Here is a 113,618-nt window from a genome sequence, read left to right on the forward strand (position 1 = left end):
TTTATCGCTTGCTCTTCATCCGCATCGCGGACCATGAGCCATCCGCTTAACGCTTCGCGCGCGGGAGGGGATAGCGGGACCATCCGCTCTTTGCCACCTTTGCCAAGAACTAACAGCATCCGGGGGTCGCCTCTGGCAGAGCTTACCGGCAACGACACAAGTTCAGTCACCCGCATCCCTGTTGCGTAAAGAAGCTCCATCAAACAGGTGTTGCGTATTCTGTCGGCTTCGGACCGACCCGTTCGGCGTGCTGCGGCAAGCAGGCGGTCAACCTCAGGCTCATCCAGCGTTTTGGGCAGTCGTTTCGCACGTCCGGGGCCTTTGATCTGGATCGCGGGGTTGCTGTCACGCCATCCCTCCTCGAACGCAAATCGATACAACTGCTTGATCGCAGACAACCGCCGTGCGCGGGTGGCGCGGGACAGGCCCTGCGCATCGCAGTCGATCAAGTAGCCTTCGATCCTGTCTCGGTCAGCCTCGGCAAAGCCAGACTTTCGTCGTACCAGCCAGTCTGAGAAATCCTTAAGGTCGCGTCCGTATGCAAGCAAGGTATTGGTTGCAGCCCCAAGTTCAGCGGCTTGCGCTTCGAGGAAGGTGGAAACCCACAGATCCTGAGACGAGGGTGCAGTCATCCTCAGGCCCCGTTCAGGATCATGAGCTGTAATGCAGCTCGGCGCGCGGTATCTTCGAGCCCGACACGTCGGAACGTGGCAATCGCGGCTGTCAGATCCACCAGATTGCCGCGCGCGCCATGGGCGAACAACTGCATCGTTTCCAGAATGGCCTCGCCCAACTGATCATTGAGCAGCATGGCGTTTATGTCCGAAGGGACAGGCGCAGACCAGGCAAAACCTTGTGAAATGGCATCAGCGAGTGGGGTAGGAGAGGGCGCGCGCTGCGGATCGCCTTGTGCAAGGGCGGACAAAAACTTGTTGACGTCCGACTCGTAGGGCATCGTGCGTGCCGCGTCTTCATAAAGCTCGGACAAAAGCAGAATACGCCAACGGAGGTTTTCTGCAGTCTGATCGGGCAACTTCATCGATGCCAGACGCGGCGCAAACAATTCGGCAAAGGGCACTTCCAAGCCGACCGACTTCATCTGTGCCCAAACAGCTGTTAACGCATTTGAAACTGGCCTCGGCTTGCCAGTTTCGAGCGCGGCTTCGAACTTTTGTATGGCTGAGACACGATCCCATACTGCACCTGAGGCCGCAGGTGAGCGTTCGGTATAAAGGCCAAGCAACTGGTTTGGCGTCAAAGCACCAATCCGCGTCAACCGTTCGGCAGCTTCGATCTGAGCTTTCCACCCCGCCACATCCCGCAAATCAGCGTTTGCAAAGGCCCGAGGCAGAGATGCCGTGGGCAGGCGTTCACCAATGGCTTCGAATATTCGGAAGGTGAGAGGGTCAGGATCTTCGGGTTGCGGAAGATACTCGGCCCCTTCGAACAATTCCGGGCTGAGAAAGCGATCGAGCAGGGCAAGCTGATCGTCGGGTAAGACCTGCAACGCATGTGCTGCTTCAAGTGTAAGCGCTGCCGAGGCCCAATCCCCTCGGCGCGCCTTACAGAATATCTGAGCGGAGTAGTTCTTTGATAAATTCGGCTGAGCGATCAGGGCTGTGCAACTTCGATCTTCATCACCGGTCAGCAACGTGGCATCGAACCAACGACTGAAGCGGTCTTGCGTATCGGTCGGACCGGCGAGTTGAACCAAGGATTGCACCGGATCGGATGCGCCCAATTGCATAAGACGGTCCAGTCGCGCCATCAACAATGTATCTTCCGCCTGACCACCCGCTGGGGCGCGGGCTTCGGACAAGAGCAAAGTAAACAACAATCGCTGCATCGCCGGGTAGGACTTGACCCGTACCTTCGAGATCAAATCCGCCAGCCGATCAGCATCGCTGCTGCGCCACAGGTCCACCGGCAGACCAGTGACTGAAGACGCAACCAACCCCAGAGGAGGGGACAGCGCCTCCAAGGGGGTGACCTGCACCTCGGGTTGGAGTCCCGTCTGCGTCACAGGGGGTTCCATCAGCACCGTGCCCGGCAGGTTTTCTGGCGGGTCAGTTAGCCAGTCGATGACTGACAATGGCTCTTGCGTTTGCGCCTGTGCGGTTCCGGCCAGAAAAAGCGCCAGTAAGGTGCCTTTAATCTGCATTCAGGATGACCGGCTCGCGAATTTCACTTTTCGGGGCGGAGAAGTCCGCGCCGAAATACGGCCCGATATAGGCATACCCAACAAGCCCGATGAAACACAGGCAAATGATGTATATCAGGAACTTGATCAAACGGCCCATGGGTGAACGCTGCCTCAATTTTTGCTTTTGGCCAAGTTATAACTAGCATTTTCCCTAAGATCACGTCATTCACGACGAAATGAGCGAAATTAAGCATAACACGGTGCCTTCTGACACAGCGACGCAGTTTCGACTGCACAAAACCGTCGTTTTGGTTGGAATGATGGGGGCAGGCAAAACAGCCGTGGGGCGTGCGCTGGCTGCCCGGCTGGGTGTTCCTTTTCTTGACAGCGATACCGAAATCGAATCGGCAGCCAACATGACTATCCCTGAAATCTTCGCACGGGATGGAGAAGCGTTCTTTCGCAGCAAGGAAAGTCAGATTATCGGGCGGCTTTTGGACGAAGAAAGAGGTATCCTGTCGACAGGTGGTGGTGCGTTTCTTGCCGAAGGTAATCGCAAAATGATCTCGGATCGTGGTGCCTCGGTTTGGTTAAAGGCTGATTTGGATGTGCTGTGGAATCGTGTCAAACACAAGGATACGCGGCCTCTGCTGCGTACAGCGGACCCCTATGCGACGCTGCGCGACTTGTATGAAGCGCGCGTGCCGATCTATGAACAATCTGATCTGGTGGCGGACTCGGATGGTGAGACCGCAATCGAAGATATGGTGGATCGGGTCATCGCCGCCTTGGTGACACGCCCAGATATTTTGGAACGATATTAATGCATCAAACCGTACATGTAGACTTGGCCGAGCGTTCTTATGATGTTGAAATCGGCCCCGGACTTTTGGCGCAATCCGGGGAACGGATTGCCCCGCTGTTAAAGCGCCCGCGTGTCGCGGTTCTGACCGATGAAACGGTCGCGGGAATGCATCTGGATGCCCTGCGTGATGGATTGGCCTCAGCCGGGATCGAGATGACCGCGCTGGCGCTTCCAGCAGGTGAGGCGACCAAAAGCTGGCCGCATTTTGAGCGCGCGGTGGAATGGTTGCTGGTGGAAAAGGTTGAACGGAACGACATTGTCGTTGCGCTTGGTGGTGGGGTGATCGGCGATCTGGCGGGTTTTGCTGCTGCAGTGATGCGGCGCGGAGTGCGCTTTGTTCAGATACCGACCTCGCTACTGGCGCAGGTCGACAGCTCGGTTGGCGGCAAGACCGGGATTAATGCGCCACAGGGTAAGAACCTGATCGGAGCGTTTCACCAGCCCTCACTGGTATTGGCCGATACTGACGTGCTGGGCACGTTACCGACGCGAGACTTTCTCGCTGGATATGGTGAGGTCGTCAAATACGGACTGTTGGGTGATGCCCAGTTCTTTGAGTGGCTAGAAGATAACGGGCCTCTGTTGGCATCCGGCGACATGGCAGCGCGAGTGCAGGCTGTCACGCGTTCGGTTCAGATGAAGGCCGATATCGTGGCACGCGACGAGACCGAGCAGGGCGACCGGGCGTTGCTCAATCTGGGTCATACCTTCTGTCACGCGCTTGAGGCTGCAACGGGATACTCTGATCGATTGCTGCATGGCGAAGGCGTTGCGATCGGGTGCGCGCTGGCGTTTGAAACCTCCTCGCGGTTGGGGCTTTGCCCGCAAGAAGACCCAAGCCGCGTCAGGGCGCATTTGCGCGCCATGGGGATGAAGACCGATCTGGCCGATATCCCGGGTGAGTTGCCCGATGCGGAAACGCTGATCGATCTGATGGCACAGGACAAAAAGGTCATGGACGGTCGGTTACGGTTCATTATGGCACGAGGGATCGGGCAAGCTTTCGTCACACCGGATGTGCCCCGCGAGACGGTGGCTTCTGTACTAAAGGACGCGTTGGAGGTGTGATTGAGGCTTAGCGCCCCTGGATCACCATCAACTCGCCGATATTTTCACGCGTGATATAGCCGACCATGTGCCCCGATTTGGTGCATACGGCAATCGCGGGCGCACCTTTGTGTAGGCCATTCAGGACTTTGTCCAATCCGCTGGTCAGCTCAACCTGCGGAATATTAGTATCCATAATCGAGACCGCCGATTCCGAGCGGGGATGGTCACCCGCCAATGCGGTAAACAGGCGATCACGGGTCACGAACCCCATAAGACTGCCGTCTTGTGCCAGTACCGGAAACTCGTGCTGGGTTGTGTGAATGACTGCTTGTGCTGCTGTGGCCAATGTATCGTCCGGCGATAACGCCTTAAACTCGGTGATCATCGCATCCCGAGCCATCACGCGCCGTGCAACTGAACGCAACGCAACGTCCTGATTCTCGGCATTAGCAGCGATGAAAACAAAGACGGCGATCAGGACCAATATTGGATTGCCTGAGGTCAGCCCCAGAAAGCCAAGCCCAACAGCAACGATCTGACCACCGAGTGCTGCAATGCGGGTTGCCTTGGCGCGTTCCATTTTCATGCACAGCAAGGCGCGGAAGACGCGTCCTCCATCCATCGGGAAAGCCGGGATCATGTTAAAGGCCGCCAACAGCAGGTTCACATAGGCCAAACGGCTGAGCAAGCCGGTTGCGGTCGAGTCAATCTGGTCGAGTGAACCAAGCTGTATGCTTGCCCCCAAGACAACAAGAATTGCCCAAATCGCGATGTTTACGGCGGGTCCAGCGAGGGCGACCCAGACCTCTTGCATCGGTTTTTCTGGCATTCGCTCAAGGCGCGCCAGCCCGCCAATCGGTAACAGAGTGATGTCAGGGGTACGGATGCCATATCTCCGCGCCATCAGCGCGTGGCCGAACTCATGCGCCACAACACAGGCAAACAAGGCGAGTACGAATACGACATTGTCAATCGCCGCAGGCAAGCCGCCGCTGGAATAGGCCGCAAAACCAACCCAGGCGAGCAGCAAAAAGAAGGTGACATGGACCCTCAGTTCCGAGCCGAGTAATCGGCCAAGTGAGAAGGACCATGCCATATTTAGTCTCCGCTTGGTTTAGAACGGAATCTCGTCATCGTCGATTCCGCCCGACGCAGGGGCTGGTGCGCTGGAGGGGCCGCCATAAGGGTCGCCATATCCGCCGCCCGCTTGTCCGCCGCCATAGCCGCCTCCACCGCCGCCGCCTTCACCGCGGGCATCGAGCATTACCAGCGTCGAGCCGAAGCCCTGCAGCACCACCTCGGTCGAATAACGATCCTGACCGGACTGATCCTGCCACTTACGCGTCTGCAATTGCCCCTCGATGTAAATTTTTGAACCCTTGCGCAGATACTGTTCAGCTACGCGTACAAGTCCTTCGTTGAATATGGCGACCGAGTGCCATTCTGTCCGTTCACGGCGCTCTCCGGTATTGCGGTCCTTCCAGGTTTCCGAAGTGGCAATACGCAGGTTGCATACTTTACCACCGTTTTGAAACGTCCGCACTTCAGGATCGCGGCCCAGATTGCCGACCAGAATGACCTTGTTGACTGAACCCGCCATTTATTCCCTCGTTTTACTCTGACTGGATGGCGCCCGAATCTGGCGCTGTGTTCTGCTGCTGACCCTATACGGGCTGAGACTTGGTTAAAACATGATTGATGCTGCAACGGTGAATGGGAAAATATTAGGCCAACTTTAACCAAGCTTTCATTTCCGGCTGATTTAACTATAATTCGGCTGGTTGTTGAGGGTGCAGGATTGGCTTTAATGCGGTTTCTGATCGGTGGTATTTCTGTTTTAGGTGTTTGCCTTGTGTCCTTTTCGGCGCAGGCGGAAACCCTTTCAACAAAGAATCGAAAGGCGCTTTTCCTCAAGCAATCCAAGGTATTGGACGGTCGTGCTGCAAGCCAGTATCGCGATTCAGATCGGCTTAGACCTAAAACTGAGAACGGGAAGTTTGCCAAGCGATACACCGGAAATTATCGGGGCCAATATCTGAATCACGCCCGGAATGCGGCCCGAAAGCATAATGTGCCAGAAGAGCTGTTCTTGCGACTTGTCCAACAGGAAAGCGGATGGAACCCGCATGCTGAATCGCACAAGGGTGCTTTGGGTCTTGCGCAATTGATGCCACAGACAGCTAGGTTGCTGGGTGTCAATCCGTATGACCCCATCCAAAACCTGGAAGGGGGCGCGCGTTATCTGTCGTGGCAGTATCGCAAGTTCAAATCCTGGCGGCTTGCTTTGGCAGCGTACAATGCTGGCCCCAAAGCGGTCGAAAAGCATGGCGGCATACCACCTTACAAAGAGACCCAGAACTATGTGAAAGTGATCTGGGGCGGCTAAAAACCCGGTGCTGCGGCGCAGAGAGGCTGTTTCTTGATCAAGTACAGAGCGCTGCCTTAGTCTGGGTAGATAGCTCTCAAACTTGTGCGGTTTGTAATGATCAAGGATCGACCGGATATACCAGCCGAAACGATGGCCAACTGGCAACGCCTGGTTGATCTAGTTTCACAACTCGCGGACGTGCCAGCGACATTGATCATGAAGACCGAAGCACCCGATCATGCGGTCCTGATCACCTCGGATCATCCGGAAAATCCGTACCCTGTCGGCATGAATTTTCGCCTGAATCCCAAGCTTTATTGCCAGGGTGTCCTTGAACGAGACGGCGAATTTGTAGTCGAAGATGCTACTTGCGATCCAGCCTGGAGTGACAATGAGGACATGGAGCACGGCATGTCCTTTTACATCGGTTTTCCGCTGAAATGGCCGGATGGTTCAGTTTTCGGAACCATCTGCGTTTTGGATCGCCATCGCAATCGCCGCGCTTTGCTATTCCGTGAGGGTCTGGCGCAGTTTGCACGTATGGTTGAGTCGGATTTGGCTTTGATTCAAGAGGTTTATCTGCGGCGCGCGCTAGAGGAAAAGCTGAATGAAACACTGGCCCAGTTGGAAAATCGCGTTGAGTTGAGGACACGTGAGTTACAAGAAACCAACACTGCACTTCGGGTATTGCTGACGAGTCTGGACGACGACCGGAAAGAACGCGATCAGGACATTGTTGAACGGGTTCGTTCGATGGTCCTGCCGTATCTGGACAAGTTGCATAGCCAAATGACCGAAGGCGACGCCTCGCAAGTTTATCTGGAACTGGCATTGAGAAATCTGCAAGACATCACCACGATGATTTCCGACAAACTCTCGGATGCGTTTTCGGTTATGACACCGACGGAAATCGAAATCGCTCAGCTGGTTATGTCAGGCAAAACCACCAAAGATATAGCCCGGGCCATGTCGCGCGAGACATCAACAATTGATTTCCATCGCAATAATATTCGCCGGAAACTGGGACTCGAAGGGCGGGATCAGAACCTCCGCAGCCATCTTTTGTCAATATCGTGATCTGGGAATATGGGGATTACCCCCATATTCCCCCCAGATTTTTCTGATCTGAGCCTTCCACGATGACCTTGTTAACCTGATCAGAAGGGTGCGGATACAGCCGCACCCGCTCAATCGGGAGGATCAATATGGATCGCAAAGATCTAAAGCCGACAATACTGAACGGGGAACGTGACACTCTGGCAAAAGGCCTTTCACGCCGTTCGTTCTTTATGGCAGCCGGGGCCGCAGGTGTGGGGGCAGGGGCTTCAATGCTGAGCAGCAAACCAGCCGAAGCACAATCTCAGGCTTGGTTGCAGCCGGGCAACAACAATCATGTGATTGATTTGCAAGGCTCGACTGGGCAAGCCAGCACGGGAGCTGTAGGGATCGACTACTACGGTCACTGCGCCATCAAGATCACCTCGCCAAAAGGAGCGACCGTGTTATTCGACCCTTGGCGGGATGATCCCTCCGGCGCATGGGGGTTATGGTTCCGTAACGAATTTCCACAGATCCCCGTTGATATAACCATGTCCACACATGCTCATTTTGACCATGACGCTATCGAACGGCCTAGCTCCACAATGGTTTTGGACAGGATGGCGGGGAATTTTGAGTTTGCCGACCTAAAGATCACGGGCTTTGCTGACAAACATGCCTGCGTTGCGCCGGGATGGTACGAATGGACCAACGCATTGGCCGAATTTGGTGCCGAAGCTTGCCCGCCCAACAACGTGGGCCACATGGATATGGTGGTCTACCTAGTGGAAACCGGCGGGATTCGCACCTTGATCTGGGGTGACAACCGTCACAATCCGCCTCAGGAGTTCTGGGATGCGATCGGGCAGGTCGATGTGCTGACTTTGCCTGTCGATGGGTCGGAACATATCCTAAGCTTCGATCAGGGAAATGATATTGTCGCCAAGCTCAAGCCCAAAATCATCATCCCGACACACTACCTCAATGAGGTTACGTCATACACGCTTACGACGCTTCAGGCCGCAGACGATTGGGTCAAAAGCCAGCAGAGTTACAAGATGCTCGACAGCGCCAGCTTAAAGCTGGAAGCCGGGGATGTAGCGGGCATGAATCAGGAGTTCATGCACTTTGGCAACAACGTGATGACGGGCTGATTACAAACTGAAACTGCCACTCACCCACGACCTGCGTCGCCTGTCCCCCCACCAATCGTGACGCAAATCGAAAGGGCCGGTCGAGGACCGGCCCTTCTTCATTCTTTTACGAGGAATTATTCGGCCGCAATTTTGATGACAGGCTCCATTTTAGCCAGAATATCTTCGGCAAGGTGACATTTGACCTGATGTCCATCCGCAAGCGTCTGAACCGGGGGTACATGGGACTCACACCGCCCATCTGGCACTTCGGACTTCCAGCGGCAGCGTGTCTGGAACGGACAGCCCGGCGGCGGGTTCATGGCAGAAGGGATGTCGCCTTCAAGAACGATATGCTGTTTCTCAACTGACGTGTCCGCGATCGGAACCGCGCTCAACAACGCCTCGGTATAAGGGTGGTATGGTGGAGCAAAGACTTGGTCGGTCGTGCCCAGTTCCACCACATGGCCCAGATACATCACCATTACACGGTCACTGAGGTAACGCACGATTGACAGGTCATGGCTGATGAACAGCAGAGTGGTTTTGTGTTCTCGCTGAATTTCCATCAACAGATCGGTCACCGCTGCTTGTACCGAAACATCCAGCGCCGAAACCGGTTCGTCCGCGACAACGATCCTCGCGTCTCCGGCGAAGGCGCGCGCGATTCCCACGCGTTGCTTCTGACCACCTGACAGTTGGCGCGGCATGCGATCGGCAAATGCCCTCGGCAGTTTGACAAGGTCCAACAGCTCAAGCATCCGCTTTTTCCGCTCAGCCTCTGAATTACCGACGCCAAATATCTCTAGGGCCCGAATGATCTGACGCCCGACAGTCATCGACGGGTTCAGCGTATCGAAGGGGTTCTGAAAAACCATTTGAACCTCGCCCACGGTCTTCGCGTCCCGCTCTTCGATAGGCACCTGTTCGATGTTGCGATTGTCCAGCAAAATTTGCCCGTCGGTTGCAGTTTCCAGGCCCATCAAAACCTTTGCAAAAGTGGACTTGCCACAACCGGATTCACCAACAATGGCCAGCGTTTCAGATTCATGCGCCTCAAAACTCAGGGTTTCGTTGGCCTTGACCACTTTGGTCTCACCACCACCGAACAAGGCATTCGCAGCCACCTCATAATATTTCTTGAGGTTGTCCATTTTCAGGACAGTCCGGCCGATTTCACCTTTCTCTTTTTGCTCACCCACGGTGATTGGCGCATTCCAATCAATCTCCTGGAATTTCAGACAACGCGTATGGTGTCTGTCATTTCCCGGCACTGCTTCCATCAGTATGTCTTTGGCATCACAGCGACCTTCTTCGAAATAGTCGCAGCGCGGGCCAAAGTTACAGCCTGGGGGCCGCTCGTGGGGCAGGGGGAAGTTCCCCGGAATCGCCACCAGCGGGCGCGAGTTCTTGTCAGCTCCGGGCAATGGGATCGACCGGAACAGCGCCTGAGTATATGGGTGCTGCATCTCGTCGAAAACATCCTTGATCGAACCACGCTCGACCGCTTCACCGGAATACATCACGCACAGCCGATCGCAGGTTTCCAGCACGAGCCCGAGATTGTGCGAGATAAACAGCATCGAGGTGCCGTATTTCTTGCCCAGATCCTTGACCAGTTCGACCACTGCGGCCTCAACGGTCACGTCCAAAGCGGTCGTTGGTTCATCCAGAATCAACAACGCCGGTTTCGACATAAGCGCCATCGCAATCACGATCCGCTGCTGCTGACCGCCTGAAAGCTGGTGTGGGAACGAATTCAACATCCGTTCGGGGTCAGGAAGACGCACGTCTGTTACCACTTCAAGCGCGCGTGAATAAGCTTCTTCCGCACCGACTCCTTCGTGGATCATCGGAACTTCCATCAGTTGCTTGCCGATCTTCATCGCCGGATTCAAAGAAGCCATCGGCTCCTGATAGATCATTGCGATTTCATTGCCGCGAATGTCGCGCAGCTCTTCTGTGGACATTTCGCTCAGATCGCGACCTTTGAACTTGATCGAACCACCGACTATGCGACCGTTCTTGCCCAGATCTTGCATTACGCCCAAGGCAACGGTCGATTTACCGCATCCAGATTCACCAACCAGTCCGACGGCCTCACCAGGTTGCACGCTAACTGAAAAATCCATCACAGCCGGAATTTCCCGCAGACGGGTAAAGAACGAGATCGACAGCTTGTCGATCTCCAGGATGGGCCCGTCATAATCCGCCAGTTTGTTCATCTTGTATCTCCTCGCGAGAGTCCGGGGGATCCCCTTCATCTGGCTAAAAATATCTCGGGGGATTGCCATCTGTGGCGCCACTGGTTCGAGCCCAGATGGCGACGGGGCTGGCCCCCCGGCCTCGATCACATCAGTCCTTCAGACTTTCTTCGCGCAGACCATCCGCCAGCAGGTTCAAACCAAGAACCAGCGACAACAGAGCCAGCGCAGGCGGAAGGGCTGGGTGCAGATAGATCGACAAGAGTTTACGCCCCTCGTTGATCGTAGACCCCCAATCCGGGCTTTCCGGCGGAAGACCCAACCCGAAGAAACCCAAGGTCCCCAAAAGGATGGTGGTGTAGCCGATGCGCAGACAGAAATCGACGATCAGCGGGCCGCGCGCGTTGGGCAGAATCTCCCACAGCATGATGTACCACGGGCCTTCACCTCGGGTCTGGGCCGCAGCCACGTAGTCTCGGGTTTTGATGTCCAGCGCTAAGCCACGTACGATGCGGAACACCGTAGGTGAGTTCACGAAGACCACCGAGACAAACACCACCAGAATACCACCCGGAATATCGAAGAGATCCAGATAGGTCGGCAGTCCCCAGATACGGTAGCTGTCAGTGTTGATGATGTAGCCGCTGGTTGAAATCAGCGAGAGATACAACCAGAGCGCAACGCCCAGTACTCCGATCAATAGCGGAGTCCGAAAGTTTGGCCGTGTGTAGTACCGCGAATTCAGCAGAACACCCAGGAAGATGATTGGGAATACGAACAATACGGCGGCCATATAATTAGGAACGCCGGTCGCAACGATCTCGGGTGTGACCAGCAGGTAGAATAGCAAGATCACTGGGAAGGCTAGGATCAGGTTCGCAAGAAACGACAGAAGCGTATCCAGCCGCCCGCCATAGTAACCCGCAGGTAGACCAAGAGTGATACCAACCATGAAGGCAAACATGGTCGCCAGAGGTGCGATTTGAACAACAATCCAGGCCCCCTTGACCATGCGACTGAAGACGTCGCGTGCAAGGTTATCGCCACCCAGTAGGTACCAGGCGTACTGACCCTCTTCCAAACTGGCCAGAGGCGTACCCGGCACCTTGTTTTTCATGCCTGAGAGCTGAGCCAACGGGTCATGAGTGACGATCAGATCGAGTGCACCGAAAATTCCGGTGAAAACCCAGAACATCACAAGGCCAAAGCCGATCATGCCAATGGGGCTGTCGAAAAGCTTGCCGTAAAGTCCAAGCTTGCGTTTGAACGCTATCGACATCGCATAAAGGATGATTAGCGACAGCCAAACCGGCAGGAACTGCTGGGATATGGCGCCAATGATCCCGGCGCTGGTACCCATCAGAATGCCCAACACGACATAGGCAACTGCGAGACCCACAATAGCTAGGAAACTATAGCGCAGCGCGGCTTGTATTAGATTGCGAAGACCCGAGCTCGAACTCAGCGTTCCGTCTGGATTCACTGTCATTTGGTCTTCGGGCAGAACGATACTTGCCAGCATCCAGACAACGATGGACAAGGCCAAAAGCCCAAGTGCCAGCAACAGTAGCGGGTTGAGGAAGGCGATAGAGCCGGTCCAGGTAAGTGGTTCCATGATCTAACCCTCCTTAAGAAATGCGAATGCGCGGGTTGAGGTAGACATAGCCGATATCCGAAATCAGCTGCGTGACCAGCACCACAAAGACCGACACGACCGATATCGCCAGCAGCAACTGAATGTCGTTGTTGCCTGCCGCCTGCACCAGCGCCCAGCCGAACCCTTTGTAGTTGAACAGGGTCTCGACGATCACCACGCCGTTCAGCAGCCATGGGAACTGCAACATGATGACTGTAAAGGGCGCGATCAGCGCATTGCGCAGCGCATGTTTCATGACGATGTTCGAGAACGATACACCTTTCAGGCGCGCCGTCCGGATATACTGTGCCGTCATTACCTCGGTCATCGAGGCGCGGGTCATCCGGGCGATATAGCCCATTCCGTAAAGCGCAATCGTCAAAACCGGGAGGAAGAAGTTCTCGAATGTCGGGTTCTCCATCGCTTGCGTGGCAGTACCCTTGAACCACTTCAAACCGACAGCGGACGAAGTGAAAATCGCTATGAAGATAACACCAGAAACATATTCTGGGGTTGCGGTTGTGGTGATGGCAAAGGTCGACAGCGTCCTGTCGGTTGCTGAACCTTCTTTCATTCCGGCCAAAACACCCAGGATCAGTGCCGAAGGGACCATCAGCAGCATAACCCAGAACATCAACCGCCCGGTTAATGCCAGCCTGTTTCCAACTACCGTTGAAACCTCTTCCTTGAAGACGGTCGAATAACCCCAATACCCCTGCAGGATACCACAGAAACTGGGTGACTCTTCAGCAGTTTTCCCGGGCAGAATGCATCGGCCCTGAACAGTTCCATCTTCGTTCGTATGCCGATACGAAGGCAAGACCCCCAACCATTCACCGTATTTGATCGGAGTGGATTGGAGGTAACCGTTTTTCTGCAAATAGCTCTCAACTTGCTCATCCGACATACGGAAGTTGCCCTGCGTTTTCGCGAGCTTTTCGAGGTTCGGGTAGAGGTTGGTCAAAAAGAAGACCAGGAATGTCAGGCACAGTGCAGTCACCAGCATGATGCCGACGCGCCTTAGAATGAAAAGTCCCATATTAGCCCCTGTTGGTCGGCCAGCATGAATGCCAAACGGCTTCATGCATCGCTGTTATTATGGTCGCCGTGTTCAGGACGAAAAGGCCGCACCAGAGCGGCGCGGCCTTTGCTGTTTGGTTAGGAGATGATGCCGAACTTGTACAACTGCGGCAGGTCGGCGATGTGCTTTTCAACACCCACCATGTTGTCACGATGGTGGCGCATCGCCGTCCGCCAATAGGGCTGGATGGTCACACCCTCGTCAATCATGATCGCCTGCAGTTTGGCCATCACTTCGCGACGTCTGTCGACATCCGCGATCGAGTTTGCCTCGGCCAGCAGAGTATCGAATTCTTCATTGGCAAAACCGGATTCGTTCCACGCGACGCCTGACTTATAGGCCAGTGCCAGAACCTGAGTGCCCAACGGGCGGTGGTTCCAGTTGGTCGACGAGAAGGCGTATTTCGTCCAGTCGTTCCAGAAGGTCGAGCCCGGCAGAACGGTATGCTTGGCCTTGATGCCCGCATCGTTCAACTGAGCGACTACGGCAGCGGTGGTGTTACGACGCCAGTCATCGTCAATCGACTGAACTTCGTGTTCGAAATCACCCATTCCGGCTTCGTCCATCAGGGCCTTCGCCCCCGCTGGATCATACGGAATGCGTGTCACAGCTGAATCATACTCCGGGTGCATCGGGCCGACATGACAGTTATCGGCGGGGATGCCGTAACCTGACATGCCCAGTTCCAAGCACACTTCGTTATCAACGGCCATAGCCAGAGCCTGACGCACACGCTTGTCGCCATAGATCTTGTTGCCATTCGCATCTTCGGCCAACTGGTTTGGACGGATAACGATGGTAAAGCCTGATGGAATTTCCGAGCGGACGAGGCCGATGCCGTCGAAGATGTCGACAAACTCGCCGACCGATTCCCAGTTCATGTCGATCTCTTCGGCCTCATAGGCTGCCAGGAAGGCCGCCGGGTCGGTGCCGTAGTCGATAAACTCAATCCGGTCGATATAGCCGCCTTTGCCGGCCTCATAGCCCCACCAGTCAAAGCCTTCGTTGCGAACCAATACACCCTTAACACCCACTTCGTGGCTTTCCGGGATCATGAAGCCCGTACCAACGGGGTTGGTGAGCATGTCGTTCGCGTCAAAACTGCTGTGAACGATGGCGCCCGGATAGTCGGCCATGCCGGGGATGATTGTGATGTCGGGCGCGTTGCATTTCAGTTTTACGGTGTGCGAGTCGACAACGGTGATGGCGCCGTCGGCTGCCTTCTGCGTTGACTCGTCGACCAGTGACGCCATGCGCGATGCCATCGAGTTACCCTCGAGCGACGAGTCACACCAGCCAGCGATGTTGCGCGCCACGTCTTCGGCGGTGAAGTCGTCTCCGTTGTTCCACTTCACACCTTTGCGGACGTTCAGCGTGTATTCTGTGGCGTCATCATTGGCTTCCCAGCTTTCCAGCAACATCGGCTTGAACGAACCGTCGTTGTTGTATTCGACAAGGTATTCAAGCCAGCCCGCAGTGAAGGTCGCAATTTGCGTCCAGTCATAGGTGCGAGGATCTTTCAATGCGCGCACTTCCATCTGGTAGCGAATGGTGCCGCCTTTCTGGGGCTCCTGCGCTGCAGCAGGTGATTGCAGACCGATCATGCCATATGCCGCCGGAACGGCGACGCCAAGTGCGGTTACCCGCGCCATGAACTCGCGCCGACTCAGATTGCCGTCGCGATACTCTTGAGCATGCATTTCTGCCGCCCAGTGCATCGGCTTTCCATTGATTGTCTGGTTTTTCATAGATGTCTCCCTGTGACACTAGTTATTAGGTAAAGTTCGCGTTGTGATTGATTGAAACGGGCGCTACGGCCAACGAATTGGATCGATTGACCGGGCCGCAGGCTTGTTTTCTTGACTATTGAACATCCCCATGACCTCCATTCGGCACCAGTTTCATTGCGGCGTCAATGTCGGAAATCGTCATTGATGGTACAAAAACGACATCAGGCGGAAAAGTAAGCCATTCAGGATTATTTCGTGGTGTGTTCGCACAACTAGCCGAAAGCATCGCGGATCGAATTGACCGTCACGCAGCAAGACATTCGGTCGTTATTTTGGGGAGAAAACTAAGAAATCCAACTGCTTCCAATGCCCGAGGAATGCTCCTTACTGATGAGACGCGGCATCAATGTGGTGCCAAGATTTCATGCGGGCGCGAAACCAAGTTCGTTGTCGTTTGGCAAATTGACGTGTAGCTATTGTTGCCCGATCCCTGGCTTCTTCCTGGGACATGCGGCCTTCTAGGCATGCCATCAATTCAGGCACGCCAATGGCCTTGAACGCTGGCAGAGAAGGGTCAAATCGGTTCTGCATCGCGGCCACTTCGGCCATGGCACCTTGATCCAACATCTGATCGAAACGACGATTAATACGATCCAGTAACCAGCTTTTTTCGACGTCGAATACAATCGGAACTGTATTCCCCAGATCCAGAATCGGGGCGGGTGTATCAGCCTGCCAATCAGCAAGCGAGCGGCCGGTTGCGGTCTGAACCTCCCACGCGCGTTGAACACGGGCTCGATTCTGGGTGTCGATCTTCTGCAGCGTTTGAAGATCAAGACCTTCGATCAGCTTTCTTAGTGATAATGCGTCCGCCTCGGCCCGAATTTCAGGAGGGGTTGCAGGTATCTCGGCCATCCCTTCGGTCAGCGCAGTGAAATACAGACCTGTACCCCCCACAATGATAGGGCGCTGTTTTTGTTTAAGCAAAGGCGTGACGTCGCGAAGCCAATGTCCGGTGGAATAAGTCTGATCATATGCGATATGCCCGTACAGCAGATGTGGGGCACGTTTTTCTTCTTCGATCGAGGGACGTGCAGATATGATGCGCCAGCAATCATAGACCTGACTTGCATCGGCATTGACGATCACACCACCGCAGCGCTGCGCGATCAAAAGCGCCAGCGCTGACTTTCCTGATGCCGTAGGCCCAGCGATCAGCACCGGTTTGTCATCAGGAATCGGAGGCAACTGCGCCCAAAGCCCGTTCTCATTTGTATCGGCCATCGCTGATTGCCTTATCCCTGACTATCCGCATTGAACCTGCGGAGGTTTTGCTTCATTTTGCGCCGGAAAATAAACCCGTGCCAGCCCGGAGCGCAACATGAGCCTTTCCCCTTCTGACGAGACCATTGAGACCCCGAAAACAACGTATGACCGCGTCATGTTGAAGATTTCGGGCGAGGCCCTGATGGGGGATCAGGGATTCGGACTTCATCCGCCAACCGTCCAGCGCATCGCACAAGAGGTGAAATCGGTACACGATCTGGGTGTCGAAATCTGTATGGTCATCGGTGGTGGCAACATCTTCCGGGGGCTTTCCGGCTCGGCACAGGGGATGGAGCGTACGACCGCAGATTACATGGGCATGCTGGCAACGGTCATGAACGCGCTCGCGATGCAATCCGCGCTTGAGGCGGCCGGGGTCTTCACCCGTGTCATTTCGGCCATTCGGATGGACGAAGTGTGTGAGCCATATATTCGCCGCCGTGCTGTACGCCACCTTGAGAAAAAACGGGTCTGCATCTTTGCGGCGGGAACCGGGAACCCCTATTTCACCACTGACACCGCCGCCACATTGCGCGCGAATGAGATGGCCTGCCAAGCGATCTTCATGGGTAAGAATGGTGTCGATGGCGTTTATGACAAGGACCCAAAAGAACACTCGGACGCGGTACGTTATGACAACGTTTCGTATGACGATGTGCTGGCTAAACGCCTGCGAGTGATGGATGCATCGGCCATCGCCTTGGCACGTGACAACAATCTGCCGCTGATCGTTTTTGGTCTGGATGAGCCCGGCGGGTTCCGCGGTATTTTGGCGGGTGAGGGCACCTATACCAAAGTCCAGGGATAGCGCATCAATTAGCACATAGACCGGGTCTAGCAGCCCGGTTCTTTTTTTGCGCTAGATATGAAAAATGTTATCAGCACAGTGACTTGACCTAATCTTTTCCGTCTGACTATCTGTTCCTGTTTGTTTGCAGCAAGCTGCCATCAGAAGGACTGCTGCCATAGCATGTCCTCTGATGGGAATGGCGGCCGGACAGTAATGCCTTGGTTGTTTTGGAAGTGCCCAGACCTTGCGCGGGCGGATTTCCGAAATGAGGCATGCGATCAGGGAGAGACGTGTGATGGGCACACTTGATATCGATTTCGTTAGGGCGCAATTCCCGGCCTTTTCTGAACCCAGCCTGAACGGGCAGGCCTTCTTTGAAAACGCTGGTGGATCTTATACCTGTAAACCGGTGATTGATCGCCTGAACCGGTTTTATACACAGCGCAAGGTCCAACCTTATGCGCCATACGAAGCCAGCCGTCTGGGCGGCGAAGAAATGGATGAAGCGCGGATGCGGTTGGCCGCGATCATGGGCGTGGATACGGATGAACTGAGCTTTGGCCCCTCGACGACTCAGAATACCTATGTTCTGGCGCAGGCCTTTCGTAAGTGGATGCGGCAGGGTGATGCCATCGTTGTGACCAATCAGGACCACGAGGCCAATACCGGCCCGTGGCGTCGATTGGAAGAAGACGGTATCGAAATCCGCGAATGGCAGATTGATCCGGACAGTGGATCGCTAAACCCACAGGATCTTGAAAACCTGTTGGACGAGAAAGTCCGCCTCGTTTGCTTCCCACATTGCTCAAATGTCGTCGGCGAGATTAATCCAGTGACCGAAATCACGGCGATTGCGCATGCTGCAGGTGCGTTTGTCTGTGTCGACGGAGTTTCTTATGCGCCACATGGCCTGCCGAACGTCGGTGATCTCGGACCCGACATCTATTTGTTCTCAGCCTACAAAACCTATGGCCCGCACCAAGGCTGCATGGTTATTCGACGCCCTTTGGGTGAGATGCTTCCGAACCAGGCCCACTATTTCAACGGTGGCACGCTCTATAAGCGGTTTACACCTGCCGGCCCTGATCATGCACAGATCGCCGCGAGTGCTGGCATGGCCGATTATATAGATCTGCTTTGCGATCATCACGGCGGGCCAGAAACCGGGGCGTCTGCGCGCGGTGGCTTTGTTCATGACCTGATGCGCCAACACGAGATTGCATTGCTGCAGCCACTGCTCGATGCAGTCAAAGATAGAAACGCTTTGCGTTTGATTGGCCCGACCAAGGCCGAACGGCGCGCGCCGACGGTGGCGTTAAGCCTGAACAAAAAAGCCGAGGCTGTTGCAGCCGAGCTTTCCCAACATGGGATCATGGCAGGTGGTGGCGATTTCTATGCGCATCGTCCGCTGCAGGCCATGGGGGTTGATCCAGATCAGGGGGTTCTGCGGCTCAGCTTCACGCACTATACAAGTCATCAGGAAATTGATCAGCTTTTGCAGGCGCTTGACCGCGTTTTGTGATCCAATATTCGTACCGGTTCGTATTCTTGTAGAAACAAGAGGCGGATATGGATTCCGGGCATTCTCCGATCATTTTATGGTTCAGGCGCGATCTGCGATTAAGTGATCATCCGGCGTTGACGGCGGCGGAACGGTCTGGTCGCCCCATTGTACCCGTATTTATTCTGGACGATCAGGTTCAAGCATTGGGCGCAGCGCCCAAATGGCGTCTGGGTTTGGGTCTTGAGGCTTTTGCTATGACCCTTGATCAGATGGGCAGCAAGCTGATCCTGCGCCGGGGGACTGCGCTGAATGTCCTGAAAGATCTGATACACGAAACCGGCGCAGGAGCCATATTTTGGTCGCGAGCGTACGACCCGAAGGCGATCAAAAGGGACAAGCATATCAAGGCCAGCTTGAACGAACAGGGGATCGAGGTGCGATCCTTTGCGGGGCATCTTTTGTTCGAACCTTGGACGATTGCGACCAAAGCGGGGCAACCGTTTCGAGTGTTTACTCCGATGTGGAGGTCGGTGAGCGGACGAGATGTTGCGATGCCGGAGCCGACTACGGCACGATTTGCCAAGCCAGATCTTTGGCCCGCTTCTGATCGGCTGCCCGATTGGAAACTGGATCGGGATATGCAGCGTGGCGCGACGATCGTACGACCATTTGTCCGTCCTGGAGAGGCCGCGGCTTTGGATCAGTTGGATAGGTTTTTGGAAAATATCGATCATTATCAGGAAGCGCGAGATCGGTTGGATCAGATTGGTACGTCTGATCTTTCAGAATACCTCTCGTTAGGCGAAATCGGGCCGCGCACAATTTGGCACCGGGTGCAAAACGCGGATCGCTCTGGTTCGCGCGGGGGCGAGGCCTTTCTACGGCAGCTTGTGTGGCGTGAGTTCGCTTATCACCTGATGTACCATTGGCCGCATCTCCTGACCGATAATTGGAAACCTGAATGGGATGCGTTTCCGTGGAATACTGATCCCGACACGCCTGAAGTCCGCGCGTGGAAGTTGGCCAGAACTGGGGTGCCACTTGTCGATGCGGGGCTAAGGCAGATGTACGTGACCGGGCGGATGCATAATCGTGCACGGATGATTGTGGCGAGTTATCTAACCAAGCATCTGATGACGCACTGGAAAATTGGTGCTGATTGGTTTGCCGATTGCCTGATTGATTGGGACCCAGCCGCAAACGCAATGGGATGGCAGTGGGTGGCGGGTTGTGGGCCAGACGCAGCCCCGTATTTCCGTATTTTCAACCCAGAAACACAGCGCGAGCGATTTGATCCACATTCGGATTATCTGATTCGTTGGATTGCTGAGGGTCGGTCTGACCCGTCCCCAACCGCACGCGCCTATTTTAGTGCCATACCGCGGTCTTGGGGGCTTTCTCACGAAGACAGCTACGGCGCTCCAGTGGTAGGGCTGAAAGAAGGTCGCATCCGAGCATTGGACGCGTATGAAACCAGAAAAGTTCCGGTAAGGAACTGAAAACTTGCCATAAACCGAATCCCGTCCTAGCTTTATTCTGCAACCGCAGAGGGGAGAGCGGATGTTCCTGACGAGCACCGAAGGGCAGGAAGACCTGCCAAGATATTTTGCACAAGTCTTCAAGATGCTGAACCGCATGGAAAGCGGCCGCCTTGATATCGCTCTGCCGGATGGTCGGGTTTTTCGGGCGGATGCACCTAAAGCCGGTCCGGTTGCCCATGTGGATATCCATGATCCCGACGTATTTTCCAGGCTGCTACGAGAAGGAGAACTGGGGTTTTCGGACGGCTATCTGGAAGGTGACTGGAGCACACCTGATCTGCGCAGCTTTATGGACTTGGTACACTTGGGAACTGAAACCGTTTATGACGATTTCACGGGCAAGTTCCTGGTTCGCGCCTACGAGCGTCTGAGGTTCTGGTTGCACCGCAATAATCGGACGCAGGCGAAGAAGAACATCTCGTATCACTATGATCTTGGAAATGATTTCTATGGCATGTGGCTGGATGACACGATGACTTATTCCAGCGCCATTTTTGAGACCGGGCAGGAAAGCCTCGAGAATGCGCAGACCGCGAAATATGCCAGTTTGGTGGATGAAATGGGGGCCAAACCTGGGGATCATATCCTTGAGATCGGGTGCGGTTGGGGCGGCTTCGCCGAATATGCCGCCAAAGAGCGCGGGCTCCGAGTCACTGGATTGACGATCAGTCAGGAACAGTTGAAGTTCGCGAAGGAACGCATTGAAAAGGCTGGGCTATCGGATCTTGTAGATTTTAAATTACAGGATTATCGCGATGAACAGGGACAATATGACGGTATTGCATCAATCGAGATGTTCGAAGCGGTTGGTCGGAAATACTGGCCAGCATATTTTAACACTGTTCGTGACCGGTTGAAGCCCGGTGCGCAAGCGACATTACAGATCATAACAGTCGCGGATCACCGCTGGGAAGTTTACAAGAATGGTGTTGATTTCATACAGAAATACATATTTCCGGGTGGCATGCTTCCCGCCCCGTCCATCCTGAAAGAGCAGATAGATCAGGCAGGGCTTCAAGTGGTACGCTCAAAGGAATTTGGCCAAAGTTATGATCTGACACTGCGCCGCTGGTACGACACCTTCAACGCCAAGTGGGACCAGATCTCAGAGCTAGGGTTTGATGAGCGTTTTCGCCGCATGTGGAATTATTATTTAACTGCATGCGGCGCAGCCTTTGACACCGGCAATTGTGATGTGACACAGATCACTATAGCTAAGCCAAGTTGAAGAACGGAACTACGAATGCCTACAGCTTCCCGCCTCGTCGCCGCGTTGTGTCTGCTGGTCATTGCCTTCCTTGTTTCAAGTATGATCATCAACAATGGTGAAGAGGGTAAAAGCTATGGCTGGTTCACATATGTGAACATGTTGTTAGCGGTGGCCTGTGGTTGGGTTATCATGGGCAAGCGGGCAGGCCGGGGTTGGACGGCTGCAGTTAACAATGGTCTGACTGGTGTTGCCGCGCTGGTTTTCTGGGGATTGTTCGTTCAAGGCACCTACGAGATGTTTAGCCAGGCGATGCGCCATCGGTATGGTGGCCCATTTGAAGCCTTGCTGGAAATCTTCAAGATCGGAGTGGCCTATGGTGAACAACTGCTGCCCAGTGAAATTTTGATTACGCTTGGTATTGGTGCCGTGGTCAGTGGGATACTTACCGAAATCGCCTTTCGACGCTGGCGTTAAAACGGATCTGCCAAGTCAGGGCTCCTACTTTGTCTAACCTGTTTTTCTACGGCACTTTGCGCCATGCGCCTTTGCTGGAACTCGTGATGGGTCAATCTGCGGACGAATTGTCGGCGAAACCGGCAATCTTAGCTGATCACGCGGTGTATTCAGTAAAAGGCCAGCCTTTTCCAATGATCGTTGCTGAAAAAGGCGCAGCGGCAGATGGCGTATTGGTGCAAGGATTGGGCAAGGACGAGCTTGCCCGATTGGCCTTTTATGAAGGCGGATTCGAATATGATCTGCGCCAGCTAACGATTGAAACCAGTGAAGATGGGAATCATCAGGCATTGGTGTTCTTTCCCGACTCGGAGGCATGGAAGACCGACACTCTCTGGGATTTTGAGGCATGGAAAAATGATTGGAGCGCTTTGTCGATGCTGGCGGCGCAAGAGGTTATGGCCCAGTATGGGTGTGTTGACGCCTCGACGATTGCAAATAGTTTCCCTGCGATCCGCACACGGGCATGGGCCAGACTCGCAGCGCGTGAGCGAAACACCGGAGATGCCCGGGACACCAACCATGATGTCGTAATCCACCAACGCAATCACCCTTATGTCAACTATTTCGGTATCGATGAGATAGAGCTGCAGCACCGTCAGTATGATGGCAAGATGGGGCCTGTATTGCACCGCAGCGGCTTGATGCAAGGATCTGCAGTCATCGTCCTGCCTTACGACCCCAGGCGCGATACGGTTTTGCTGGTCGAGCAGTTTCGCGCACCTGTGTTCTTGATCGACGACCCCGAACCATGGATGTGGGAACCGGTCGCCGGTATGATTGACCCCGGCGAAACACCCGAGCAGGCAGCGTATCGTGAGACACAGGAAGAGGCGCATGTTTCTCTGTCTCGGCTGGAATATGCAGGCGGTGCCTATACATCCAGCGGATCGTCAACCGAATACGTCTACCTCTATGTCGGGCTGGGTGATCTGACGACGACCGTTGAAAGTGGTGGTCTTGCCACGGAAGGGGAAGATATTCGGAGTAAAATTCTGCCGTTTGACGAATTCATGAACATGGTTGATACCCATGTTTTCAAGGACTTACCGCTTCTTTCGTTGGCACATTGGCTGGCGCGAAATCGCGAACGTCTGCGCGCATAACTATCCCGGCTTGTGATCAAGTCAGGGCGCCTGTAAATCTGCTGCAATACCATATGACAAGAGGACGCCATGCGCATTGCGAAAGACCTTGCCGACGCGGTCGGTAAAACACCCTTGATCCGGTTGCGTCGCGTCAGCGAAGAGACAGGCTGCGAGATCCTCGGCAAAGCCGAGTTCATGAATCCGGGTCAATCCGTTAAAGACCGTGCAGCGTTGTTCATTATCCGCGATGCAATTGCGCGCGGAGATCTCAAGCCCGGCGGCACAATTGTCGAGGGTACGGCGGGTAATACTGGCATTGGTCTGGCATTGGTCGGGGCCTCAATGGGTTTCAAGACGGTGATCGTCATTCCTGAGACTCAATCGGAAGAGAAGAAGGACATGCTCCGACTTGCCGGAGCTCAGCTTGTGCAAGTGCCTGCTGCGCCTTACCGAAATCCCAACAATTTTGTGCACTATTCCCGCCGCTTGGCTGAGGAACTTGCCCAGACCGAGCCCAATGGTGCCATCTGGGCGAACCAGTTCGACAATGTCGCCAACCGGCAGGCGCATGTGGAAACCACCGGCCCTGAAATCTGGGACCAAACCGATGGCAAAGTTGATGGCTTCGTCAGTGCGGTCGGTTCGGGTGGAACCCTAGCGGGTGTCGCCGAGGTTTTGCAGCCCAAAGGCGTAAAAATCGGACTGGCTGATCCAATGGGGGCAGGCCTTTATTCTTATTACACTACGGGTGAGATCGCGATGGAGGGCGGCTCCATCGCCGAAGGCATCGGACAGGTTCGGATAACGAAGAACCTGGAGGGGTTCACCCCTGATCATTCCTGGCAGATCACCGACAATGAGGCGTTGCCCTATATCTTTGATCTGCTTCGCGAAGAAGGTCTGGTGATGGGCGGATCAACCGCGATCAATATCGCGGGCGCTGTACGTCTCGCGAAAGAGATGGGGCCGGGTCACACCATCGTGACCGTATTGTGTGACTTTGGAACGCGCTACCAATCCAAACTGTTCAATCCTGACTTCCTGCGGGAAAAGGAACTGCCTGTTCCGGATTGGATGACCGAAGCACCGCGCAGCATTCCCGGCGTATTCGAGGACGTGTGATGCTGCGACAGGTCCGCCTGTTTCTGTTTCTAAGTTTATTCTGCCTGATCGGGCTGGGTGGGATCGCATCTGCCCAGCTCACTGACCGGCAGAGTGAATATTACCAGGGCTGGGTCAGCACGGCGGATCGGGCGGAATCTGTGATCCGGGCGAACCGGGCATCGAATGCCGCGTTAGAGAATTTACGCTCAGAAATAAACGGTTACCGCGAAGACTTTAACAAGGCGCGCGGCGCAAACACGGATCGTATTCAGACGCTTGAGGGCCAGCTTAAGGCGCTTGGCGCGGAGCCGGCAGACGGCGAGACCGAGCCTGAAGATATTGCCAAGCTGCGCACACATCTTGAAGAGCAACTTAACAGTTTGCGGGTGCCGCGCATAATCTCGGAAGAGGCTTTCAGCCGAGCCAACGGGTTAATCAGCGAAATCGACCGGATCATTCGCGATCGTCAGAAAAAAGAGATGCTGGAACGCGGGCCATCGCCTTTCAATCCCGTTTACTGGGGCCCAGCCTGGATCGACGTCAAGGAAGCGACGCAGAGCCTGATCAATGAAACCGTCACGAACATGCGGTCTGACATCGTTCACGAGCGCATTCGTGAGCGTGGTCTCGGCATTTTCGTTCTGTTGGCCATATCTGCGGTATTGCTGCTATTTGGGCGCAAGTGGTCCGAAAAAGGGGGCGCTTTTCTGCGTTCTCTGGGGGGGCACGGAAGTGGAGTCTGGACCTTCGTCGTCTCTCTGCTGCGCATACTGCTGCCTTGGTTGGGCGTTCTGGCATTGGTCACGGCGATCGTGCAGACTGGTGTTCTGGGCTTGCGCGGTACGTTGCTGATACAGAATATCCCTTATTGGGCTGCCATCATCTTCTACTTTGACTGGATCGGTCGACAGGTCTACCTGATGGGGGCCTCTCAGAATTTCAAACGATTGTCGGCAGGCAGAATTCGAGAACTGCGGGTCTATATCGATCTACTGGCCGTCATGCTTATTTTGCATGATCTGGTTTTGCTATTTGAGCAAATTGAGAATATTTCGGACGCAACACGAGCGGTTGTTGGATTCCCGATCGTATTGGTTACGGCGCTGCTGCTGCTACGTGTGCGTCAGATCCGTCAATCAGAACCACAGGAAGAGCAGACAGATTCAGAAACGTCTCGCAGAGCGGCTGGTTTTAGTCAGTTGGTTGAATTGCTGCGGCGCGCTCTGTTCATACTTGGGATTGCAACACCAATACTGGCGGCATTAGGGTATATCAATGCCGCCGAAGCAATCGTCTTCCCAGCCGTGAAAACACTGGTTCTGATCGCGGCGCTTGTGATCATACGACGGTTTATCACCACGATTTACGGTTGGTTATCGGGGCAGGGCGAGGCCGCGCGCGATTCTCTGTTTTCGGTTCTTGTTGGGTTTGCGCTGGCGATATTGTCGCTGCCTATTCTGGCGCTGTATTGGGGCGCACGCAAGACAGACCTGCTCGAGGCCTGGTCGCGATTGCTGCTGGGATTCGATATCGGCGGCGTCACGATTTCACCCAGTAATTTCCTCACCTTCGTCGCAGTTTTTGCCATCGGATACACATTGACCCGCCTTCTGCAAAGCGGGTTGCGCAACTCATTGCTGCCAAAAACCAGTATCGATCCCGGCGGGCAGAATGCCATCGTATCGGGAACCGGCTATGTCGGAATATTCCTGGCGGCGTTGGTCGCCATTGTTGTTGCTGGATTTGATCTTTCCTCCTTGGCGATCGTGGCTGGTGCCTTGTCGGTTGGTATCGGTTTCGGTCTGCAAACCATCGTGTCGAACTTTGTTTCAGGGATCATCCTGCTGGTCGAACGCCCGATCTCAAAAGGCGACTGGATCGATGTCAACGGCATGATGGGATATGTTCGTGATATCTCGGTCAGGTCCACGCGGATCGAGACGTTTGATCGGACGGATGTGATCGTCCCCAACTCTGACCTGATCAGCGGAGTGGTCACCAACTATACCCGCGGCAACACCATTGGCCGGGTGATCGTTCCTGTCGGCGTGGCCTACGGTACTGACACCCGAAAAGTCGAAACCATTTTGGGTGAGATCGCCAATGGGCATCCGATGGTTCTGGCCAACCCAGCGCCGAGTGTCGTGTTTCAAGGATTTGGTGCGGATTCTCTGGATTTTGAAATCCGGGCAATACTGCGCGATGTGAACTGGGTGCTATCGGTCAAATCCGACATGAACCATGAGATCAACCGCAGATTTGTTAAAGAGGGTATCGAGATTCCGTTTGCTCAACGCGATCTGTGGCTGCGAAATCCTGAGGTGCTGACGGGCCATTCTGAGGAGGCTAAGCCCGACGAAGACCTATCTCTTACTGCCCCTTCCGCGAAGCCTGCCGATTTGACAGCTGATGATTTGGACTCTGCCGGAGACGCAGATGCAGACGCGGATGGCGACGGTCGCTAAACGCGACACATCAAGCATTTTTCCCAAGTGATTATCGGATTGTTACATTTCGATGTAGTCTGATTTTTATTTGAAGGAGGAATTTCGATGGTAACTTTCTCACACAGCCTCGTGCGTATTGCGGTTTGGAACCTTGCGGGTTTCAACCCGGTTAACACAAGTCTGGGCATACCCGCCAATAGTGAGCGGGTCATCCACCAGATTGAAGGCTTGGCCCTGCTTGATGCCGAGTTGATCACGCTGGTCGAGGTTAGCCCTATAGAACATATCAACCGGTTGGCAGCGGGTTTGGCGGACAAGGGCTTGGATTATCAGGTCAAGATCCTGCAGCAACCCAACGGCAACATCCACATTGGATTTCTCCACAAACCAGGGGTTTCGGTGACGGAGCTGGAGTTGATTGACGGTTCGGAAGGTGATGATTCCGGCGGGCGTCAGGCCCTTATCGCCGATGTGCAGGTCGGCAAGTTCAAAGCTAAACTGATCGCGGTGCACCTGAAATCCGGTCGTGACCGGCCTGAACAACAGATACGTGATAGCCAATGTAAGATCATCGGTGCAAAGATCGCCGAAATCCGAGCGACACCGGGCCTGACTCAGCGCACGATCCTGCTGATGGGCGATTTCAACATGATCCCCGGTCAGGACGTCAGCAATTTCCACCATCTTGGTGGGGATGACATGATGGACTTTGTTTCGTGCTGGGATTTGCAAGACCGGTTCTCGCATATTCTAGAAAAGGGTCGCGCCAACCTACTGGATGGTTTCGCCGTCTCGCGCACATTTTCCACTGATTACGTTCGCGGCAGCCTGAGACTGTTTCCGATGCACTGGACGATGAATATGGGGCGCGAAGCCTTCAAGGACGAGGTTTCAGACCATCTGCCATTTGTCGCCAGCTTTCGCATATTTTGAGCCGTCTGTTTTTACGAATGGGGCCTTGCGCTCGGTTCAGAAATTCGCATAAGTCACCTCTACCGGAGAGGTGGCCGAGTGGTCGAAGGCGCACGCCTGGAAAGTGTGTAGGCGGGAAACCGTCTCCAGGGTTCGAATCCCTGTCTCTCCGCCACTATTTCAAGCCAAATTTTCGCGGGTGCTTAGATGCCCAGTTGGTCTTCATTAGTTTGATAATAACGCAACGACATGACCCGTTTCAGGTCTTTGCCGCGTCTTCGAAGGCAATGATACAACAAGAGATCGACCTGTCTGACAAGAGCGCGAATGCGCAAGCAGAAGCGTTTTGGATTCCAGTGCGTCTTCGATCAGACACAGATGCCCCATCAGCAAACCAGCCGATGCTTTGGCTTCTTCTACAGCAAGGCTATATAGCGAGAACTGCGGGCCGCTTGCGTCAATTTGCAAATCAAAGCCCACATTTCGGGACCACGTGAACCAATCGTCGTTCCAGGTCTGGTCGTGCAAAATCGGTATCTCTCGGAAACCGTTTGAATAGTGCGCTCGGTCCAGAAGTGTAGGGGCGCAAACTGGCGCGATTACGTCTTGTGCCAAGGCAATTTGGTTTGACGAGCCGTCAGGAACTGCGAAAAATATCGACAGATCAAACATCTCTCGCGAGAGACTGGGCGGAGTTTCCATAGCGGTGACAGAAAAATTGATTTCCGGAAATTCTTTTCGGATCCGTCGCAATCGTTTTGGAAGCCAGAGCTGGGCAACGGCGGGCAGGGCAGCGATATGAAAATCAGCGTTTGGTTTAAGGTCGCGCAAGGCACGGGCTGCATCAGCCATTTGATCAAAGGCAGCGGAGAAAACCGGGACAAGCGATTGCCCCTCAGGTGTGAGTTCAACGCCTTGCGCGTTGCGTCGAAACAGCGGTGTACCGGCCCAGCCTTCCAGTGCCTTGATATGCTGCGAGATCGCCCCGGGCGTAACGTTCAATTCTTCGGCTGCAGCAACAAAGCTGACGTTTCTAGCCGCCGCTTCAAAGGCCCGCATCGCATTCAATGGAGGGCCTTTGGGGCGCTTGGGGGCAACACTCATTGCACTAGCCTTAGTTTTTCTACACCAAGAAATATCATTTCTGCTTTGCGATGTCACGCGACTGCCGCCAAAGTGGCAAAAACTAGGAGGATGTCAGATGACACTTGCACAAAGAGACTGGGTGCCCACCGCAAGCGAAGCACTAGTTCAAGATATCGCAAAAAAGGCGGCATCGGCATCTTCAGATGACCTGATGGCGCGGATCGAGCATCTTGCAGAGGAAAACCGCCGCATACACGAGCAAGAGTGCTTTAACCTGAACCCTGCCACAAATGTCATGAACCCAAAGGCCGAGGCGCTTTTGTCTTCGGGGATTGGGTCGCGGCCCTCGCTGGGCTATCCCGGTGACAAATATGAAATGGGTCTGGAAGCAATCGAACAGATCGAGGTTGTCGCGGCAGAGCTTTGCGCCGAGGTTTTTGATACTCGGTTCGCTGAAGTCCGGGTGCCCTCCGGGGCGATTGCCAATCTCTATGGCTTTATGGCGACCTGTAAAGCTGGCGACACTATCATAGCCCCACCTGGTTCAATTGGGGGGCATGTGACACATCATGCGGCGGGTTGCGCGGGTCTCTTTGGCCTGCGTACCATCGAAGCTCCTGTTAACGCTGATGGCTATACCGTCGATGTGGATCAGTTGAGAGCGTTGGCAAAGACCGAACGACCAAGGCTGATCACCATCGGCGGCAGTCTTAACCTGTTTGAACACCCCGTCGCCGAAGTGCGTGCGATAGCTGATGAAATCGATGCCAAGGTTATGTTCGATGCGGCCCATCAATGCGGCATCATCGCGGGGCGCGCTTGGTCCAACCCGTTGAAAGAGGGTGCACATTTCATGACCATGAGCACTTACAAAAGCCTCGGAGGACCGGCTGGGGGCCTGATCGTAACGGATGACGAAGAAATCGCAAAAGCGCTAGATGCAATCGCTTTCCCTGGCATGACCGCCAATTTCGATGCGGCCAAAACTGCGGCGCTTGCTGTTACGATGCTGGACTGGAAAGCGTTTGGTTCTGCCTATGCGAATGAGATGATTGCGATGGCCAAAGCTCTCTCCAACGCATTGGATACAAAGGGTGTTCCCGTTTTTTCTGGAACACGGGGCTTCACCAACTCTCACCAGTTCGCGGTATTGGCTGCCCCATATGGAGGAGGTCAGGCCGCATCTAAGCAGCTTCGCAAATGCGGGTTCCTCGCCTGCGGTATTGGATTGCCGGTGGAGTTAGTGGAAGGCGATATGAACGGACTTCGTATCGGCACACCTGAGCTGGTGCGGTGGGGCATGACCTCTGGGGATGCCGAGCGTTTGGCTAATTTGATAATGCGTGGCCTGGGCGGGGAACAAATCCAGTCAGAGGTATCCGCATGGCGACGTGAATTTGACACGCTGCATTATGTGAACTGAAAAGAGGATGGCCGACTAAGTCGCTGAACATTGTCGGCCCTACCAACCTTCGTTGGTTGAGCCAATGCAAACTGCATATCGCAGATCAAAAACGGTAGGTTGCACCTAACAGCGGACCGGATTGATCAAACTTAAAGTCGTTACCGTCGATGTCGTGGTCAAACGAGATATAGCGATACCCACCACGGATCAGCCAACGGTCATTGATTGCGTAGTCGGCAGTTAGAAGAACTTGCCATGTTTCGCTCCCGCTCCGGAAACCGCCATAATCAATAAACCCGGTACCAGACCATTTGTCCGAGAACCTGACGCGTGCGCGGGCACCAATTACAGGATCAGTCCAGCTTGCATCAACCGTTGTTCGGCGCCCAGGGGCAGCACCGGGTTGCAGGTCGAATTCAGTTTCAGTGCTGAACCACCTAAAGCCGCCGACGATATCAACATATGCGTCTTGATCGTCATAGACCCGATATCCTGCATATCCGCTCAGAAACTGAGTGGTGAAAGAGGTGTCCAAGCCCGAGCTCGCCGGGCCAGGCGTGTCGCTGCTGAAAGACAGATCTGTATAATTGTAGTCTGCCAGGAATGACCAACGCCCATTGGTTGCTCCGAATGCAGCCATAAAGGCAAAGTCCAAATTCTCCAACGCGTCGGAAAAGCTTAGCGTGCCATCTAATGTGCCCAACGGGGTATCCAGCGACGTTTCTGTTTCCGGCATGAACAGGTAGATTGAGGCCTCGTATGACCAGTCGGACTGTTGGGCCGAGGCCATTGACGCCATTGCGCCCGCCAATGAGATTCCGAGGAGTGGTCCTCTCCAATTTCGTGTCGCACCCATTATTGCTCTCCCGTCAAAAGTCTTGTTTCGAATTTTCGTTTCTGCGCAGCGAAAATCTGCGCAGATTTGTCTTGCGGTCAGGCTACTGCATCCTCGGTTTTGCCAGAACCAACGCCAACACGATTGATATCAGTGCTGGGAAAGAACTCGGACCAGACATGCCAGAATATGCCTGCGCGTAGAGTTTCGACCCGCTGCAGTTGCCCTTGATCAGACATTCCCCAAAAGTCGCATTTGGTCACGGGTTGCCCACTGTCATTGTACCAGACGCCTAAACTTTCATATTTGGGATCAAGGCTGACGACGACATCCCGACCTCCGACCGTTGCGTTGACGATCCAATCGTTGTCGACGACGAAATCATCGGTCCAGCAGGTGGCATCCTGCCCAATGGTAATCCCCCAGACATAGGTTTTATTCGGCAACCGGTCGTCTGAACGATCCATGTTGTCCATCACCGGAGCGTCTTCCTGATGTTGACGGCCAATCCCCCACCCAAAGGTGATTTCGGTCATCATATCAAGCAGACGCAGCAATGGGTTTGGGGAAGGTTCATTCAGGAAAACCTCTCCATCCGGGTAGGCTTTCTGAAAGCCGCGAAATGTCATCCGGTAGGTAGGCCACGGTTTCATCCGGGCCTCGGGCCGGAGAGGGCATGCGAGGCCATCTGTGTTTGGGTTCTGGTCCGCTTCACGAAAGCCATATATCTGCTGAATCGGCTCGCCGCTTTCGTTGTCGCGCAGGATCAGGTTATTGCCGTGCTGGGCGAGAACCTCGAGATTCAGGCGCTTACCCTCTATTCTTGGAGTGTACCCCTGACCAAGATTGGCCATGGCACAATACGTCATGACGACGTCTTCTCCACCAAGCCCTTTTTCATTACCGGCAAGATGCGGTCGCATGATCTGCGCGTCGGGGTGTGCACGAGCGTGGCCGTTGTTGTCGATCACCATCACGGGCGCGGTCGGCCCCACGTATTTACGGGCCTCGTCAATGGGGAAGTACTGCGCGGTATTTAGTTGGTTTCTCAGCCCCAGATGAACCCAGACGTAGGGGAATCCATAGAAGAAAAGGACCAGCACTGCCGACACCAGCCACAGCCAAAACGGACCTGCACCAAGTATGAAATGTACAAGTGTTGCGACAGCAAATGCACCCAACCCAATGGCGATCAGGCGATATTCATGACGGATGAAGCGCACCATATTCTCGCGCTTCACCTTCAGCAGCATCTGGGACACATCGCCAAGGTCTCGGAAATAGATGAACCCGATCCCGAGTGATCCGATCAAACCCAGTGCAAACAGAAGTAGTCCAATCATGTCATGATCCTAAAGTCTTGAGCGCGTGATTTCCGTTGCACGGTGTTATTGCTGCGGGGATTGGCGTTTGATCAGGAAAGCCTCGACCGCTTGCTGGGTTTCGGGGCGGATGTTCTCGATCCCTTCATATGGCACACCATACGCTGGCGCGGTGTCGGGAAATTTCTCTTTGCGGGCCATATGTCGGCCAAGGATGCGTGCGAACTCCTGCCCTCCCCAGGCGCCAACCTCGGTCGAAACTGAATATTCCTCGCGCGTGTCCCGGTAGAGATCAAAGAACTTTGCCAGAATAGCGCTTTCGCCAGGTCCCGGCAGTTTCAGCTTAAGCTGGTCCTTCACGATCGCCTCGGGTTTGTTCACGGAATAGACGATGACGTGATCGCGTCGGGCCTTGGATTCGTCAGCAAACAACAGGGCGGCAGATTGGTCCACGCCATCCACCAGACGATCCCGCGGAATGTACTGATCTGCCCCAGCAAAACGCGACAGCGTTGTATAGAGGTCCGAGACGTGGATGATGCTGTTGAGCAACCCGTCAGCCTCGATCATGCCGGGCCAGCGGATAAAGGCGTCAACGCGGATACCTCCCTCGGTCGTGTCGCCTTTGCCGCCCGCATAGATCAGCGGGGTGAACCCGGATTGCGGCGCGTATTTGGTGAAGTGGCCGTTATCCCCCATGACCACAACCACGGTGTTTTCCGTTAAGCCCAGTTCTTCGATGCGCGCAAACAAGTCGCCCAGCCACTGATCCAGTAACTGCATCTTGTCGACATATAGACCACCATTCACGCTCTCTGGTCCTGATCGCCCGGCCCGGGTGTTGTCCAGCGGGATCATCGGCCAGTATTGCAGGAAAAACGGGTCTTCCCCACCTGCGAGGCGCTCCAGTTCCTCCATCGTCTTGTCTTGAAACGCCTGGTTCATCTCATCGTATTTCGCAGCGTTCCAGCGCTCTCCGGTTTCCATGCGAATTTCGCGGATCGGCCCGCCGGTTTCCCCTTCGATGACTGTCATCATCGCGGCAGAGTCCGGCCGGAACCAACCGTCCAGCGTGTATTTATCGTCATAGTCCTGGATTGCGACCGAGACCTGTTCTTTGATCGCATCATCATTGAAGATCGTCAGCTGGCCCTGTTGGTGGATGGCGTGCTGGGCATAGTCAAATCCCTGATTCATTGCCCAACTTTCGGCGATATCACCCATGTGCCATTTGCCGACATGGCTGGTCGCGTAACCCGCCTGTTTCAGAATCTCGGCCAGGGTGACCTCGTTTTCCGGCAAGCCGAACCCGGCAATGTCCACCGTGGTATCGCCCATACCCATGCGTACGGGCAACCGCCCGGTCATCTGCGCCACGCGGGTCGGCGTGCACGAAGGTTCAGTATACATGCGCACCATTCGCATGGCCTGATCCGAAAAGTCGTTGATATTCGGCGTCTCATAACCTCGCACCGCGTTGAGTTCGGGTATGCCCATGTCGCCGAAGCCCATATCGTCGATCAGAACGCTGATTATGTTCGGGGGCTGCCCATTGTTACGGCCACGAAAAGCGGTCAGAGCATCATCAACAGCGGTATCATCCTGCGCCCATTGTTCTGCGTGTTGTGCTTGCAGAATGTAAAACTCGGCATCGTGTTGGATTGGATTGTCTTGTGCCGACGCGGCCTGCGCTGCAAGGCTGACAAACAAAGCCAATACCCCTGAAATCTTCATCCCATATCCCCCGGTCATCTGCTTGGTGGAAGGCAAACGCTTCTGCAGTTGCCTTCACATTTAAACATTATCATATGTAAACAAGATTTTCTGTAGATTTCAATTCTGCCAGCCCATGAACACATCGCGCGTCAGTTCGGATTCAGGGCGCAGGTTGTCGATACCCTCATAAGGGATGCCTCGCCCGATCTCGGAATGCGGATGTTTGGCGATCATTTTTTGATGGCGTTTGATCATGTCCTGAAACGAAGCTCCGGCCCACAGCGAGTACCCAACCAACGGGTGCAGTTCACGTGGATCGCGATAGATGTTGAAGGTCGGGGCCGCCGCACCGGGTTGGCCGGGCGCGGGCAGGTGCATCTTGAACTCCTGTTTGACAACTGAGCGCAGAACAGGGCCTTCGTAGACATACACATAGTCGCGTCGACCATGACCTTCACCATTCAGCAACAGCGCCGTCTGATCGATCCCGTCGATGATGCGGTCACGTGGGATATGATCAGTCGCACCTGCAATCCGCGCCATGGTGGTGTAGATATCCGACACGTGAAAGATATCACCGGCTGCGCTGTCCGCTTCGATCACGCCGGGCCAGCGTATGAAAGCGTCCGTGCGTACGCCGCCTTCTAGATGTTGGGTCTTACCACCGCGATAGATCAGCTGATTAAGGCCCGAGGTCCCCTCGTAGTGGTACATCAGCCCATTGTCAGCCATCAGTACCACAATCGTATTGTCGGCTTCTCCGGTCTCTTCAAGCTTGGTCAGAAGATCACCGATCCACCCATCCAATAACTGCAGTTTATCAGCGTGGAAGCCACCATTGCGAGAGAGGGCCTTATCCGCATAGACGAAATTAAGGGGGTAGAGAGGCCAATATTGCAGAAAAAACGGTTCTTCTTCGGCTGCAGCACGTTCTAGCTGCTCAAGGGCCTGACGTTGATATCGCTCGTTCATCTCTTCGTACTTGGCCTGGGTCCAGATCTCCCCCGGTGACATGTCCACCTCACGGGCAGTGCCGCCTGCTTCGGCCTCGACACCGGTCACCAACCCGTATGGCTTGAAACGTTCGTCCAGAAGAAACTGATTGTTTTGCCCTTCGGGCACATATCCAAGCATGGCGTTCGCACGCATCGCCTCGGGGGTCATAAGGCTTAGTTGAACCTGTTGATGCAGGGGAAACGCTGCCCAGTCGAAGCCCTGATTGTGCGGGTAGGCCTGTTCGATATCGCCTTGATGCCATTTGCCGACATGTACGGTGTTGTAGCCAACTTCCTTCAATATCTCGGGCAGGGTTACTTCACTGGCAGGCAGGCCTTCGCCTACCAGCGCAACTTTGACTTCTGATACCCCGGCGCGGACAGGGTGGCGACCTGTAAGCATGGCAGTCCGCGTCGGTGTGCAGGATGGCTCGGTATACATGCGCATCAACGATAGGCCTTCGGTGGCGAACTGGTTGATACTAGGTGTCTCGATGCCCATAACGTAGTTCATCTTGCGGTCACCCATTTGACCAAAACTGATGTCATCGATCAGAATGTACAGAAAATTGGGTGGACTGCCGCCGTTGGCCTCGCGAATTTCGGCTAACTTTGCGTCGATCTCGGCATCCTGTGCGTCCCACGCATCGCCGAATTGAGCGCGCAGATAATTGAACTCGCCGTCGTGAATGATCGGAGACTGCTGGGCAAATGCCGCTCCGGTGGTCAGAATTAACGAAGACAGGATGGGTATTAGTTTCATTTTAATCTCCGGGTTTGCCAAAATTCTGAGGCATGTTTTGAGCTTCAACTATTCTGGTTTCGATACTGCAGCGCAGATCGGCGAGGGTTTCGGCCAAATCGGCCAGGAACCGAGATTGCTGAGGCGTGTTTGAGTGCTGCAAAAGAGCGATTTCAGTAAAGATCTCTTGGTAATCCAGACATATCCGGTCAAATTCACTGTCCTCGGTGCGTAAACTTTGCAGAAGATTAGCGTGTTCAGGGAACTGATCCTCAATGAAATCACTATCGACCATCGGCAGCACTTTCGAAGCTGGTTGCTCGGTCAGCATGCGCTCCGCAGGAATTGTCTTGAACGTAATAAGCCGCATGCTACGGTAGCAACATGGCCACAAGTCCTTATTGTGAAAGGATAGTTCTTGACCGGCATGGGGGATGGGAAGCAAGACGACAATAAGCGTAACTTCTCTGCTGATGATGTACGTGCTGCGCTTGAGCGTGTTTTAGACTCGGCAGGATTTAAGGGATCGGCCCGAATGCGATCTTTCCTGACCTATGTCGTCGACGAAGCTCTTGCCGGGCGCACCGATGAAATTCGCGCAAAAACGATTGCGATGGATGTTTATGGCTACGGCGCAGACGAGCTGACAAAACGAGAAGGTGTTGTGCGGGTAGATGCTGGCCGGATGCGACGAAAGTTGAAGGCCTATTACGGTGGAGCGGGAGCGTCTGATCCGATCATGATATCGCTGCCCGTTGGTCGTTATGCACCAGAGTTCAGACCGGGTACGCGCCAGTACCGAAAGTTAACAAATCTGTGGCGTATAAGTGTGATGTCGGCGATGGCTATCACCCTTGTTGCGCTGGGTGGCGTCGGAGGCACCGTCCTTACAAAGCAATGGCCATCGAGCGATGTAAAAGCCGAGCAGTCCGCGATCTATGACGTGTCTCCGGCGCGGGTCGAGGCGATGAATCTGTGTAGTGCCGGACAGGATGTGATGTTTCCGGTTGTTAACTTGCCGCGCCTGAAACCCGCGTTATTGATCTTTAAAACCGCGATTGAGCGTGATCCGCTATATTTCTGCGGGTACGCGGGGGCCGCTCAGGTCGAAACCATGCTTGCCATTCTTCAGTCTGCCGATCCTGCAGCCATTGATATGCTTGCTGTGGCAGACGAAAACAGTGCTCATGCGCTGGAAATCGAGCCGGATGCGGCATGGGCACTTTCATCGCGCGCCTGGTTGGAATTCGGGTTGGGGAACTACGACAAGGCTACGGCGTTGTCCCGCAGGGCGGTCGATCTTGCACCAACAGATCCACATATAGCTGAATTTGATGCGCTAATCTCGCTCTACACAATGAACTTTACGTATATCATTTCGCAATCAGAGCGATATGAAAAACTGGCGGAAAGCAGCGGTGCGCTTGTGTTCGGGAATGTGCTCGGGTCAGCTCAATTTCATTCTGGTGATTTTACGGCCGCGATTCGAAGCTACGAAGATACTATCGCGCGTGGTGGCCCCTTCGGCCCGATTTCCGCGGCATATCTGATGGCGGCGCGCTGGAACAACGGAGAGCAGACTGAGGCGCGTCGGCTCGCAAGTGTTTACCAAAAGACCTGGCCCGATTTTCCACTGGAAACCTTAAAACGGCGGGTTTTCCAACAGCCACAACCGGTCGACGCACTTGTCGAAGCGATGAAAGCCGCTGGTGTAGTTATGGAGCGGGACAATGCGCCCCTGACAGCAGATTGACATGCTCTGGAATTGGCAATCCTGTTATTCGTCCTGCGCGACTAACCCCAAACCGCGTAGGTAGATACCGATCCCGCTTTCCAAAAGGTCTTCAGGAGGGAAGGGAGAGCTTGCACCGGTATTGCGCGCATAAAGTTCAACGACACCGTGACTCATCGCCCAAATGTGAGCACTGAACATCGAAGCAGGGGGTCTTTTCTCTGGCGGTATATGTTGAGACAAATCGCCAGCAGCTTTTTCCAGCACATTTTTTGCGCGATTGGCGGCGAGGGCCAATTCGGGCGTTCGGTTCAGGGATATACCGCTTTCGAACATCGCGATGTAGTGGCCTGGGTGCTTGCGCGCAAAGGCTAGATAGGCGCGCCCGGTGGCTTCAAACGCTGCCAGCGCCGACGGTTGCCCCTTGTCATAGGCAAATTGCATCAGGTCAGCGAACATCTCAAAGCCTTGTCGCGCGGCCTCAGCAATTAGATCTTCGCGCCCCTCGTAATGTCGATAGACCGCTGCGGGCGTCACCCCAGCCGTCTTGGCGGCCTCGGACAGCGTAAATCCGGTCGGACCTTTTTGTTCAATCAGAGACAAGGCAGCCTCGATCAGGGCCTGCTTCAGATTTCCGTGGTGATATCCGCGCTTTGTCATCCCGTCCTCAAGTGCTTATACGGGTATATATGCACAGGTCATGACCTAATCCAGCGCAGTTCGTGTATTGCCCCATACCAAGTTCAGGCATCCCAGATTTCCGGTCCACCACTGATCGTTTTGTCTGGCTCGCCAACCACGTCGGCATCTTTGCCATCATAATCCAACCCGCTGAGCACTGTGCGAATGGCGGCCAGGCGAGCGCGTTTTTTGTCATCGGACCGTATGATCGTCCAGGGGCAATCTTCGGAATGGCTGCGGGTCAGCGTTTCGGAAATTGATTGGCTGTATTCGTCCCACTTGTGCAGGCCAGCTATGTCGATTGGGCTGAGTTTCCACTGCTTCAAAGGGTCGGTCTCGCGGGCTAGAAAGCGGTTCAGTTGTTCTGAGCGACCTACATTCAGCCAGAACTTGAACATGTGGATCCCGTCATTCTTGAACCCCATTTCCAGAGGCAGAACCTGTCTGAAGAACCGCTCACGCTCATCTGTCGTGCAAAAACCAAAGACGTTTTCAACAACGCCCCGGTTATACCAGCTGCGATCAAAGAACACGATTTCTCCGGCAGAGGGTAGGTGTGAAATATAGCGTTGAAAATACCACTGGCTGCGTTCAGCATCTGATGGTTTGCTAAGCGCAACATTGCGCGCACCCCGTGGATTAAGGTTTTCCCGGAACCTTTTGATTGTTCCACCTTTCCCCGCTGCATCGCGTCCTTCGAACAGGATGGCGACGCGCTGATCAGTGTTCTTGACCCACCGCTGCATCTTGACCAGCTCGATCTGCAAACCCTGCATCTGCTCGTCATATTCCTTGCCCTTCATCTTTTTCGGGTAAGGGTAGGTCGGGTTTAGAATTTCCCCTTTTTTGGCCTGCTCAATGACCGATTGAACAGTCTTGGGCGCGTCATTGCGAAAATAGCTCTCGATAGCGCCATGTTCTGATTTGGTCATGTGCGGCCTCGCCATAAAATCCATAACTTACTATGGATTACGGATGGGGTTAACGCAAACCCGCACGTGCGGCGGCACGGTCGATTGCGGCTGCGACCTCCGGTGCGGCAACTACCTGAGGCATGTGACCGATACCGTTCAGTTCGACCAACTCCGCACTTGGTATTTGCTCTATCAGGCGCTCAGAATGCCAATCCAGCCCAACGGTCGTATCGGCGGTGCCGTGGACTATTTCAGTTGGAACCGTAATCTCGTTATAGCGAGGTTGAAGTTCGGTGATTTCGTCCAGCAGATTTGCTCGCTGTTTGGCATTAGCATGCATCGATGCGCGGCGCATGGTCAGACCGGGGCCGAAATGTTCCGCATAACCTTCGGGGGCTACTTGCGGCGCAAAAACCTGATCCAGTGCTTTCGAAACGAACCAGTCAGGAACGAAGGCGCTGACCAACGGCAGGCCAAGTGCGTTGCCGATGGTTGTTGCGCCCATTGTGTTGAATGCGTCCAATGGCGTCTCCCAAGGGATAGCTGCAGGAGCGATCAAAACGAGAGCGGCGATATTGTCAGGCCGTGTGACTGCCCAGGCAAGTGCGACTGACCCGCCATAGCTTTGCCCAGCAACAACGGGTTTTTCAGCACCAAGTTCTGAGGCAGCTTTCTGTAGGATTTCTGCTTGTTCAACAATGGTTTCTCCGTCTGGGTTAAAGCTTTCAGAATAACCCAGTCCGGGGCGATCGAATACGATGACACGATAGCTTTCTGCTAAGATCGGTGCCAACGCAAATGTCATGTCGCGCGTATTCCCGCTGGAACCGTGGATCAGCACGACATCCGGACCTTCGCCCATGACGACGGCATGTACAGAGATACCATCGACATCCAGGATCTGACCTTCAGCAGGAAACGAAGCTTCGGCACTGCTTTCGCGTTGCGTACCACGCCAGGCAGTGACTATGGCAACGGCTGTCAGCGCAATGCCAATTGTTATCAATAGTTTACTGGCCAATTTTTTCCAAATCAAAGGGGGTTGTCTGATAGATGGAATTGATCCAGTTGCCATAAAGCAGGTGCGCATGGCTGCGCCAGCGGTTCTGCGGATTCTGGCTTGGATCATCGTCAGGGTAGTAATTTATAGGGACATTGATCGGTGTACCGTTGGCAACGTCCCGGTCATATTCCTGCTTGAGCGTGTCGCTGTCATACTCGAAATGGTTGAAGATATAGAGTGCCCGATGTGCTGGATCTTCGATCAGGCAGGGGCCCACATCGTCGCTGCCAAGCAGTGTGATCAGATCAGGTACCGCGTCGATTTCATACTGCCGCATCTCGGTCCAGCGGCTTACTGGGATCACGCAATCGTCAGAAAAACCACGTAAAAATGGCGATGCTGGCGCAAGATTTCGATGCCGGAAACACCCGAAGGCCTTTGCATCCAGCATATGTTTTTTAACATCGTGAAAATGGTTGATCATGGCCATGCCACCCCAACAGACGCCGAAGGTGGAATGCACATTGGTCTGCGTCCACTCGAACACTTCACGGATTTCGTCCCAATAGGTGACATCAGCGAAATCAAGATGCTCGATTGGGGCACCCGTAATGATCAACCCATCAAATTTCTGGTCCTTTACCTCCTGAAAAGGGTGGTAGAATTCGGCCATATGCTCGGCGGCGGTGTTTTTGGTCTGGTGTTCGGTCATGCGGATCAAGGACAGTTCGATCTGCAAAGGTGTCGCCCCGATCAGACGCGCAAACTGGTTTTCGGTCTGAATCTTTTTGGGCATCAGATTCAACAGGCCGATCCGCAAGGGGCGAATATCCTGCCGTGCGGCCTGATCTTCGGCCATGACCATGACGCCCTCATTGGTCAGGACGTCAAAGGCGGGCAGGTCGGAAGGAATTTTAATCGGCATTTGGTCACGCTGTTGAAACTGCGAAAGAAGTCTGGAACTTATGCGGGGTTGGCGCGGGCCTCAAGGGTGCGTTCGATCAACTCATCGAAATCACCCCCGTCACGCACCTTGGCGATATCGTCGGCGGCGATTGTGACGCCCCAGTTTCGCGCCATCGCTTCATATCTCGGTTGTCGGTGCGCCAGCGCTTGCGCATAGGTCCAGCGTATGAACGCGTCCGGATCGACTGCGGAAGCTTGGCAGTCGTTAAGGGCAAGGTATTCATCCCAGACCCGCTGAAGGAACTCGGCTTGGTAAGACATGGGCTTTGGGGCCTTGTCGAAGCGTTTTACCAATTCCTCAGTATGGGCCTCGTCGCCCTTGATCCAGATCATCAGCGCCTGGCGCGATAGCTCGGACAGGACCTGGTCGTTCGGATCTTCGGGGTCGACCCACTCGCAGATAGAGCCACCGGTATCGCAGATAAAATGCGGATAGCTGTACAGGCGCTCGGCTCGGTCGATAAAATACTTGGTATCCAACAGGGCGTGAATCTCTGCCAGTCGGAACTGTTCTTGGCGAAGCCGGTATTCCGAGATTTCAAGTCCACCAAGCGCGGGATTGCCGGGTTTGCCCAGATAGGCGGAGACGGGGGTCAGGTTTTCGAACGTTATGTTCGATCCGATATAGATCGAATCCGATAGCAGAAGCTCGCGCAGAAAGGGCACTTTCATCGCTTCAGCCTTGGCGTTGTCGGCGATGTATTCGCCCATGTAGCGTGTCCCGATCCGGTAATCGATCGAGTAGTGGAACCAATCACCTGCATCCCGAAGAGTGTTCGAGACATAGGATTTCCCCAACCCGGACATACCGAAGAACAGTACTTTCTTTCGCGCAGCGTCGCGCCAGTCCTTTGCCGAGTTGTAAATCATGCGCCACCATCCCTTGTTTTGCATTAGCTAAATCGGGCTGATCGCGGCGTCAATTGTGCTGCAGTGTTCCGTAATAAAAAGAAGACGTGTAAATGGAAAAGCCCCACCATACCAAGGCGGGGCTTTCCGATGTGTTTGCTGCCGCTGGGATCAATCCAGGGCGTAAGTCACCTGAATACCAACGCTCCATGCACTGTTGCCGGTGAAAGTGGCGCGGTTGTCGGGACCGGTGCCGTTTGCCGTGGCATCACCGATGTCGGTATAGCGCACACCGCCAGAGATTTTAGCTTTCTCAAGCGAATAGGTGCCACCCAGACCGATGCTCCAGAAACCATCTGTCGGGCCGAGGTTGGAAACCGAGTTCCCTTGCGAACTTTCGTAACCGAGAGTTACGGCACCCGAGAATTCATCGGTGAACTGGTAGCCCAAACCAAGCGAGTAGGTCCAAGTTGCTTCTTCATAGTCGACGAGGTTTATACCTGTCAGGCCGGTATAAACGGGCGGTGCGTAAACGGTTTGGGGCCAGTCGACCCAACGGATCGAGCCGAACAGCAGCGTCTTTGGCGCGACGCCTGTTTGGAAGTCGAGATTCACAGATTGAGGTGTAATAACCTCAGTTGAAGAATCTGCGCTCGATCTAGCGATTTCGGGAAATGGCGTGAAAGCGAGCGCATCATTTGACTCGGTCTGCGACAGATCGTGTTTAATCTTTGAGTTATATGTCAATGCGACGCGAGCCGCGATATCAGGTCGTTCCCACGCGACGCCAACCACATAGCCAAAATCGATTTCAGCGTCTGTTTCAACACGGTATCCACCCGATGGGAACGGCTCTAAGCCCGCGCCTGCAATTGGTACTGATACGCTTGCTTTCAGCCTTTGTGCACGGAGACCGCCGATTACACTGAATCCATTGTCCAGTTTATAGCGAAGTAGAGCCGTAATTGCGTCAGTGTCTGCCTTGGCTCTCAACACATCTTGGTTTGCGCCTAGAGGAAATGGAGGAGAGAAACCTAACACATTCTGCGACAATGGGTACTCAGAAGAGTAATCGATATCGGCGCCAAATGGCTGGTCATAGACCAGCGCAAAATCCAGTTTCTCTGTCAGCGATGTCTTGTACGCCAGATGTGGCGTGAAGAAGCTGTTCGAGACATTGCCTGACTCAATGGTTTCCCCGAATGTTGGGCTCAACGGGATCTGATCTTCCATCGAGCCACTGACATCAGGCTTGGTATAGCCCAGTCGAAACTGAACGACAGATCCTTCTTCAAACAGAATGTTAACGCCCTGACCGCTACGATCTAGGCCACCTGCCTGCACACTGGTTGCCCCGATGCACAACGCGCATGCGTGAAACAACGATCGTTTCATATATTCCTCCCTACACTGTCCTGCGGCCTGTAATGCTCATCCCATCAAACGCACCCGGCCTTGTTACCGGCTTTTACTGTCTTAAACTTTAAATTTTGGTCAATTGGTGACGGAACGTTACTCGGTGTGCGCACGCCGTACGGGTGTTGCGGATTTGTTACGATTTTCTGACCAGACGTTCAGGAAAATCCCCGCAAAGATGACTGCTGCACCCAAGAGCGTCCACTGGTCCAGCGGTTCATGATAAAGGATCATTCCCACTATCGCGATGGTCGGAAGGCGTGCAAAATCAAAGGGTACCACGATTGTTGCTGGAGCGATCGCGAGAGCATTGGTGATACAATAATGCGCAAATAGACCAGCCACGCCGACCAGCAGAAGAAACGGCGCTGTATTTACGCTAGGTAATGAGATCTGTCCGTCATAGGCCGATGCGATGAATCCAAGGCCCGCCTGAATCAGAGTCAGCCAAAACATGATGCAACCGATGCTCGCGAACCGAGTAAGGGTTTTCGTCGATATCGTCGTCAGAGCAAAGAACAAAGCGGACAATGCTGCGGCAATCACTCCTGGGCTGATCGAGGCCGCGCCAGGACGTGCCACAATGAGTATTCCGGCAAATCCGATTAGTGCTGAGGTCAACCGAAGCGCAGTCAACCTTTCTTTCAACAGCAATGGTGAGAGGAGTATCACCCAGATCGGTTGGGTAAACTCCAGCGCGAAGACCTGCGCAAGAGGAATGACCGTCACCGCATAGAACCAGAGGTTTTGCCCCGTAAAATGCAGTACATTTCGAACGCCATGCAAATCTAATCGCCGTGTCGAGACTTGATGCCATTTGCGCGATATCGTCAGAAAAAAAGCGACAATGCAGATCCCGACGAGGCTGCGATAGAACATAATCTCAAAAGTATCGTGAGTTACGCTAAGTTCGCGTCCGGCAATTGCCATCGATGAAAACGAGGCGATTGCTCCGGTCATCCAAAGCGCGGCCTTGCCGATCTGCATTGAGTTGCTGCTCATGAAACTTGGTTTACGTCCCGACGTATGGCAGGCCGACTTAATGGTGTTTCACGAGGCAACGCAACGAATAATAGCCGTGTCAGAATTTTTGTGCTTTGCGTGTGAGCGTTTATTCCCACTCGATGGTACCGGGCGGTTTCGAAGTGATGTCGTACGTGCATCGGTTGATGCCTTTGACTTCGTTGATGATGCGTGTTGCCGTTTCACCCAGGAACTCGTGACTGAACGGATAGTAATCAGCGGTCATGCCGTCGACCGATGTCACCGCGCGCAGTGCGCAGGCATAGTCATATGTCCGTCCATCACCCATCACGCCGACTGTTCGCACCGGAAGAATGGCGACAAATGCCTGCCAGATATCGTCGTATAGCCCATGTTTGCGGATTTGATCGATATAGATAGCGTCGGCTTCGCGCAGAATGTCGAGCTTTTCGCGAGTGATTTCTCCAGGGCAACGGATTGCAAGGCCGGGGCCGGGGAAGGGGTGGCGACCGATGAAACTGTCGGGCAGACCCAACTCGCGACCCAAGGCGCGAACTTCATCCTTGAACAGTTCTCGCAGGGGTTCGACAAGCTTCAGGCCCATTTTCTCGGGCAACCCACCCACATTGTGGTGCGATTTTATGGTGACCGAGGGACCACCAGAGAACGAAACAGACTCAATCACATCGGGATACAGGGTGCCTTGTGCCAGAAACTCGGCACCATCAATGGTGTCAGCGTGTTTCTGAAAAACATCGATGAACAGTTTGCCGATGATTTTCCGTTTGGTTTCAGGATCGCTTTGCCCGTCCAGCTCGCCCAGAAACAACTCGCTCTCGTCAGCATGGATCAGCTGGATATTGTAATTGTCGCGGAACATTCCGACGACCTCGGTCGCTTCGTTCTTGCGCAAAAGGCCATGGTCAACGAAGACACAAGTCAACTGATCACCGATTGCCTCGTGGATCAGGATTGCCGCGACCGAACTGTCGACGCCACCTGAGAGACCGCAAATGACTTTTTTGTCTCCGACCTGCTCGCGGATTTTCGCGATCATTTGCTCGCGATATGCGCCCATGGTCCAGTCACCCGAGAATCCTGCCAGTTTGACGAAATTCTCATATAGTTTGGCACCCTTGGGAGTGTGGTGCACTTCCGGGTGGAATTGCACGGCATAGAAATGACGCGACGGGTCTGCCGTTATGGCAAAGGGCGCGTTGGGTGAGGTGCCAAAGACTTCAAAGCCCGGCGCGATTTCACTGACGTGGTCACCGTGGCTCATCCAGACCTGCTCATCACCCTCTGCGAACCAGCCATCAAGAATGTCCAACTGGTTCTGAGGCGTCACGAAAGCACGCCCGAATTCGGCGGTGCCGTGACCGCTTTCGACCTGGCCGCCCAGTTGCTGCATCATCACCTGCTGGCCATAGCAGATGCCTAGGATTGGCACGCCATAGTCAAAAATTTCCTGTGGCGCACGGGGCGAACCCTCTCGTGTAACGCTGTCCGGACCGCCCGAGAAAATGACAGCTTTGGGGGCCATCTGTCGGACAAAGTCCATCGTGACGTTCTGATAAGGATGAATTTCGCAATAGACATTCAGTTCGCGCAGGCGACGGGCGATTAGCTGCGTCACCTGGCTGCCGAAGTCGATGATCAGAAGGCGGTCGTGGGATGCTTGGGTCATGACTGGCTATTAGGTTGCAAGCCTTGCTTGTGCAAGCGCAATGACGTCAATTGGTGGCGGAGGCACTCAGATGACTGACCTAATTCTCAGAACTGCGGAACCAGGCGACGTAAATGCAATAGAAATCTGTATTACAAGCGCCTACGCTGATGCGAACAGGAAAATTGCCGATATCCCGGATGTGGCAAGCGGAATCGAGGGCGATATTGCCAACCGAAATGTCCTTGTCGCAGAAGAAGGTGGGCAACTTTTGGGTGTCATAATTTATGGTCTGAAGGCTGGCGCGATGATGGTCTTCAATCTCGCGGTTGTGCCGCAAGCTCAGGGGCGGGGCCTCGCACGAAAATTGCTTGCTGCTGCTGAAGCCGATGCGTTGACAGCGGGGTTGTCCGTGCTTTGTCTAAGAACGCATCGACTTATGGGGGAAACCCGCGCCATGTATACACATCTTGGCTGGCACGAGGTCGAGGTGACCGGGAACTCGGTCATGATGCAGAAGAACGTGACGTGACGTGCAAATGTGTCGGAAATAGCGATGCTGCCAGTTCATGTCGCTTTTACCTCTATTGCGCCGTAAACTACCTCTGGCATCGTGGTTCGTTGATGTAACACACTTGTCGAACCAACCAATAAACGGGATTTTCTCATGACAGAGGCAAGCACCCGGCGCAGAGCACGAGGTGGCGGTGGCGCCGCCCGCCGGGCCGAGCGCACGGCGGTAAAGATCGAAACCGCAAAATACATCGAACGTAACATTCCCAATTTCGAAGTCCTCAATGAAGAAGCGCTTGAGATCATCGAAACCAACGCGGAAACTGTGCTGGCCGAGATCGGTGTCAATTTTGTTGACAATCCGGCGGCATTGGAACGTTGGCGCGAGGCTGGTGCCGATGTCGATGGTGAACGCGTGCGTCTGCCGCGCGGTCTGGCGCGTGAATTGATCAAATCCGCACCCAGAGAATTTACTCAACATGCGCGCAACCCTGAGAAATCAGTCGTCATAGGCGGACGGAATCTTGTTCTGGCACCGGTCTATGGCCCTCCGTTCGTGCGCGATGCGCAAGGCGGCCGTCGCTACGCGACCATGGACGATTTTAACAAGTTCGTGAAATTGGCCTATATGTCCAAATGGCTGCACCACTCGGGCGGTACCGTGTGTGAGCCGACGGATATTCCAGTGAACAAGCGTCACCTGGACATGTTGATGGCGCATATGACCTTGTCGGACAAACCTTTCATGGGCTCCGTCACCGATCCTTCGCGAGCACAGGATTCGGTTGAAATGTGCGAGATTCTCTTTGGCAAAGAGTTCGTCCAGAACAACACGGTTATGACCTCGCTAACCAACATCAATTCACCGATGACATTTGACGATGTTATGATGGGTTCGCTTGAGGTCTACGCTGCTAACAACCAAGCCTGCATTATCTCGCCCTTCATCGTCGGTGGTGCAATGGCACCGGTATCAGTCGCTGGTACGCTGACGCAGGTTCTGGCAGAAGTTATGGCCGGGGTGGCATATAGCCAGATCATCCGTCCGGGGGCTCCGGCGATTTTTGGGGCTTTCGTTTCATCGATCGACATGAACTCGGGCGCGCCGACTTTTGGTACTCCGGAAGCATCGCACGTGACTTATGGTGCGGGTCAGCTAGCACGTCGTTTAGGGCTGCCATTCCGGTCTGCAGGTTCGTTCTGCGGCTCGAAACTGCCCGATGCGCAGGCGGCATACGAGACCGCAAATTCACTGAATATGGGTCTGATGTCAGGCGTGAACTTTATGCTTCACTCCTGCGGCTGGCTTGAAGGCGGTTTGGTGGCAGACTTCGAAAAGTTCGTCATGGATGCTGATCAGTTGGGTGTTTTGCACGGTCTGGCCAAAGGCGTCGCATACGACGAAAATGCTCAGGCCATGGATGCGATCCGCGAAGTTGGTCCGGGCGGGCACTACCTTGGGTGCGCCCACACGCAGGCAAACTTCAAGGAAGCGTTTTGGAAAACCGATTTGCTGGACTACAAGCCGTTCGAAACCTGGGAAGAAGAAGGCGCGCGTGACACACGGACGCTGGCATCGGCACGGGTTGATCATCTTTTGGCCAATTATCAGCAGCCACAACTTGATCCTGAAGTTAATGCGGCACTGGACGCATACGTCGCCGAAAAGAAAGCATCCATGCCGGATGCCTTCACCTAATCACTGAAATTGCGCGGCGCGACTGGTTTGATACAGTTGCGCCTCGCCATTCAATGCGATCAGCAAATCCAGATGACGCACCAGAGAATAGGCCGCGTCTTCTTCTATCCGCTGTGCATTCACTTCGCGTTCCAACTCTAGCAGGCGCAGTAACGCAGCGCCCGTTACTGGAACCGATCCATAACCCAGAAGACGTTGCAGATGACGGTCGCGATTATAGTCCTGCGCCCCGATCTTGGCAGCACGGGTCAGCAGTCGCGGGCGGCGGAGTGAAGTAATCAAGGTCATCAGGTCCTGCACGGCAGCTTCCTTTTTGTTCAGTTTCGCTGTCTGAAATGTGACACAACCAGAGCGGGTGTTGCCTTGATGTAGTTCGTCCCGAACTATGGTTTCACCACTGTTTATCTTTTTGAATCAATTCTGCTCTGAGCCGTCTGTGATTAACGAACGAGTAACGAAAGCACCTCTAGTTAGATTTGGTTAACTAAGAATCCGACGGCTAAAACTGTCAGTTTGTTTTGTCGACAAGGGCGAAGAAATATGGAAAACAGCGTGGCTTTCACCGTTCCGGCATGGGTTCCCGAAGGAGCACAACGATATCTTGACCATACAGAATCTGGGCGGTCGATACGGGATATCGCGCGGTCGGCTGGATGCCATGCCTCGACCATATTGCGACAGATCCGCAGGGTCGAGATGCGTCGCGATGATCCTTTGGTGGACGCCGCGTTACAATCACTGGCCCAATCGCATTTTTCACCCACGGAATTCAAAAATCCTGCGTTTGCAGTCGTAATATCCGAAGAGAACCGACCAGAAACTCAAAACGCAGAGTTCGAACGAGAAGCGCTGCGTGTTCTGAGACGTTTGTGTGAATCCGGTGCTGTGCTTGCAGTGGCCGAAGACATGGATAAGGCCGTAGTGGTTCGGGACAACGGTGAAGGCGGGACAACCAAAACAGCAGTTGTGGATTGCCGAACAGCGCAGGCGCTGGCGTTAAATGACTGGATATCGTGCGACAATACCGGTCGGATTTCACGATATCGTATTTCAAGTGCGGGACGCACGGCACTGAGCCACTTGATTGCCGAAGTGGAAAACCGGGCGCGCACTCAGAATGAATTTGGCATGGCCGAATCTCAGACTTCATTCACGCCCGCAAACTCGGGTACATGTACCTCAAATCAACCCAAGGTTCGTTATAACACGGTCGAAAGCCCCCTGATCGCATTGGCGCGGCGACGGGACAAGAGCGGTAAACCGTTCCTTGATGAGACATTGGTCGGCGCGGGTGAGCGTTTGCGTGAGGATTTTGAACTTGCACAGATAGGCCCTCAGATCACGCAGAACTGGGATCGCTTTTTGACCTGTGGAGGGCGCGGAGATTTCGTTTCAGATGCCCATATTGGGCAAGGCCATTCCAGTGCCAGGGACCGTGTGACAAGGGCGCTTTCTGATTTAGGGCCGGGTTTGAGCGACGTTGCCTTGCGTTGTTGCTGCTACCTTGAAGGGTTGGAGTTGGCGGAAAAGCGCATGGGCTGGTCGGCGCGGTCGGGCAAGATCGTTCTGCGTATCGCTTTGCAGCGGCTAAAGCGACACTATCAGGATCAGGCCGAGCAAGACCGCATGATCGGCTGATGTCCTATTAGGATGGTCTTGAGTAACGGGCTGCAAATGATAGTCAGAGGTTATGAATTTTACCATTCGACAATTGCAGTATTTCCGTGCTGTCGCTGAACAACGAAACTTTGGTCGCGGTGCGCAGGTCTGCAATGTATCGCAGCCTGCGCTGTCCGTTCAGATCAAGGCACTGGAAGGCGCGATGGGTGGGCCACTGTTCGAGCGGCAGGCGCGGGATATTTTGCTGACCCCACTTGGGCGAGATGTGCTGGAATACACACAGGATGTACTGAATGCGGCAGCGCGTCTGGACCAATTCGCGCGTGATCATTCTGGCGGGCATCGTTCCCTATCGATTGGAATAATTCCGACCGTCGCCCCGTACCTCCTGCCCGGGGTGCTAGCCGGGTTGCGCGCGTCTGATGTCTCGTTAAAGGTGCAAATTCGTGAAGCCCGGACTGAGCGACTTCTTTCAATGCTGCGCTCAGGTGAAATTGATGCGGCTATTCTGGCGCTTCCGCTAGGCAGCGAAGCCTTTCACGAAGAACCATTATTCGAAGACCGCTTTTTGCTCGCAGGCAGTCAAGCCCGGCTGGATCGGCTGACAATCAGCCCCGAGGCGTTGCGGCCGGTGGACCTTAAGACGGCTCAGTTGATGCTGCTTGAAGACGGGCATTGCTTGACTGATCAGGCACTTGAAGTTTGTGGGCAGGATCGCACCAGCGGTCAGATAAATATGGGCGCGTCATCGCTTGCGACATTGTCTCGGTTGGTCGCGGAAGGATTCGGTATGACCTTGATGCCAGAACTCGCAGCACAGGCCGAGACAAATGCAGTGCCTGGCCTGCGGTTGCTTCGGTTTGGCAACCCGCAACCAGCCAGAACCATCGGTTTGGTGCGTCGCGTGTCGACTGGTTCGGAGGAGTGGTTCAATCGGTTGGCGCAGGTGATCCGTGAGGTTGGGGAAGACGTGGTCTCGGGAACCCGTACCTGACAAAAAAGGCTCGCCGATATGGCGAGCCTGGTAGCGGTTTAACTGATCGGATTATGCCAGCGCTGGTTCGCGGGCCTCGTCCAGATGTTTCATCAGATTCTCTGGCGACGACACGCCATAAGGATCTTCGGGGCAGTTATCCATCAGGCCGGGCTCTTCAAACCATGCCTCAACCACGCCGTCATTGACGATGGCCGCATAGCGCCACGAGCGCATGCCAAAGCCCAGATTGTCCTTGTCAACCAACATACCCATCTTGCGGGTGAATTCTCCGGATCCGTCAGGAATGACTTTGACATTTTCCAGCCCCTGATCCGCAGCCCATTTGTTCATGACAAAGCTGTCGTTGACGGACATGCAGTAGATTGCGTCGACGCCTTTGGCTGCGAAATCAGCATGACCTTTTTCAAAACCAGGCAACTGATAGGTCGAGCAGGTCGGGGTGAATGCACCAGGCAGCGAAAAAAGGATGACGCGCTTGCCCGCAAAATAATCTGCGGTTGTCTTGTCTTCCCAGCGGAAGGGATTGGGGCCTTCGATTGCCTCGTCGCGGACGCGGGTGTGGAAAGTTACGTCAGGCAGTTTTGCACCGGTTTTCATCATCAAACTCCTGTGATTCACATGTGATTAACGTGAGGGTTAGAACGATTCCAGAGCGGCTTCAACATTAGATATGCTGCACTTGCGATATATCTTATTCGCAGGCCATTTGACTGAAAACAGGTAATAATATGTGGCTGATTTGAGGATTTTGCTGCAGTCGCGAATGCGGTCTGCATAGCGGCTATGCGCCGCTGGTGTAACCAACAAAGTCAGTTTATGTTAAGCACCAAGCAAATTGACCCAAAGTCAGGAAAGCCAGCCGTGCGTGATCTGAAAATACCCGAACAAAGACACCCCGAAAAAGCGCATCGGCCTGATAATGCAGCGCCGCGCAAACCTGCGTGGATTCGTGTCAAAGCGCCTGGTGGCAAAGGGTATGCTGAAACGCACAAGATCATGCGTGACAACAATCTGGTCACTGTTTGTGAAGAGGCCGGATGCCCGAACGTAGGCGAATGCTGGAGCCAGGGCCACGCCACCATGATGATCATGGGTGAGATTTGTACGCGTGGTTGTACCTTCTGCAATATTGCGACGGGTAGGCCGGATACGCTGGATGCGTTCGAGCCAGGGCGCGTGGCGCACGCGGTGCAAAAGCTGGGCTTGAATCATGTTGTTATCACGTCGGTCGATCGGGATGACCTGCTTGATGGCGGCGCAGACCACTTTGCTCAGACCATCCGCGCGGTGCGACACCGGTCACCCAAGACAACGATCGAGATTCTAACGCCGGATTTCCTGAAATGTGATCCTTCGGTTCTAGAGGTCGTCGTCGAAGCCAAGCCGGATGTGTTCAACCACAACCTCGAAACCGTACCAGGGCTATACCCTGAAGTTCGTCCCGGTGCGCGTTATTTCCATTCATTGCGCTTGCTGCAGCGGGTGAAAGAGATGGATCCGTCGATTTTCACAAAATCCGGCATCATGGTCGGGCTTGGCGAGGACGAGCAACAGGTCCGTCAGGTCATGGATGACATGCGTGCGGCAGATATCGATTTTCTCACAATTGGTCAGTATCTGCAGCCAACGCCCAAGCACCATGGCATTGATCGTTTTGTCACACCCGAGGAATTCGCAGCCTATGAAAAGGCTGCTTTTGGCAAGGGCTTCCTGATGGTTTCGGCAACCCCATTGACCCGGTCGTCATACCATGCGGGTGATGATTTTGCTCGCTTGCGTGAGGCCCGGCAAAAGAAGTTGAATCAGGTGTGAAACCCGAGCTTCAATCCTGGCTCACTGAAAAACGGCATGAGCTGCATCAGGTCCCGGAGATTTCGGGCGAGGAGCGCGGAACCGCCGCAAGTATTTCCAATCTTCTGCTGGCTTGCGGCCCTGATGCGTTATTGACCGGGATCGGTGGTCATGGCGTTGCGGCAGTCTACGAAAGCGGCCAACCGGGGCCAACGATAGGCATTCGATGCGAACTGGATGGTTTGCCGATCCAGGAAATATCTAGCGCGCGATACGCGTCGCAACATCCGGGCAAGGGGCATCTGTGTGGGCATGATGGTCACATGGCAATGGTTTTGGGTGTGGCCTTCGTTCTTGGTGATAAGCGCCCAGCAAAAGGGTGTGTCGTTCTGATTTTTCAACCTGCTGAGGAAACTGGGCAGGGTGCTATAGCCTTTCGCGCCGACCCCAAGTTCGCCAATATTGCACCGGATTACGTGTTTTCGCTGCATAATCTTCCGGGTCTGGAATTGGGAGCGGTCGAGATGTGCTCCGGTCCAGCCAATTGCGCCTCCCGCGGGATGCGGATCGTGCTGACAGGCAAAACCTCGCATGCAGCCGCACCGCAGGATGGGCTTTCACCGGCTGGAGCCTTGGCTGGGCTTATACCTGCATTGGCCGCATTGGGACACGGTGGGGTGCTGGATTCAAATTACGCTCTGACGACTGTAACCCATGCGCGACTGGGTGAGACCACGTTCGGGGTCGCCCCTGGCATGGCCGAGCTTTGGGTTACTCTGCGGACGGTATCAGATACGCGAATGACCGGTTTGATCCGCGAGGCGGAGCAGCTTGTGAGCACAAGCGCTCAAGCGCATGGGCTGGGTGTCGAAATCAGCTATGACGATGTGTTTGAGGCTTGTGTAAATACGGATGAAGCCGTGCAAATTCTGTCAGAGGCTTGCCAAACACGCGATATACCCTGCAAACTGGTGCCGACGCCACAGCGGTTCTCGGAAGATTTCGGGCAGTTCGGCAAAGGCGCGAAAACTGCGATGTTCTGGCTTGGAGCAGGCCGGGATCATCCGCAACTGCACAACCCCGACTATGATTTCCCGGATGCTCTGATCCCGATCGGGACCGACATATTTCTTGCAGCGATCGAACAAACGCTCAAGGCTTGAGCTTTCTGGGCTGGCTTTCTGCCCATTCGGGCCACCAGCCCATATATTCAACACCGGCAACCAAAAGACAGACAAGGATTGCGCCGAACACTAGTTTCACCCGCCGTTCCGAGGGCGGATTTCGCCCCCATTGCGACATGCGAAGGAAGTGGCGCAAATTCATCAATCCTGATCTTCGACAAATCGAACCTTGCCAATAAACGGCAAATTGCGATTGCGTTGCGCATAGTCGATCCCATAGCCCACGACAAATTCATCAGGGATTTCGAACCCGATCCAATCCGAGCGGAAATCGACCTCGCGTCGGCTGGGTTTGTCCAGAAGGGCGATGGATTTCAACCGGTGTGGTTTACGGGTGCGGAGCAGCTTGGAGACGTGGTTCAGGGTATGGCCGGTGTCCACGATATCCTCGACCACCAGCACATCACGCCCTTCAATTGCGCCGCGTAAGTCTTTGAGAATGCGAACTTCTCGGCTGCTTTCCATCGAATCTCCATAGGACGATGCCTCAAGAAAATCGACCTCGATGGGCAGGTCTAGCTCACGCACCAGGTCAGCGATAAAAACGAAACTACCCCGCAGCAGGCCGACAACGACCAGTTTATCGGTGCCGCCGAACTCAGCCGTGATTTCGCGGCAAAGCTCTTCGATCCGGGCGGCAATTGCCTTGGCCGAGATCATCTCATCTATCACATATGCGCGTTGGCTCATCGCTGCCCCCTTGATCTTTGGCGCGCAACATACGAAATCACGCGCCATTGTCACCAGTTAATCCCGGATATCATGCCAACCCACTCCGAGACCCGCCCGCTGCCTTACACCGCTCAGCAGATGTATGATCTGGTCGCGGATGTTGCAAAATACCCTGAGTTTTTGCCCTGGTGCGCCGCGGCCCGTATCCGTCGGACCTATACCGCGGGCGAAGGCAAGGTGATGGAAGCGGATCTTGTTATTTCATTCAAGGTGTTCCGCGAACGCTTTGGCAGCCGGGTTACGTTGTTTGATGCTCATAAACGGATCGATACCGAGTATCTGGACGGTCCGTTCAAATACATGCGTTCCGATTGGGAGTTCGAAGATACGGATGACGGCTGCAACGTCTCGTTTCACGTTGACTTCGAGTTCAAAAATGCGGTCCTGCAAGGGATCATTGGTGTCGTGTTCAACGAGGCCATGCACCGTATCGTGCGCGCATTCGAACAACGTGCTGCCGTCCTCTACGGCTAAGGCTTTACGCGCGTGACGCGCGCGTTAGACTGCGCGCCATGACCGATCTCACATCCGCCCTTGCCGAATTCGCCGCTGGTCCTGTGTCGACCACTTCACAGGCTCGAATCGTGACATCGCTTTCCGCGTTGGATTGGCTCGCCGTGGGGCGGGCAGGAGCGGAAGAGCCTGTTTCCCGCATCATCCGCCAGATGGTTTTTTCCGAAAGCGGTGCAGCACAAGCACGTCTATTCGGGGGTGGTGAAGCCCCTTTACGCGCTGCGGCGCTGGTAAATGGTACCGTTTCCCACGCGCTTGATTACGATGACACCCATTTTGCCCATATCGGTCATCCATCGGTTGCTGTATTTCCGGCGGCCCTTGCGCTTGCGGTGTGGGAGGATCGACCGCTGGTCGATTTGCTCGAAGCAGCGCTTGTTGGGATGGAATTGTCGATCCGCGTTGGACTGTGGTTGGGCCGTGGTCACTATCAGGCAGGCTTTCACCAGACCGCCACGGCGGGCGCGTTTGGGGCTGCGGTAGCTGCGGGGCGCATCATGTCCTTCGATGCCAAGCAGATGCGTGATCTGTTGGGGCTGACCGCAACAAGAGCATCCGGACAGAAATCACAGTTCGGAACCATGGGCAAACCCTATAATGCCGGGCTTGCGGCCTCGAATGGCGTTGAGGCGGCTCAGTTGATCCGCAATGGATTTCAACCCGGTTCTGACGCGTTGGAAGGTCCGTTTGGGTTTGGGGCGACACATCTTGGGGCAGACGATATCAATGCAGCGCTCGATGGGTTGGGTGATGAATGGTTGTTCGAAAACGTAAGCCACAAGTTCCACGCCTGCTGCCATGGCCTGCACGCGGCGCTTGAGGCCGCGCGCGATCTTGACATTGCCGAACCAGAGGTGGCCGAGATCAAGGTTAAAACGCACCCCCGCTGGATGAGCGTTTGCAATCAACTGCAGCCGACTAGCGGGTTGGGTGCGAAGTTTTCTTATCGCACAGTGATCGCAATGCAATCGATGGGGTACGATACGGCACTACCGGGCAGCTATACTGCCAAGATTTGTGCGGACCCGAGGCTTCAATCCCTGCGGGATCGGATTACGGTAGAGGCAGATGAAAGCTTGTCCGAGACCCAAGCTCATCTGTCCCTCTTGCGCCGCGATGGCGCCCGCCGCGAGGCCAGCTATGATCTGCTCGCCGCGATGTCTCTTTCAGACCGCGAAGATCGGGTCAGGGACAAAGCGTCAAAACTGATCGGTGGGGATGAAGCAGATGCGATCTGGTCGATGCTGCGCACCGGTGGGCGCGCAGCGGATTTGGCTGAAAGGCTAACTGATTAAGCGACGCGCCAATGCAGCGGAAAGCCCGGATCGAATACGGTCACGGGGCCGTCGCCGCTCTCGATTTTGGCGGGATAGACGACCTCGTCCCCCTTTGTCAGCGTGATGGTCTCTTCGTTCGCAGGTAAACGATAAAAGGCCGGGCCGTTAAGCGAGGTAAACGCTTCCAGCTTTTCCAACGCATCAGCGCGCTCGAACATTTCAGCCAGCAGTGACATCGTATTGGTTGCTGTGAAACACCCAGCACAGCCACAGGCCATTTCCTTGTTCGCATCCGTATGCGGCGCGCTGTCTGTGCCAAGGAAGAAGCGCGCGTCGCCTGAGGTCGCGGCGGTCAACAGCGCCAGCCGATGCTCTTCGCGTTTGGCGACCGGCAGGCAGTAGTAATGCGGCTTGATGCCGCCGACCAGTATGTGGTTGCGGTTGATGATCAGGTGATGCGTTGTAATCGTCGCACCCAAATCTTTCTCGTTCGCCTTGACGTAATCCACGCCGTTTGACGTCGTGATGTGCTCCATCACCACACGCAACCCAGGTGTTGTTTTGCGGATTGGATCCAGTACGCGGTCGATGAACACGGCCTCACGATCGAAGATATCGATCTCTGCTTCCGTGACTTCGCCGTGAACACACAGCGGCAGACCGATCTCGGACATTTTCTCCAGCACCGGGCGCACCTTGTCGAAATCGCGAACGCCAGAAGACGAGTTGGTTGTTGCCCCAGCCGGGTAAAGCTTGACCGCCTTGACCAATCCGCTGGTATGCGCGGCGGCCACATCTGCCGGGTCCGTGTCTTCGGTCAGGTAGAGCGTCATCAGCGGCTCAAACGCCATATCCTCAGGCAGCGCTGCCAGGATGCGATCCCGATAAGCTGCTGCATCGTCACCCTTCACAACGGGCGGAACCAGATTTGGCATGATGATGGCACGGGCAAAATGGCGCGCGGTTTCAGGCAGGACGGCTTGCAGCATCGCGCCATCGCGCAGATGCAGATGCCAGTCATCGGGGCGGCGGATCGTCAGGGAATGGGTCATGGCCCCCGGCTAGCACAGCCGCTTGGGTGGCGAAAGACCCTGTTGCCCTTGCCGGTGAGGCAGATCGTCGTAAGTCTCTGATGGATGGTGGTCTTGACCTCTGGTTGCGGTCATGACCTGTTGGGGCGCAGGAAAAAGGGGAACTCATGACACAGCCAAACTCCATCGATGCCGTGCAGGACCTTTTGGGCTCTGAGGGCTATGTCTGTGGCCGGGCTTTGGCGACGGTTGTGTTTCTTTCGCTGAAGCTTGGTCGGCCTCTGTTTCTGGAAGGTGAGGCGGGCGTCGGCAAAACCGAAATTGCCAAAGCGCTGGCCGCGGGATTGGGGCGTCGCTTGATCAGGTTGCAGTGTTACGAAGGCCTTGATGCCTCCTCCGCTGTGTATGAATGGAATTTCCCCGCCCAGATGGTGGCGATCCGTACCGCCGAAGCGTCGGGCGGTGCGGATCGGGGCGCGCTACAGACCGAGTTGTTTTCGGACGACTATCTGATTGAACGCCCTTTGCTGCAGGCCATGCGCCCGGATGAAAACGGGGCGCCTGTGTTGCTGATTGACGAATTGGACCGGACCGACGAACCATTTGAGGCTTTCTTGCTGGAGGCGCTCAGTGACTTTCAGGTAACGATCCCTGAGTTAGGTACTGTTATAGCGCCTGAACCGCCGATCGTGATCGTCACTTCGAACCGCACACGAGAGGTACACGACGCGCTGAAACGCCGTTGCCTCTATCACTGGGTGGATTATCCGGACTTTGACCGAGAGATCGAAATCCTGCACGCCCGAGCGCCTGAAGCGGCTGATGCGCTGAGCCGCGAGGTTGTCGCCTTTGTTCAGCGCCTACGTACTGAAGATTTGTTCAAGAAACCGGGGGTGGCCGAGACCATCGATTGGGCTAAATGTCTGCTGGCGCTGGACGTCATCAACCTCAGCCCCGAGGTGATTGGCGATACGTTGGGTGCGATCCTGAAATACCAGGACGACATCCAAAAGCTGCAAGGTTCCGAGGCCAAGCGCATTCTCGATCAGGCCAAGGCCGACCTCGAACCGGCCTGATGCTTCATCCGCTTGCAAATATTTCGGGGGTGTGATGGCCGAACAACTCCCACTCGATATCCCGGACAACCCCAAGCTGGCCCAGAACATCACCCATTTTGCGCGCGCATTGCGTAAGGCCGGGCTGCCGATTGGAACCGGAAGAGTGGTTGATGCGATCCGTGCAGTGCAGGCTGCGGGTTTCACCGAGAAAAAAGATTTCTACTGGACGCTACATGCGTGTTTCGTGAGCCGGCCTGAACACCGCACGGTTTTTGCGCAGGTCTTTCGCCTGTATTGGCGCGATCCGCGCTATCTCGAACATATGATGTCCATGATGCTGCCCGCCATTCGCGGTGTGCAGGAGGAGCGCAAAGCGGATGCGGCTGAAAAGCGCGCGGCTGAGGCGGTATTGGATGGCGTCGAACGCGACTTGCCGGAAACGACGGAGCAGGAAGAAGGAAGTGAGATCGAGATCGACGCGACCCAAACCGCGTCCACCGAAGAACGCTTGCGCAACCTCGATTTCGAACAGATGAGCACATCCGAGATCGCCCAGGCCAAACGCATGCTGTCGCGCCTTAATCTACCGGTCAAACCCATCGAGTCTCGGCGTGGTCAGGCCAGTCATCTCGGTCACCGCATCGATCGCGCACGCACCCTGAGGTCAGCCATGCGGCAGGGTGGCGAGCTACGCGATATCGCGCGCCTGCAACCAAAACCTCGCTGGCCGAATTTGGTAGCGCTCTGCGACATTTCCGGATCGATGAGCCAGTACAGTCGGATCATTCTGCACTTTCTTCACGCGGTTTCGAATGCCAAAGGCGCAGGTTGGGCCAAAGTGCACGCATTCACGTTTGGCACACGCCTGACCAACATCACCCGCCATCTGCATCAACGTGATGTCGATGCAGCTCTGGCCGCTGCCGGGGCCGAGGCGCAGGACTGGGAAGGCGGAACACGGATCGGAGAATGCCTGCATCAGTTCAACCGCGACTGGTCGCGGCGTGTCATGGGGCAGGGGGCGGTCGTGTTGTTGATCACCGACGGTTTGGAACGGGGCGATCCCGAGATGCTGGAAAAGGAAATCGAGCGTTTGCACCTGTCGTCGCGACGCTTGATCTGGCTGAACCCATTGCTGCGCTGGGATGGGTTCGCACCAAAGGCTAAGGGCGTTGCGACAATGCTTCCACATGTCGACAGCTTCCGCGCCGGGCATTCGATTGCGTCGCTGGAAGATCTGGCCGCCGTGATATCTCAGCCTGACGATCAGGGTCAGAAAGCGCGGCTGATGGCCGCGCTTTCTGACTAGATATTAAGACAGCTGTTCTTCATTGCACTTTCGCGCCATTTCCATGGCTTTGTAAGTGCCGGTCAGATCAACTGTGAAGGCGAACTCTTTTTCCGGGAACACGACCATCACCTTCTTTTTGGCAAGGTCATCTGCGAACTGAGGATCGTCTGACAGAACATACCCGCCTGAATAGCCCTTGGTGATATTCCCTTTCATGCCAGTGGCCTCACCAACATAAATGTTGTCTCCGATGAGGATGGCGACGGCTTCTTTCTCGCCCTTCTTGATTTTGGTTTTGGCTTTGGTGAAAACGCCCACATAGCCGACACCGCGATCCTCGGTCAGCCCCATCTGCACGACATTTTCCGAGTCATCGACCGCTTCGATCAGGCAGGATTTCTTGTCTTGATCGATGAAGACTTTCCAGCCTTCGACCTCACCGTACTTCAAAAATGTATCAGCCCATCCGGCGCTGGCAGCCATCATGCCAAGCGCCGTTCCCAGTGTAAGAATACGTTTCAACTGTTCGTCTCCGCTTTGAAATATGCAGGGGTGATTTCGGGAAGTACCCGAAACTGCGTCCAAGCTAGAGTGCAGTCAGATGACAATCAATCTTTTATGAATATGAGTTCAAAACCGGCCTGTTAGCGCCGGAAACTTAAACCTCGGACCGCTTTTCATTGTTGTAAAGCTGACTATGTTGAAGCCGAGCACGGTCGGAGGTCTCAATGGAACGATTCGATAGCAGCCCGGAAACCGCATTGGAATGGTATCGCGCCGGTAAGGGTGCGGCTCTGGCGACTGTAGTCGAGACCTGGGGCAGCGCACCACGCCGTGTCGGTGCGCAGCTCGTTATTGCAGGCGACGGTCGGATCGAAGGTTCGGTTTCAGGCGGCTGCGTAGAGGGCGCAGTGATTGTCGAGGCGTTGGAGGCCATCGAAGAAGGTGAGGCCCGGCTGCTGGAATTTGGGGTCAGCGATGATGACGCATTTGCCGTCGGATTGGCCTGCGGTGGGACGATCAGGGTTCTCGTCGAACCGGTTGGAAAAGTCCTGCCCGAACCGATGTTGGCTGAGCTGGTCGCCGCACGGGCGCGGCGTGAACCTTTGGCGTATGAGGTAAACACTGAAACCGGCCACCGAGCATTGCGTCGAAACGCCTATACCGAACGATTGCGCATGGATAGGTCTGGGTTCGAAGAAGACGGTCAAACCTTTGTTGCGGTTCACAATCCTCCTTTGCGATTGATCGTGGTAGGAGCTGTGCATATTGCCCAAGCACTTGTGCCGATGGCACGCCTCGCTGGCTACGATCCAGCGATTGTTGATCCACGCGAAGCTTTTGCCTCGGACGCCCGATTTCCCGGAGAGACCATCCTGACAGACTGGCCGGATGAGGCGGTGTCGAAACTGGGACTGGACACAAGAACGGCGCTTGTTCTGCTGACCCACGATCCCAAGCTAGACGACCCAGCGCTTCAGGCCGCATTGTCAGCCGATGTGTTTTACATCGGAGCACTTGGGTCCAAGCGCACCCACGCCAAGCGTATCGATCGGATGAAACGATCCGGGTTTACAGACGAGCAGATTTCACGGATTCACGGACCGATCGGGCTGGATATCGGTGCGGCCAGCCCTTCCGAGATCGCGGTGGCCATCCTTGCAGAAATGACAGCCGTTCTGCGGGGCAAGGCGTGAAGTTCGGTCCGGTAGCCGTTGCCGACGCCAGAGGCGCGATTCTGGCTCATTCCGTCAAGGCAGGTGACCAGAGGCTGCGCAAAGGCATCACGCTGACGCCCCAGCATATCGCTGAATTGCAGCAGGCTGGTCTGACTGAGGTAACGGTCGCCAAGCTTGAGCCCGGCGATTGTCATGAGAATGAGGCGGCGGCAATGCTGTCTGCAGCCCTAGTGCCGGACCCTGCAAAGGCTAACCTACGCGTGACCGACTCCTTTACAGGGCGGGTCAACTTGCTGGCTGATGGTCCAGGCGTGGCAATTTTGGACACTGATGCACTGCAAAACTTCAATCGGGTCAATCCGATGATCACGGTCGCAACCGTACCGCAGTACCAACAGATGACGGCAGGCGGCATGGTCGCGACGATCAAAGTCATCTCTTATGCGGTGCAGCAAACCGACGTTCGCCGTGCCGCCGAACAGGCGCAAAAATCCATTCGACTTTCGGTGCCGAAATACAAGAACGCCGGGCTCGTCATCACCGATATTGCCGGCGGGCCTTCGAACGATAAAGGTATTGCCGCCATTCGCGGACGGGTTGAGGCATTGGGGATGGACCTATGCGATGTTAAAGTTGTTCCGCATAGACAGGGTGATTTAACAGCCTCGCTGAAGTCCGTTCGCGGCGAGATCGTCATGATTCTGACCGGATCGGCCACGTCGGATGAAAATGATGTGGCACCGGCCTCTGTCCGAGAAGCCGGAGGCGCAGTCGATCGATTTGGGATGCCGGTTGATCCGGGAAACCTGTTGTTTCTGGGGGCTTTGGGTGGTCGCCCAATCATCGGTCTGCCTGGATGCGCCCGTTCGCCTGCACTGAACGGGGCGGATTGGGTGCTGTCTCGAGTCGCTTGCGGGATCGAGACAACGGGTGCTGACATCGCAGCGATGGGTGTCGGAGGGCTGCTGAAGGAAATCCCCACACGGCCGCAACCTCGCGCTGCCAAACAAAAGTGACGTAACGGCATTTTTGCCGTTTCGATCATACGCTTCATGATTAGTGAGATGAGCAAAGAAGTTGCGGAAAAATCGGGCAAATATTTTTGTTCTCAAACAAAATTTCCCGTGTTTAACTCGGGGCTAAGGAAAAACAATAAATTGGGAGGATCTCATGACACAGGTCTCAATGACCGTGAACGGGAAAGCCGTTAGTGGTGACGTTGAAGGCCGGACGCTGCTGTCCAGCTTTTTGCGTGATCATCTGTCGCTGACCGGAACACATGTCGGTTGTGACACAGCACAATGTGGTGCGTGCGTCGTGCATGTTAATGGTGAGGCGGTCAAATCCTGCAATATGCTGGCCCTGGAAGCGGATGGTGCCGATGTGGGTACGATCGAAGGGCAGGCTGCAGAAGATGGTTCGCTGAACGTCATTCAGCAGGCCTTTCAGGATCATCATGGGCTGCAATGCGGGTTTTGTACTCCTGGCATGGTGATGAGCGCTGCGGCACTGCTCAAGGATAATCCGCGCCCGACCGAAGGGGAAATCCGGAAGTACCTTGAGGGTAATCTGTGCCGGTGCACAGGCTATCACAACATCGTCAAGGCGATCATGGCCGCTTCGGGCCAGGACGTTTCCAGCATCGCCGCCGAGTAAGGCGGGTAAGAATTTTCGACGAAAATTCTTTTCCAGGGAGGAGAACAAGCAATGCCCAAAGACAGTGGCATCGGAGCCAGTTCCAAGCGGCGTGAAGACGTACGCTTTCTGACCGGAGCAGGCAATTACACCGACGACATCAACGTGCATGGCCAGGCCTATGTGCATTTTCTACGGTCCGACATCGCACATGGCCGGATCACCAATATCGACACATCTGCTGCCGAGGGCATGCCAGGTGTGGTGAAGGTTTTCACCGGCAAGGATTTTGAAGGCGTGGGCGGAATGCCCTGCGGCTGGGAAGTCACCGACCGGCACGGCGCCCCGATGCAGGAACCCCCGCACCCCATCCTGGCACAGGGTAAGGTCCGCCATGTAGGCGATCCGATTGCCGCCGTTGTGGCCGACAGCCTAGAGCAAGCCCGCGATGCAGCTGAGGCGATCGAGGTGGAGATCGAGGAACTGCCCGCGGTTCTGGATATGAAGGCTGCGGCGCAGGATGGCGCGACGCTTGTCCACGACGATCTGAAGAACAACATCTGCTATGACTGGCACTTGGGCGAAGAAGACAATGACAAGGTCAACGCGGTCTTTGCCGATGCGGCCCACGTCACCACGCTGGATCTGGTCAACAACCGACTGGTTGCCAACCCGATGGAGCCGCGCGTGGCCGTGGCCGAGTACAGCCGAGGCACGGATGAGTACACGCTCTACACCACGTCGCAGAACCCGCACGTGATCCGTTTGTTGATGTGCGCGTTTGTTCTGGGCCTGCCCGAGCACAAGGTGCGTGTGGTCGCCCCGGATGTGGGCGGCGGCTTTGGAACCAAGATTTTCCACTATGCGGAGGAGGCATTCTGCACCTTCGCTGCCAAGGTCTGCAATCGTCCCGTCAAGTGGACGTCCAGCCGGTCCGAGGCGTTCATGTCGGATGCCCATGGTCGCGACCATGTAACGACGATCGAGTTGGCGCTGGATGCGGAGAACAACTTCACCGGTTTGCGCACCAACACTCATGCCAATCTGGGTGCTTATCTATCGACCTTCTCCAGCTCGGTTCCGACCTGGTTGCACGGCACGCTGATGGCGGGGAACTACAAGACGCCAGTCATTCAGGTGAATGTGCGGGCGATGTTCACCAACACGGTGCCGGTGGATGCCTATCGCGGCGCGGGCCGGCCTGAGGCGACATTCCAGTTGGAGCGGGTCATCGACAAGGCCGCGCGAGAGTTGGGCGTTGATCCGATTGCGCTGCGTCGTCAGAACTTCATTACCCAATTCCCGTATGACACGCCGGTCGCGCTGACCTATGACACCGGGGATTATAACGGGACGATGGACAAGCTCGAGGCCGCGGCCGATCTATCTGGCTTTGCCGCTCGGCGGGCGCAGAGCGAGGCCAATGGCAAGCTTCGCGGTTTAGGTGTCAATTGTTATATCGAGGCCTGCGGTATCGCGCCATCAAACATCGTTGGCATGTTGGGGGCCCGGGCGGGTCTATATGATGCTGCCACGGTGCGGGTAAACGCCACCGGTTCGATCAGCGTTATGGTGGGCGCGCACAGCCACGGGCAGGGGCATGAGACGGCCTTCCCGCAGGTTGTGGCCGACATGATCGGTATCGATGAGTCGATGGTCGAGATTGTACATGGCGATACCTCGAAGATCCCGTTCGGGATGGGCACCTATGGCTCACGCTCGCTGGCGGTTTGCGGTTCGGCCATGGTCAAGGCGACAGAGAAGGTAATCGACAAGGCCAAGAAGATCGCGGCCCACCTTCTGGAAGCCTCCGAGGCCGATATCGAGCTGAAAGACGGTCAATTCAGCGTCGCGGGCACTGACAAGTCGGTGGCCTGGGGTGATGTGACACTGACGGCTTATGTACCGCACAACTTCCCATTGGAGGTTGAGCCGGGGCTGGAGGAGACCGCGTTTTATGACCCGGCCAACTTTACCTTCCCGGCCGGCGCCTATGCCTGCGAGGTCGAGGTGGACCCCGAGACCGGTCAGGTCAGCATCGAGAAGTTCACCGCCGCAGATGACTTTGGCAACATCGTCAATCCGATGATCGTGGATGGTCAGGTACATGGTGGTATTGGTCAGGGCATCGGTCAGGCGCTGTTAGAGAACTGCGCCTATGACGAGAACGGCCAACTGCTGAGCGCGTCCTTCATGGACTACGCGATGCCACGCGCCGATGATCTGCCATTCTATGAGGTCGACCATTCCAGCCAGACGCCGTGTACACACAACCCGTTGGGTGTGAAGGGCTGTGGCGAGGCCGGAGCAATCGGTTCGCCACCTGCCGTTGTCAACGCGGTTTTGGATGCGCTGAATTCGGGTGGAAAGGCTGTTAATCACATTGACATGCCGATGAGCCCGTCGCGTGTTTGGACGGCAATGCATGGTTGAAAGATTGGGGTGCGAGGGGCCAACCCCTCGCGCTCCCCGAGATATTTATAGCCAGATGAAGGGCGGATCCACGCCTTTCGGAAAGGAAGAACGAAATGTACAATTTCGAGTTTGAGAAGCCTTCGACCATTGCCGACGCGGTTGCCGCGTTGGCGGGTGAGGATGCGCAGGCGTTGGGGGGTGGTCAGACCCTGATCCCCACGTTGAAGCAACGATTGGCGGCGCCATCAACGCTGGTTTCGGTCAGCGGGATTGCCGAGATGAAGGGCGTCTGTGTCGAGGATGATGGTTCAGTTGCCATTGGTGGTGCCACGATCCACGCAAATGTAGCAGCGGATGCAGCGAGCAGCTATCCGGCGCTGGCGGCCTTGGCTGGTCAGATCGGAGATCCGGCGGTACGTAATCGCGGCACCATTGGTGGCTCTGTCGCCAACAATGATCCGGCGGCCTGTTATCCGGCGGGAGTGCTGGGTTCAGGGGCGACCGTTGTCACTAATACGCGACAGATTGCGGCAGATGACTTCTTTCAAGGCATGTTTACGACTGCGCTGGAAGAGGGTGAAATTATCACCTCGGTGCGTTTTCCCGTGCCGCAAGCTGCGAGCTATCAGAAGTTCTTGCAACCAGCGTCCCGTTTTGCACTGGTCGGGGTCTATCTTGCCCGGTTCGCGGATGGCGTGCGGGTTGCTGTAACCGGCGCCAGCGAAGATGGCGTGTTCCGCTGGTCCGAGGCCGAGGAGGCCTTGAACAAAGAGTTCCGTACGGATGCTTTGATGGGTCTGCACATCAATCCGATGAACATGATCGGAGATTTGCATGGCAGCAAAGAATACCGGGCGCATCTGGTCGGCGTGATGACAAAACGGGCCGTCGAAGCCTGCAGTTAATCAGGTTCGTAGCCAAATAGATAAGCCCCGGTGAAAGCCAGGGCTTTACTTTTTTCTGACCCGAGGCGGCTTGGCCGGTCGCCAATATGCGCCAGTGTCTTCTCGGGCCGTCTGATACCGTTCGACGCGGTCGCGCGCTGCCGATCCTCCTGCAGCAAAAAGGTGACCGATCAGGCATTCGAGTACAGCCATGGCCCCGGAGAAGCTGGAAAAGTGATGTTGAGTGCGGGTGCTGGCCGGCAGCACGACATCCGGGTCAACACCAGGGGCAATAACCTCGCTATCCGACAATAAGACGATCCGCATCCCGCGTTTACGCGCAAAACGCATGGATTGGATAGTGTCCGAGGAATAGGGATGAACGGTGATAGCGAACAAGCAGTCCGCTGAATCGGCCTCGAGCAGATCATCGACGGCTGACCCCATGTGCCGGGGAACCAATTGAAATCCGGGGTGTGCCATCCGACCGGCATAGTGAAAATAATAGGCCAAAGCATAGCTGGCTCGGGTTGCTGTGATATAGCAGCGTTTTGCTGACAACATGTGGTCCGTGACCTGCTTTACCAACGCGGGATCAGCCAGACGCAGGGAGCGGGTTACGACATTCAGCTCATTTTGCGCGAACCCTGCTTGAGCCGCGCTAAAATCATCACCTGAACGCATGCGGCCCAACCAATCTTGGCCCAACCGATCCTCGCGGTCGGTGACAAGGGTCTGCCGAAATGGTCTTCGAAAAGCCTCGAAACTGTCGAAGCCTAGACGGTATGCCAGACGCACGAGGACATTTGAGCTTACACCGATTTTCTCAGCCGTAACGCGGACAGGGTCGAGCCCGAAGTCCCCAGGATGGTCGATGATGTATTTTGCCGCGGCCTGCATCTGTTGAGGCAGGGTTTCGATATCAGCGCGCAGCTGCTCGGTCAGTTGAGCTGGTTTGTTTTGCATGGATATAGAAAAACAAATGTTATGGAGAATGCAAATTGAAAACACTAGGGCTGCATATATTTCGGGATCAGATTAAGCCGTTTGGAAATGTCAGAAGGTGGTTCCGGGATGTCGGTAAGCGAAGCCCTGCCTTACATATTGGTCGCGCCAAATGGAGCGCGCAGAGGGCATCGGGATCATCCTGCCTTGCCTGTGACAATGGAAGAAATCGTCGAAACGGCGAAAGCCTGCAGCTTGGCAGGTGCCAATGGATTGCATCTGCATGTCCGTGATCAGGCCGGTCAGCATTCTCTGGATGCAGGTTTGTATCGAGAGACGCTTGCGGAATTGCACCACGCCGTACCGCAGATGGACATCCAGATTACTACAGAGGCTGCCGGAATTTTTGACGTTCAGACCCAGTTCGATTGCTTGAAGAACGTCCACCCGGATTGGGCTTCGATTTCGGTACGCGAGATTGCTAGGTCGCCGGAGCTTGCGCCAAGCGTTTATGCGCTGTGCGCGGAACAGGGGACGCGCGTTCAACACATTCTTTATGACGCTACCGACGTTGAGTTGTTGGTCCGCTGGCAGAAGGATGGAGTTGTTAAACCCCATCAGGTCGAACGTCTGTTTGTACTTGGCCGCTACTCGACAACGCAGGAATCGACACCGGAAGATCTGGATGCCTTCCCGGCTACGACAGACCCATGGATGGTCTGTGCCTTTGGCGGGCAAGAGCATGCGTGCCTGCAAAAAGCTGTACAGCTTGGTGGTGATGTGCGCGTGGGGTTTGAAAACAGTATTACGGGCTTTGATGGTCAGGCCTGGGCCGATAACGCCGCATCCGTTGCCGCTCTGATTGATCTTTTGAAAAGGACTTCGAAATGAGTCACGTTTTTCCGCGCCACACTAAGTCTGAATTGCCGGTCGCTGCAGGTGGTGAGGGTTGTTATCTGATTGATTCAACCGGTCGCCGCTATCTGGATTGCGGGGATGCAGCGGTTTCGTGTCTTGGTCATTCCAATGATACTGTGGTCAAAGCGGTGCAGCAGCAGGTAGAGCAGATCGCGTTTGCCCATACCGGCTTCATGACCTCGGAACCGGCTGAGGCGCTTGCTGATTTGTTGATCGAACATGCTCCGGGTGATTTGGACCGCGTGTATTTCGTGTCGGGCGGGTCCGAGGCGACCGAGGCTGCGATCAAGTTGGCACGGCAGTACTATCTGGAATCAGGTCAGCCTGAGCGCCGTCATGTCATTGCACGTCGGCAAAGCTATCACGGTAACACACTGGGGGCACTGTCGGCGGGGGGCAACGAATGGCGACGGGCTCAGTTTGCGCCGATGCTGATCGAGATGACCCATATCGCACCCTGTTATGAATACGCTGAAAAGCCTGAGGGCGAGAGCAGCTACGACTACGGGCAGCGTGTGGCTAATGAATTGGAGGCCGAAATATTGCGTCTGGGGCCCGATACGGTGATGGCCTTCATGGCAGAACCCGTGGTCGGCGCGACTTTAGGGGCCGTTCCTGCGGTTGAAGGATATTTCAAACGTATTCGTGAGATTTGTGATCAATATGGTGTTCTGCTGATCCTTGATGAAGTGATGTGTGGCATGGGGCGTACCGGCCATCTGTTTGCTTGTGATCATGACGGCGTGGCACCGGATATTTTGTGTATAGCCAAGGGGTTGGGGGCCGGGTATCAGCCAATCGGGGCGATGCTGTGTTCGGCTCGGATCTACGACGCAATCCAAAACGGATCGGGATTCTTCCAACACGGTCACACCTATATTGGTCACCCGGTTGCAACAGCTGCCGCATTGGCGGTCGTGACGGAACTTACGCAGAACGATCTGCCATTGAGGGCGGCGCTGATGGGCGAGAAACTGCAGTCAGCCCTGAACACTGCGTTTGGTCAGCACCCCCATGTCGGCGATATCCGCGGGCGCGGTTTGTTCCGGGGGATCGAACTTGTGGCAAATCGCGAGACCAAGACACCTTTTGATCCAGCGCTTGGAGTTGCAGGCAAGATCAAGAAGGCGGCGTTCGCTGAAGGGTTGATTTGCTATCCGATGTCTGGAACACGCGATGGTCAACATGGGGATCACATCCTTCTGGCGCCTCCATTCATTATAGAAGGCAAGCAGATCGATGAGTTGGTCGCCAAGTTGGATCGCGCGATCTCAAACGTGATCTGACAAATCTGATAGCTGTCTTCTCAAATAGTTCGCGGCACGTTGAAAATCTGCAGAGCGGATTCGAGACGAGCCAGGCATGAAAAAAGGCTCCGACCAGACTGGCGGAGCCTTTGAGCACGTCCTGAAGCGCGGTTACTTCTGAGGCAGCGGGCCGATCATCATGATCATCTGACGGCCTTCCATCTTGGGCATGTTCTCGATTTTGCCCAGATCTTTGACGTCCTCGGCCACACGCTCCAGCAGCTCACGGCCCAGATTTTGGTGTGCCATCTCGCGACCACGGAAACGCAGGGTGACTTTGACCTTGTCGCCGTTCTCAAGAAACTTGAACACGTTGCGCATCTTGACGTCATAGTCATGCGTATCGGTGTTGGGCCGGAACTTGACCTCTTTCACCTCGATGATCTTTTGCTTCTTGCGGGCTTCGCTTTCGCGTTTCTGCTGTTCGTACTTGAACTTGCCGAAATCCATGATTTTGCAGACCGGCGGGTTCGCGTTGGGCGAAATCTCAACCAGATCGAGGCCAACATCGGAGGCCATCTGCATGGCTTTTGCGGGATGAACCACCCCGACATTTTCACCTTCGGCGCCAATCAGGCGAATTTCGGGAGCTCGGATCTTGTCATTGACGCGCGGGCCGGTATCTCGCTGTGGCGGCGCGTTGTGAGGTCTGCGGGCTATGGGTTCATTCCTTTGATGATTGCAGAATTTCGAGCCCGGAATTTAGACCGGGCTGAGAGGTGTTTCAAGCGGCATAAATTGCAAGCCGCATGAATTTTCGATGAAATTCGGGTGTTTTTGCCGGTTTAGGCTGTCGACGACCCGACCGGCAAACCCGTTTAGCCCACAAAGGCCTTTTCGATCACGAATTCCTTGGGTTCGGAATTCGCGCCTTCGCGCAGGCCGAACTCTTCCAAAATTGCTTTGATGTCATGGTTGAACGCAAGGCTGCCACAGACCATGGCACGGTCGGTGTCCGGTTTGATACGACCTTCGATGCCCAGATCGGCAAACACCGAGCCATCTTTCAGCAATTCGGTGATGCGGCCCATTTTGGGGCTCTCTTCTCGCGTGGTGGTCGGGTAGTAGCGGATCTTATCGGCGAAACCTTCACCGATCAGTTCAGCCAGCAACTCGTCCTGACGGATGTTCTCGATCAGCTCGCGACCATAATCCAGCTCGGCCACATCGCGGCAGGTATGAGTTATGATGACCTCGTCATAATCCTCATATGTCTGAGGTTCGCGCAGCAACGATGCGAAGGGGGCAAAGCCGGTTCCAGTTGCAAAGAACCAGATGCGCTTGCCGGGCAGCAGCGCGTCATGGACCAGCGTTCCAACCGGTTTGGGCCGCAGGATGATCTGATCGCCAGGCTGGATGTGCTGTAGTTTCGAGGTCAGCGGGCCATCCTGCACCTTGATCGAATAAAACTCCAACTCTTCGTCCCACGAGGGCGAAGCGATTGAATAAGCACGTAGCAGAGGTTTGCCATTGTCACCCAGCAGACCGATCATCACAAATTCGCCCGAGCGGAAACGCAAGGACGCAGGGCGTGACACTTTGAAAGAGAACAGGCGGTCGGTCCAATGCTTGACCTCGGTCACGGTCTGAGCGTCGGGCAGGACGGGGGCCTTTACGGCGGTTGCTTCACTCACGGGCTTCATCTCTGTCATAATTTCACCACCGGTCTGCTAAACCGGTATCTCCGTTTAATCTTTGATCCAAGTCAGGAAAAGGGGCAGATTGCCCCTTTCGCGTCACAAGCTGGCGATGGCGGGTTTCAGCCGCGCAGACGGGCCTGATAATTGTTCTCTTGCCAGTTGGCACGCGCCAACCACTGATCTTCGGGCTGACGTGCTGCTAGGCTGTGATCGATTTCGACCTCATCAAACCCGCTGCGACGTGCCATTGCGTACTGATCCGCCAATACTTGGCCTTTTGCACGAAGGCGACCGGTATACCCTTTCAACCGCAGCACGCGTGCGATCGTAAAGCCGCGCCCGTCTGCTGATGACGGGAAGTCGACGCGCACCATCTGAGCGCTGCCCAAACGGTCAATCAGTTCATCCGGATCCGTGTCCGAGCTGACGTCGAGTGCAACAACATCGTTGGCTGCATCGTCCAAAGTAACGAAGCCGTCGGTCCAGTCCTCGGGCGAAAAGCCTTGGTCATTCACGATTACGTTCATGTTTTCTCTCCAACACGCACCATCTTGCCGTCGACAAAATGGATGCCGCATTCTTCTTTTTCTCTGTTACGCCAGCGTCCGGCGCGGGGGTCTTCGCCCTCTTTGACCGGCGATGTGCAGGGTGCACAGCCGATCGATGGGTATCCTTTGGCCACCAGCGGGTGCCGGGGCAGGTTGTTCTCAGTCATATAGGCGCGCACATCTTCGGGCGCCCAATGGGCCAATGGATTGACTTTGATCCGTCCGGTGCCGTCTTCGACTTCGAAGAATTCGAGCGCCGCGCGGGTTCCTGATTGAAACCGTTTGCGCCCGGATATCCAGCCGCAATATCCAGATAGCGCCCGTTGCAGCGGGAAAGTCTTTCGCAAATTGCAGCAAGCGTCAGTGTCACTTAGATGTAGTGCCCCATAAGGGTCGTCACGCTCAACATCGTCCTTATCCGCTTGGATGATTTTCACGTTGGTCAGCCCCAGACGTTCACTAACCTCGTGCTGATACTCGAGCGTTTCCGTAAACAGCATCTGCGTGTCGATGAACAATACCGGTGTGGCTTTGTCGACCACTGCCGCCATGTGCAACAGCACCACTGATTCCGCCCCAAAGCTGGAAACGAGCGCAAGTTCTTCGATCTCTTCAATCGCGCCGTGCATCACGTCATGAGCACTATGATGACGGAACCGGGTATTCAGCGCGTCGACCTTTTCGCTCAGTTCGCGTCTGTTGGAACCCAGTTCCGTCTGGATCAGGTCAAGCGGCATTAGCCCGCGCCTCAGGGTAAAGCACAGCTTTGAACGGAGCCATTCCAACGCGGCGATAGGTTTCGAGGAAAGTTTCCTCGGCGCTATCACGCAGGTCCAGATAGGCTTCGACGATGCGTTCAACGGCAGGAACGATCTCATCATAGGCAAAACCCGGACCCGTGCGATCACCGACGGCTGCCGTTTCAGTCGCGTCACCACCCAGCGTGATCTGATAGTTCTCGACGCCTGCACGATCCAGGCCCAGAATGCCGATGTGACCGACGTGGTGGTGTCCACATGCGTTGATGCAGCCCGAGATCTTGATCTTCAGGTGGCCAATATCATGCTCCAGCTTCAGGTCTTCGAACCGGGTTGCGATCTCTTGCGCAACCGGAATCGAGCGGGCTGTGGCCAGCGCGCAGTAATCCATGCCGGGGCAGGCGATGATGTCGCTGATCAGGCCGATATTGGCGGTGGCCAGTTCGTGCTCTTTCAGCTTGGCGTGAATCGCAGGTAGGTCTGATTTGTGGACATGCGGCAGGATCACGTTCTGCTCATGGCTGATGCGCAGCTCGTCATAGGCGAACTCATCGGCCAGATCGGCCATAACGCGCATTTGCTCGGCAGTTGCGTCGCCCGGCGTCTGGCCGTGCTTTTTGATCGAGATCGTAACGATCGCGTGGTCCGCGTTTTTATGCGGCGCGATGTTGGTGTCGACCCACGAACGGAAAACCGGATCGTTGGTATAGGCGCTTTCAAACGAGGCGACGGATGCTTCGCGGAAGGCAGGTGCAGCGAAGTGGCCTTTGATTTCTTCCAGCAGGTTCATGTCAGCGCCCTTGAACTGTGGGCGGACCTGCAGGAAACGCTCTTTTACCTTGGCGCGGATGGCGTCGATGCCATGTTCATGCACCGTAATCTTGATGCGGGCTTTGTACTTGTTGTCGCGTCGGCCAATCTGGTTCCACACCGAAACAGTCGCTTCGAGATATGCCAAGAGATCGTCGAAGGCGACAAATTCGGATAGTTCTTTGCCGATCATCGGCGTACGGCCCAAACCGCCACCGACGATGACGCGGGCACCAAGAACGCCGTCACGCTCGACCAGTTGCAGTCCGATGTCATGCGCCTTGATCACGGCGCGGTCGTTTTCACTGCCGGTGATGGCGATCTTGAACTTACGCGGCATGAATTGGAATTCCGGGTGGTCGGTCGACCACTGACGTAGCAATTCAGCATAGGGGCGCGGGTCGGCGATCTCATCCGCGGCAGCACCGGCGAAGTGGTCGGCTGTCACGTTACGGATGGTGTTGCCTGAAGTCTGGATGGCGTGCATACCAACCTCGGCCAGCGCGTCTAGCATATCCGGCACGTCGTTCAGTTTGGGCCAGTTGTACTGGATGTTCTGACGGGTGGTGAAATGGCCATAGCCCTTGTCCCACTTCTCGGCCAGTAAGGCCAACTGACGCATCTGTGCACTGGAGAGCGTGCCATAGGGAATCGCGACGCGCAGCATGTATGCGTGCAGTTGCAGATACAGGCCATTCATCAGGCGCAGGGGCTTGAATTCGTCTTCGGTCAATGAGCCGTCAATGCGACGCTCAACCTGCGCCCGGAACTGCGCGTTGCGTTCTGCCAAAAATGCTGTGTCGAACTCGGAGTAGCGATACATGTTTAGCTGTCCTTAGTTGCAGCCCCGGACCTGGGGCCTTGAAGGGGAGAGAGAAGAGCCTGAAATCAGACCCGGGGCTGCGGGGAGGTTTCCTGTTTGCCGTGGGCATAGTTGGACGGACCAGTCCGGCGGAAATCCTCCCGGAAATGGGTAGGTTCAGGTCCTTTGTCACCGGCGATCGCATCGGCGAGATACGCGCCAACGATCTTGTTTGCCTGGCGCGCGGCATCCAGCAATCGAACCTGCGCATGGGCTTCATCGGTGATCAGCTCGGCCTCGGATAGATCGCGCGACCAGCGGTCATCTTCGGTCTGGTAAATCACATCGCCTTCCAACAGGTCGTTGGCGGTGACGACTTTAGGGGTAAAAGCGCGGGCCATCAGGCAAACTCCTTATGGAAAACAGAGATCAGGTGCAGGCCGAACACGGCTTGGGATAAGCCGGGCTTGTTCATGCGTTCATCTGACTGTTTGACCTGCATCGGATCATCTCGTGACTGAATTGACTTGAATGGCAATATAGGAAATATTCCCGGTAAATCGCCATATGCGCCAGCAAATAAGGACAAATGTTCCTCCATTGACTGCGAGCAGAACCATTGTCTTGATTTAGAGGGAAATTTGGAATGTCGGTGCGGATAGACGACACGGATCGGAAAATTCTAGCCGAGCTGCAGCGGGACGCGAGCCAGTCGTTGGACGAAATCGCGGCCCGTGTCGGCAGTTCGAAGACGCCAGTTTGGAATCGTATACGCAAGCTGAAGGGGGCAGGGGTCATTGGTCAACAGACGGTTCTGCTGGATGCTGAGGCGCTTGGATTCGAGGCCACTTTCTTTGTGCTGATCCGTACGTCGGAACATGAAGCGGAATGGCAGCAGAAGTTCCTGAAAGCTTTGCGAGACCGTCCTGAGGTGCAGGAAGCGCATCGGTTGGCGGGCGACATCGACTACATCCTGAAGGTGCGAGTTAAGAATGCGCGTGCCTATGATGCATTTTACCAGGCACTGATATCAGAGGTTCGGGTGCACAACGTTACGGCTTTGTTGTCGATGGAAGAGATCAAGTCGACCACCATGCTGCCATTAAAATCTGTCGGTTGAAATAAGGCGGGTGATTGGGGGCGCTGCCCCCGTCGCCCAAGGGCGACCCCCCGGGGATATTTTTGGCCAGATGAAGAACGGATCCGGGATCGACTGACCGGCTGATGTTTTATGCGCGTCTGGGATTCACGGTTCCACCATCAGTATGGTTAGCCCATGGAAATGATAGCTGTTCGAGTATTCAGGTTCATCTGCAAGCCGCAATTTTGGATGTCTGTTGAACAGGATCGAAAGCGCGATACGCATTTCCAATCGTGCCAGAGGGGCGCCGACGCAGAAATGGAGACCTCCGCCAAAACTGGAGTTGGCGCTGATGTCTCGTGATGGATCGAACGTATTGGGGTGGTTCCAGACCGTAGGGTCACGATTGGCGGCCCCCAAAAGCAATGCCACCTGATCTCCGCGGGAAAAGCGGTGCCCAAATAGCTCTATTTCTTCATAGGCATAGCGTGTGAACATATGGAGGGGCGGATCATATCGCAGAATTTCCTCGACGACCTCATCAATGGAGTTTGGTGACAGGACAAGCTGCTGGGTGCGTGTTGTCAGTAGGGTTTTCACCCCATTGCCGATGGCATGCACCGTCGCTTCGTGACCGGCATTCAGCAAAAGGATACAGGTTGTTATCAATTCATCGCGTGAGAGTTTTTCGCCATCTTCTTCCGCTGCGATCAACCGCGTGATCAGGTCATCGCGCGGGTCTCTACGTCGCAGTTCGATGTAGTCTTCAAGATAGGCCGTAAACTCTTGCGTGGCCTCAACAGCATCATCCTCGATTACGCGGGTTCGGTTTGCCTGATACATGGACACCATTGCGTGGGACCAATGCAGGAATTTTGGTGCCATCTGTTCTGGAACGCCCAGTAGGCGGCAGATCGTAATGACAGGAACCTGTGTGCAATAGGCCTGCAATAGATCGAAGGGGCCATCGGGAAATCTCTCGATCAAATCGTTGCATAATTCTTCTATGGCGGGCTCCAACGCGGCAATGGCGCGGGATGTAAAGGCCCGCAGGACTAACAATCGCAGCCTTGTGTGCCTGGGTGGTTCGAGTTCCAACATTGAATGCGACTCAACCTCAAGCCACGGGGCAAGGTGGCTTGGGCCGGGTTTTGCAAATTCCGTTGGTATTTCGCGCCCAAAGCGCCGATCACGCAACAATGTGTGCACGGCCTTATACGAAGCGGCTGCAACCAAGCCATACTCCTCCCAGTAGAACAGATCGCCGAATTGGCGCGCAGTGTCATAGAACGGGTAAGGGTTTTGCACGAATGCCGGGTCAGTCGGGGATTGGTAGAGCGTCTTCATGCGCTGCACACTTGCCATGGGCGTCGCTGAATGCAAGACCCTAGATATGCAACGGATTTGGATCATTGCAGGTTTTTTGTGCGCAGTTGGTTTGTTGTCGGCTGGGGTCTGGACATATGGCTATCGTCAGGCCTTGTCGCAGCTGAGCGAAAAGGCCGAGGCGGATCTGGAGCTGGCGGCGGATCGGTTGAGCACACAGATGCAAGTATATCAGGAAGTGGCTGCGTTGATGGCGGACCATCCTGCATTACAGGCGCTTGGTGCCGGGGCGCAGCAGCAAGCAGCACGAAAAGTGTTGTTGGATGTGGCTGACAAGACCGCTGCGGTTAATGTGATCTACCTGGACACAGATGGGCAGGCTCTGGCGGCGGCACAGCCCGTGGCGCAGCGCGATATGTCTGAGCATCCGGCTTTTGAACGGGCCATGCAGGGAGCGTTAGGGAGCGCGCATGGTGTCGAAGACGAGAGTGGGGATCGGATCTATTCGTATGCAGCGCCAGCGTTTGGAGATTCAGGGCAAATAAAGGGTGCTCTGATGGTTCTGGCCGACGTGCAGGATGTCGAGCAGACATGGCGTGGAAGCACAGATGCGGTGTTCTTTGTTGATGCGGATGGGGTCGTTTTTATTTCGAACCGCTCTGATCTGTTGCTTTGGCACCGTGCGCAAGGCCAGCAGGGTTTGATGTCACCATCAGGTGAGAATGTTGAATTTGCGTCGTCACGAGTTGCCGGGCATGAAGTTTGGAAACTGAATTGGGGGCGTTATCTTCCTCGCCGTGCATTGCACCTGACACTCGACCTGCCGGTGATTGCGATGACTGCCGAGATGCTAGTTGATGTCGCGCCTGCTCGTCGTTTGGCAGGATTACAAGCAGCAGCGGTTGCAGCGATCTGTTTCGCGTTTGGAGCGTTGCTGTTTCTGGCTTCAGAACGTCGGCGAACATTAGCAGATGCCAATACTGTATTGGAAAGCAGGGTGGCCCAGCGTACGCGAGCGCTGACAGCGGCAAACTCGGCTTTGCGCCGTGAAGTCGCTGAGCGTGAAGAAGCCGAGGCGGCGCTTAAGCAAGCTCAGGCTGAACTGGTTCAAGCAGGTAAGCTGAGCGCATTGGGCAAGATGTCAGCGGGGATCAGCCACGAGCTGAACCAACCGTTGATGGCTATCCAGCAATTCGCTGATAACGGGTCAGCATTTCTGGAACGCGGTAAAGAAGAAAAAACCGGCGAAAACCTGAGCCGTATTTCCGAATTGGCTGCGCGTATGGCCCGGATCATAAAAAACCTTCGTGCATTTGCCAGAAACGAAAGCGAGCCGATGGGGCGCGTCGACTTGGTTGAAGTTTTGAATACGGCTGCCGAATTGACTGAGTCTCGATTACGAGACGAAGGCGTCGAATTGAGTTGGGAGCCGCCAAATTCGGCGGTTTACGCTTGGGGAGGTGAAGTGCGTTTGGTGCAGGTTTTCGTCAACCTGATCAATAATGGCGCAGACGCCATGGCTGATCGGGCAGCCCGCAAAATCTCGATCACTTTGACGGAGGGGCAGCCCATTCGTGTTTCGGTCAGAGATACCGGGCCGGGTATCGAAGACCCAGATCGCGTGTTTGAACCATTCTACACCACGAAGACAGTGGGTTCATCTGAAGGGATGGGTCTGGGGCTATCCATCTCCTACGGTTTGGTTCAAAGTTTCGGAGGGGACATTCGCGGCGCAAATACGGACGACGGTGCTGAATTTACCGTCGAACTGGAACCCTTCAGCGAGGACAAGGCTGCATGATCCGCAAAGTGCTTTTGGTCGACGACGATGCCGCTGTTCGTGAAGCTTTGGCACAGACGCTTGAATTGGCAGAATATGAACCGGTTACAGCGGGATCATTTGTTGCGGCGAAAGATCATATTCATAGCGAATTTGACGGTGTGATAATCTCGGATATTCGGATGCCTGGCCGCGATGGGTTCCATCTACTGAACTTTGCGCGCGAGGTTGATCCTGAACTACCAGTTGTTTTGCTGACCGGCGAAGGAGATATTCCAATGGCTGTGCAGGCCATGGGACAAGGCGCTTTCGATTTTCTTGAAAAACCCTGTGCGGCAGCAGATCTTCTGGCGGTTCTGGAGCGTGCGATTGCCGCGCGGTCAGAGGTGTTGCGTGATCGTGAGCTCAAGCGCGAGTTAGAGCGAGGCGATCCTGCAGCCCGAATGCTATTCGGTTTGTCAGAGCAGGCCGAAGCCTTGCGAGAGCGCGTGCGGAGCGTGGCACCGACACACGCCGAAGTCTTAGTCACCGGACCGGCGGGCAGCGGAATATCCAAAGTGGCCGAGGTTGTGCATCTGATGTCTCCGGTCGGGCAGGGACCGTTTGTCAAGCGCCCGGCCGCCAGCCTGACGCCTGAAGGTTTGTTAACGGCCTGTGGGGACGCGGCTGGCGGGTCGCTGTTTATTGATGAGGTTTCTGCAATGCCGGATTCCACTCAATATGCTGCGCTGGAACTGATCGAGCAGGGGACAGATGCGCGAATAATAGCAGGCACAACTTCCGACTTGTCACAGCTTTCTGGACAGGGGCGGTTCAACGTCGATCTGTTCTATCGCCTTGATGTCATGCGGGTTCGCATTCCTGCTTTGTCCGAGCGCCCAGAGGATATCCCGATCATTTTTCGCCGTTATGTGGCACAGGCGGCGGAACAGGCTGGTATCGCCGAGCCTGAGATAACACCTGAACATCTGGCCTCTCTCATGGCACAGGAGTGGCCGGGAAATGCGCGCTCTTTGATGTCTGCCGCCATGCGATTTGTGTTGGGAATGCCAGAAGAGGTCAGACAGGCTGCGGACCTGGGGCTGAGCGAACAATTGGCGCTGGTCGAGAAATCATTGTTGGTCGCCGCACTAGGGCGCCACAATGGCAAGGCTTCTGACGCGGCCAAGGCTCTGAAACTGCCGCGCAAGACGTTCTATGACAAGTTGGCTCGCTACGAAATACGACCAGAAGATTATCGTCGGTAGGCAGATCCTCCCGCCTATTTTGCCAGTATTAACATACCAGCAAAACTGTTGGGCCGGGCAGCCCGCATATGCGGGCTGCGATCGCACATTGCCCAGGCGAATCGATTCGGTCGGGTTGATTTGATTTTGTGCGAAAACTCGCACTCGACGTGGTTGCTCTGTGCGAAATTTCGCACAGAGCATTGCGGTAGCTTTCTTGATTTGCGAAAAAGGCCATTAAACATATTGATAATAAACAATAATTATTAATTTGGTTAGTATCGGAACAAACCGTTGAGAGGGAGAGATTGATTCGCTTCACTCCGCTTCATACGGCGCGGACTGAGCGCTTGATCGAAGTTTTAGGGAAATCTGGGAGGAAAAGACTGATGAAATTCCTGACAACGGCAGCAACTGCAATTGCACTTTCTGTCACCGCGACGGCCGGGATGGCGGCCTGTGATGACGGTGAGATCGTGGTCAAGTTTGCCCATGTGACCAATACTGACAAACATCCCAAGGGTATTGCCGCCTCGCTGTTGGAGCAGCGCGTCAATGACGAGATGAACGGCGTTATGTGCATGGAGGTCTATCCGAACTCGACCCTCTACAATGATGATAAAGTGCTTGAGGCGATGCTGCAGGGCGACGTGCAGCTGGCCGCGCCATCGCTGTCGAAGTTCGAGAAGTTCACCAAACAGTTCCGCCTGTTCGACCTTCCGTTCATGTTCAAGAACATCGATGCCGTTGATGCATTCCAGGCCTCGGCTGATGGCCAGGCGATGAAAGACAGCATGCAGCGTCGTGGCCTGCAAGGGCTGGCATTCTGGCATAACGGCATGAAACAGATGTCCGCGAACAAACCTTTGGTTGATCCGTCGGATGCTGACGGCCTCAAGTTCCGCGTGCAGTCCTCGGATGTTCTGGTGGCACAGATGGAAGCCATCGGTGGTAGCCCTCAGAAAATGGCATTCTCGGAAGTCTACGGCGCACTGCAGCAGGGTGTTGTGGACGGGCAGGAGAACACCTGGTCGAACATTTACGGCAAGAAGTTCTTTGAAGTGCAGGATGGTATCACCGAGACCAATCACGGTATCATCGACTATCTTGTGGTCACTTCTGTGGACTGGCTGGACAGCTTGGACCCCGAAGTCCGTGATCAGTTCCTGACAATTCTAACCGAAGTGACGGAGACCCGGAACAAGGAAGCCTTTGCGGTGAACGAAGCGGCTAAGGCCTCGATCACTGACGCAGGCGGTATTATTCGTGATCTGAATCCTGAGCAGCGTCAGGCTTGGGTCGATGCGATGAGGCCCGTGTGGGACAAATTCGCTGACGACGTAGGTCAGGACAAGATCGACGCCGCACAGGCGATCAACGCCGGGTTCTGATCCCGGATCAAGCCGCGTGTCCGGGGACTGGGGAGTTATGGACGCGTAGGTCAGGCGGGCCTTGATGGCCCGCCACACTCCCTCCACTCTCATCAAAAAAATGCGGGGACAGAGAGATGTCTGGTGCGAAATCCGGCCAAGGCGGGCTGGTCGACCATATCGAAGAAACCATGATCGCGTGCCTCTTGGGCCTGATGACGATTGTCACCTTCGCCAATGTGATCGCGCGGTTCGTGTTTAACTCTAACATTCTTTGGGCACTAGAGCTGACGGTATTCACCTTTGGTTGGTTGGTGCTGCTGGGTGCGTCGTATGCCGTGAAAAAGCACGCGCATCTGGGTGTTGATGCGATCCTGAACATGCTGGCCCCTGCGCCGCGCCGGGTTTTGGCGCTGATAGCGGTTGCGTGCTGTCTGGTGTTTTCGCTGCTCTTGCTCAAGGGGTCGTATGACTACTGGGCGGTGTTTGCCGATTTGCCACCAACTTCGGGTCGCTGGTTTCCGACCGGCTTCGACATGAGTGCACGCAGCCAGAGTTTTTATGAGGTCGACGATATCCCCATGGTCGCACCGCTGCGATTTCTCGAAGATATGATCAACTACGGTGAGTACTACGAGAAACTGCCCAAGGTGGTTCCGTATTTCGTTCTGCCCTTGTCGATGCTGTTGCTGGTGATCCGCTTCGCACAGGTCGCGGTCCAAATCTGGCGCGGCGAAACCGATCGCCTTGTTGCCAGCCACGAGGTTGAGGACGAGATCGAAGAGGTTCGCGCGCAGCAGGGGGAGCATGACTGATGGATGTTGTTCTTCTCTTTTCGATGGTCATTGGTCTGCTGCTGATCGGTGTTCCGATTGCGGTTTCGCTGGGCCTCAGTTCGACCCTCTTCCTGCTGATCTATTCCGACAGTTCGCTGGCCTCGGTCGCGGGCACGCTGTTTGAGGCGTTCGAAGGGCACTTTACGTTGCTCGCGATCCCGTTCTTCATCCTCGCATCGTCCTTCATGACGACAGGCGGCGTTGCACGCCGGATCATTCGGTTTTCGATTGCCTGTGTGGGGCATCTGCCGGGCGGGTTGGCGATTGCGGGCGTGTTCGCCTGTATGTTGTTCGCCGCTCTTTCGGGCTCATCCCCGGCCACTGTTGTGGCAATCGGTTCCATCGTCATCGCCGGGATGCGTCAGGTTGGCTATTCCAAGGAATTCGCCGCAGGTGTAATCTGTAACGCCGGTACGCTGGGTATCCTGATCCCGCCCTCTATCGTGATGGTGGTCTATGCCGCCGCGGTCGAGGTCTCGGTCGGGCGGATGTTCCTTGCGGGGGTTATTCCGGGCCTGATGGCGGGTCTGATGTTGATGATCACCATCTACGTCATGGCCAAGGTCAAGAACTTGCCCAAAGGAGACTGGAAGGGTTGGGGCGAAGTCTTCACCTCGGCGCGCGAAGCCGGTTGGGGCCTGTTCCTGATTGTCATCATCCTCGGTGGTATCTACGGAGGTATCTTTACTCCGACCGAGGCCGCTGCGGTTGCAGCTGTCTACGCCTTCCTGATCGCGAGCTTTGTTTACAAGGACATGGGGCCGCTCAGCACCGAAGGCGAAGCAAAGAACATCTCGTTGTTGAAGAAGCCCTATGCTCTCGTCACGGCCTTTGTGCACCCCGACACCAAGCATACGCTGTTCGAAGCTGGCAAACTGACCGTCACGCTGCTGTTTGTTATCGCCAACGCGCTGATATTGAAGCATGTTCTGACCGATGAACAGGTCCCGCAGCATATCGCAAGCGCTATGCTGTCCGCGGGTCTAGGGCCGGTTACGTTCCTGATCGTGGTTAACGTGATCCTGCTTATCGGTGGCCAGTTCATGGAGCCCTCGGGCCTCTTGGTCATCGTGGCGCCTCTGGTCTTCCCGATTGCGATTGAGCTGGGCATCGACCCAATTCATCTGGGCATCATCATGGTTGTGAATATGGAGATCGGGATGATTACGCCGCCGGTTGGTCTGAATCTTTTCGTAACCTCAGGCGTCGCGGGTATGCCAATGATGAGTGTTGTGCGCGCGGCGCTACCATTCCTAGCTGTGCTCTTCGTCTTCCTGATCATGGTAACGTATATCCCGTGGATTTCGACCTTCCTGCCCAACACCTTCATGGGGCCAGAAATCATAACCAACTAGATTGGATACACCTATCATATGAACCGGGCGGCGTAATCCGCCCGGTTTTTTGTGCCTTGAAACTGATGCTTAAGCGCATATCTGAGCGTCAGAGGACGACCTCACCATCATGGATGATCATTCGGGACGACCCGAACTCGGAAAGTGAGGTGTTCTTATGCCCTGGATATTACTGTTGTTCGCTGGCCTGCTTGAGATTGTCTGGGCCGTCGCAATGAAGCAGACCGCAGGTTTTACACGTTTGTGGCCGACGGCGATCATGGGTGTCGCAATGATCGGGTCATTTGGTCTGCTTGCGATGGCCATGCGGGAGTTGCCGCTTGGAACGGCCTATACCATCTGGACCGGAATCGGCGCCGTCGGTGCGTTCACCGTCGGCATCTTGTTTCTGGGCGAAGCGCTGACACCGATGCGGATCGGTGCGGCGGTTCTGATTGTGACCGGTTTGGTAATAATGAAACTGGCCTAATTCTACTTAGGCCTTTTCAAGCGCGCGAATGATGCCCGAGAAATCTTGGGCTTTCAGGCTTGCGCCACCCACAAGTGCCCCGTCGACATTTGATACTCCAAAAATCTCGGCGGCGTTGCTGGGTTTTACCGACCCACCATAGAGCAACCGGACCGAGCGGCCCACGCCTTCACCAAAGCGGCGTTCCAGCCGGGCGCGGATGAAATCGTGCACTTCGCCGATCTCTTCCAGGGTTGGCACTTTGCCGGTCCCAATCGCCCAAATGGGTTCATAGGCAACAATGAGATTTTCGCCGGTCGCCTGATCCGGGATTGATCCCGACATCTGACCTCCGATGATGTCCAGCGTGTTCGCCGCTTCACGCTGTTCAAGGCTTTCGCCAACGCAGACTATCGCCTTAAGGCCTGCGTCCATCGCTGTGCGGGCCTTGGCGCGAATGTCTTCGTTCTGTTCGCCATGGTCCTCTCGACGTTCGGAATGACCGAGTATTACTGCGTCTGCCCCTGCATCAAGCAGCATCTCGGCGCTTAGATCCCCGGTATGCGCGCCCGAAGTCGCGGCGTGGCAATCCTGTCCGCCGACAGTGATTCCCGAGCCTTCGACAGTGTTACCAGCGCGATGAAGCAATGTGGCAGGCGGGCAGATCAGTATTTCGACAGGGGAAGAGGGATGTGACGCGCTCAACTCTTTCAGTTCGTTCAGCGCAACGCCGGTTCCATTCATTTTCCAATTGCCTGCCGCCAACTTACGCCGCATTGCGATCCCTCCGGTTTTGTGCGTTCTGCATCCCGGATATCACCGGCAAGCAGCGCTGACAATTCCGGTTGCGGACCGCGAATTGTGTGGACAGATTGCACGCGTAAATGCAGAGGGCAGCATGATAGACAACCTAGACCTTGAAAAGCTGGACCAGCGTGAGCCAGCGGAGATGGATAAGCTGAGACATGCCATTGGCCGGGTCGGATTTCTAACGATTTTCAATACCGGACTCAGTGCTGAGCGCGTTCAGCAGGTGATAAGCGAATATCGCAACTTTTTTGGACAACCTGACCAGATCAAGCGGACTGTAGACATGGCCACCACCGGTGCCAACCGCGGCTGGGGCGCTCCTCGTTCTGAGCAAGTCGATCCTACGGCGAACCCGGATTTTAAAGAAGTCTTTGACTGCGGCTATGAACTGTCTGCGAATAATCCCTATGCAGGCCGCGAACTGAGCGTGTATGCCCCAAACCTCTGGCCGGAATTTTCCGGCGAGTTCCGGACAATAATCCAAAGCTACTATTCGGACGCTTGCGGCATTGCCATGCGCGTTTTGCGTGCTATTGCCGTTGCCATCGGTCGAGATGCGAACAATTTTGATACCGCCTTTGATACGCCCATGGCCTTGCTGCGCGGTAACTTCTATCCGCAACGACCTGATTGGGCAGGAGAAAACGATTTTGGAATCGCTGCTCACACTGACTATGGCTGCCTGACATTGTTGGCCACCGATGGTACTCCTGGGCTAGAGGTGCGTATGCCTGATGGCGATTGGCAGGCTATAAACGCCGCGCCGGGGCAGTTCATTATCAATTTTGGCGAAATGTTGGAGTTCTGGACAGACGGTGAAGTCACGGCAACCGAACATAGAGTCAAAGGGAGTTCAGACGAGCGAATCTCGGTCCCGCTGTTCTTCAATCCCTCTTATGACACCAATGTCGCCCCGCCGGATTCAGGCAAGATAATTCGGGCTGGAGAGCACTTGACGCAGCGATTTAATGAAACTTACGTGCACCTGCAGGCAGCGTCTTAACGCTGCGTCGCCAGAGTATCGTCGAACTTGATCGATTCCCCGCAGCCGCAGGCATCGACCACGTTCGGGTTGCGGAACTTAAAGCCGGATTCGAGCAGTGAAACCTCATAGTCGATCTCGGTCCCAAACAGGAACATCTGTGCCATTGGCGCGATCATCACGCGGGCACCATCCTGTTCGACCACTTCATCGTTTGGGTCGGCCTCATCGACATAGTCCATGGTATATTCCATACCAGCACAGCCGCCTTTCTTGACGCCAATGCGCAGACCGGCGTGACCGCCAGAATTCATCAGCCGAACAATCTGTTCGGCGGCTTTGGATGTCATGGTCACGGCTTGTTTGCCGGGAATGCCAAACATGATGGGCTCCGTATTCGCGCGTTATCTCCAATCTAAGGCCGACGCTCGTCGGGCTCAAGAGAGGGAGGGCACAATTCCCACACATGTGGCGGGTTGATCGGGAATTCGGGTTGGCGATATCGCGCGGGATATGGTCGGATGACGTGGATTTATTGTTCTGACAGAGGCGAAGTAAGATGGCATTGAGAGCAAAGCAGTTGTTTGGTCGAAGTATTTCCACTGGGTTGGTTTGCATTGCACTGGCTTATCCGACATTCGCCACCGGTGATGACAAACGGCACCCGGTCAATTGTGCCACAGCTCCGGGTGATCTTCGTGCGATCGCTGCGGAAAAGAAGCATGCGGAGGAACAACAAGCGGAAAGCGTTGTCTCGATCCTACCAGCCGGAGCTTTATTGGGATTGATAACCGGGACCGAGAACAAACATCTAAAGATGCTTTCAGGCGATTACGTCGAACAGTTGGATGCGAGAGCCGCGGAAATCAAATCGACCTGTGGGCTCAACTAGCAGCGACCGGAAAAGACCGCCCTCGGGCAAGGGCGGTCAATATCCGGGCTAGGTCAATTTGGGGACAACAGACAGGTTTACGACCCGGTGTGCCAGCACAGTATGTATCACTGCGCAAACAACCGAAAAGTACCGGCTTTTTGTGTCACAATGTCTACGCATTTGTAATAAGCGCGTAACCGTTTCACGACAAACGATAAAACCTGATGAGAAAAGGGGTTACATGAACCCCAGCTCAAGCCGCGCTTCATCCGACATCATCTCCATACCCCAAGGCGGCTCCCAAGTCAGTTCGACGTCAACTTCCTTGACGCCCGCAACGGGTTCAATGGCTTCCACGATCCAGCCGGGCATCTCGCCGGCGACCGGGCAGCCGGGGGCCGTTAGGGTCATAATGACTTTGACCGCGTTTTCATTGGTGATGTCGATGGTATAGATCAGACCCAGATCAAAGATATTGACCGGAATTTCAGGGTCAAAAACTGTTCGGCACGCGTCCACTATCGCGTCGTACAAAGGATGTTCGATGGTCGAAGGCGCAATGAGCGGGCTGCCTTCAAACTGTTCGCTGGGGTGGGTCATTGATGCCTCGGGTCTGTTACCTGAGAAATTATATAGGGAAACCGCTGACCAGCGTCCAGAGGGGCAGTGGCGCCCGGAATGGGCGCCAGTACAAAATCACTCGTTGATATCGTGATTGAAGGTTTTGACCTGTCCGTGAGGCAGTGCGAACATGCGGCGTAGTGCGAGCCAGGATACCAGCGAAAGAACCGCAAAGATCAGCAATAGAACGGGCAGGGAAGGCACCAGCCCTGGTATCAGCAACAGCAATCCTGTGATGGCTGCTCCGATGGCAAAGCCAAGAAAGATGAAGCCTGGCAGGGCGACCTCAAGGATGGCCAAAGCGAGCGCTGCGGCCAGCCAGACCCACCAAGTAAGCCAGAAAGGTTCAGCCATTATTTTCCTCCTTTCAGCATGTTAAAGGCATTCCCAAACGCTTCAATAGCATTTGCCGGTACCACGATTGTCTGAGAGCCGCTGCCATTACCCAAAGCGTTCAGTGATTCCACTTGCTTCAAGGCGACCTGGTATTGCGCAGCTTCCAATCCATTATCTTGAATCGCCTTGGCCACAACCTGAGTCGCGTAGGCTTCGGCCTCGGCCTGGATACGGCGGGCTTTGGCGGTCTGTTCAGCGGCATAAAGCTCGGCATCGGCTTGCAGCTCAACGGCACGCTTCTGACCTTCGGCCTCTGTTACCTGTGCGCGGCGCGCGCGCTCGGCATTCAGCTGCTGCAGCATTGCGTCACGGGTGGCCTGGTCGAGGTTTACGTCCAGAATCTCGGCGCGGGTCACTTCGATACCCCAATCGTCAACAGCGGTTTCGACACTTTCCTGAATGCGTTCAATCAGTTGCGCGCGGTTCGACTGAACTTCATCCAAGTCCATCTTACCAATCTCCGCACGGACGATGCCGGCCACGGTTGTGGCAATCGCACCATCTACGTCACGGATACGGTATACAGTCTTTTCAGGTTCCAGAATACGGTAGAACACTGAGGTATCGATCTGCACCAGAACATTGTCCTTGGTGATCGCGTCTTGAGTTGCGTTGGGCAACTGACGCTCAAGGATGGATATCTTATGGCGTGCAACATCAAGAAAAGGAACGATAAAGTTGATTCCGGGCCCAAGGACCGAGCGCAAGCGGCCGAACCGTTCAACCACGTATTTCTCGGATTGAGGCACGATCTTGATGCCCTTGAAGATGACAAGTGCAATTAGCGCTGCCGCCAGCAGATAAATAATGTTCGAAGTAAGCAGTCCGATAATCTGGTCTTCTGTCATATCTGTCCTCATTTATTGTGTACTATAGTATACATTTGGGGATTGAGTCGCCCGATTTCAACTCTGGTATGGATTGAGTGCGCCCAAATGCAAATCTTTGAAACAGTTAATGCGGCGCGAATTCTTTGCCTGTGACCGCTTTGCATCCTACCTGTGTTTGCGGTATCGGGCGGGGATGAAACTGATAATTGATACTGATCCCGGCATCGATGATGCGATGGCCATCGCCTATGCCGCTGCAGCTCCGGAAATAGAGTTGGTCGGCCTGACGACCGTCTTTGGTAATACTCATGTGCATCAATCCAGTCGCAATGCGCGCTATCTGGTTGATAAACTTGGATTGAATATTCCAGTAGCTGAAGGGGCGCCATTTGCACGTGGTGAAGACCGCCACGCGCCGTCCGAGCATGTACACGGGCCTGAAGGGTTCGGTGATTTTACCGATATCCCGCATATTGGCGAGAACCACGCGCTGACAGGCGCAGAGTTCCTGGTTGAAATGGCGCGCGCGCATCGCGGTGAATTGGTCGTTTGTGCTGTTGGCCCGCTTACCAATATTGCGGATGCAATCAAGCTTGACCCGGATTTTGCCGACAATGTGGCCAAGCTGGTGATCATGGGTGGCGCGGTTTACTGCCCGGGTAACATTACTGAGCATGCAGAAGCGAATATTTACCATGATGCCAAGGCTGCCGATGAAGTATTCGCTGCGTCTCTGCCGACCGTGCTGGTTGGCTTGGATGTGACCTTGAAAACGCTTTATGAAACTGCCGACTTCGAAGGGTTGGCTCAGAAATCCCCCGATATGGGTGGTTTTCTGCGCGACATCTCGCGATTCTATTTAAAATTCTACAAAGAGGTTGGCGGGCTTGAAGGTTGTGGCCTGCACGATTCAACGGCAGTAATCGCTTGCACACATGAGCCAATGTTCGATGTGGTTGAAACTGGTTTGCAGGTGTCGCTCGAAGGATCTGACATCGGGGCCACACGTATTAACCCTTCGCGGCCTGCAGTGCGCGTATGCCGGAATGTGGACGGGGCAGGGGTTGTACAACTGTTTACCGAACGCGTTGCATCTCTGCCCTGACGGGTTGCATTGAACCAGCAGATCGGGCAAAGCCTGCCCGGTTCCGCGACCCGAGGCCCCAACATGACCGACCGTTTCTCGTTTGACCTGAAAGCCACAGACGGCAAGGCCCGCACTGGCGTGATCAACACGCCTCGCGGCGAGGTGCGGACGCCTGCATTCATGCCCGTTGGGACTGCGGCGACGGTTAAGGCAATGATGCCCGAAAGCGTCCGCGCAACCGGTGCAGATATCTTGCTGGGCAACACTTACCACCTGATGCTACGCCCTACGGCCGAGCGGATCGACCGCCTGGGTGGTTTGCACAAGTTCATGAACTGGAAACGCCCGATCCTGACAGACTCGGGCGGGTTTCAGGTCATGTCGCTGGCTGGTTTGCGAAAGCTGACAGAGAAGGGCGTGACCTTCAAATCCCATATCGATGGGTCAAAGCACGAATTGACCCCTGAGCGTTCGATGGAGATTCAGCGCCTTTTGGGATCGGACATCGTGATGTGTTTCGACGAATGCCCGGCATTGCCTTCGGATCGGGACCGCATCGCCGAGTCGATGCGATTGTCAATGCGATGGGCCGAACGGTCTCGGGATGCGTTCGGTGATCGCCCCGGACATGCCTTGTTCGGGATCATGCAGGGCGGGTTGGAACAAGACCTGCGTGAAGAAAGCGCAGAAGCGCTAAAACAGATCGGTTTTGAGGGCTACGCGGTTGGTGGGCTCGCGGTGGGCGAGGGGCAAGAGGCCATGTTCTGCTGTCTTGATTATGCACCAGAATTCCTGCCTAAAGATAAGCCGCGCTACCTGATGGGTGTGGGCAAACCCGACGACATCGTGGGTGCCGTGGCACGCGGGATCGACATGATGGATTGCGTGCTGCCTTCGCGGTCCGGACGTACCGGGCAGGTGTTCACACGCTACGGCGTGGTAAACATCAAGAACGCCCGCCATGCTGACGATCCGCGCCCTCTGGATGAGCATTGCACGTGCCCTGCGTGCTCAAACTATTCCCGCGCCTATCTGCACCATGTATTCCGGTCAAATGAGATGATCTCGGGTATGCTGCTGACCTGGCATAACCTTCACTACTTTCAGGAAATCATGCAGGGCATGCGTGAAGCTATTTCTAAAGGAACATTTGCGCAGTGGCAGGCGCAGTTTCATGCACAACGAGAGCAGGGCGATATAGAACCGCTCTAGATTGCGTCTCATGCGGTGACAAACATCGCCCTGTTTGCTATACTGTTCTCAGTTTGTTTCATCAATTTCATTGTTTTGTTAAGGAGGATTCCATGCCTCGCTTACTTGTTTCTATAGCAATCGTTCTTCGTGCATCCTTGGCCCACGCAGATGTCTGGACCTTTGAGACCCCGTCTGAAAACATCCAATGTGTGGTCGGGCAGGATGCCGGAGCCTCGGATTTATCTTGCACTATAATTGAGCGTAGCGGCGCGCCTGCTTTGCCACGACCTGCGGATTGTCAGTCTGATTGGGGACATGAATTTTTCATGACCGATAAAGGCGCTGTCCGCATGCTGTGCCAACCTGTCAATCAAAATCGCGACGGTTATGATCGCGCAGAATATGGCGTAACCGGGACGTTTGGTGGATTTATCTGCCATTCCTCGAAAAAGGGTTTGGAATGCAGGAATGAAGTCGGCCACGGGTTCTTTTTATCTCGCGCCAAGCAGCGGATATTTTGATCCCCAACTGACAATTTATTGGAGGTTTTGTCAGTGCGCCGGGCCAAAATCGGTGGATATGTCTGCGGGATGCCTTGAAGTCCCCAAATCATCGGGTCATGCTGCATCACGACAAACGGCGATGAGGTTGAAATGGGGGAACAGGTGCCCCACCTTTATCGTCCAAGACAGGAGATGGCCAAAGGTTGCCTGACACAGGGACTGGTGCCGTCTTGCCAATGATAAGGATAGAGCATGCAAGAGCCTCTGAATTCCTCATACCCCGTCCTGCCGCTGCGCGACATCGTGGTATTCCCACATATGATCGTGCCGCTGTTCGTGGGCCGGGACAAATCGGTCCGCGCACTCGAAGAGGTGATGCAGGATGACAAGCAAATTCTGTTGTCCAGCCAGATTGACCCCGGCGAGGATGATCCAGAGATCGACGGTATCTACCGCTCGGGCGTTCTGGCCAATGTACTGCAGCTGCTGAAGCTGCCCGATGGTACCGTTAAGGTGCTGGTCGAAGGGCAGGCACGTGTACAGATCACAGAATTCCTTGAAAACGATCAGTTTTTTGAAGCGCGAGCTGAGTATCTGACCGAAATTCCCGGCGATGTCACCACGACCGAAGCGCTTTTGCGCACTGTCGCGGATGAGTTCGAGCGCTATGCCAAAGTGCGTAAGAACATCCCCGAGGAAGCGCTGGCTGCGGTCGGTGAAACCACCGAGCCTGCGAAACTGGCCGACCTTGTGTCAGGTCATCTAGGCATCGAGGTCGAACAAAAGCAGGAATTGCTTGAGACGCTTTCCGTCAGCGAGCGGCTTGAGAAGGTCTATGGCCTGATGCAGGGCGAAATGTCCGTTCTGCAGGTCGAGAAGAAAATCAAGACCCGCGTCAAATCTCAAATGGAGAAGACGCAGCGCGAGTACTATCTGAATGAGCAGATGAAAGCCATTCAGAAAGAGCTCGGCGATGGTGAGGACGGCAGCAACGAAGTCGCCGAACTGGAAGCCAAGATCAACGAGACCAAGCTTTCAAAAGAAGCGCGCGAGAAGGCCGAGGGTGAGCTGAAAAAGCTCAAGAACATGTCGCCGATGTCGGCCGAGGCCACTGTTGTGCGCAACTATCTGGACTGGATCCTTGCTCTGCCATGGGGCACCAAATCCCGTGTCAAAAAGGATCTGGGCCGTGCACAGGACATTCTGGACGCTGATCACTATGGTCTTGAAAAGGTCAAGGAACGGATCGTTGAATACCTCGCAGTTCAACAGCGTTCGAAGAAGCTGAAAGGCCCGATCTTGTGCCTTGTTGGCCCTCCGGGCGTGGGTAAGACCTCACTGGGTAAGTCCGTCGCCAAAGCCACGGGGCGCGAGTTTATTCGCATCTCGTTGGGTGGCGTGCGCGACGAATCCGAGATCAGGGGCCACCGTCGGACTTATATCGGTTCGATGCCCGGTAAAATCATTCAGGCGCTGAAAAAGGCGAAGACCACGAACCCGCTCATCCTGCTCGATGAGATCGACAAGATGGGACAGGACTTCCGTGGCGACCCGGCCTCAGCGATGCTGGAGGTGCTGGATCCAGAACAGAACAACACGTTCATGGATCACTACTTGGAGGTCGAATATGACCTGTCCAACGTGATGTTCCTGACCACGTCGAACAGCTACAATATGCCCGGGCCTCTGCTGGATCGGATGGAGATCATTCCGCTGGCTGGTTATACCGAAGACGAAAAGAGCGAGATTGCCAAGCAGCACCTTATCGGCAAGCAGGTCAAGAACCATGGTCTGAAATACAAAGAGTTCGAACTTACCGATGAGGCGCTGCAATCGATCATCCGCACCTATACGCGTGAGGCGGGTGTACGGAACCTTGAACGTGAAATCGCCAAAGTGGCGCGAAAATCGCTGACCAAGATCATCAAGAAAGAAGCGGAAACCGTGACGGTGACGCCGGAAAATCTGGATGACTTTCTAGGCGTGCCTAAGTTCCGCTACGGCCTTGCAGAACAGGACGATCAGGTCGGCGTTGTCACCGGCTTGGCCTGGACCTCGGTCGGGGGCGACTTGCTGCATATCGAGGCGCTGAAACTGCCCGGTAAGGGTCGGATGAAGACCACAGGTAAGCTGGGCGATGTGATGAAAGAATCCATCGACGCAGCATCGTCGTACGTTCGGTCGATTTCGCCTCAGATCGGCGTGAAGCCACCGAAGTTCGACAAGATCGACATCCACGTCCACGTGCCCGATGGCGCGACGCCCAAGGATGGGCCGTCAGCGGGCTTGGCGATGGTGACCTCGATTGTTTCGGTTCTGACAGGTATTCCGGTACGCAAGGACATCGCTATGACAGGCGAGGTCTCGCTGCGCGGGAATGCTATGCCAATCGGTGGTTTGAAGGAAAAACTGCTGGCTGCTCTTCGTGGTGGGATCAAAACTGTTCTGATCCCTGAAGAGAACGAAAAGGATCTGGCAGAGATTCCGGATAACGTGAAGGAGGGACTGGAAATCATCGCGGTCAAGCACGTCTCGGAAGTCCTTGAGCAGGCACTTATCCGTGCGCCTGAGTCGATTGATTGGGACGAGGCTGCGGAAGAGGCTGCCGCGGCGGCTGCAAAAGCGGCCGAAGGTGCCGGACCGTCTGCGACAGCTCACTAAGACTGCTGATAAAGTTAAGAGGCGGGGTCATCCCCGCCTTTTTTTGTTTAAAGGCCGATGACCGGTTTGGACGGATCGAGCACTTCTTCATCAGAGATGTAAGCCTGAAACTTTTTGTCCGACAGGGCCGAACGTACAGCGAGTGCGAAGATCACCATCGAAAATACGATGCAAAGCAAAATATCCCAACCGAATGGGATTTGTTTCTGCGCACCGTCTCCAAATTGCCCCATGTAAGATATCAGCCCCAGGCCGCAGAAATATGGCATCAGCCAAAGGGCTTCTGTCGCGTCCATCTCATCAAGCCGGTTGTGAAAGCGGATCAGCAGCAGCGCCATGCCAATAAGCAAGGCAATACCAAGCCTCCAGACCGTGTCCCAGCCGCTCCAATAAACGATCAACGTCGAAATGGCGAAGGCTGTGATCGCGACAAGTTTGACCGCGGGGATACGGATCGAGCGGGGTTGATCAGGTAGCAGATCGCGCAGGCACACCACGGCGATGGGGCCGACCGCAAATGAGAGGACGATTGCGGCCCCGTTCAAGGCGATGACTGTAGTGAACGGTACGGTGAGCAAGAACAGCGTGCCGATCAGAAAGTTCAGCGCCAGCGCCCACAGAGGGACGCCAAAGGATGAGAGCATCTGCAACCGCTTCGGCAGGAATCCATTTTGCGACAGGGCCATTGCGATCCTTGCATTTGAGCCTGTCGCTACAAGCCCATTGCCAAAAGGGCCAATAATCGAACCAATGTTCAAAAGGCTGAGAAACCACAACAGCCCAACTGACATGATGACACCATCCAACGGCCCTTGACCGCCAAAGCTCAGGTGCGCCCAGCCTTGGCTGATCATTGTGGGGTCCAGTGCTCCTATAAAGGCAACCTGTAGTCCGAGGTAGATCAGTGCACACAGCACAATGGAAAGAACCAATGCGGTCGGTATAGCAAATTTCGGATTGCGAACTTCCCCAGCCATATCAACCACATGCCGGAATCCAATGAAGGAAAAAATCACGCCGCCAGTAGATACGGCCGCCATGATACCCTTAAGACCATAGGGGGCGAATCCATCTGGCGTCGTAAAGTTTTGCGTTTCAAATCTTGATGCGATCAACAGAACTGACAAGACAACTGGGATCGCAACTTTAGCCCAGGTCAGTGTCGCATTTACCTGGGTGAAAAACTTAACCCCCAGCGCGTTTACCGCAACGAATAACAGCATGAATAGCAGTGCAACAGAGACACCGGCCCCGGTCAGTTCCCCAGTTTCTGCCGTATGGAGCCAAGACGCGTATGGCGCGAGGTATTTAAGCATGGCCTCAACCTCGATTGGGGCGGTCGTATTGTAGCCAATCCAGGCGGTCCAGCCCATCGCCATCGACACGATATTGCCATGCGAAAACTGCGGGACGCGTGCGATGCCGCCGGGGATAGGCAGCATCGCCGAGATTTCGGCAAATGTGATCGCCAAAATGAACATCGCAACGGCGCCGATGATCCAGGAAAGAATAGCGGCAGGGCCGGCATGCTGCACGGCGAGCAGTGGGCCGAATAGCCAGCCCGATCCGATGATGCCGCCGACTGAAATGAACGTAAGACCAACGAGGCCGATTTCCCGCTTCAGTTTCGCCATTTGTTAACCCACCCAGGAAATCCGTTGGTTCGACAGACCACAGTTTCAGGATAAGCAGGCCGCAGGAAACATGGCAAGTCTCTATAATCATGCAAGAATCTCAGTGTCTAAAGCAACGAATTGGAAAGTTTTTCCAGTCGTTTCGAGCACTTTCTGCCACGAGTGTCTATCTTCAGGGTATCACAACGCTGGACCCGGGGTGGAATATCATTCACGCTGAGAGCCTGCGCCATTGTAGGAGACCCCAGGATGCCTCGGTACAACGATCTGTTCGAACTTTCGGTGGAAGATATGGAATTGATTGAAGAGGCAATGCGCCATGCGATTTCGGCCAGGTCCGTCGCACTTGTTGATGAAGGCAATGAGGACAGAGAGGCCCGCGAGAACTTTGTGCGCAAAGCACACGAATTACTCGGCAGGCTACATGACCAGAAGATATTCTATCGCCCGAAGTCCGGCGTGTATGTCAGTGGGTAGTGCAGGGTGCGCTGCGCGTTTGATCTGAAAGGATCCCAGCACTTTACTTGCGGCCAATAAGTTATTGAAAACATGGTGGGTGATAAGAGATTTGAACTCCTGACATCTTCGATGTGAACGAAGCGCTCTACCACCGAGCTAATCACCCTTGGCGGGCTCAAATAAAGAATCCAAGAAATATTCGCAAGCTGAAATCGCTGTCCGCTTGCGTTGGAGTAGGGTTTTCTCGACGCATTTGCTTTGTTCAAAGTTACTCGCATTGGAAAAATTCGTGATTAAGCAAAAAACTTGAAAACGCCGCTTGACGCTGCACAGCGGTAGCCATAATACACCCCAACGTTCAGAGATGAACGGGCAGTGGGCGGTTGTAGCTCAGTTGGTTAGAGTACCGGCCTGTCACGCCGGGGGTCGCGGGTTCGAGCCCCGTCAACCGCGCCATCACTGTCAGCCTTTGATCCGGGCAAACGGATCACACATAGACCCAAAATGCGCGGTTGTAGCTCAGTTGGTTAGAGTACCGGCCTGTCACGCCGGGGGTCGCGGGTTCGAGCCCCGTCAACCGCGCCATTTTCCTTTGAAATCAGACACCCATACCCACGCTATCGCATTGCAGGGTGTCTTGAGGTCTGGCATGACGTTTCCGTCCGACTTAATTCTGTCCGAGAGGGTGCTCATGACAAGCTTGAACCGGGTCGTGATGGCCCGCCGCAGCCGTCAGTGGATTCATGAGCTCAATCCGCAGAAGCTGGAGGCTTTCGAGATTTCAGGTTCCTGGGGCAAGCAATTCGCCTTTCTGAGCTATACGCAAGCCTGGCAGCGTCAGCTTGATATCTGCCGCGGACCATTGCTGGATGAACACGGACAAGTCCGGCAATTTGACCTGATCCTGGCCAATCAGGTCTGGGAACATCTTGATCGACCTTATGAGGCGACTTTGAACGTGTTGGAGATGCTGCGACCTGGCGGTTACTTCTGGCTCGCAGTGCCTTTTTTCATTCCGTTTCACGCAGCTCCGCAGGATTGTTCTCGGTGGACTGCGCGAGGTTTGAAGAATTTGCTAGGTGAGTGCGGATTTGATCCGACTGGCATCAAGGCAGAGCAGTGGGGCAATCGCCATACAGCCCAACGAAATCTGGAACTGGATTGGCCACCGACCTACGATCCCGAGACCGACGATTTGGAAAATGACCCGGATTTCCCAATTTGCGCTTGGGCATTGGCCCGGAAATCGATTCAGTAGTTGGTAAGCCGGAGAAAATCCGCTAGTTCTTGCTTTGTTCTAACTTTTCGATTGGAGACTCGGCGCTGCTCGCTTATCTCTGAAAGACGTATCTGTTGGGGGCCAGAATGGCTGAGCTTAAGAATATCGAGGTGCGCGGCGCGCGCGAGCATAACCTCAAAAGCATTGATGTCGACATTCCGCGTGATCGGCTGGTGGTGATCACCGGTCTTTCAGGCTCGGGCAAGTCCTCGCTGGCGTTTGACACTATCTACGCCGAAGGTCAGCGCCGCTATGTCGAAAGCTTGTCGGCTTATGCGCGGCAGTTTCTGGATATGATGGAAAAGCCCGATGTAGATCACATCAGCGGCCTGAGCCCTGCTATTTCGATCGAACAGAAGACGACGTCCAAGAATCCCCGCTCAACCGTGGGGACTGTGACCGAGATTTACGACTATCTGCGTCTGTTGTTTGCTCGTGCTGGAACGCCCTACAGCCCAGCCACAGGGCTGCCTATCGAGGCGCAGCAAGTGCAAGACATGGTCGACCGGATCATGACCATGGAGGAGGGCACCCGTGGCTATTTGCTGGCCCCAATCGTGCGGGACCGGAAGGGCGAGTACAAAAAGGAATTCCTTGAACTTCGCAAACAAGGGTTCCAGCGCGTCAAGGTCGATGGCGAGTTCTACGAGTTGGATGAGCCGCCAACGCTGGATAAGAAGTTCCGCCATGATATCGACGTCGTGGTTGATCGTTTGGTTGTACGTGAAGGGATGGAAACGCGCTTGGCTGACAGCCTGCGGACAGCGCTTGATCTAGCCGATGGGATTGCAATCCTCGAAACCGCACCGAAAGAGGGCGATCCCGAGCGGATCACGTTCAGCGAAAATTTTGCCTGCCCGGTCAGTGGGTTCACGATCCCCGAGATCGAACCCCGTCTGTTTTCATTCAACGCGCCTTTCGGAGCATGTCCCGATTGCGACGGTCTGGGGGTTGAACTGTTCTTTGATGAACGCCTCGTTGTGCCGGACCAGACGCTGAAGCTGTATGATGGTGCTTTAGCGCCGTGGCGGAAGGGAAAATCCCCGTATTTCCTACAAACCATCGAAGCCATCGCGCGGCACTATGAGTTCGACAAAAACACGCCGTGGAAGGATTTGCCCGATAAAGTTCAGCAGGTGTTCCTGCGTGGTTCTGGCGATGAGGAAATCCAGTTCCGCTATGACGAAGGTGGTCGCGTTTATCAGGTCACGCGCAGCTTCGAGGGTGTCATACCCAACATGGAGCGCCGATATCGCGAGACTGACAGCGCCTGGATTCGCGAAGAATTCGAGCGTTATCAGAACAATCGTCCCTGCGGCACCTGCGAGGGATATCGTCTGCGCGCAGAAGCGCTGGCTGTAAAAATAGCAGGGCTGCATGTGGGGCAAGTGGTCCAGATGTCGATCCGAGAGGCATTGGCCTGGATTGAGGATGCGCCGAACCATCTGACTGCGCAAAAGAACGAAATCGCTCGGGCCATTCTGAAGGAAATCCGCGAACGGCTCGGCTTTTTGAATAATGTGGGTTTGGAATATCTTACACTGTCACGTTCAAGTGGCACTTTGTCCGGTGGCGAGAGCCAGCGCATTCGTTTGGCCAGCCAAATCGGATCGGGCCTGACCGGGGTATTGTATGTACTTGATGAACCTTCGATCGGTCTGCATCAACGCGACAATGATCGGCTGTTGGGGACACTCAAGAACCTGCGCGATCAGGGAAACACCGTTATCGTCGTAGAGCACGACGAAGAGGCCATTCGCGAGGCTGACTATGTCTTCGATATTGGACCCGGGGCTGGTGTTCACGGTGGGCAGGTCGTCAGCCATGGCACGCCCGAACACATCGCTGGTGATGCGGCTTCGATTACCGGTCAGTACCTGTCTGGCAAGCGTGAAATTGCGGTACCTGCAGAGAGGCGAAAAGGTAAGAAGCAGAAGGTGAGCGTGGTCAAGGCCACCGGAAACAACCTGAAAAATGTCACGGCAGACTTTCCGCTGGGCAAGTTCGTCTGTGTTACTGGGGTCTCAGGAGGCGGTAAATCCACCCTGACGATTGAGACTTTGTTCAAAACCGCCTCGATGCGGCTGAATGGTGCGCGTCAGACACCGGCGCCTTGCGAGACGATTAAAGGTCTAGAGCATTTGGATAAGGTGATTGATATCGATCAGCGTCCTATAGGCCGGACTCCACGTTCAAATCCAGCGACTTACACCGGGGCCTTCACCCCGATCCGCGACTGGTTTGCGGGCCTGCCCGAGGCCAAGGCGCGTGGCTACAAACCCGGTCGCTTCAGCTTCAATGTTAAAGGTGGACGCTGCGAGGCCTGTCAGGGTGACGGTGTGATCAAGATCGAGATGCACTTCCTGCCCGATGTCTATGTGACTTGTGAAACCTGTAAGGGCGCGCGCTATAATCGCGAGACGCTTGAGATCAAATTCAAGGGTAAGTCCATCGCGGATGTGCTTGATATGACTGTCGAAGATGCGCAGGAGTTCTTTAAGGCCGTGCCTTCGATCCGAGACAAGATGGATGCCCTTGCGCGCGTCGGGTTGGGCTATATTAAGGTCGGTCAGCAAGCAACAACGCTGTCTGGTGGTGAAGCGCAGCGCGTGAAGCTGTCGAAAGAGCTCAGCAAACGTTCGACCGGGCGAACACTATATATCCTTGATGAGCCGACAACCGGTCTGCACTTCGAAGATGTTCGTAAGCTCCTAGAAGTGCTGCACGAACTGGTGGATCAGGGAAATACGGTTGTGGTGATCGAACACAATCTGGATGTGGTGAAAACCGCCGACTGGATTATCGACATCGGTCCCGAGGGAGGCGACGGAGGCGGCCAGATCGTGGCAGAGGGCACACCAGAAGATGTCGCGGAATGCGAGCGCAGTCATACCGGACATTACCTAAAGCCGATGCTGAATACTGAGCGTGTGGCCGCTGAATAGCGAACTCTAGTAGAGGATGTCGGCAACCGCGCCGATGAGGTTCAACACTTTGCGCGTGTCCGGGTCGATTGAATAGACATAGTCACCGGCACGCACATAGTTGCCACCGCGCCGCAATCCATAGCGATAAGGGTCGTCAATCCAGATGTAGTCATCAAGCCGATCACCCTTTCGGTAGAGCTTTTTGGCCTGCCCGGGTGGCACGCAAGGCACAGCCTTTTTAGCAAGCCCCGGAGGGCAATGGCCAGCATTGCTACGCACCACACCAGATTGCGGAGCGATTCGTTCGACCTGCAACTTGGACTTGTTTTTACCTTTACCATTGCCATTCCCGGCCAACGCTACGGCTGGGCTCAGCGCAATCAGGGCGATCATTGGAAGGCAGGTCAGAATTTTCATCGAGGCGCACTCCGGCGTGGGTGTTTGTATTTGCTTGTACAATACCCAATCACGTAGGAGCGCGCCTCCTTGTATTCCAGCCCTGTGCGGTTTTCCGCTGCTAGAGTGTTAGCTTCGGCGGCGCGTCTCGAACCGTGGCAACATGGCGCTGAAATCGCGACCTAAGCCATTTTCGTGTTCGACAAACTGTTCATAAAGCTTCGTTGCGATTTCTCCCATGGGAGTATCGGCATCAGCGCTTTCTGCAGCCTGTTGGCTGAGGCGAAGATCTTTCAGCATCAGCTCGGCGGCAAAGCCAGGGGTATAATCATTGTCAGAAGGGCTTTCGGGGCCAACACCCGGCGCAGGGCAATACGCATTCATCGTCCAACTGTAGCCAGAAGAAGTGCTAACCACATCAAACATTTTTTGGCGGTCCAACCCTAGCTTGTCTGCCAGTGCAAATGCCTCGCAGGTGGCAATCATGGTGACGCCGAGGATCATGTTGTTGCAGATTTTGGCGGCTTGACCAGCGCCCGCCTCGCCGCAGTGAACCGCTTTCTGGCCCATGATTTCAAACAACGGGGCGGCTTTGGCAAAAGCGGTGTCAGAACCACCAGCCATAAAGGTCAGCGTGCCGGCCGCGGCACCGCCAATTCCACCAGAAACCGGAGCATCCACCGAGAGCAGACCGGCGTCTGTGGCTTGCTGGGCCACGGCGCGGGCGCTGTCGACATCTACCGTCGAGCAGTCGATCAGAACCGCACCGTCCTGCATCGCAGGAATGACCTCATTAGCCACGGTGCGCAGTATCTGGCCATTGGGAAGCATGGTGATGACCGCCTCTGCGCCAGAAACGGCTTGAGCCCCTGACGCGGCCATCGTCACACCATCGATCGATATGTCTGCCATGTCATGGCCGACCACTTCATGACCGGCCGCTGCCAAATTGGCTGCCATTGGGGCGCCCATGTTGCCCAGTCCAATGAATGCGATTTTCATCCTTTACTCCTCTGAAAAGGTCAGCGCGTTCTCACCTAAAGGTTGCAACATATTCGAGACTGCTGCTGCAGGTACGTTCATATCTGCAAATTGCCAGTTTGGATTGCGATCCTTGTCTATAATCTGTGCACGAATGCCTTCCAGAAAATCTCCGTGTTCCATCGCGCGATAGGTAAAGCGATACTCCATCTCCAAAGCCTTGCGCAGGGTCAGATTTGGTCCGCGCAACCGATGCAGCATTTCGATGCAACAGGCCATCGAAATAGGTGCGTTTCGTTTAAGGCCATTGAGAGTTTCCGAAGAAAACTCTAGGCCGTCGCTACTCAGGATGTTCAAGATATCGGTCAGGCTTTCTCCGCCGAAAAACGCGTCGATCTGAGGTTGGAGCTCTGCGAGTTTGCCTTTCGGGAGAGTTTCAGTGTGCTCTTCAATAATTTCTGCACGACCGGAAGCTTCCAGCATTTCGATTAGGCCCGCCCAGCGGTCTTGCGGAATGAAATGATCAGCGAAGCCAGCAAAGATTGCGTCATCGGGCCCCATTCGGTAGCCGGTTATTCCCAAATACTCACCCAGACGCCCTGGCGCCAGCGCCAACATCAGTGTTCCGCCCACGTCAGGGACCAAACCGATCGAACACTCCGGCATAGCAATCTGTGAGCTTTCGCCAACGATGCGATGACTGCCATGGCAGCCAATGCCCACACCACCGCCCATGGTAAAGCCTTGCAGAAAACTGATCACAGGTTTGGGGTATTCAAAGATTATGGCATTCATCCGATATTCGTCGCGCCAGAAGGTACGGCCGTAATCGTAATCGCCATTGGTGCCAGTAGCGTATAGCTCTGCAATATCGCCACCGGCACAAAAAGCCTTTTCACCCTCCGCGTCAAAAATGATCAGATCGACTGCATCATCCTCACGCCAACTCCGGAGAGCGGTGTCGATGGCCATGCACATCTCATAGCTAAGTGCATTCAGGGCCTTTGGGCGAGTTAACGTGATGCGCCCGGCGCGCCCTACGGTACGTATATCGATGTCAACCATTGGACCCTCAGCGGTTCGCCAGCATTTGCCGTGCAACGATGACGCGCATAATCTCGTTGGTGCCTTCAAGTATCTGGTGCACGCGCAGATCGCGCACAAGCTTTTCGATGCCATAGTCGGCCAGATAACCGTAGCCGCCATGCAATTGCAGGCACTGGTCAACCACCTTCGATCCGGTTTCGGTGACGAATTTCTTGGCCATGGCGCAGAATTTGGTGGCATCAGGCGCGCCCTGATCCAGTTTCCACGCTGCTTGCCGCAGGAAGGTGCGGGCGGCCTGCAATTCGATCTCCATATCGGCGAGGCGGAACTGCAGCGCTTGGAACTGATCGATGGATTGGCCGAATGCTTTGCGCTCGGACATGTATTTCAGCGTCAAATCCAATCCATTCTGCGCTGCACCTAATGAGCAGGAAGCAATGTTCAGGCGTCCGCCGTCCAGCCCCATCATGGCGTATTTGAATCCGTCGCCTTCTGCACCGACCAAGTTTCTTGCGGGGATCTTACAGTCATCAAACTGGACCTGCGCGGTGGGCTGGCTTTTCCAGCCCATTTTCTGCTCCAGAGCGCCAAAGCTAAGGCCGGGTGTCCCGTCTTCGACATAGACCGTCGAAATTCCCTTGGGGCCATCCTCACCCGTGCGGACCATGCAGACATAGGCATCCGAATAACCGCCGCCCGAGATGAAAGCCTTAGAGCCGTTCAGAGTGTATCCCTCGTTCGTGCGTTCAGCCCGGGTTTTCAAAGCGGCTGCGTCTGAGCCGGAACCAGGTTCCGTCAGGCAATAGCTGAGCACCGTCTCAAGGCTGAGAATGTCAGGCATGATGCGCGATTTCAGATCATCACTGGCAAAGCTGTCCAGCATTTTGGCGCACATGTTGTGGATTGACAGGAAAGCCGCGACCGAGGGGCAGGCCATCGACAGGGCTTCGAACACCAGCGTCGCATCAAGGCGGCTCAGGCCTGATCCGCCACCTTCTTCCGAGACGTAGAGGGCGCCAAATCCAAGTTCGCCGATCTTGGGCCAAAGATCTTTCGGGATCGTGCCGTCAGCTTCCCATTGGCGCGCGAATGGGGCGATATGTTCCTGGCCAAAGGCATAGGCCATATCAAAAATGGCCGTCTGTTCTTCGGTCAACGCGAAATCCATGGCGGTGGTCCCTGTATACTGCAGAATTGAACAAGCGTTTTATTCTTCAATCCTTACAGAAATTTTTCAACGGCAGCAAACGTTGCCGACGGGTTTGGGAGAATTACTTGCCTGCGCTATACTGAGGAAATTCAAAAGATCGATTTTATGGAGTATTCTGATGCCGTCACACAAAATGGCCGTGATCGCCATTCACGGAATGGGAAGCCAATACAGACCCCAAGGGCAACCTGCATCGACAACCCCAACATTTTCGAAAGGACTGAAGCGGCGCGTCGCGAACCGGATCGGAGCCGATATGCGCCATGTGATCTGGCATGAGGTTGTTTGGGCGCAAATCCTGCAGGGGCGGCAGAAAGATTATCTGCGCAAGATCAACCGTAGTTTGGGCTATGACAAGCTGCGCGAGTTTGTTGTGTGCAACTTGTCCGATGCTGCCTCGTATCGCCCAACGCCGGACGATGGTGACAAAATCTATGATGCGATCCACAAGAAAATCGAGAATGTGATGGGTGTGGTCAAACATCAGGTGGGCCATGACGGCCCCGTCCTGATACTGGCCCATTCACTGGGCGGGCACATAATGTCCAACTATATCTACGATATGCAGAGGCATCTGCGGCAGGGTGGATCGCCGGTTCATCCGACACATGTAGAAAACATGAAAACAGTCGCGGGGATCGTGACCTTCGGATGCAATATTCCGATCTTCTTATTCGCGTATCCCGAGAATGAGATATTCCCGATTATGGCTCCTAATCGCGAGCTTCCACCCGCGCTCCGGTTTACGACATGGTGGCATAACTACTATGATCGTCACGATGTTCTTGGGTTTCCGTTGGGCAAAAGCGCGCCGAGCTATGCGCAGCTGGCACAAAGCAGAGCTTTGAAAGACAAACCAATCAATGCGGGCAAAATTTTTACGTCTTGGAACCCGTTCTCGCACAACGGATATTGGACAGACCGGGACCTGTACGAACCGGTGGCAGAACGGATTAAGGATATTCTGGCCGCAGTCTGAAACTACAAATCAGCGTGAAATTCTTCGATCAGATGGCTAACCACGGCTTTCCCTGGATCATCTCCGCGCGCGACAGCCTCGGCATGAACACGACGTTGGCGGGTTGAAGAAGTGCCGGTCTCGGCAATGTGCCTTAGACGTGCAATCTCGGTCATGGTGCCGAGCGCTTCCGTATCTTCAGCCAACATACCCATGAGTTCACCCATCAGTTCGGCCATCGGCTTGATCGAGCGATCCCCGAAATCAATCAGCCCTTCGCCAACGCCATAGCGTTGCGCTCGCCAGCGATTTTCGCCGATCAGGAACTTGTCATATTGCCGCCAACGTAGATTGCGCGCTTTCAGACGGCATAACATCCTGGTCAGGGCTTGCGCCAAAGCCGCCAAAGACAATGTGTGTTCCAGCCGGGGCTGGACATCCATGATCCGGGTTTCGAGCGTTGGAAAGCGATGCGAAGGGCGCAGGTCCCACCAGATTTTTGAGGTATCTTCAATCACCCCGAGTTCGACCAATACTCCGGTTGTACGTTCATATTCGCCCCAGCTGCCGAATACCGGGGGCAAACCGGTTCTGGGCAGGTTATCGAATACAGTCAATCGATAGGAGGATAGGCCCGTATCCTCGCCATTCCAGTAAGGTGACGAAGTAGACAAAGCCAGGAGATGTGGCAGAAAGTAAGACAGCTGTGGCATCAGATCGGCGCGCAGGGCCTGGTTTTCGATCCCCACATGCACGTGCATCCCACAGATCAGCATTCGGCGTGCAACGCCGCCAAGAGCGTGCTGCAATGCGTCATAGCGCTCTCTTCTTGTATGATGCTGATCTTTCCAGTTTGCGAATGGATGGCAGGAAACCGCGATTGGTGCCATATTGTATTCGGCCGCGCGCTTTGAGACACAGGACCGCAACCGCTTTAGGTCTTCTCGGGCGGATTTGATGGTGGCGTGCGGGCGGGTTCCGACTTCAATCTGGCATTGCAGAAATTCGGGGCTGACCTGACCTTCGAAATCACTTTGACAAGCTTCGATCAACGCGGTCGGGGCATGCGCAAGCTGCATGCTGTCGCGATCAACCAGCAGATACTCTTCCTCGATGCCTAACGTGAATTCCTGCTGCATGGCGGTCCTCGTCGTTCAATTCCAATCAGTGAATACGGAATTTTCTCTTTTGCCAAGGGTTTGGCTCAAGGGTTCTTGCAGAGGTGCCGCGAGCAAAGGTAAGGAAAGGCGCAACGTAGATTGGAGCCATCCTTGTGAAACCCAGAAAATTTCCACAGATCAACGCTGCTCTGGACGAGTTAGGAGTGAAGCTGATCGACAAGGTCACGGAACAGGATGAACGGGCGCGGCTTGAAGCGTTTGAGCGGGCAGGGGGGCTGACCCGTCCGGCATACGCTTTGTCACCAGGGATGGAAGAGTTCGATATCACACAGTTGGTGGACGAGTACACGCGATACGCCGATGATCTTGCGGCGCTGAAAGATCCTGCGCGTAATCAGACAGGTTATGAAACCAACAACGGGTATTATGATAGCCCGGACGCGGATGCGCTTTATCTTATGATCCGCTGCTTTCAGCCAAAACGCGTGATCGAAGTCGGCTGCGGAAACTCGACCCGCGTGACACGCCAAGCGATAATCGACGGGGCCCTTGATACGACCATCACCGCAATTGATCCGTATCCGCGCGCCGATATCGCTCATGTCGTTGATCGGTTCGACCAAAAGCGACTGGAAGAGGTCGATCCCGCAATATTCGAACAGCTTGAAGCCGGAGACGTTCTTTTCATCGATTCAAGCCACGTGGTCCGGATGAGCAATGACGTGGCTCATCTATTCTGTCGGATCATTCCGGCGCTGAAACCGGGCGTTGTCATCCACGTCCACGATGTTTTTCTGCCTTACGAATATCCTAAGCGGTTCTTCTATGATTGTCCGGGTTGGGGCGAGCAATACATGCTGCACGCCTTGCTGCAATCTGGCTTCTATTCAATGCTTTGGCCCGGATATTATTTGCAACAGGAACGCCCCGACGCGGTGGAGGCATTACCGTTTCTGAAAGACGGTCGCGCGCAGAGCATATGGGTGCAGCTCAAAGAAAAATGATCAACATGTGATCCGGTTTGCTAAAAGGCCCGTAATCCTCTGCATAACAAGCTGGAGAGGAGTTAACAGCCATGTTCCGTCGCACATTCATGGGCGCTGCCGCCGCATTTGCACTTGCACTACCCGTCAAAGCACAGGCCGCAGATATCGTCGATACGGCAGTCGCTGCCGGGTCGTTTAACACTCTGGTCGCCGCCGTTCAGGCCGCTGGTTTGGTTGATACGTTGAAAGGCGATGGGCCTTTCACTGTCTTCGCACCCACAGACGAGGCTTTTGCCGCTCTGCCTGAAGGCACCGTTGAAACTCTTCTTCTTCCAGAGAACAAGGATCAGTTGGTAGCGATCCTGACCTATCATGTTGTGCCAGCCAAAGTGATGTCTGGTGACATCGCTGGGAAACGAGCAAAGGTTCTGACCGTACAAGGTGATCGTCTGAGCGTGAATGCAAAGAATGGTGTGAAAGTTAACGGCGCCGAAGTTGTACAGGCTGATATCGAAGCCAGTAACGGCGTCATTCACGTTGTAGATGAAGTGATTATCCCTGAATAAATTTACCACTTCCAATCTTAAAAAGCCCCGTCCCTGATGGACGGGGCTTTTTGAATTCCTGGTAGAAATTTGCCGTTTAAACCAAACGTACCTGAGTACCGACTTTCACCAGCGGATACAGCTCTTCTACATGTTGGTTATAAAGACCGATACAGCCAGACGAGCTTTGGCGTCCGATCTTGCGGGTATCGTGGGTGCCGTGAACCAAGTAGGCAGGCCAGCCAAGATACATGGCGCGGGTCCCCAACGGGTTTCCAGGTTCGCCACCCTCCATGCGAACCGGCAACGATGGATCGCGCTCGCGCATTGATGCAGTTGGTGTCCAGCTTGGGTTCTCCGCTTTGCGCGTGACTTTGGTATAGCCGCGCTTGGTCAGCTCTTCGCTCATCGGGACAGAGCTGGGATAGAGCTTATAGGTTCCATCTGGCCCCCAGTAATGCAAAGCTCGGCTGGTGATATCGGCCAACAATGCACCAACACCCAACTCGTCAAAGTGATCCTGCCAATTCTGCTGCGAGAATGACGATACATTGCGACGGACGGGTAATTGTGTGCTGATCGCTTCTTCATCCTGCGGGAAAGCATCGATGCTTTGCGCGCGTACGATGGCTGGTGTCGCAATCAGAGATGCGGCGCCCAACAGGGCGTGGCGGCGGGTCAAACGATTTTGGGACAATGTTGCCTCCGGAATGATACGAACTGCTCGATTAGATGATTTGGCGATAAAATATTGGTGATTGCCTGACTTTTCCAGAGGTAGGCCTCTGAATTTCTCGTGAGGTGTTTGAACCAGCGAGAACAGGCCCAAAACGAAAGAAGCCCGGCCTGAGTTAGGCCGGGCTTCCCGATTAATGAACTAACAGATCAGTCCATGGCTTTGAAGTTGAACTCGCCGCCTTCCTTGATACCCGACGGCCAGCGCGATGTGACGGTCTTGGTGCGCGAGTAGAACTTGAAGCTGTCCGGGCCGTGCTGGTTTAGGTCACCGAACATGGACTTCTTCCAGCCACCGAAAGTGTGATACGCAAGCGGAACCGGGATCGGCACGTTGATGCCGACCATGCCGATATTGATCCGGCTGGCGAAATCACGTGCGGTGTCGCCGTCGCGGGTGAAGATCGCGGTGCCGTTGCCGTATTCATGATCCATCGCCAGTTTCAGCGCTTCTTCATAAGAACCCGCGCGGACGGTCGACAGGACCGGGCCAAAGATCTCTTGCTTGTAGATGTCCATGTCGGGCGTGACGTTGTCGAACAGGTGCGGGCCGACAAAGAAACCGTCCTCATAGCCCTGCAGGCTGAAGTCACGGTTGTCGACAACCAGCTTCGCGCCTTGCTCAACGCCCGAGTTGATCAGGCCAAGGATACGTTCTTTCGCAGCGGCAGTGACCACCGGACCCATGTCAACGTCGTCACCTGCTGTGTAGGGGCCGACTTTCAGCTTTTCGACACGCGGGATCAGTTTTTCGATCAGTGCGTCTGCGGTTTCTTCGCCAACCGGTACAGCGACCGAGATTGCCATGCAGCGTTCGCCAGCTGCGCCAAAGCCAGCACCGACCAGCGCGTCAGCGGCCTGATCCAGATCGGCGTCAGGCATAACGATCATGTGGTTCTTGGCGCCACCGAAGCACTGTGCGCGTTTGCCGTTGGCGGTTGCACGAGCGTAGATGTATTGCGCGATCGGGGTCGAGCCGACGAAAGACACGCCCTGAATGATCTCGCTGTCTAGCAGGGTATCCACGGCCTCTTTGTCGCCGTTTACGACCTGGAACACGCCTTTGGGCAGTCCGGCTTCGACAAACAGCTCTGCCAGCATCAGCGGAACAGAGGGGTCACGCTCGGACGGTTTCAGAACCACAGCGTTGCCACAGGCCAGAGCAGGGCCGACATGCCACAGCGGCATCATAGCAGGGAAGTTGAACGGCATGATCGAAGCGACCACGCCCAGCGGCTGACGCATCGAATACATATCGATGCCCGGACCCGCACTGTCGGTAAACTCACCTTTCAGCATCTGAGGTGCGCCGATGCAGTATTCGATCACTTCCAGACCGCGCTGCAAGTCACCCTTCGCATCGGGAATGGTCTTGCCATGCTCGCGGCTGAGCGTTTCGGCAAGTTTGTCCATATCGCGGTTCATCAGGCCAACCATTGCCATCATGACGCGTGCGCGTTTCTGCGGGTTGGTTGCGCCCCAAGCGACCTGAGCAGCTGCGGCGTCTTCGATCGCTGCGGTGGTCTCGGCAACACTTGCCATCGGGCATTGGTACTGCACTTCGCCCGTTGCGGGGTTGAACACATCATCAAAGCGACCAGATGTGCCGGCGACATGTTCACCGTTGATGAAATGGGTCAGGTTCTGCATGGCAAATTCCTCCGGATTAGGTTGCGCGCAGAATAGACTTGCGAAAATCACCTGAACAGAGGCAATATTTCAAATCAGTTTTGCAAAAATGCAAAGGATGGATGATGACGCCGAATTGGGATGATTTGCGGGTTTTCCTGGCAGTTGCTCGCGACGAAAGCCTTTCTGGGGCTGGGCGGGTTCTTAAGATAGACCCGGCGACTGTCGGTCGCAGAATCGCGCGATTGGAAGCGGCTTTGGACGCTGTGTTGTTCACGAAATCGCAGCAGGGCTATGTTTTGACGACTGCGGGGCAGCGTCTCATGGAGCATGGTCTACAAGCAGAAGAGGCTATGCGCGCTGCGACAGGTGTCATGTCGGGTTCCGCCAAGTCGCTGAGTGGTCAGATCAGAATTGGTGCGCCGGACGGAAGCGCCAATTACCTTTTGCCGCAGGTCTGCGCCAAGATCAGCGATGCGAATCCTGACCTCGATATTCAGATTTTGGCGTTGCCGCGCATTATCAACCTATCCCGGCGAGAGGCCGATATGGCGGTCACTGTCAGTGCGCCCACTGCCGGGCAATTGCTGGTTCAAAAGATATCCGATTATCGGCTGCACATGGTCGCCACGAAAGATTACCTGAATCGCCACGCTGAAATTAGATCCATTGAGGATCTGAAAGGGCACAGGATGATCGGCTATATCCCGGACATGATCTTCGATCGGGAACTTGACTACCTCAACGATATAGGTGTTGAGCGTGTCGCGCTTGCATCAAACTCGGTCTCAGTTCAGTTGCGGCAGGTGTCGCTGGGCACCGGTGTTTGTGTTGCGCATGATTTTACATTGCCGTTCCACCGGGGATTGCAAAAAATACTGACGGATCAGGTAGGTCTGACCCGGGGGTTCTATTTGGTCCGCCATCAGGGTGACCAGCGCAATGAGCGGTTGAATCGGTTTGCCGAAGCACTAACACGTGGCCTGCGGGACGAAGTAGCGCGGCTGGAAGCCGAAGCTGCACCTTGACACCTTCAGACATTCCGGCAACGCTTAGAAAACAGTACGTTATTCCGGAGGTTTTTGCAGATGCTCGTTCAGGCCATTCTCAAGTCCAAAGCTGGCAGCGGCGTAGTGACGGTCGAACCATCGGCGTCGGTCTCGCAGGCCGCCGCAATCCTGGCGGAGAATCGGATCGGCACTGTGATCGTTTCCGAAGATGGCGGGCAGACGGCTTCGGGCATCCTGTCCGAACGTGATATCGTGCGCGAGCTGGCAGCCAGTGGTAGCGGGTGTCTGGACAAGCCGGTCAGTACCTACATGACCAAGAAGCTTGTAACAGCCAGCCAGCAGGACTCGGTCGAATCCATCCTATCACAAATGACGGAAGGTCGATTTCGCCATATGCCTGTTCTGGAAGAGGGCAAACTGGTCGGAATCGTAACGCTGGGCGATGCGGTCAAGGCGCAACTGGCTGAACTTGCTATGGAAAAAGACGCGCTTGAAGGCATGATCATGGGCCACTGAACGCGGGGGCTGTTTCAGCCTCTTGCACCTGCGGCAAAGTTATGTTTGCTTGCGCAGAAATTTTGTTGCGCTGGAGAGCCCTATGCGGGTTGGATTATACCCCGGTACCTTTGACCCAATCACATTGGGCCATATCGACATCATTCGCCGTGCCGCTGCATTGGTGGATAAGCTTGTGATTGGCGTCGCTATCAACCGCGACAAGGGCCCTCTGTTCTCTTTGGAAGAACGAGTCGCGATGATCGAAGCCGAGTGTGCGCATCTCACCGAGCAGACCGGCAATGAAATCGTGGCGCATCCATTTGAAAACCTGCTGATCGATTGCGCACGCGATGTTGGCGCTCAGATTATCGTGCGTGGACTACGTGCTGTTGCTGATTTCGAATATGAATTCCAGATGGTTGGTATGAACCGCGCGCTGGACGACTCAATTGAAACGGTCTTCCTAATGGCCGAGGCTCGGCATCAGGCCATTGCCTCGAAACTGGTCAAAGAAATCGCCAGGTTGAATGGGGACGTGTCGAAATTCGTCACGCCCCGCGTCAATGAAGCTCTTCGTGAGCGTTTAGGCTAGGGCACCCATCGCGGCGGCCGTGTCCAGCATTCGGTTCGAGAAGCCCCACTCATTGTCGTACCAAGCGAGGACGCGCACCAGCGTGCCGTCGGTTACTTTGGTTTCAGCCAGCGAAACGGTCGAGCTGTGTGAGTCGTGGTTGAAATCGATCGATACTAGCGGGCGATTCTCGGCTGCCAAAACGCCAGGGACTTTCGCGGCGGCTTCTACGAAGAGGGCATTGACCTCCTCTTCGGTTGTTGGGCGTGATACTTCGGCGACCAGGTCAACAACTGAGACATTGGGCGTAGGCACGCGAATGGCTTGCCCGGTCAACTTTCCGGCCAGTTGTGGCAAAACCAGACCCACTGCAGACGCCGCGCCGGTTGTCGTGGGAATCATCGACAGTGCTGCTGCGCGCGACAGGTAGGGGTCTTTCCCAGCTGTGTCATGAACCGGTTGGCTCGCCGTGTAGGCATGAACGGTTGTCATATTGCCGTGCTTGATGCCAAGCCCTGCGTCCAGTGCTGCGGCCACGGGCGACAGGCAGTTGGTGGTGCAGGAGGCATTGGAAACAACGATATCGTCGGCGGTTAGCTCATGGTCGTTTACGCCAAAGACGACGGTCTTCACACCGCCATCGCCACGGGCAGGGGCAGAAATCAATACTTTCTTTGATCCGTTTTTCAGGTGCCGCTCGGCTGCTTCACGGGTCCTGAAAACTCCAGTGCATTCCAGAACAACATCCACATCTGACCAATCCAGTGCTTCGGGATCACGCTCACTGGTCAAGCGGATTGGTCCGGCACCGACGTCCAGGCCGGAATCGCTGAGCGTTACCTGGTTGGGATAACGGCCATGCACACTGTCGAATTCAAACAGATGAGCGTTCATTTCCGGCTTTGCCAGATCGTTAATAGCGACGATTTCAACATCGGTGCGTCCGGATTCCATGACGGCTCGCAATACGCCTCGTCCGATCCGTCCAAATCCGTTTATTGCCAGCTTGAGTGTCATAATGCGCTCCGTCAGAATTTGGTCGATTGATGGTTAGCGCTAACAAAGCTAGATTGGCGCGAAAGTCAAGCAAAACCTCTGTCATCGCCAGAAGGCAAGCCAATCCAGGAAATCGTAGAGCTTCTTACCTAGGAACAGCAGGTGTTCGGTGCCGAATAGTGCAACGTCCAGCATCAGACCGCCTAGAATTAGGATTCCAAGCCAAATAGCGATTTGATTTGTCATTTCTGCGCCCTGAACGAAAATGCCCGCTCAGATAACCTGAGCGGGCATCAAGGTACAAGCGATGTGCGAAGGGTCAGTTAAGGCGGCCCATCGCTACGGCGACATCCGCCATACGCACCGAGAAGCCCCATTCGTTGTCATACCATGCCAGTACACGCACCATACGGTTGTCAACGACGCGGGTCTGGTCTGGTGCGAAGATCGAGCTCTCTTCGGTGTGGTTGAAATCGGTCGAGACCAGCGGCGCAGGCTCATAGCCAAGGACCCGCTGCATCGGGCCCTTGGCGGCTTCTTCAACGATCGCGTTAACCTCTTCTACTGTCACGTCGCGCGATGCGCGGAACGACAGGTCGACGGCCGAGACATTTGGGGTAGGTACACGGATCGCGGAACCGTCCAAGCGGCCCTTGAGGTTAGGCAGGACTTCACCCAGCGCTGCCGCAGCACCGGTTGTGGTCGGGATCATCGACATCGCCGCTGCGCGCGCGCGATACAGGTCGCTGTGACGACGGTCCAGAGTGGGCTGGTCGCCGGTATAAGCGTGGATCGTGGTCATGATGCCATGCTCGATACCGATGCCTTCATCCAGAACTTTGGCAAGCGGGGCCAGGCAGTTGGTCGTGCAGGAGCCGTTGGACACCATATTGTCGTTTGCAGTCAGGGTGTTGTGGTTTACGCCAAACACAATTGTCTTATTGACATTCTTACCTGGCGCCGAAAGCAGCACCTTACCAGCGCCGCGATCTAGGTGCGTCTTTGCCTTTAGCCCGTCATTGAACTTGCCAGTACATTCCAGAACGACATCGCAGCCTTCCCAGTCAAGCTCGGTCATGTCATAGGTCGAGAACATTTCCATCGGGCCACGGCCCAGATCCATGGTGTTGCCTTCGACAGACACTTCGCGCGGGAAACGGCCGTGAATGCTGTCATATTTCAGCAGATGTGCCGATGTTTCCAGCGGGCCAGTG

108 protein-coding genes and 4 tRNA genes (2 of these 112 cut by a window edge) are annotated in these 113,618 nt (G+C 55.0%); 58 read left to right on the forward strand and 54 right to left on the reverse strand.

Annotation, left to right across the window (positions count from 1 at the left end):
• The 3 genes in view from ACR0DU_RS01915 to ACR0DU_RS01925 are tightly spaced (at most 2 nt apart) and all read right to left on the reverse strand, a layout consistent with a single transcriptional unit that may run on beyond the window.
• A protein-coding gene (locus ACR0DU_RS01915) for a tyrosine recombinase (protein WP_480872181.1) crosses the window boundary here: on the reverse strand, positions 1-632 show its 5' portion. Its footprint begins 325 nt before the window's first position; 632 of the gene's 957 nt are visible here — the first part of the coding sequence; the start codon lies at positions 630-632; its stop codon lies beyond the left edge, outside the window.
• A 2-nt stretch (positions 633-634) separates the two neighbouring features.
• A complete protein-coding gene (locus ACR0DU_RS01920) occupies positions 635-2,161 on the reverse strand; it encodes a hypothetical protein (protein ID WP_480872183.1) in 1,527 nt (508 codons plus the stop codon).
• Positions 2,151-2,300: a hypothetical protein gene (locus tag ACR0DU_RS01925; protein ID WP_319547013.1), complete on the reverse strand. Its 150-nt coding sequence runs from the start codon at positions 2,298-2,300 to the stop codon at positions 2,151-2,153. Before ACR0DU_RS01925 ends, ACR0DU_RS01920 begins: the two co-directional genes overlap by 11 nt.
• Positions 2,301-2,379: 79 nt before the next feature.
• Between ACR0DU_RS01925 and ACR0DU_RS01930 the strand changes: the two genes are divergently transcribed.
• Together ACR0DU_RS01930 and aroB are read left to right on the forward strand one after the other, a co-directional pair.
• Positions 2,380-2,967: a shikimate kinase gene (locus ACR0DU_RS01930; RefSeq protein WP_480872185.1), complete on the forward strand. Its 588-nt coding sequence runs from the start codon at positions 2,380-2,382 to the stop codon at positions 2,965-2,967.
• Positions 2,967-4,076, forward strand: a complete 1,110-nt coding sequence (gene aroB / locus ACR0DU_RS01935) for a 3-dehydroquinate synthase (RefSeq protein ID WP_480872187.1) — start codon at positions 2,967-2,969, stop codon at positions 4,074-4,076. The genes ACR0DU_RS01930 and aroB overlap by 1 nt, the downstream gene beginning before the upstream one ends.
• Positions 4,077-4,083: 7 nt before the next feature.
• Here the strand turns inward: aroB and ACR0DU_RS01940 are convergent, their stop codons facing one another.
• Positions 4,084-5,154, reverse strand: a complete 1,071-nt coding sequence (locus tag ACR0DU_RS01940) for a site-2 protease family protein (protein ID WP_480872189.1) — start codon at positions 5,152-5,154, stop codon at positions 4,084-4,086.
• An 18-nt stretch (positions 5,155-5,172) separates the two neighbouring features.
• Positions 5,173-5,658, reverse strand: coding sequence for a single-stranded DNA-binding protein (gene ssb / locus ACR0DU_RS01945; protein WP_319547016.1), 486 nt, complete (start codon positions 5,656-5,658; stop codon positions 5,173-5,175).
• Between the two features lie 207 nt (positions 5,659-5,865).
• Between ssb and ACR0DU_RS01950 the strand changes: the two genes are divergently transcribed.
• The 3 genes from ACR0DU_RS01950 (at position 5,866) to ACR0DU_RS01960 (ending at position 8,618) form a co-directional block, all read left to right on the forward strand.
• Positions 5,866-6,444, forward strand: coding sequence for a lytic transglycosylase domain-containing protein (locus ACR0DU_RS01950; RefSeq protein WP_010439608.1), 579 nt, complete (start codon positions 5,866-5,868; stop codon positions 6,442-6,444).
• Between the two features lie 96 nt (positions 6,445-6,540).
• A complete protein-coding gene (locus ACR0DU_RS01955) occupies positions 6,541-7,503 on the forward strand; it encodes a LuxR C-terminal-related transcriptional regulator (protein ID WP_260025851.1) in 963 nt (320 codons plus the stop codon).
• Between the two features lie 128 nt (positions 7,504-7,631).
• Complete coding sequence (locus ACR0DU_RS01960) at positions 7,632-8,618, forward strand: MBL fold metallo-hydrolase (protein WP_480872191.1); 987 nt, start codon at positions 7,632-7,634, stop codon at positions 8,616-8,618.
• Between the two features lie 116 nt (positions 8,619-8,734).
• Here the strand turns inward: ACR0DU_RS01960 and ACR0DU_RS01965 are convergent, their stop codons facing one another.
• The 5 genes from ACR0DU_RS01965 to miaA all read right to left on the reverse strand — a co-directional run bounded on the left by ACR0DU_RS01965 (position 8,735) and on the right by miaA (position 16,532).
• Complete coding sequence (locus ACR0DU_RS01965) at positions 8,735-10,822, reverse strand: dipeptide ABC transporter ATP-binding protein (RefSeq protein ID WP_010439616.1); 2,088 nt, start codon at positions 10,820-10,822, stop codon at positions 8,735-8,737.
• 130 nt (positions 10,823-10,952) lie between these two features.
• Positions 10,953-12,416 carry an ABC transporter permease gene (locus tag ACR0DU_RS01970; protein ID WP_480872193.1) on the reverse strand — a complete coding sequence of 488 codons (1,464 nt, stop codon included), beginning with the start codon at positions 12,414-12,416 and terminating at the stop codon, positions 10,953-10,955.
• A 13-nt stretch (positions 12,417-12,429) separates the two neighbouring features.
• A complete protein-coding gene (locus tag ACR0DU_RS01975) occupies positions 12,430-13,476 on the reverse strand; it encodes an ABC transporter permease (protein WP_010439620.1) in 1,047 nt (348 codons plus the stop codon).
• Between the two features lie 119 nt (positions 13,477-13,595).
• Entirely contained in the window at positions 13,596-15,266 is a 1,671-nt protein-coding gene (locus tag ACR0DU_RS01980; protein ID WP_480872195.1) for an ABC transporter substrate-binding protein, read from the reverse strand.
• Positions 15,267-15,632: 366 nt separating this feature from the next.
• Positions 15,633-16,532, reverse strand: coding sequence for a tRNA (adenosine(37)-N6)-dimethylallyltransferase MiaA (gene miaA / locus ACR0DU_RS01985; protein ID WP_480872196.1), 900 nt, complete (start codon positions 16,530-16,532; stop codon positions 15,633-15,635).
• A gap of 97 nt (positions 16,533-16,629) precedes the next feature.
• On the opposite strand from miaA, the gene pyrH reads away from it, so the two are divergent.
• The 10 genes from pyrH to ACR0DU_RS02035 all read left to right on the forward strand — a co-directional run bounded on the left by pyrH (position 16,630) and on the right by ACR0DU_RS02035 (position 27,858).
• The gene (gene pyrH, locus ACR0DU_RS01990) at positions 16,630-17,382 is read left to right on the forward strand and encodes a UMP kinase (RefSeq protein ID WP_170778872.1); all 753 of its coding nucleotides are present in this window, start codon (positions 16,630-16,632) and stop codon (positions 17,380-17,382) included.
• A gap of 277 nt (positions 17,383-17,659) precedes the next feature.
• Positions 17,660-18,886, forward strand: a complete 1,227-nt coding sequence (locus tag ACR0DU_RS01995) for an aminotransferase class V-fold PLP-dependent enzyme (protein ID WP_480872198.1) — start codon at positions 17,660-17,662, stop codon at positions 18,884-18,886.
• A gap of 47 nt (positions 18,887-18,933) precedes the next feature.
• Positions 18,934-20,367, forward strand: a complete 1,434-nt coding sequence (locus ACR0DU_RS02000) for a cryptochrome/photolyase family protein (RefSeq protein ID WP_480872199.1) — start codon at positions 18,934-18,936, stop codon at positions 20,365-20,367.
• Positions 20,368-20,428: 61 nt separating this feature from the next.
• The gene (locus tag ACR0DU_RS02005) at positions 20,429-21,637 is read left to right on the forward strand and encodes a class I SAM-dependent methyltransferase (protein ID WP_480872201.1); all 1,209 of its coding nucleotides are present in this window, start codon (positions 20,429-20,431) and stop codon (positions 21,635-21,637) included.
• A 15-nt stretch (positions 21,638-21,652) separates the two neighbouring features.
• A complete protein-coding gene (locus ACR0DU_RS02010; protein ID WP_170539292.1) occupies positions 21,653-22,093 on the forward strand; it encodes a TrgA family protein in 441 nt (146 codons plus the stop codon).
• Positions 22,094-22,122: 29 nt separating this feature from the next.
• Positions 22,123-23,238 (forward strand): NUDIX domain-containing protein, encoded by a 1,116-nt coding sequence (locus ACR0DU_RS02015; protein WP_170778864.1) that lies wholly within the window; start codon positions 22,123-22,125, stop codon positions 23,236-23,238.
• Positions 23,239-23,307: 69 nt separating this feature from the next.
• Complete coding sequence (locus ACR0DU_RS02020; RefSeq protein WP_480872203.1) at positions 23,308-24,342, forward strand: cysteine synthase A; 1,035 nt, start codon at positions 23,308-23,310, stop codon at positions 24,340-24,342.
• Positions 24,342-26,789 carry a DUF3772 domain-containing protein gene (locus tag ACR0DU_RS02025; RefSeq protein ID WP_480872205.1) on the forward strand — a complete coding sequence of 816 codons (2,448 nt, stop codon included), beginning with the start codon at positions 24,342-24,344 and terminating at the stop codon, positions 26,787-26,789. Before ACR0DU_RS02020 ends, ACR0DU_RS02025 begins: the two co-directional genes overlap by 1 nt.
• A gap of 87 nt (positions 26,790-26,876) precedes the next feature.
• Positions 26,877-27,704 carry an endonuclease/exonuclease/phosphatase family protein gene (locus tag ACR0DU_RS02030; RefSeq protein WP_480872206.1) on the forward strand — a complete coding sequence of 276 codons (828 nt, stop codon included), beginning with the start codon at positions 26,877-26,879 and terminating at the stop codon, positions 27,702-27,704.
• 64 nt (positions 27,705-27,768) lie between these two features.
• A tRNA-Ser gene (locus ACR0DU_RS02035) sits at positions 27,769-27,858 on the forward strand.
• 50 nt (positions 27,859-27,908) lie between these two features.
• Here the strand turns inward: ACR0DU_RS02035 and ACR0DU_RS02040 are convergent.
• Complete coding sequence (locus ACR0DU_RS02040; RefSeq protein WP_480872208.1) at positions 27,909-28,787, reverse strand: LysR family transcriptional regulator; 879 nt, start codon at positions 28,785-28,787, stop codon at positions 27,909-27,911.
• Positions 28,788-28,884: 97 nt separating this feature from the next.
• Between ACR0DU_RS02040 and ACR0DU_RS02045 the strand changes: the two genes are divergently transcribed.
• Positions 28,885-30,192, forward strand: a complete 1,308-nt coding sequence (locus ACR0DU_RS02045) for an aminotransferase class I/II-fold pyridoxal phosphate-dependent enzyme (protein WP_480872210.1) — start codon at positions 28,885-28,887, stop codon at positions 30,190-30,192.
• An 85-nt stretch (positions 30,193-30,277) separates the two neighbouring features.
• Here ACR0DU_RS02045 and ACR0DU_RS02050 read toward each other — a convergent pair whose 3' ends face one another.
• From ACR0DU_RS02050 to ACR0DU_RS02070, 5 genes are all read right to left on the reverse strand, one after another.
• A complete protein-coding gene (locus ACR0DU_RS02050) occupies positions 30,278-31,030 on the reverse strand; it encodes an outer membrane protein (protein ID WP_120981133.1) in 753 nt (250 codons plus the stop codon).
• A gap of 77 nt (positions 31,031-31,107) precedes the next feature.
• A complete protein-coding gene (locus ACR0DU_RS02055; RefSeq protein ID WP_480872211.1) occupies positions 31,108-32,352 on the reverse strand; it encodes a DUF3179 domain-containing (seleno)protein in 1,245 nt (414 codons plus the stop codon).
• Between the two features lie 45 nt (positions 32,353-32,397).
• Positions 32,398-34,083 carry a sulfatase-like hydrolase/transferase gene (locus tag ACR0DU_RS02060; protein WP_480872213.1) on the reverse strand — a complete coding sequence of 562 codons (1,686 nt, stop codon included), beginning with the start codon at positions 34,081-34,083 and terminating at the stop codon, positions 32,398-32,400.
• 81 nt (positions 34,084-34,164) lie between these two features.
• Positions 34,165-35,805: a sulfatase-like hydrolase/transferase gene (locus tag ACR0DU_RS02065; protein ID WP_480454766.1), complete on the reverse strand. Its 1,641-nt coding sequence runs from the start codon at positions 35,803-35,805 to the stop codon at positions 34,165-34,167.
• A 1-nt stretch (position 35,806) separates the two neighbouring features.
• Positions 35,807-36,154, reverse strand: coding sequence for a hypothetical protein (locus ACR0DU_RS02070; protein ID WP_480872215.1), 348 nt, complete (start codon positions 36,152-36,154; stop codon positions 35,807-35,809).
• Positions 36,155-36,211: 57 nt separating this feature from the next.
• Here ACR0DU_RS02070 and ACR0DU_RS02075 point away from each other — a divergent pair, with 57 nt between their 5' ends.
• Entirely contained in the window at positions 36,212-37,537 is a 1,326-nt protein-coding gene (locus tag ACR0DU_RS02075) for a tetratricopeptide repeat protein (RefSeq protein ID WP_480872217.1), read from the forward strand.
• Between the two features lie 24 nt (positions 37,538-37,561).
• Here the strand turns inward: ACR0DU_RS02075 and ACR0DU_RS02080 are convergent, their stop codons facing one another.
• The 8 genes from ACR0DU_RS02080 to guaA all read right to left on the reverse strand — a co-directional run bounded on the left by ACR0DU_RS02080 (position 37,562) and on the right by guaA (position 46,016).
• A complete protein-coding gene (locus tag ACR0DU_RS02080; RefSeq protein WP_010439657.1) occupies positions 37,562-38,176 on the reverse strand; it encodes a TetR/AcrR family transcriptional regulator in 615 nt (204 codons plus the stop codon).
• An 83-nt stretch (positions 38,177-38,259) separates the two neighbouring features.
• Positions 38,260-39,129 carry a polyphosphate kinase 2 gene (ppk2, locus tag ACR0DU_RS02085; RefSeq protein ID WP_480715036.1) on the reverse strand — a complete coding sequence of 290 codons (870 nt, stop codon included), beginning with the start codon at positions 39,127-39,129 and terminating at the stop codon, positions 38,260-38,262.
• Positions 39,130-39,178: 49 nt separating this feature from the next.
• Positions 39,179-40,132, reverse strand: coding sequence for an alpha/beta fold hydrolase (locus ACR0DU_RS02090; RefSeq protein WP_480715035.1), 954 nt, complete (start codon positions 40,130-40,132; stop codon positions 39,179-39,181).
• Positions 40,122-41,039 carry a homoserine O-acetyltransferase MetA gene (gene metA / locus ACR0DU_RS02095; protein WP_319547038.1) on the reverse strand — a complete coding sequence of 306 codons (918 nt, stop codon included), beginning with the start codon at positions 41,037-41,039 and terminating at the stop codon, positions 40,122-40,124. Before metA ends, ACR0DU_RS02090 begins: the two co-directional genes overlap by 11 nt.
• A 38-nt stretch (positions 41,040-41,077) precedes the next feature.
• Positions 41,078-41,950, reverse strand: a complete 873-nt coding sequence (locus ACR0DU_RS02100; RefSeq protein WP_480872738.1) for an ATPase — start codon at positions 41,948-41,950, stop codon at positions 41,078-41,080.
• A gap of 150 nt (positions 41,951-42,100) precedes the next feature.
• A complete protein-coding gene (locus tag ACR0DU_RS02105) occupies positions 42,101-43,324 on the reverse strand; it encodes an OmpP1/FadL family transporter (RefSeq protein WP_319547040.1) in 1,224 nt (407 codons plus the stop codon).
• 117 nt (positions 43,325-43,441) lie between these two features.
• Positions 43,442-44,347, reverse strand: a complete 906-nt coding sequence (locus ACR0DU_RS02110) for a DMT family transporter (protein WP_480872219.1) — start codon at positions 44,345-44,347, stop codon at positions 43,442-43,444.
• Positions 44,348-44,456: 109 nt separating this feature from the next.
• Positions 44,457-46,016: a glutamine-hydrolyzing GMP synthase gene (guaA, locus tag ACR0DU_RS02115; RefSeq protein WP_170539328.1), complete on the reverse strand. Its 1,560-nt coding sequence runs from the start codon at positions 46,014-46,016 to the stop codon at positions 44,457-44,459.
• 70 nt (positions 46,017-46,086) lie between these two features.
• On the opposite strand from guaA, the gene ACR0DU_RS02120 reads away from it, so the two are divergent.
• A complete protein-coding gene (locus tag ACR0DU_RS02120) occupies positions 46,087-46,527 on the forward strand; it encodes a GNAT family N-acetyltransferase (RefSeq protein ID WP_480872221.1) in 441 nt (146 codons plus the stop codon).
• A gap of 135 nt (positions 46,528-46,662) precedes the next feature.
• A complete protein-coding gene (locus ACR0DU_RS02125) occupies positions 46,663-48,207 on the forward strand; it encodes a trimethylamine methyltransferase family protein (protein WP_480872223.1) in 1,545 nt (514 codons plus the stop codon).
• Here ACR0DU_RS02125 and ACR0DU_RS02130 read toward each other — a convergent pair whose 3' ends face one another.
• Complete coding sequence (locus ACR0DU_RS02130) at positions 48,208-48,507, reverse strand: DUF6477 family protein (protein WP_480872225.1); 300 nt, start codon at positions 48,505-48,507, stop codon at positions 48,208-48,210. It abuts the gene before it with no gap.
• A gap of 240 nt (positions 48,508-48,747) precedes the next feature.
• Between ACR0DU_RS02130 and ACR0DU_RS02135 the strand changes: the two genes are divergently transcribed.
• Entirely contained in the window at positions 48,748-49,845 is a 1,098-nt protein-coding gene (locus tag ACR0DU_RS02135; RefSeq protein ID WP_480872227.1) for a DUF6456 domain-containing protein, read from the forward strand.
• A gap of 52 nt (positions 49,846-49,897) precedes the next feature.
• Complete coding sequence (locus tag ACR0DU_RS02140; RefSeq protein ID WP_480872228.1) at positions 49,898-50,821, forward strand: hydrogen peroxide-inducible genes activator; 924 nt, start codon at positions 49,898-49,900, stop codon at positions 50,819-50,821.
• Between the two features lie 51 nt (positions 50,822-50,872).
• Here the strand turns inward: ACR0DU_RS02140 and ACR0DU_RS02145 are convergent, their stop codons facing one another.
• Positions 50,873-51,421: a peroxiredoxin gene (locus ACR0DU_RS02145; protein ID WP_010439686.1), complete on the reverse strand. Its 549-nt coding sequence runs from the start codon at positions 51,419-51,421 to the stop codon at positions 50,873-50,875.
• A 264-nt stretch (positions 51,422-51,685) separates the two neighbouring features.
• Between ACR0DU_RS02145 and lipA the strand changes: the two genes are divergently transcribed.
• Positions 51,686-52,636: a lipoyl synthase gene (lipA, locus tag ACR0DU_RS02150; protein ID WP_480872229.1), complete on the forward strand. Its 951-nt coding sequence runs from the start codon at positions 51,686-51,688 to the stop codon at positions 52,634-52,636.
• Complete coding sequence (locus ACR0DU_RS02155; RefSeq protein ID WP_480872231.1) at positions 52,633-53,778, forward strand: amidohydrolase; 1,146 nt, start codon at positions 52,633-52,635, stop codon at positions 53,776-53,778. Before lipA ends, ACR0DU_RS02155 begins: the two co-directional genes overlap by 4 nt.
• Before the next feature lie 162 nt (positions 53,779-53,940).
• On the opposite strand, the gene hpt is transcribed toward ACR0DU_RS02155, so the two are convergent.
• Complete coding sequence (hpt, locus tag ACR0DU_RS02160; RefSeq protein WP_010439696.1) at positions 53,941-54,489, reverse strand: hypoxanthine phosphoribosyltransferase; 549 nt, start codon at positions 54,487-54,489, stop codon at positions 53,941-53,943.
• Positions 54,490-54,561: 72 nt separating this feature from the next.
• Between hpt and ACR0DU_RS02165 the strand changes: the two genes are divergently transcribed.
• Both ACR0DU_RS02165 and ACR0DU_RS02170 read left to right on the forward strand, forming a co-directional pair.
• The gene (locus tag ACR0DU_RS02165; RefSeq protein WP_170539340.1) at positions 54,562-55,005 is read left to right on the forward strand and encodes a type II toxin-antitoxin system RatA family toxin; all 444 of its coding nucleotides are present in this window, start codon (positions 54,562-54,564) and stop codon (positions 55,003-55,005) included.
• A gap of 38 nt (positions 55,006-55,043) precedes the next feature.
• Entirely contained in the window at positions 55,044-56,339 is a 1,296-nt protein-coding gene (locus ACR0DU_RS02170; protein ID WP_480872232.1) for an MmgE/PrpD family protein, read from the forward strand.
• Here ACR0DU_RS02170 and pyrC read toward each other — a convergent pair.
• Positions 56,336-57,373, reverse strand: a complete 1,038-nt coding sequence (pyrC, locus tag ACR0DU_RS02175; protein WP_319547052.1) for a dihydroorotase — start codon at positions 57,371-57,373, stop codon at positions 56,336-56,338. The two genes, ACR0DU_RS02170 and pyrC, sit on opposite strands and share 4 nt — an antisense overlap.
• A gap of 146 nt (positions 57,374-57,519) precedes the next feature.
• Between pyrC and ACR0DU_RS02180 the strand changes: the two genes are divergently transcribed.
• Together ACR0DU_RS02180 and ACR0DU_RS02185 are read left to right on the forward strand one after the other, a co-directional pair.
• Positions 57,520-58,428 (forward strand): AAA family ATPase, encoded by a 909-nt coding sequence (locus tag ACR0DU_RS02180; RefSeq protein ID WP_480872235.1) that lies wholly within the window; start codon positions 57,520-57,522, stop codon positions 58,426-58,428.
• 34 nt (positions 58,429-58,462) lie between these two features.
• Positions 58,463-59,719 carry a vWA domain-containing protein gene (locus ACR0DU_RS02185; protein WP_480872237.1) on the forward strand — a complete coding sequence of 419 codons (1,257 nt, stop codon included), beginning with the start codon at positions 58,463-58,465 and terminating at the stop codon, positions 59,717-59,719.
• 3 nt (positions 59,720-59,722) lie between these two features.
• Here ACR0DU_RS02185 and ACR0DU_RS02190 read toward each other — a convergent pair whose 3' ends face one another.
• Positions 59,723-60,223: a hypothetical protein gene (locus ACR0DU_RS02190; protein ID WP_170778818.1), complete on the reverse strand. Its 501-nt coding sequence runs from the start codon at positions 60,221-60,223 to the stop codon at positions 59,723-59,725.
• Positions 60,224-60,429: 206 nt separating this feature from the next.
• On the opposite strand from ACR0DU_RS02190, the gene ACR0DU_RS02195 reads away from it, so the two are divergent.
• The 5 genes from ACR0DU_RS02195 to ACR0DU_RS02215 all read left to right on the forward strand — a co-directional run bounded on the left by ACR0DU_RS02195 (position 60,430) and on the right by ACR0DU_RS02215 (position 66,335).
• Complete coding sequence (locus ACR0DU_RS02195) at positions 60,430-61,398, forward strand: XdhC family protein (RefSeq protein ID WP_170778816.1); 969 nt, start codon at positions 60,430-60,432, stop codon at positions 61,396-61,398.
• Positions 61,395-62,396 carry a molybdopterin-binding protein gene (locus ACR0DU_RS02200; RefSeq protein ID WP_480872239.1) on the forward strand — a complete coding sequence of 334 codons (1,002 nt, stop codon included), beginning with the start codon at positions 61,395-61,397 and terminating at the stop codon, positions 62,394-62,396. The genes ACR0DU_RS02195 and ACR0DU_RS02200 overlap by 4 nt, the downstream gene beginning before the upstream one ends.
• A 154-nt stretch (positions 62,397-62,550) precedes the next feature.
• On the forward strand, positions 62,551-63,036 hold the full coding sequence (locus ACR0DU_RS02205) for a (2Fe-2S)-binding protein (RefSeq protein WP_010439719.1): 486 nt from the start codon (positions 62,551-62,553) through the stop codon (positions 63,034-63,036).
• 51 nt (positions 63,037-63,087) lie between these two features.
• Positions 63,088-65,448, forward strand: coding sequence for a xanthine dehydrogenase family protein molybdopterin-binding subunit (locus ACR0DU_RS02210; protein WP_480872240.1), 2,361 nt, complete (start codon positions 63,088-63,090; stop codon positions 65,446-65,448).
• A gap of 95 nt (positions 65,449-65,543) precedes the next feature.
• Positions 65,544-66,335, forward strand: coding sequence for an FAD binding domain-containing protein (locus tag ACR0DU_RS02215; protein ID WP_480872242.1), 792 nt, complete (start codon positions 65,544-65,546; stop codon positions 66,333-66,335).
• A 45-nt stretch (positions 66,336-66,380) separates the two neighbouring features.
• On the opposite strand, the gene ACR0DU_RS02220 is transcribed toward ACR0DU_RS02215, so the two are convergent.
• The gene (locus ACR0DU_RS02220; protein WP_480872244.1) at positions 66,381-67,280 is read right to left on the reverse strand and encodes a MurR/RpiR family transcriptional regulator; all 900 of its coding nucleotides are present in this window, start codon (positions 67,278-67,280) and stop codon (positions 66,381-66,383) included.
• Positions 67,281-67,388: 108 nt separating this feature from the next.
• On the opposite strand from ACR0DU_RS02220, the gene ACR0DU_RS02225 reads away from it, so the two are divergent.
• Both ACR0DU_RS02225 and ACR0DU_RS02230 read left to right on the forward strand, forming a co-directional pair.
• Positions 67,389-68,150: a beta-keto acid cleavage family enzyme gene (locus ACR0DU_RS02225; protein ID WP_480872245.1), complete on the forward strand. Its 762-nt coding sequence runs from the start codon at positions 67,389-67,391 to the stop codon at positions 68,148-68,150.
• Positions 68,147-69,463 carry an aspartate aminotransferase family protein gene (locus ACR0DU_RS02230; protein WP_480872247.1) on the forward strand — a complete coding sequence of 439 codons (1,317 nt, stop codon included), beginning with the start codon at positions 68,147-68,149 and terminating at the stop codon, positions 69,461-69,463. The genes ACR0DU_RS02225 and ACR0DU_RS02230 overlap by 4 nt, the downstream gene beginning before the upstream one ends.
• Before the next feature lie 132 nt (positions 69,464-69,595).
• Here ACR0DU_RS02230 and infC read toward each other — a convergent pair whose 3' ends face one another.
• From infC to ACR0DU_RS02260, 6 genes are all read right to left on the reverse strand, one after another.
• Complete coding sequence (infC, locus tag ACR0DU_RS02235) at positions 69,596-70,186, reverse strand: translation initiation factor IF-3 (protein ID WP_311201789.1); 591 nt, start codon at positions 70,184-70,186, stop codon at positions 69,596-69,598.
• A 116-nt stretch (positions 70,187-70,302) separates the two neighbouring features.
• Positions 70,303-71,136, reverse strand: a complete 834-nt coding sequence (locus ACR0DU_RS02240; RefSeq protein WP_480872249.1) for a ferredoxin--NADP reductase — start codon at positions 71,134-71,136, stop codon at positions 70,303-70,305.
• A gap of 107 nt (positions 71,137-71,243) precedes the next feature.
• Complete coding sequence (locus ACR0DU_RS02245) at positions 71,244-71,651, reverse strand: DUF934 domain-containing protein (protein ID WP_480872250.1); 408 nt, start codon at positions 71,649-71,651, stop codon at positions 71,244-71,246.
• Entirely contained in the window at positions 71,648-72,409 is a 762-nt protein-coding gene (locus ACR0DU_RS02250; RefSeq protein ID WP_480872252.1) for a phosphoadenylyl-sulfate reductase, read from the reverse strand. Before ACR0DU_RS02250 ends, ACR0DU_RS02245 begins: the two co-directional genes overlap by 4 nt.
• Complete coding sequence (locus ACR0DU_RS02255; protein WP_480872253.1) at positions 72,399-74,063, reverse strand: nitrite/sulfite reductase; 1,665 nt, start codon at positions 74,061-74,063, stop codon at positions 72,399-72,401. The genes ACR0DU_RS02250 and ACR0DU_RS02255 overlap by 11 nt, the downstream gene beginning before the upstream one ends.
• Positions 74,064-74,128: 65 nt before the next feature.
• Positions 74,129-74,443, reverse strand: coding sequence for a DUF2849 domain-containing protein (locus ACR0DU_RS02260; protein ID WP_170469818.1), 315 nt, complete (start codon positions 74,441-74,443; stop codon positions 74,129-74,131).
• Between the two features lie 245 nt (positions 74,444-74,688).
• Between ACR0DU_RS02260 and ACR0DU_RS02265 the strand changes: the two genes are divergently transcribed.
• Positions 74,689-75,162, forward strand: coding sequence for an Lrp/AsnC family transcriptional regulator (locus tag ACR0DU_RS02265; protein WP_010439761.1), 474 nt, complete (start codon positions 74,689-74,691; stop codon positions 75,160-75,162).
• 126 nt (positions 75,163-75,288) lie between these two features.
• On the opposite strand, the gene ACR0DU_RS02270 is transcribed toward ACR0DU_RS02265, so the two are convergent.
• Positions 75,289-76,470 carry a cytochrome P450 gene (locus ACR0DU_RS02270; RefSeq protein ID WP_480872255.1) on the reverse strand — a complete coding sequence of 394 codons (1,182 nt, stop codon included), beginning with the start codon at positions 76,468-76,470 and terminating at the stop codon, positions 75,289-75,291.
• Positions 76,471-76,516: 46 nt separating this feature from the next.
• Between ACR0DU_RS02270 and ACR0DU_RS02275 the strand changes: the two genes are divergently transcribed.
• From ACR0DU_RS02275 to ACR0DU_RS02300, 6 genes are all read left to right on the forward strand, one after another.
• Positions 76,517-78,250, forward strand: coding sequence for a sensor histidine kinase (locus ACR0DU_RS02275; RefSeq protein WP_480872256.1), 1,734 nt, complete (start codon positions 76,517-76,519; stop codon positions 78,248-78,250).
• Complete coding sequence (locus ACR0DU_RS02280) at positions 78,247-79,476, forward strand: sigma-54-dependent transcriptional regulator (RefSeq protein ID WP_480872258.1); 1,230 nt, start codon at positions 78,247-78,249, stop codon at positions 79,474-79,476. Before ACR0DU_RS02275 ends, ACR0DU_RS02280 begins: the two co-directional genes overlap by 4 nt.
• 368 nt (positions 79,477-79,844) lie before the next feature.
• Entirely contained in the window at positions 79,845-80,846 is a 1,002-nt protein-coding gene (locus tag ACR0DU_RS02285; RefSeq protein ID WP_480872260.1) for a DctP family TRAP transporter solute-binding subunit, read from the forward strand.
• A 116-nt stretch (positions 80,847-80,962) separates the two neighbouring features.
• Entirely contained in the window at positions 80,963-81,640 is a 678-nt protein-coding gene (locus ACR0DU_RS02290) for a TRAP transporter small permease (RefSeq protein WP_170469832.1), read from the forward strand.
• Positions 81,640-83,016 carry a TRAP transporter large permease gene (locus ACR0DU_RS02295; protein ID WP_480872262.1) on the forward strand — a complete coding sequence of 459 codons (1,377 nt, stop codon included), beginning with the start codon at positions 81,640-81,642 and terminating at the stop codon, positions 83,014-83,016. Before ACR0DU_RS02290 ends, ACR0DU_RS02295 begins: the two co-directional genes overlap by 1 nt.
• A 157-nt stretch (positions 83,017-83,173) precedes the next feature.
• Positions 83,174-83,485, forward strand: a complete 312-nt coding sequence (locus tag ACR0DU_RS02300) for a DMT family transporter (protein WP_170539385.1) — start codon at positions 83,174-83,176, stop codon at positions 83,483-83,485.
• A gap of 6 nt (positions 83,486-83,491) precedes the next feature.
• Here ACR0DU_RS02300 and tpiA read toward each other — a convergent pair whose 3' ends face one another.
• On the reverse strand, positions 83,492-84,241 hold the full coding sequence (gene tpiA, locus ACR0DU_RS02305) for a triose-phosphate isomerase (protein WP_010439784.1): 750 nt from the start codon (positions 84,239-84,241) through the stop codon (positions 83,492-83,494).
• A gap of 121 nt (positions 84,242-84,362) precedes the next feature.
• Between tpiA and ACR0DU_RS02310 the strand changes: the two genes are divergently transcribed.
• Complete coding sequence (locus ACR0DU_RS02310; protein ID WP_170778787.1) at positions 84,363-85,277, forward strand: 2-oxoglutarate and iron-dependent oxygenase domain-containing protein; 915 nt, start codon at positions 84,363-84,365, stop codon at positions 85,275-85,277.
• Here the strand turns inward: ACR0DU_RS02310 and ACR0DU_RS02315 are convergent.
• The gene (locus ACR0DU_RS02315; RefSeq protein WP_480454801.1) at positions 85,274-85,639 is read right to left on the reverse strand and encodes a HesB/IscA family protein; all 366 of its coding nucleotides are present in this window, start codon (positions 85,637-85,639) and stop codon (positions 85,274-85,276) included. The genes ACR0DU_RS02310 and ACR0DU_RS02315 overlap by 4 nt on opposite strands.
• Before the next feature lie 176 nt (positions 85,640-85,815).
• Here ACR0DU_RS02315 and ACR0DU_RS02320 point away from each other — a divergent pair, with 176 nt between their 5' ends.
• Positions 85,816-86,148: a hypothetical protein gene (locus ACR0DU_RS02320; RefSeq protein ID WP_480454802.1), complete on the forward strand. Its 333-nt coding sequence runs from the start codon at positions 85,816-85,818 to the stop codon at positions 86,146-86,148.
• Between the two features lie 219 nt (positions 86,149-86,367).
• Here the strand turns inward: ACR0DU_RS02320 and ACR0DU_RS02325 are convergent, their stop codons facing one another.
• The 3 genes from ACR0DU_RS02325 to ACR0DU_RS02335 all read right to left on the reverse strand — a co-directional run bounded on the left by ACR0DU_RS02325 (position 86,368) and on the right by ACR0DU_RS02335 (position 87,995).
• A complete protein-coding gene (locus ACR0DU_RS02325; protein ID WP_480872265.1) occupies positions 86,368-86,730 on the reverse strand; it encodes an SUF system Fe-S cluster assembly protein in 363 nt (120 codons plus the stop codon).
• Positions 86,731-86,826: 96 nt separating this feature from the next.
• Positions 86,827-87,105 carry an NfeD family protein gene (locus tag ACR0DU_RS02330; RefSeq protein ID WP_170469854.1) on the reverse strand — a complete coding sequence of 93 codons (279 nt, stop codon included), beginning with the start codon at positions 87,103-87,105 and terminating at the stop codon, positions 86,827-86,829.
• A complete protein-coding gene (locus ACR0DU_RS02335) occupies positions 87,105-87,995 on the reverse strand; it encodes an SPFH domain-containing protein (protein WP_010439798.1) in 891 nt (296 codons plus the stop codon). Before ACR0DU_RS02335 ends, ACR0DU_RS02330 begins: the two co-directional genes overlap by 1 nt.
• 175 nt (positions 87,996-88,170) lie before the next feature.
• Between ACR0DU_RS02335 and ACR0DU_RS02340 the strand changes: the two genes are divergently transcribed.
• From ACR0DU_RS02340 to lon, 4 genes are all read left to right on the forward strand, one after another.
• Positions 88,171-89,082, forward strand: a complete 912-nt coding sequence (locus tag ACR0DU_RS02340; protein ID WP_480872267.1) for a nucleoside hydrolase — start codon at positions 88,171-88,173, stop codon at positions 89,080-89,082.
• A 63-nt stretch (positions 89,083-89,145) separates the two neighbouring features.
• Positions 89,146-90,276, forward strand: coding sequence for a tRNA guanosine(34) transglycosylase Tgt (gene tgt, locus ACR0DU_RS02345; protein ID WP_480872269.1), 1,131 nt, complete (start codon positions 89,146-89,148; stop codon positions 90,274-90,276).
• Positions 90,277-90,368: 92 nt separating this feature from the next.
• Positions 90,369-90,779, forward strand: a complete 411-nt coding sequence (locus ACR0DU_RS02350; RefSeq protein ID WP_480872270.1) for a DUF6636 domain-containing protein — start codon at positions 90,369-90,371, stop codon at positions 90,777-90,779.
• Positions 90,780-91,013: 234 nt separating this feature from the next.
• Positions 91,014-93,422, forward strand: coding sequence for an endopeptidase La (lon, locus tag ACR0DU_RS02355; protein ID WP_480872271.1), 2,409 nt, complete (start codon positions 91,014-91,016; stop codon positions 93,420-93,422).
• A 47-nt stretch (positions 93,423-93,469) separates the two neighbouring features.
• Here the strand turns inward: lon and ACR0DU_RS02360 are convergent, their stop codons facing one another.
• On the reverse strand, positions 93,470-95,056 hold the full coding sequence (locus tag ACR0DU_RS02360; RefSeq protein ID WP_480872273.1) for an APC family permease: 1,587 nt from the start codon (positions 95,054-95,056) through the stop codon (positions 93,470-93,472).
• Between the two features lie 249 nt (positions 95,057-95,305).
• On the opposite strand from ACR0DU_RS02360, the gene ACR0DU_RS02365 reads away from it, so the two are divergent.
• Positions 95,306-95,533, forward strand: a complete 228-nt coding sequence (locus tag ACR0DU_RS02365; RefSeq protein ID WP_010439808.1) for a hypothetical protein — start codon at positions 95,306-95,308, stop codon at positions 95,531-95,533.
• A 73-nt stretch (positions 95,534-95,606) separates the two neighbouring features.
• Here the strand turns inward: ACR0DU_RS02365 and ACR0DU_RS02370 are convergent.
• A tRNA-Val gene (locus tag ACR0DU_RS02370) sits at positions 95,607-95,681 on the reverse strand.
• Between the two features lie 213 nt (positions 95,682-95,894).
• Here ACR0DU_RS02370 and ACR0DU_RS02375 point away from each other — a divergent pair.
• The 4 genes from ACR0DU_RS02375 (at position 95,895) to uvrA (ending at position 99,739) form a co-directional block, all read left to right on the forward strand.
• Positions 95,895-95,971: transfer RNA gene (locus ACR0DU_RS02375), tRNA-Asp, on the forward strand.
• Positions 95,972-96,023: 52 nt separating this feature from the next.
• Positions 96,024-96,100, forward strand: a tRNA-Asp gene (locus ACR0DU_RS02380).
• A gap of 106 nt (positions 96,101-96,206) precedes the next feature.
• Positions 96,207-96,773, forward strand: a complete 567-nt coding sequence (locus ACR0DU_RS02385; protein ID WP_480872275.1) for a class I SAM-dependent methyltransferase — start codon at positions 96,207-96,209, stop codon at positions 96,771-96,773.
• Between the two features lie 107 nt (positions 96,774-96,880).
• Positions 96,881-99,739, forward strand: a complete 2,859-nt coding sequence (gene uvrA / locus ACR0DU_RS02390) for an excinuclease ABC subunit UvrA (RefSeq protein WP_480872277.1) — start codon at positions 96,881-96,883, stop codon at positions 99,737-99,739.
• A 6-nt stretch (positions 99,740-99,745) separates the two neighbouring features.
• On the opposite strand, the gene ACR0DU_RS02395 is transcribed toward uvrA, so the two are convergent.
• The 4 genes from ACR0DU_RS02395 to ACR0DU_RS02410 all read right to left on the reverse strand — a co-directional run bounded on the left by ACR0DU_RS02395 (position 99,746) and on the right by ACR0DU_RS02410 (position 103,313).
• Complete coding sequence (locus ACR0DU_RS02395; RefSeq protein ID WP_480872279.1) at positions 99,746-100,138, reverse strand: hypothetical protein; 393 nt, start codon at positions 100,136-100,138, stop codon at positions 99,746-99,748.
• A 108-nt stretch (positions 100,139-100,246) separates the two neighbouring features.
• Positions 100,247-101,119: a 3-hydroxyisobutyrate dehydrogenase gene (gene mmsB / locus ACR0DU_RS02400; protein WP_480872281.1), complete on the reverse strand. Its 873-nt coding sequence runs from the start codon at positions 101,117-101,119 to the stop codon at positions 100,247-100,249.
• A gap of 3 nt (positions 101,120-101,122) precedes the next feature.
• A complete protein-coding gene (locus ACR0DU_RS02405; protein ID WP_480872282.1) occupies positions 101,123-102,163 on the reverse strand; it encodes an enoyl-CoA hydratase/isomerase family protein in 1,041 nt (346 codons plus the stop codon).
• A gap of 7 nt (positions 102,164-102,170) precedes the next feature.
• The gene (locus ACR0DU_RS02410) at positions 102,171-103,313 is read right to left on the reverse strand and encodes an acyl-CoA dehydrogenase family protein (protein ID WP_480872284.1); all 1,143 of its coding nucleotides are present in this window, start codon (positions 103,311-103,313) and stop codon (positions 102,171-102,173) included.
• 160 nt (positions 103,314-103,473) lie between these two features.
• On the opposite strand from ACR0DU_RS02410, the gene ACR0DU_RS02415 reads away from it, so the two are divergent.
• Positions 103,474-104,334 (forward strand): hypothetical protein, encoded by an 861-nt coding sequence (locus tag ACR0DU_RS02415; RefSeq protein WP_480872286.1) that lies wholly within the window; start codon positions 103,474-103,476, stop codon positions 104,332-104,334.
• 2 nt (positions 104,335-104,336) lie between these two features.
• Here ACR0DU_RS02415 and ACR0DU_RS02420 read toward each other — a convergent pair whose 3' ends face one another.
• Positions 104,337-105,452: a carboxylate-amine ligase gene (locus ACR0DU_RS02420; protein ID WP_170778763.1), complete on the reverse strand. Its 1,116-nt coding sequence runs from the start codon at positions 105,450-105,452 to the stop codon at positions 104,337-104,339.
• 134 nt (positions 105,453-105,586) lie between these two features.
• Here ACR0DU_RS02420 and ACR0DU_RS02425 point away from each other — a divergent pair, with 134 nt between their 5' ends.
• Complete coding sequence (locus ACR0DU_RS02425) at positions 105,587-106,438, forward strand: class I SAM-dependent methyltransferase (protein WP_480872288.1); 852 nt, start codon at positions 105,587-105,589, stop codon at positions 106,436-106,438.
• A gap of 71 nt (positions 106,439-106,509) precedes the next feature.
• Positions 106,510-106,986 carry a fasciclin domain-containing protein gene (locus ACR0DU_RS02430; RefSeq protein ID WP_010439833.1) on the forward strand — a complete coding sequence of 159 codons (477 nt, stop codon included), beginning with the start codon at positions 106,510-106,512 and terminating at the stop codon, positions 106,984-106,986.
• A gap of 76 nt (positions 106,987-107,062) precedes the next feature.
• Here ACR0DU_RS02430 and ACR0DU_RS02435 read toward each other — a convergent pair whose 3' ends face one another.
• Both ACR0DU_RS02435 and ACR0DU_RS02440 read right to left on the reverse strand, forming a co-directional pair.
• Positions 107,063-107,662, reverse strand: a complete 600-nt coding sequence (locus tag ACR0DU_RS02435; RefSeq protein WP_480872290.1) for a L,D-transpeptidase — start codon at positions 107,660-107,662, stop codon at positions 107,063-107,065.
• A 188-nt stretch (positions 107,663-107,850) separates the two neighbouring features.
• Positions 107,851-109,350 (reverse strand): CoA-acylating methylmalonate-semialdehyde dehydrogenase, encoded by a 1,500-nt coding sequence (locus tag ACR0DU_RS02440; protein WP_480872292.1) that lies wholly within the window; start codon positions 109,348-109,350, stop codon positions 107,851-107,853.
• A 104-nt stretch (positions 109,351-109,454) separates the two neighbouring features.
• Between ACR0DU_RS02440 and ACR0DU_RS02445 the strand changes: the two genes are divergently transcribed.
• The 3 genes from ACR0DU_RS02445 (at position 109,455) to coaD (ending at position 111,429) form a co-directional block, all read left to right on the forward strand.
• On the forward strand, positions 109,455-110,357 hold the full coding sequence (locus tag ACR0DU_RS02445) for a LysR family transcriptional regulator (protein ID WP_480872294.1): 903 nt from the start codon (positions 109,455-109,457) through the stop codon (positions 110,355-110,357).
• 60 nt (positions 110,358-110,417) lie between these two features.
• Positions 110,418-110,855, forward strand: a complete 438-nt coding sequence (locus ACR0DU_RS02450) for a CBS domain-containing protein (protein ID WP_010439840.1) — start codon at positions 110,418-110,420, stop codon at positions 110,853-110,855.
• 82 nt (positions 110,856-110,937) lie between these two features.
• The gene (coaD, locus tag ACR0DU_RS02455; RefSeq protein ID WP_480872295.1) at positions 110,938-111,429 is read left to right on the forward strand and encodes a pantetheine-phosphate adenylyltransferase; all 492 of its coding nucleotides are present in this window, start codon (positions 110,938-110,940) and stop codon (positions 111,427-111,429) included.
• Here coaD and gap (ACR0DU_RS02460) read toward each other — a convergent pair.
• The 3 genes from gap (ACR0DU_RS02460) to gap (ACR0DU_RS02470) form a co-directional block, all read right to left on the reverse strand.
• A complete protein-coding gene (gene gap / locus ACR0DU_RS02460) occupies positions 111,421-112,425 on the reverse strand; it encodes a type I glyceraldehyde-3-phosphate dehydrogenase (protein WP_480872297.1) in 1,005 nt (334 codons plus the stop codon). The two genes, coaD and gap (ACR0DU_RS02460), sit on opposite strands and share 9 nt — an antisense overlap.
• A gap of 81 nt (positions 112,426-112,506) precedes the next feature.
• Positions 112,507-112,650, reverse strand: a complete 144-nt coding sequence (locus ACR0DU_RS02465; protein ID WP_010439846.1) for a hypothetical protein — start codon at positions 112,648-112,650, stop codon at positions 112,507-112,509.
• A 73-nt stretch (positions 112,651-112,723) separates the two neighbouring features.
• A protein-coding gene (gene gap, locus ACR0DU_RS02470; protein WP_170770706.1) for a type I glyceraldehyde-3-phosphate dehydrogenase crosses the window boundary here: on the reverse strand, positions 112,724-113,618 show its 3' portion. 107 nt of this gene lie beyond the right edge of the window; only the last 895 of its 1,002 coding nucleotides appear in the window; the start codon falls outside the window, past its right edge; the stop codon is at positions 112,724-112,726.

The organism is Ruegeria sp. G2 (genome assembly GCF_056533505.1).

Bases quoted from the DNA above. Each gene is read 5' to 3' on its own strand.
- ACR0DU_RS01965 (WP_010439616.1), bottom strand. From the start codon at position 10,822: ATGAACAAACTGGCGGATTATGACGGGCCCATCCTGGAGATCGACAAG.
- ACR0DU_RS02295 (WP_480872262.1), top strand. From the start codon at position 81,640: ATGGATGTTGTTCTTCTCTTTTCGATGGTCATTGGTCTGCTGCTGATC.
- ACR0DU_RS02275 (WP_480872256.1), top strand. From the start codon at position 76,517: ATGCAACGGATTTGGATCATTGCAGGTTTTTTGTGCGCAGTTGGTTTG.
- ACR0DU_RS02265 (WP_010439761.1), top strand. From the start codon at position 74,689: ATGTCGGTGCGGATAGACGACACGGATCGGAAAATTCTAGCCGAGCTG.
- ACR0DU_RS02170 (WP_480872232.1), top strand. From the start codon at position 55,044: ATGACCGATCTCACATCCGCCCTTGCCGAATTCGCCGCTGGTCCTGTG.
- ACR0DU_RS02310 (WP_170778787.1), top strand. From the start codon at position 84,363: ATGATAGACAACCTAGACCTTGAAAAGCTGGACCAGCGTGAGCCAGCG.
- miaA (WP_480872196.1), bottom strand. From the start codon at position 16,532: ATGGCCGATACAAATGAGAACGGGCTTTGGGCGCAGTTGCCTCCGATT.
- ACR0DU_RS02045 (WP_480872210.1), top strand. From the start codon at position 28,885: ATGACACTTGCACAAAGAGACTGGGTGCCCACCGCAAGCGAAGCACTA.
- ACR0DU_RS02330 (WP_170469854.1), bottom strand. From the start codon at position 87,105: ATGGCTGAACCTTTCTGGCTTACTTGGTGGGTCTGGCTGGCCGCAGCG.
- ACR0DU_RS02185 (WP_480872237.1), top strand. From the start codon at position 58,463: ATGGCCGAACAACTCCCACTCGATATCCCGGACAACCCCAAGCTGGCC.
- ACR0DU_RS02020 (WP_480872203.1), top strand. From the start codon at position 23,308: ATGCGCATTGCGAAAGACCTTGCCGACGCGGTCGGTAAAACACCCTTG.
- ACR0DU_RS02105 (WP_319547040.1), bottom strand. From the start codon at position 43,324: ATGAAACGATCGTTGTTTCACGCATGCGCGTTGTGCATCGGGGCAACC.
- ACR0DU_RS02215 (WP_480872242.1), top strand. From the start codon at position 65,544: ATGTACAATTTCGAGTTTGAGAAGCCTTCGACCATTGCCGACGCGGTT.
- ACR0DU_RS02410 (WP_480872284.1), bottom strand. From the start codon at position 103,313: ATGGATTTCGCGTTGACCGAAGAACAGACGGCCATTTTTGATATGGCC.
- ACR0DU_RS02120 (WP_480872221.1), top strand. From the start codon at position 46,087: ATGACTGACCTAATTCTCAGAACTGCGGAACCAGGCGACGTAAATGCA.
- ACR0DU_RS02100 (WP_480872738.1), bottom strand. From the start codon at position 41,950: ATGATTTACAACTCGGCAAAGGACTGGCGCGACGCTGCGCGAAAGAAA.
- ACR0DU_RS02245 (WP_480872250.1), bottom strand. From the start codon at position 71,651: ATGAACGTAATCGTGAATGACCAAGGCTTTTCGCCCGAGGACTGGACC.
- ssb (WP_319547016.1), bottom strand. From the start codon at position 5,658: ATGGCGGGTTCAGTCAACAAGGTCATTCTGGTCGGCAATCTGGGCCGC.
- ACR0DU_RS02335 (WP_010439798.1), bottom strand. From the start codon at position 87,995: ATGACAGAAGACCAGATTATCGGACTGCTTACTTCGAACATTATTTAT.
- ACR0DU_RS01995 (WP_480872198.1), top strand. From the start codon at position 17,660: ATGGGCACACTTGATATCGATTTCGTTAGGGCGCAATTCCCGGCCTTT.
- tgt (WP_480872269.1), top strand. From the start codon at position 89,146: ATGACCGACCGTTTCTCGTTTGACCTGAAAGCCACAGACGGCAAGGCC.
- ACR0DU_RS02385 (WP_480872275.1), top strand. From the start codon at position 96,207: ATGACAAGCTTGAACCGGGTCGTGATGGCCCGCCGCAGCCGTCAGTGG.
- ACR0DU_RS01950 (WP_010439608.1), top strand. From the start codon at position 5,866: ATGCGGTTTCTGATCGGTGGTATTTCTGTTTTAGGTGTTTGCCTTGTG.
- ACR0DU_RS01980 (WP_480872195.1), bottom strand. From the start codon at position 15,266: ATGAAAAACCAGACAATCAATGGAAAGCCGATGCACTGGGCGGCAGAA.
- ACR0DU_RS01970 (WP_480872193.1), bottom strand. From the start codon at position 12,416: ATGGAACCACTTACCTGGACCGGCTCTATCGCCTTCCTCAACCCGCTA.
- ACR0DU_RS02070 (WP_480872215.1), bottom strand. From the start codon at position 36,154: ATGCGGCTTATTACGTTCAAGACAATTCCTGCGGAGCGCATGCTGACC.
- ACR0DU_RS02320 (WP_480454802.1), top strand. From the start codon at position 85,816: ATGGCATTGAGAGCAAAGCAGTTGTTTGGTCGAAGTATTTCCACTGGG.
- ACR0DU_RS02225 (WP_480872245.1), top strand. From the start codon at position 67,389: ATGTCGGTAAGCGAAGCCCTGCCTTACATATTGGTCGCGCCAAATGGA.
- ACR0DU_RS02255 (WP_480872253.1), bottom strand. From the start codon at position 74,063: ATGTATCGCTACTCCGAGTTCGACACAGCATTTTTGGCAGAACGCAAC.
- ACR0DU_RS01920 (WP_480872183.1), bottom strand. From the start codon at position 2,161: ATGCAGATTAAAGGCACCTTACTGGCGCTTTTTCTGGCCGGAACCGCA.
- ACR0DU_RS02230 (WP_480872247.1), top strand. From the start codon at position 68,147: ATGAGTCACGTTTTTCCGCGCCACACTAAGTCTGAATTGCCGGTCGCT.
- ACR0DU_RS01930 (WP_480872185.1), top strand. From the start codon at position 2,380: ATGAGCGAAATTAAGCATAACACGGTGCCTTCTGACACAGCGACGCAG.
- uvrA (WP_480872277.1), top strand. From the start codon at position 96,881: ATGGCTGAGCTTAAGAATATCGAGGTGCGCGGCGCGCGCGAGCATAAC.
- tpiA (WP_010439784.1), bottom strand. From the start codon at position 84,241: ATGCGGCGTAAGTTGGCGGCAGGCAATTGGAAAATGAATGGAACCGGC.
- pyrH (WP_170778872.1), top strand. From the start codon at position 16,630: ATGAGCCTTTCCCCTTCTGACGAGACCATTGAGACCCCGAAAACAACG.
- ppk2 (WP_480715036.1), bottom strand. From the start codon at position 39,129: ATGACCAAATCAGAACATGGCGCTATCGAGAGCTATTTTCGCAATGAC.
- ACR0DU_RS02080 (WP_010439657.1), bottom strand. From the start codon at position 38,176: ATGACAAAGCGCGGATATCACCACGGAAATCTGAAGCAGGCCCTGATC.
- ACR0DU_RS02315 (WP_480454801.1), bottom strand. From the start codon at position 85,639: ATGTTTGGCATTCCCGGCAAACAAGCCGTGACCATGACATCCAAAGCC.
- ACR0DU_RS02395 (WP_480872279.1), bottom strand. From the start codon at position 100,138: ATGAAAATTCTGACCTGCCTTCCAATGATCGCCCTGATTGCGCTGAGC.
- ACR0DU_RS02075 (WP_480872217.1), top strand. From the start codon at position 36,212: ATGGGGGATGGGAAGCAAGACGACAATAAGCGTAACTTCTCTGCTGAT.
- ACR0DU_RS02205 (WP_010439719.1), top strand. From the start codon at position 62,551: ATGACACAGGTCTCAATGACCGTGAACGGGAAAGCCGTTAGTGGTGAC.
- ACR0DU_RS02195 (WP_170778816.1), top strand. From the start codon at position 60,430: ATGGAACGATTCGATAGCAGCCCGGAAACCGCATTGGAATGGTATCGC.
- ACR0DU_RS02110 (WP_480872219.1), bottom strand. From the start codon at position 44,347: ATGAGCAGCAACTCAATGCAGATCGGCAAGGCCGCGCTTTGGATGACC.
- ACR0DU_RS02125 (WP_480872223.1), top strand. From the start codon at position 46,663: ATGACAGAGGCAAGCACCCGGCGCAGAGCACGAGGTGGCGGTGGCGCC.
- ACR0DU_RS02430 (WP_010439833.1), top strand. From the start codon at position 106,510: ATGTTCCGTCGCACATTCATGGGCGCTGCCGCCGCATTTGCACTTGCA.
- ACR0DU_RS02440 (WP_480872292.1), bottom strand. From the start codon at position 109,350: ATGCAGAACCTGACCCATTTCATCAACGGTGAACATGTCGCCGGCACA.
- ACR0DU_RS02065 (WP_480454766.1), bottom strand. From the start codon at position 35,805: ATGAAACTAATACCCATCCTGTCTTCGTTAATTCTGACCACCGGAGCG.
- ACR0DU_RS02140 (WP_480872228.1), top strand. From the start codon at position 49,898: ATGAATTTTACCATTCGACAATTGCAGTATTTCCGTGCTGTCGCTGAA.
- ACR0DU_RS02365 (WP_010439808.1), top strand. From the start codon at position 95,306: ATGCCTCGGTACAACGATCTGTTCGAACTTTCGGTGGAAGATATGGAA.
- lon (WP_480872271.1), top strand. From the start codon at position 91,014: ATGCAAGAGCCTCTGAATTCCTCATACCCCGTCCTGCCGCTGCGCGAC.
- ACR0DU_RS02210 (WP_480872240.1), top strand. From the start codon at position 63,088: ATGCCCAAAGACAGTGGCATCGGAGCCAGTTCCAAGCGGCGTGAAGAC.
- ACR0DU_RS02290 (WP_170469832.1), top strand. From the start codon at position 80,963: ATGTCTGGTGCGAAATCCGGCCAAGGCGGGCTGGTCGACCATATCGAA.
- ACR0DU_RS02050 (WP_120981133.1), bottom strand. From the start codon at position 31,030: ATGGGTGCGACACGAAATTGGAGAGGACCACTCCTCGGAATCTCATTG.
- ACR0DU_RS02450 (WP_010439840.1), top strand. From the start codon at position 110,418: ATGCTCGTTCAGGCCATTCTCAAGTCCAAAGCTGGCAGCGGCGTAGTG.
- ACR0DU_RS02270 (WP_480872255.1), bottom strand. From the start codon at position 76,470: ATGAAGACGCTCTACCAATCCCCGACTGACCCGGCATTCGTGCAAAAC.
- ACR0DU_RS02420 (WP_170778763.1), bottom strand. From the start codon at position 105,452: ATGCAGCAGGAATTCACGTTAGGCATCGAGGAAGAGTATCTGCTGGTT.
- ACR0DU_RS02250 (WP_480872252.1), bottom strand. From the start codon at position 72,409: ATGCCGCTTGACCTGATCCAGACGGAACTGGGTTCCAACAGACGCGAA.
- ACR0DU_RS02000 (WP_480872199.1), top strand. From the start codon at position 18,934: ATGGATTCCGGGCATTCTCCGATCATTTTATGGTTCAGGCGCGATCTG.
- metA (WP_319547038.1), bottom strand. From the start codon at position 41,039: ATGCCGATTAAAATTCCTTCCGACCTGCCCGCCTTTGACGTCCTGACC.
- gap (WP_480872297.1), bottom strand. From the start codon at position 112,425: ATGACACTCAAGCTGGCAATAAACGGATTTGGACGGATCGGACGAGGC.
- ACR0DU_RS02350 (WP_480872270.1), top strand. From the start codon at position 90,369: ATGCCTCGCTTACTTGTTTCTATAGCAATCGTTCTTCGTGCATCCTTG.
- ACR0DU_RS02030 (WP_480872206.1), top strand. From the start codon at position 26,877: ATGGTAACTTTCTCACACAGCCTCGTGCGTATTGCGGTTTGGAACCTT.
- ACR0DU_RS02285 (WP_480872260.1), top strand. From the start codon at position 79,845: ATGAAATTCCTGACAACGGCAGCAACTGCAATTGCACTTTCTGTCACC.
- ACR0DU_RS02220 (WP_480872244.1), bottom strand. From the start codon at position 67,280: ATGCAAAACAAACCAGCTCAACTGACCGAGCAGCTGCGCGCTGATATC.
- ACR0DU_RS02180 (WP_480872235.1), top strand. From the start codon at position 57,520: ATGACACAGCCAAACTCCATCGATGCCGTGCAGGACCTTTTGGGCTCT.
- ACR0DU_RS02240 (WP_480872249.1), bottom strand. From the start codon at position 71,136: ATGACAGAGATGAAGCCCGTGAGTGAAGCAACCGCCGTAAAGGCCCCC.
- ACR0DU_RS01975 (WP_010439620.1), bottom strand. From the start codon at position 13,476: ATGGGACTTTTCATTCTAAGGCGCGTCGGCATCATGCTGGTGACTGCA.
- ACR0DU_RS02300 (WP_170539385.1), top strand. From the start codon at position 83,174: ATGCCCTGGATATTACTGTTGTTCGCTGGCCTGCTTGAGATTGTCTGG.
- ACR0DU_RS02025 (WP_480872205.1), top strand. From the start codon at position 24,342: ATGCTGCGACAGGTCCGCCTGTTTCTGTTTCTAAGTTTATTCTGCCTG.
- ACR0DU_RS02405 (WP_480872282.1), bottom strand. From the start codon at position 102,163: ATGGTTGACATCGATATACGTACCGTAGGGCGCGCCGGGCGCATCACG.
- ACR0DU_RS02005 (WP_480872201.1), top strand. From the start codon at position 20,429: ATGTTCCTGACGAGCACCGAAGGGCAGGAAGACCTGCCAAGATATTTT.
- ACR0DU_RS02165 (WP_170539340.1), top strand. From the start codon at position 54,562: ATGCCAACCCACTCCGAGACCCGCCCGCTGCCTTACACCGCTCAGCAG.
- ACR0DU_RS02010 (WP_170539292.1), top strand. From the start codon at position 21,653: ATGCCTACAGCTTCCCGCCTCGTCGCCGCGTTGTGTCTGCTGGTCATT.
- ACR0DU_RS02060 (WP_480872213.1), bottom strand. From the start codon at position 34,083: ATGACCGGGGGATATGGGATGAAGATTTCAGGGGTATTGGCTTTGTTT.
- aroB (WP_480872187.1), top strand. From the start codon at position 2,967: ATGCATCAAACCGTACATGTAGACTTGGCCGAGCGTTCTTATGATGTT.
- ACR0DU_RS02280 (WP_480872258.1), top strand. From the start codon at position 78,247: ATGATCCGCAAAGTGCTTTTGGTCGACGACGATGCCGCTGTTCGTGAA.
- ACR0DU_RS02445 (WP_480872294.1), top strand. From the start codon at position 109,455: ATGACGCCGAATTGGGATGATTTGCGGGTTTTCCTGGCAGTTGCTCGC.
- ACR0DU_RS02040 (WP_480872208.1), bottom strand. From the start codon at position 28,787: ATGAGTGTTGCCCCCAAGCGCCCCAAAGGCCCTCCATTGAATGCGATG.
- ACR0DU_RS02055 (WP_480872211.1), bottom strand. From the start codon at position 32,352: ATGATTGGACTACTTCTGTTTGCACTGGGTTTGATCGGATCACTCGGG.
- ACR0DU_RS02260 (WP_170469818.1), bottom strand. From the start codon at position 74,443: ATGGCCCGCGCTTTTACCCCTAAAGTCGTCACCGCCAACGACCTGTTG.
- ACR0DU_RS01940 (WP_480872189.1), bottom strand. From the start codon at position 5,154: ATGGCATGGTCCTTCTCACTTGGCCGATTACTCGGCTCGGAACTGAGG.
- pyrC (WP_319547052.1), bottom strand. From the start codon at position 57,373: ATGACCCATTCCCTGACGATCCGCCGCCCCGATGACTGGCATCTGCAT.
- ACR0DU_RS02325 (WP_480872265.1), bottom strand. From the start codon at position 86,730: ATGACCCACCCCAGCGAACAGTTTGAAGGCAGCCCGCTCATTGCGCCT.
- coaD (WP_480872295.1), top strand. From the start codon at position 110,938: ATGCGGGTTGGATTATACCCCGGTACCTTTGACCCAATCACATTGGGC.
- ACR0DU_RS02465 (WP_010439846.1), bottom strand. From the start codon at position 112,650: ATGACAAATCAAATCGCTATTTGGCTTGGAATCCTAATTCTAGGCGGT.
- ACR0DU_RS01955 (WP_260025851.1), top strand. From the start codon at position 6,541: ATGATCAAGGATCGACCGGATATACCAGCCGAAACGATGGCCAACTGG.
- ACR0DU_RS02415 (WP_480872286.1), top strand. From the start codon at position 103,474: ATGCCGTCACACAAAATGGCCGTGATCGCCATTCACGGAATGGGAAGC.
- guaA (WP_170539328.1), bottom strand. From the start codon at position 46,016: ATGACCCAAGCATCCCACGACCGCCTTCTGATCATCGACTTCGGCAGC.
- ACR0DU_RS02360 (WP_480872273.1), bottom strand. From the start codon at position 95,056: ATGGCGAAACTGAAGCGGGAAATCGGCCTCGTTGGTCTTACGTTCATT.
- ACR0DU_RS02145 (WP_010439686.1), bottom strand. From the start codon at position 51,421: ATGAAAACCGGTGCAAAACTGCCTGACGTAACTTTCCACACCCGCGTC.
- ACR0DU_RS02340 (WP_480872267.1), top strand. From the start codon at position 88,171: ATGAAACTGATAATTGATACTGATCCCGGCATCGATGATGCGATGGCC.
- hpt (WP_010439696.1), bottom strand. From the start codon at position 54,489: ATGAGCCAACGCGCATATGTGATAGATGAGATGATCTCGGCCAAGGCA.
- ACR0DU_RS02135 (WP_480872227.1), top strand. From the start codon at position 48,748: ATGGAAAACAGCGTGGCTTTCACCGTTCCGGCATGGGTTCCCGAAGGA.
- ACR0DU_RS01960 (WP_480872191.1), top strand. From the start codon at position 7,632: ATGGATCGCAAAGATCTAAAGCCGACAATACTGAACGGGGAACGTGAC.
- ACR0DU_RS01925 (WP_319547013.1), bottom strand. From the start codon at position 2,300: ATGGGCCGTTTGATCAAGTTCCTGATATACATCATTTGCCTGTGTTTC.
- mmsB (WP_480872281.1), bottom strand. From the start codon at position 101,119: ATGAAAATCGCATTCATTGGACTGGGCAACATGGGCGCCCCAATGGCA.